This window comes from Pseudomonas sp. LBUM1656, from assembly GCF_059716065.1.
The window spans coordinates 57,021-172,363 of the sequence record NZ_CP166800.1 but is presented as its reverse complement, the minus strand read 5'-3'; the positions used below and the strand labels follow the sequence as shown (position 1 = coordinate 172,363).

93 protein-coding genes, 2 tRNA genes, 4 rRNA genes and 1 pseudogene (2 of these 100 cut by a window edge) are annotated in these 115,343 nt (G+C 59.2%); 52 read left to right on the top strand and 48 right to left on the bottom strand.

Features of this window, described 5'->3' with window-relative positions:
* The 3 genes in view from ACA072_RS00755 to ACA072_RS00745 are tightly spaced (each overlapping or abutting the next) and all read right to left on the bottom strand, a layout consistent with a single transcriptional unit that may run on beyond the window.
* On the bottom strand, nucleotides 1–29 hold the 5' portion of the coding sequence (locus tag ACA072_RS00755; protein ID WP_497622472.1) for a site-2 protease family protein. It extends 2,068 nt beyond the left edge of the window; 29 of the gene's 2,097 nt are visible here — the first part of the coding sequence; the start codon lies at nucleotides 27–29; its stop codon lies off the left edge, out of view.
* Nucleotides 30–1,349 carry an efflux RND transporter periplasmic adaptor subunit gene (locus tag ACA072_RS00750; RefSeq protein ID WP_497622469.1) on the bottom strand — a complete coding sequence of 440 codons (1,320 nt, stop codon included), beginning with the start codon at nucleotides 1,347–1,349 and terminating at the stop codon, nucleotides 30–32. It abuts the gene before it with no gap.
* Nucleotides 1,346–2,128 (bottom strand): efflux RND transporter periplasmic adaptor subunit, encoded by a 783-nt coding sequence (locus ACA072_RS00745; RefSeq protein WP_497622467.1) that lies wholly within the window; start codon nucleotides 2,126–2,128, stop codon nucleotides 1,346–1,348. Before ACA072_RS00745 ends, ACA072_RS00750 begins: the two co-directional genes overlap by 4 nt.
* A 497-nt stretch (nucleotides 2,129–2,625) precedes the next feature.
* Between ACA072_RS00745 and ACA072_RS00740 the strand changes: the two genes are divergently transcribed.
* Nucleotides 2,626–3,315 (top strand): NYN domain-containing protein, encoded by a 690-nt coding sequence (locus ACA072_RS00740; protein WP_497622466.1) that lies wholly within the window; start codon nucleotides 2,626–2,628, stop codon nucleotides 3,313–3,315.
* Here ACA072_RS00740 and ACA072_RS00735 read toward each other — a convergent pair.
* From ACA072_RS00735 to ACA072_RS00685, 11 genes are all read right to left on the bottom strand, one after another.
* The gene (locus ACA072_RS00735) at nucleotides 3,296–4,882 is read right to left on the bottom strand and encodes an efflux transporter outer membrane subunit (protein ID WP_497622464.1); all 1,587 of its coding nucleotides are present in this window, start codon (nucleotides 4,880–4,882) and stop codon (nucleotides 3,296–3,298) included. The two genes, ACA072_RS00740 and ACA072_RS00735, sit on opposite strands and share 20 nt — an antisense overlap.
* Nucleotides 4,879–5,940, bottom strand: a complete 1,062-nt coding sequence (locus ACA072_RS00730) for an HlyD family secretion protein (RefSeq protein WP_497622462.1) — start codon at nucleotides 5,938–5,940, stop codon at nucleotides 4,879–4,881. The genes ACA072_RS00735 and ACA072_RS00730 overlap by 4 nt, the downstream gene beginning before the upstream one ends.
* 26 nt (nucleotides 5,941–5,966) lie before the next feature.
* Nucleotides 5,967–7,502, bottom strand: coding sequence for an MFS transporter (locus ACA072_RS00725; protein ID WP_497622460.1), 1,536 nt, complete (start codon nucleotides 7,500–7,502; stop codon nucleotides 5,967–5,969).
* A gap of 222 nt (nucleotides 7,503–7,724) precedes the next feature.
* Nucleotides 7,725–8,645: a LysR family transcriptional regulator gene (locus ACA072_RS00720; protein ID WP_497622459.1), complete on the bottom strand. Its 921-nt coding sequence runs from the start codon at nucleotides 8,643–8,645 to the stop codon at nucleotides 7,725–7,727.
* A 185-nt stretch (nucleotides 8,646–8,830) separates the two neighbouring features.
* Nucleotides 8,831–9,697 (bottom strand): ABC transporter permease, encoded by an 867-nt coding sequence (locus tag ACA072_RS00715; protein ID WP_497622458.1) that lies wholly within the window; start codon nucleotides 9,695–9,697, stop codon nucleotides 8,831–8,833.
* Nucleotides 9,698–9,717: 20 nt separating this feature from the next.
* The gene (locus ACA072_RS00710; RefSeq protein ID WP_497622457.1) at nucleotides 9,718–10,578 is read right to left on the bottom strand and encodes an ABC transporter ATP-binding protein; all 861 of its coding nucleotides are present in this window, start codon (nucleotides 10,576–10,578) and stop codon (nucleotides 9,718–9,720) included.
* 5 nt (nucleotides 10,579–10,583) lie between these two features.
* A complete protein-coding gene (locus ACA072_RS00705) occupies nucleotides 10,584–11,609 on the bottom strand; it encodes an ABC transporter substrate-binding protein (RefSeq protein WP_497622455.1) in 1,026 nt (341 codons plus the stop codon).
* A 17-nt stretch (nucleotides 11,610–11,626) separates the two neighbouring features.
* Nucleotides 11,627–12,514 (bottom strand): TauD/TfdA dioxygenase family protein, encoded by an 888-nt coding sequence (locus tag ACA072_RS00700; protein ID WP_219097781.1) that lies wholly within the window; start codon nucleotides 12,512–12,514, stop codon nucleotides 11,627–11,629.
* 303 nt (nucleotides 12,515–12,817) lie between these two features.
* A complete protein-coding gene (locus ACA072_RS00695) occupies nucleotides 12,818–14,185 on the bottom strand; it encodes an HlyD family type I secretion periplasmic adaptor subunit (protein WP_461956530.1) in 1,368 nt (455 codons plus the stop codon).
* Nucleotides 14,175–16,331, bottom strand: a complete 2,157-nt coding sequence (locus ACA072_RS00690; protein ID WP_497622452.1) for a type I secretion system permease/ATPase — start codon at nucleotides 16,329–16,331, stop codon at nucleotides 14,175–14,177. The genes ACA072_RS00695 and ACA072_RS00690 overlap by 11 nt, the downstream gene beginning before the upstream one ends.
* A gap of 37 nt (nucleotides 16,332–16,368) precedes the next feature.
* Complete coding sequence (locus tag ACA072_RS00685; protein ID WP_497622450.1) at nucleotides 16,369–17,721, bottom strand: TolC family outer membrane protein; 1,353 nt, start codon at nucleotides 17,719–17,721, stop codon at nucleotides 16,369–16,371.
* Nucleotides 17,722–18,081: 360 nt separating this feature from the next.
* Here ACA072_RS00685 and ACA072_RS00680 point away from each other — a divergent pair, with 360 nt between their 5' ends.
* Nucleotides 18,082–32,223: a retention module-containing protein gene (locus ACA072_RS00680; RefSeq protein ID WP_497622448.1), complete on the top strand. Its 14,142-nt coding sequence runs from the start codon at nucleotides 18,082–18,084 to the stop codon at nucleotides 32,221–32,223.
* A 147-nt stretch (nucleotides 32,224–32,370) separates the two neighbouring features.
* The gene (locus ACA072_RS00675) at nucleotides 32,371–32,709 is read left to right on the top strand and encodes a hypothetical protein (protein WP_054050336.1); all 339 of its coding nucleotides are present in this window, start codon (nucleotides 32,371–32,373) and stop codon (nucleotides 32,707–32,709) included.
* Between the two features lie 152 nt (nucleotides 32,710–32,861).
* On the opposite strand, the gene lapD is transcribed toward ACA072_RS00675, so the two are convergent.
* Nucleotides 32,862–34,808, bottom strand: coding sequence for a cyclic di-GMP receptor LapD (gene lapD / locus ACA072_RS00670; protein WP_497622446.1), 1,947 nt, complete (start codon nucleotides 34,806–34,808; stop codon nucleotides 32,862–32,864).
* A gap of 14 nt (nucleotides 34,809–34,822) precedes the next feature.
* Nucleotides 34,823–35,515 (bottom strand): cysteine protease LapG, encoded by a 693-nt coding sequence (gene lapG, locus ACA072_RS00665; RefSeq protein ID WP_403108201.1) that lies wholly within the window; start codon nucleotides 35,513–35,515, stop codon nucleotides 34,823–34,825.
* Between the two features lie 220 nt (nucleotides 35,516–35,735).
* Here lapG and ACA072_RS00660 point away from each other — a divergent pair, with 220 nt between their 5' ends.
* From ACA072_RS00660 to ACA072_RS00640, 5 genes are all read left to right on the top strand, one after another.
* A complete protein-coding gene (locus ACA072_RS00660) occupies nucleotides 35,736–36,446 on the top strand; it encodes a GntR family transcriptional regulator (RefSeq protein ID WP_497622444.1) in 711 nt (236 codons plus the stop codon).
* A 712-nt stretch (nucleotides 36,447–37,158) separates the two neighbouring features.
* The gene (locus ACA072_RS00655; protein WP_497622442.1) at nucleotides 37,159–37,959 is read left to right on the top strand and encodes a DUF3050 domain-containing protein; all 801 of its coding nucleotides are present in this window, start codon (nucleotides 37,159–37,161) and stop codon (nucleotides 37,957–37,959) included.
* Nucleotides 37,956–38,885 (top strand): diiron oxygenase, encoded by a 930-nt coding sequence (locus ACA072_RS00650; RefSeq protein WP_497622440.1) that lies wholly within the window; start codon nucleotides 37,956–37,958, stop codon nucleotides 38,883–38,885. Before ACA072_RS00655 ends, ACA072_RS00650 begins: the two co-directional genes overlap by 4 nt.
* Nucleotides 38,886–38,898: 13 nt before the next feature.
* Nucleotides 38,899–42,309, top strand: a complete 3,411-nt coding sequence (locus ACA072_RS00645; RefSeq protein WP_497622438.1) for an amino acid adenylation domain-containing protein — start codon at nucleotides 38,899–38,901, stop codon at nucleotides 42,307–42,309.
* A gap of 22 nt (nucleotides 42,310–42,331) precedes the next feature.
* Entirely contained in the window at nucleotides 42,332–42,799 is a 468-nt protein-coding gene (locus tag ACA072_RS00640; RefSeq protein ID WP_497622436.1) for an SRPBCC family protein, read from the top strand.
* 145 nt (nucleotides 42,800–42,944) lie between these two features.
* Here ACA072_RS00640 and ACA072_RS00635 read toward each other — a convergent pair whose 3' ends face one another.
* Complete coding sequence (locus ACA072_RS00635; protein WP_497622434.1) at nucleotides 42,945–44,825, bottom strand: methyl-accepting chemotaxis protein; 1,881 nt, start codon at nucleotides 44,823–44,825, stop codon at nucleotides 42,945–42,947.
* 302 nt (nucleotides 44,826–45,127) lie between these two features.
* Here ACA072_RS00635 and ACA072_RS00630 point away from each other — a divergent pair, with 302 nt between their 5' ends.
* The 4 genes and pseudogenes from ACA072_RS00630 to ACA072_RS00615 form a co-directional block, all read left to right on the top strand.
* Nucleotides 45,128–45,628, top strand: a complete 501-nt coding sequence (locus tag ACA072_RS00630) for a sigma-70 family RNA polymerase sigma factor (protein ID WP_497622432.1) — start codon at nucleotides 45,128–45,130, stop codon at nucleotides 45,626–45,628.
* Nucleotides 45,628–46,641, top strand: a complete 1,014-nt coding sequence (locus ACA072_RS00625; RefSeq protein ID WP_497622430.1) for a FecR domain-containing protein — start codon at nucleotides 45,628–45,630, stop codon at nucleotides 46,639–46,641. The genes ACA072_RS00630 and ACA072_RS00625 overlap by 1 nt, the downstream gene beginning before the upstream one ends.
* Nucleotides 46,642–46,729: 88 nt before the next feature.
* Complete coding sequence (locus ACA072_RS00620; RefSeq protein WP_497622428.1) at nucleotides 46,730–49,231, top strand: TonB-dependent siderophore receptor; 2,502 nt, start codon at nucleotides 46,730–46,732, stop codon at nucleotides 49,229–49,231.
* 87 nt (nucleotides 49,232–49,318) lie between these two features.
* Nucleotides 49,319–49,657 (top strand): annotated as a pseudogene (locus ACA072_RS00615) (PepSY domain-containing protein); the annotation flags it as partial.
* Nucleotides 49,658–49,734: 77 nt separating this feature from the next.
* Here ACA072_RS00615 and rrf (ACA072_RS00610) read toward each other — a convergent pair.
* The 8 genes from rrf (ACA072_RS00610) to ACA072_RS00575 all read right to left on the bottom strand — a co-directional run bounded on the left by rrf (ACA072_RS00610) (nucleotide 49,735) and on the right by ACA072_RS00575 (nucleotide 58,230).
* Nucleotides 49,735–49,850 (bottom strand): 5S ribosomal RNA (rrf, locus tag ACA072_RS00610).
* Between the two features lie 105 nt (nucleotides 49,851–49,955).
* A 5S ribosomal RNA gene (rrf, locus tag ACA072_RS00605) occupies nucleotides 49,956–50,071 on the bottom strand.
* A gap of 158 nt (nucleotides 50,072–50,229) precedes the next feature.
* A 23S ribosomal RNA gene (locus ACA072_RS00600) occupies nucleotides 50,230–53,121 on the bottom strand.
* 250 nt (nucleotides 53,122–53,371) lie between these two features.
* A tRNA-Ala gene (locus ACA072_RS00595) sits at nucleotides 53,372–53,447 on the bottom strand.
* A gap of 27 nt (nucleotides 53,448–53,474) precedes the next feature.
* Nucleotides 53,475–53,551, bottom strand: a tRNA-Ile gene (locus tag ACA072_RS00590).
* Between the two features lie 82 nt (nucleotides 53,552–53,633).
* Nucleotides 53,634–55,172, bottom strand: a 16S ribosomal RNA gene (locus ACA072_RS00585).
* Together the 16S, 23S and 5S rRNA genes with 2 tRNA genes alongside form the textbook arrangement of a ribosomal RNA operon.
* A gap of 642 nt (nucleotides 55,173–55,814) precedes the next feature.
* Nucleotides 55,815–57,035 carry a CaiB/BaiF CoA transferase family protein gene (locus tag ACA072_RS00580; protein ID WP_497622426.1) on the bottom strand — a complete coding sequence of 407 codons (1,221 nt, stop codon included), beginning with the start codon at nucleotides 57,033–57,035 and terminating at the stop codon, nucleotides 55,815–55,817.
* A 13-nt stretch (nucleotides 57,036–57,048) separates the two neighbouring features.
* On the bottom strand, nucleotides 57,049–58,230 hold the full coding sequence (locus ACA072_RS00575; RefSeq protein ID WP_010465741.1) for an acyl-CoA dehydrogenase: 1,182 nt from the start codon (nucleotides 58,228–58,230) through the stop codon (nucleotides 57,049–57,051).
* A 157-nt stretch (nucleotides 58,231–58,387) separates the two neighbouring features.
* Here ACA072_RS00575 and ACA072_RS00570 point away from each other — a divergent pair, with 157 nt between their 5' ends.
* The 11 genes from ACA072_RS00570 (at nucleotide 58,388) to ACA072_RS00520 (ending at nucleotide 68,481) form a co-directional block, all read left to right on the top strand.
* Nucleotides 58,388–59,287, top strand: a complete 900-nt coding sequence (locus ACA072_RS00570; RefSeq protein ID WP_497625058.1) for a LysR family transcriptional regulator — start codon at nucleotides 58,388–58,390, stop codon at nucleotides 59,285–59,287.
* A 435-nt stretch (nucleotides 59,288–59,722) separates the two neighbouring features.
* Nucleotides 59,723–60,844 carry a Re/Si-specific NAD(P)(+) transhydrogenase subunit alpha gene (locus ACA072_RS00565; protein ID WP_497622424.1) on the top strand — a complete coding sequence of 374 codons (1,122 nt, stop codon included), beginning with the start codon at nucleotides 59,723–59,725 and terminating at the stop codon, nucleotides 60,842–60,844.
* Nucleotides 60,845–60,859: 15 nt separating this feature from the next.
* Nucleotides 60,860–61,183 carry an NAD(P) transhydrogenase subunit alpha part 2 gene (locus ACA072_RS00560; RefSeq protein ID WP_007947884.1) on the top strand — a complete coding sequence of 108 codons (324 nt, stop codon included), beginning with the start codon at nucleotides 60,860–60,862 and terminating at the stop codon, nucleotides 61,181–61,183.
* Nucleotides 61,183–62,619 (top strand): NAD(P)(+) transhydrogenase (Re/Si-specific) subunit beta, encoded by a 1,437-nt coding sequence (locus ACA072_RS00555; RefSeq protein WP_497622421.1) that lies wholly within the window; start codon nucleotides 61,183–61,185, stop codon nucleotides 62,617–62,619. The genes ACA072_RS00560 and ACA072_RS00555 overlap by 1 nt, the downstream gene beginning before the upstream one ends.
* Nucleotides 62,620–62,799: 180 nt before the next feature.
* Nucleotides 62,800–64,293, top strand: coding sequence for a succinyl-CoA:acetate CoA-transferase ScpC (scpC, locus tag ACA072_RS00550; RefSeq protein WP_497622419.1), 1,494 nt, complete (start codon nucleotides 62,800–62,802; stop codon nucleotides 64,291–64,293).
* A gap of 319 nt (nucleotides 64,294–64,612) precedes the next feature.
* A complete protein-coding gene (locus ACA072_RS00545) occupies nucleotides 64,613–64,828 on the top strand; it encodes a DUF1127 domain-containing protein (protein WP_497622417.1) in 216 nt (71 codons plus the stop codon).
* Between the two features lie 253 nt (nucleotides 64,829–65,081).
* Nucleotides 65,082–65,291, top strand: coding sequence for a DUF1127 domain-containing protein (locus tag ACA072_RS00540; protein WP_497622415.1), 210 nt, complete (start codon nucleotides 65,082–65,084; stop codon nucleotides 65,289–65,291).
* 144 nt (nucleotides 65,292–65,435) lie between these two features.
* On the top strand, nucleotides 65,436–65,753 hold the full coding sequence (locus ACA072_RS00535) for a DUF2388 domain-containing protein (protein WP_497622413.1): 318 nt from the start codon (nucleotides 65,436–65,438) through the stop codon (nucleotides 65,751–65,753).
* 106 nt (nucleotides 65,754–65,859) lie between these two features.
* The gene (locus ACA072_RS00530; RefSeq protein ID WP_497622411.1) at nucleotides 65,860–66,174 is read left to right on the top strand and encodes a DUF2388 domain-containing protein; all 315 of its coding nucleotides are present in this window, start codon (nucleotides 65,860–65,862) and stop codon (nucleotides 66,172–66,174) included.
* Nucleotides 66,175–66,202: 28 nt separating this feature from the next.
* The gene (locus ACA072_RS00525; RefSeq protein WP_094469762.1) at nucleotides 66,203–66,523 is read left to right on the top strand and encodes a DUF2388 domain-containing protein; all 321 of its coding nucleotides are present in this window, start codon (nucleotides 66,203–66,205) and stop codon (nucleotides 66,521–66,523) included.
* Complete coding sequence (locus tag ACA072_RS00520; protein WP_497622409.1) at nucleotides 66,520–68,481, top strand: DUF7844 domain-containing protein; 1,962 nt, start codon at nucleotides 66,520–66,522, stop codon at nucleotides 68,479–68,481. Before ACA072_RS00525 ends, ACA072_RS00520 begins: the two co-directional genes overlap by 4 nt.
* 53 nt (nucleotides 68,482–68,534) lie before the next feature.
* On the opposite strand, the gene ACA072_RS00515 is transcribed toward ACA072_RS00520, so the two are convergent.
* From ACA072_RS00515 to trpB, 3 genes are all read right to left on the bottom strand, one after another.
* Nucleotides 68,535–68,990, bottom strand: a complete 456-nt coding sequence (locus tag ACA072_RS00515; protein WP_109627146.1) for an anti-virulence regulator CigR family protein — start codon at nucleotides 68,988–68,990, stop codon at nucleotides 68,535–68,537.
* Nucleotides 68,991–69,111: 121 nt separating this feature from the next.
* Entirely contained in the window at nucleotides 69,112–69,924 is an 813-nt protein-coding gene (trpA, locus tag ACA072_RS00510; protein WP_497622407.1) for a tryptophan synthase subunit alpha, read from the bottom strand.
* On the bottom strand, nucleotides 69,924–71,159 hold the full coding sequence (trpB, locus tag ACA072_RS00505; RefSeq protein WP_497622406.1) for a tryptophan synthase subunit beta: 1,236 nt from the start codon (nucleotides 71,157–71,159) through the stop codon (nucleotides 69,924–69,926). The genes trpA and trpB overlap by 1 nt, the downstream gene beginning before the upstream one ends.
* 112 nt (nucleotides 71,160–71,271) lie before the next feature.
* Here trpB and ACA072_RS00500 point away from each other — a divergent pair, with 112 nt between their 5' ends.
* Nucleotides 71,272–72,165: a LysR family transcriptional regulator gene (locus ACA072_RS00500; protein WP_497622404.1), complete on the top strand. Its 894-nt coding sequence runs from the start codon at nucleotides 71,272–71,274 to the stop codon at nucleotides 72,163–72,165.
* Here ACA072_RS00500 and ACA072_RS00495 read toward each other — a convergent pair.
* On the bottom strand, nucleotides 72,162–72,488 hold the full coding sequence (locus ACA072_RS00495; RefSeq protein ID WP_109627139.1) for an ElaB/YgaM/YqjD family protein: 327 nt from the start codon (nucleotides 72,486–72,488) through the stop codon (nucleotides 72,162–72,164). The two genes, ACA072_RS00500 and ACA072_RS00495, sit on opposite strands and share 4 nt — an antisense overlap.
* A 157-nt stretch (nucleotides 72,489–72,645) precedes the next feature.
* Between ACA072_RS00495 and ACA072_RS00490 the strand changes: the two genes are divergently transcribed.
* Together ACA072_RS00490 and ACA072_RS00485 are read left to right on the top strand one after the other, a co-directional pair.
* Nucleotides 72,646–72,861, top strand: a complete 216-nt coding sequence (locus ACA072_RS00490; protein WP_010465710.1) for a dodecin — start codon at nucleotides 72,646–72,648, stop codon at nucleotides 72,859–72,861.
* 123 nt (nucleotides 72,862–72,984) lie between these two features.
* The gene (locus ACA072_RS00485) at nucleotides 72,985–73,206 is read left to right on the top strand and encodes a DUF1161 domain-containing protein (protein ID WP_497622403.1); all 222 of its coding nucleotides are present in this window, start codon (nucleotides 72,985–72,987) and stop codon (nucleotides 73,204–73,206) included.
* Between the two features lie 67 nt (nucleotides 73,207–73,273).
* Here the strand turns inward: ACA072_RS00485 and ACA072_RS00480 are convergent, their stop codons facing one another.
* Complete coding sequence (locus tag ACA072_RS00480) at nucleotides 73,274–74,275, bottom strand: LLM class flavin-dependent oxidoreductase (RefSeq protein WP_497622402.1); 1,002 nt, start codon at nucleotides 74,273–74,275, stop codon at nucleotides 73,274–73,276.
* Nucleotides 74,276–74,517: 242 nt separating this feature from the next.
* On the opposite strand from ACA072_RS00480, the gene ACA072_RS00475 reads away from it, so the two are divergent.
* Nucleotides 74,518–74,949: an OsmC family protein gene (locus ACA072_RS00475; RefSeq protein ID WP_008152515.1), complete on the top strand. Its 432-nt coding sequence runs from the start codon at nucleotides 74,518–74,520 to the stop codon at nucleotides 74,947–74,949.
* Between the two features lie 238 nt (nucleotides 74,950–75,187).
* Nucleotides 75,188–75,421 (top strand): DUF1161 domain-containing protein, encoded by a 234-nt coding sequence (locus ACA072_RS00470; RefSeq protein WP_497622400.1) that lies wholly within the window; start codon nucleotides 75,188–75,190, stop codon nucleotides 75,419–75,421.
* A 6-nt stretch (nucleotides 75,422–75,427) separates the two neighbouring features.
* On the opposite strand, the gene ACA072_RS00465 is transcribed toward ACA072_RS00470, so the two are convergent.
* Entirely contained in the window at nucleotides 75,428–75,850 is a 423-nt protein-coding gene (locus ACA072_RS00465; RefSeq protein ID WP_497622398.1) for a PA0061/PA0062 family lipoprotein, read from the bottom strand.
* Nucleotides 75,851–75,890: 40 nt separating this feature from the next.
* Nucleotides 75,891–76,313, bottom strand: coding sequence for a PA0061/PA0062 family lipoprotein (locus ACA072_RS00460; RefSeq protein WP_497622396.1), 423 nt, complete (start codon nucleotides 76,311–76,313; stop codon nucleotides 75,891–75,893).
* 60 nt (nucleotides 76,314–76,373) lie between these two features.
* On the opposite strand from ACA072_RS00460, the gene ACA072_RS00455 reads away from it, so the two are divergent.
* On the top strand, nucleotides 76,374–77,450 hold the full coding sequence (locus ACA072_RS00455) for an aminopeptidase (RefSeq protein WP_497622395.1): 1,077 nt from the start codon (nucleotides 76,374–76,376) through the stop codon (nucleotides 77,448–77,450).
* 107 nt (nucleotides 77,451–77,557) lie between these two features.
* Here the strand turns inward: ACA072_RS00455 and ACA072_RS00450 are convergent, their stop codons facing one another.
* On the bottom strand, nucleotides 77,558–78,208 hold the full coding sequence (locus tag ACA072_RS00450) for an HAD family hydrolase (protein ID WP_497622393.1): 651 nt from the start codon (nucleotides 78,206–78,208) through the stop codon (nucleotides 77,558–77,560).
* Between the two features lie 26 nt (nucleotides 78,209–78,234).
* Nucleotides 78,235–78,780, bottom strand: coding sequence for a gamma carbonic anhydrase family protein (locus tag ACA072_RS00445; RefSeq protein WP_010465689.1), 546 nt, complete (start codon nucleotides 78,778–78,780; stop codon nucleotides 78,235–78,237).
* Between the two features lie 62 nt (nucleotides 78,781–78,842).
* Here ACA072_RS00445 and prlC point away from each other — a divergent pair, with 62 nt between their 5' ends.
* The 3 genes from prlC (at nucleotide 78,843) to ACA072_RS00430 (ending at nucleotide 83,360) form a co-directional block, all read left to right on the top strand.
* Nucleotides 78,843–80,921 (top strand): oligopeptidase A, encoded by a 2,079-nt coding sequence (gene prlC / locus ACA072_RS00440; protein WP_497622391.1) that lies wholly within the window; start codon nucleotides 78,843–78,845, stop codon nucleotides 80,919–80,921.
* Nucleotides 80,918–81,205: a YheV family putative zinc ribbon protein gene (locus ACA072_RS00435; protein WP_497622389.1), complete on the top strand. Its 288-nt coding sequence runs from the start codon at nucleotides 80,918–80,920 to the stop codon at nucleotides 81,203–81,205. Before prlC ends, ACA072_RS00435 begins: the two co-directional genes overlap by 4 nt.
* 112 nt (nucleotides 81,206–81,317) lie before the next feature.
* A complete protein-coding gene (locus ACA072_RS00430) occupies nucleotides 81,318–83,360 on the top strand; it encodes a M3 family metallopeptidase (RefSeq protein ID WP_497622387.1) in 2,043 nt (680 codons plus the stop codon).
* An 8-nt stretch (nucleotides 83,361–83,368) separates the two neighbouring features.
* Here the strand turns inward: ACA072_RS00430 and ACA072_RS00425 are convergent, their stop codons facing one another.
* Together ACA072_RS00425 and ACA072_RS00420 are read right to left on the bottom strand one after the other, a co-directional pair.
* Nucleotides 83,369–84,016 carry a phosphatase domain-containing protein gene (locus tag ACA072_RS00425; RefSeq protein ID WP_497622385.1) on the bottom strand — a complete coding sequence of 216 codons (648 nt, stop codon included), beginning with the start codon at nucleotides 84,014–84,016 and terminating at the stop codon, nucleotides 83,369–83,371.
* A 235-nt stretch (nucleotides 84,017–84,251) separates the two neighbouring features.
* Nucleotides 84,252–84,554, bottom strand: coding sequence for a hypothetical protein (locus ACA072_RS00420; RefSeq protein ID WP_497622382.1), 303 nt, complete (start codon nucleotides 84,552–84,554; stop codon nucleotides 84,252–84,254).
* 222 nt (nucleotides 84,555–84,776) lie between these two features.
* On the opposite strand from ACA072_RS00420, the gene ACA072_RS00415 reads away from it, so the two are divergent.
* The 3 genes from ACA072_RS00415 to ACA072_RS00405 all read left to right on the top strand — a co-directional run bounded on the left by ACA072_RS00415 (nucleotide 84,777) and on the right by ACA072_RS00405 (nucleotide 88,426).
* Nucleotides 84,777–85,835, top strand: a complete 1,059-nt coding sequence (locus ACA072_RS00415) for a PA0069 family radical SAM protein (RefSeq protein WP_497622381.1) — start codon at nucleotides 84,777–84,779, stop codon at nucleotides 85,833–85,835.
* Between the two features lie 243 nt (nucleotides 85,836–86,078).
* A complete protein-coding gene (locus ACA072_RS00410) occupies nucleotides 86,079–86,810 on the top strand; it encodes a carbonic anhydrase (protein ID WP_497622379.1) in 732 nt (243 codons plus the stop codon).
* Nucleotides 86,811–86,899: 89 nt separating this feature from the next.
* Complete coding sequence (locus tag ACA072_RS00405) at nucleotides 86,900–88,426, top strand: SulP family inorganic anion transporter (RefSeq protein ID WP_497622377.1); 1,527 nt, start codon at nucleotides 86,900–86,902, stop codon at nucleotides 88,424–88,426.
* Nucleotides 88,427–88,546: 120 nt separating this feature from the next.
* Here the strand turns inward: ACA072_RS00405 and ACA072_RS00400 are convergent, their stop codons facing one another.
* Nucleotides 88,547–89,197, bottom strand: coding sequence for a hypothetical protein (locus ACA072_RS00400; RefSeq protein WP_497622375.1), 651 nt, complete (start codon nucleotides 89,195–89,197; stop codon nucleotides 88,547–88,549).
* 371 nt (nucleotides 89,198–89,568) lie between these two features.
* On the opposite strand from ACA072_RS00400, the gene coxB reads away from it, so the two are divergent.
* From coxB to ACA072_RS00380, 4 genes are all read left to right on the top strand, one after another.
* Nucleotides 89,569–90,696: a cytochrome c oxidase subunit II gene (gene coxB / locus ACA072_RS00395; protein WP_497622373.1), complete on the top strand. Its 1,128-nt coding sequence runs from the start codon at nucleotides 89,569–89,571 to the stop codon at nucleotides 90,694–90,696.
* 82 nt (nucleotides 90,697–90,778) lie between these two features.
* Nucleotides 90,779–92,365 (top strand): cytochrome c oxidase subunit I, encoded by a 1,587-nt coding sequence (gene ctaD, locus ACA072_RS00390; RefSeq protein WP_497622371.1) that lies wholly within the window; start codon nucleotides 90,779–90,781, stop codon nucleotides 92,363–92,365.
* Between the two features lie 126 nt (nucleotides 92,366–92,491).
* Entirely contained in the window at nucleotides 92,492–93,043 is a 552-nt protein-coding gene (locus ACA072_RS00385; RefSeq protein WP_497622369.1) for a cytochrome c oxidase assembly protein, read from the top strand.
* Nucleotides 93,044–93,068: 25 nt separating this feature from the next.
* Nucleotides 93,069–93,956 carry a cytochrome c oxidase subunit 3 gene (locus ACA072_RS00380; protein ID WP_109627106.1) on the top strand — a complete coding sequence of 296 codons (888 nt, stop codon included), beginning with the start codon at nucleotides 93,069–93,071 and terminating at the stop codon, nucleotides 93,954–93,956.
* 4 nt (nucleotides 93,957–93,960) lie between these two features.
* Here the strand turns inward: ACA072_RS00380 and ACA072_RS00375 are convergent, their stop codons facing one another.
* Nucleotides 93,961–94,164, bottom strand: coding sequence for a twin transmembrane helix small protein (locus ACA072_RS00375; RefSeq protein ID WP_094469789.1), 204 nt, complete (start codon nucleotides 94,162–94,164; stop codon nucleotides 93,961–93,963).
* 70 nt (nucleotides 94,165–94,234) lie between these two features.
* Here ACA072_RS00375 and ACA072_RS00370 point away from each other — a divergent pair, with 70 nt between their 5' ends.
* Genes ACA072_RS00370 through ACA072_RS00350 form a run of 5 tightly spaced genes read left to right on the top strand, consistent with a single transcriptional unit; the run spans nucleotide 94,235 to nucleotide 98,143 of the window.
* Nucleotides 94,235–94,975, top strand: a complete 741-nt coding sequence (locus ACA072_RS00370; protein ID WP_497622366.1) for an SURF1 family protein — start codon at nucleotides 94,235–94,237, stop codon at nucleotides 94,973–94,975.
* Nucleotides 94,941–95,534: a PA_0111/PP_0108 family redox-active disulfide protein gene (locus ACA072_RS00365; protein ID WP_497622364.1), complete on the top strand. Its 594-nt coding sequence runs from the start codon at nucleotides 94,941–94,943 to the stop codon at nucleotides 95,532–95,534. The genes ACA072_RS00370 and ACA072_RS00365 overlap by 35 nt, the downstream gene beginning before the upstream one ends.
* A gap of 10 nt (nucleotides 95,535–95,544) precedes the next feature.
* Nucleotides 95,545–96,624, top strand: coding sequence for a COX15/CtaA family protein (locus ACA072_RS00360; RefSeq protein WP_497622362.1), 1,080 nt, complete (start codon nucleotides 95,545–95,547; stop codon nucleotides 96,622–96,624).
* A complete protein-coding gene (gene cyoE, locus ACA072_RS00355) occupies nucleotides 96,612–97,511 on the top strand; it encodes a heme o synthase (RefSeq protein WP_461956479.1) in 900 nt (299 codons plus the stop codon). Before ACA072_RS00360 ends, cyoE begins: the two co-directional genes overlap by 13 nt.
* Nucleotides 97,508–98,143, top strand: a complete 636-nt coding sequence (locus tag ACA072_RS00350) for an SCO family protein (protein ID WP_497622359.1) — start codon at nucleotides 97,508–97,510, stop codon at nucleotides 98,141–98,143. Before cyoE ends, ACA072_RS00350 begins: the two co-directional genes overlap by 4 nt.
* Nucleotides 98,144–98,329: 186 nt before the next feature.
* Here ACA072_RS00350 and ACA072_RS00345 read toward each other — a convergent pair whose 3' ends face one another.
* From ACA072_RS00345 to ACA072_RS00335, 3 genes are all read right to left on the bottom strand, one after another.
* Nucleotides 98,330–99,100 (bottom strand): MetQ/NlpA family ABC transporter substrate-binding protein, encoded by a 771-nt coding sequence (locus ACA072_RS00345; protein ID WP_497622357.1) that lies wholly within the window; start codon nucleotides 99,098–99,100, stop codon nucleotides 98,330–98,332.
* Between the two features lie 74 nt (nucleotides 99,101–99,174).
* The gene (locus ACA072_RS00340; protein WP_497622355.1) at nucleotides 99,175–99,849 is read right to left on the bottom strand and encodes a methionine ABC transporter permease; all 675 of its coding nucleotides are present in this window, start codon (nucleotides 99,847–99,849) and stop codon (nucleotides 99,175–99,177) included.
* The gene (locus ACA072_RS00335; protein ID WP_497622354.1) at nucleotides 99,849–100,856 is read right to left on the bottom strand and encodes a methionine ABC transporter ATP-binding protein; all 1,008 of its coding nucleotides are present in this window, start codon (nucleotides 100,854–100,856) and stop codon (nucleotides 99,849–99,851) included. The genes ACA072_RS00340 and ACA072_RS00335 overlap by 1 nt, the downstream gene beginning before the upstream one ends.
* Before the next feature lie 260 nt (nucleotides 100,857–101,116).
* On the opposite strand from ACA072_RS00335, the gene katE reads away from it, so the two are divergent.
* Nucleotides 101,117–103,255 carry a catalase HPII gene (gene katE, locus ACA072_RS00330; RefSeq protein WP_497622353.1) on the top strand — a complete coding sequence of 713 codons (2,139 nt, stop codon included), beginning with the start codon at nucleotides 101,117–101,119 and terminating at the stop codon, nucleotides 103,253–103,255.
* A 135-nt stretch (nucleotides 103,256–103,390) separates the two neighbouring features.
* Here the strand turns inward: katE and ACA072_RS00325 are convergent, their stop codons facing one another.
* The 4 genes from ACA072_RS00325 to zur are packed head-to-tail and all read right to left on the bottom strand — an operon-like array spanning nucleotide 103,391 to nucleotide 106,190.
* Nucleotides 103,391–104,107 carry a PA5502 family lipoprotein gene (locus ACA072_RS00325; RefSeq protein WP_497622352.1) on the bottom strand — a complete coding sequence of 239 codons (717 nt, stop codon included), beginning with the start codon at nucleotides 104,105–104,107 and terminating at the stop codon, nucleotides 103,391–103,393.
* Between the two features lie 37 nt (nucleotides 104,108–104,144).
* On the bottom strand, nucleotides 104,145–104,933 hold the full coding sequence (znuB, locus tag ACA072_RS00320) for a zinc ABC transporter permease subunit ZnuB (protein ID WP_497296825.1): 789 nt from the start codon (nucleotides 104,931–104,933) through the stop codon (nucleotides 104,145–104,147).
* Nucleotides 104,926–105,708 carry a zinc ABC transporter ATP-binding protein ZnuC gene (gene znuC, locus ACA072_RS00315; RefSeq protein WP_497622350.1) on the bottom strand — a complete coding sequence of 261 codons (783 nt, stop codon included), beginning with the start codon at nucleotides 105,706–105,708 and terminating at the stop codon, nucleotides 104,926–104,928. Before znuC ends, znuB begins: the two co-directional genes overlap by 8 nt.
* Complete coding sequence (zur, locus tag ACA072_RS00310; RefSeq protein WP_438659832.1) at nucleotides 105,708–106,190, bottom strand: zinc uptake transcriptional repressor Zur; 483 nt, start codon at nucleotides 106,188–106,190, stop codon at nucleotides 105,708–105,710. Before zur ends, znuC begins: the two co-directional genes overlap by 1 nt.
* A 66-nt stretch (nucleotides 106,191–106,256) precedes the next feature.
* Here zur and ACA072_RS00305 point away from each other — a divergent pair, with 66 nt between their 5' ends.
* Complete coding sequence (locus ACA072_RS00305) at nucleotides 106,257–107,177, top strand: zinc ABC transporter substrate-binding protein (RefSeq protein WP_497622348.1); 921 nt, start codon at nucleotides 106,257–106,259, stop codon at nucleotides 107,175–107,177.
* A gap of 47 nt (nucleotides 107,178–107,224) precedes the next feature.
* Here the strand turns inward: ACA072_RS00305 and ACA072_RS00300 are convergent, their stop codons facing one another.
* A complete protein-coding gene (locus ACA072_RS00300; protein ID WP_497449608.1) occupies nucleotides 107,225–108,175 on the bottom strand; it encodes a homoserine kinase in 951 nt (316 codons plus the stop codon).
* Nucleotides 108,176–108,233: 58 nt separating this feature from the next.
* A complete protein-coding gene (locus tag ACA072_RS00295; protein WP_497622347.1) occupies nucleotides 108,234–108,524 on the bottom strand; it encodes a DUF2782 domain-containing protein in 291 nt (96 codons plus the stop codon).
* 74 nt (nucleotides 108,525–108,598) lie between these two features.
* On the opposite strand from ACA072_RS00295, the gene polA reads away from it, so the two are divergent.
* Nucleotides 108,599–111,370 carry a DNA polymerase I gene (gene polA, locus ACA072_RS00290; RefSeq protein WP_497622345.1) on the top strand — a complete coding sequence of 924 codons (2,772 nt, stop codon included), beginning with the start codon at nucleotides 108,599–108,601 and terminating at the stop codon, nucleotides 111,368–111,370.
* A gap of 284 nt (nucleotides 111,371–111,654) precedes the next feature.
* Here the strand turns inward: polA and yihA are convergent, their stop codons facing one another.
* On the bottom strand, nucleotides 111,655–112,299 hold the full coding sequence (yihA, locus tag ACA072_RS00285) for a ribosome biogenesis GTP-binding protein YihA/YsxC (RefSeq protein ID WP_109627074.1): 645 nt from the start codon (nucleotides 112,297–112,299) through the stop codon (nucleotides 111,655–111,657).
* 191 nt (nucleotides 112,300–112,490) lie between these two features.
* Between yihA and ACA072_RS00280 the strand changes: the two genes are divergently transcribed.
* From ACA072_RS00280 to ACA072_RS00260, 5 genes are all read left to right on the top strand, one after another.
* Nucleotides 112,491–112,781 (top strand): c-type cytochrome, encoded by a 291-nt coding sequence (locus ACA072_RS00280; RefSeq protein ID WP_017341757.1) that lies wholly within the window; start codon nucleotides 112,491–112,493, stop codon nucleotides 112,779–112,781.
* Nucleotides 112,782–112,827: 46 nt separating this feature from the next.
* The gene (locus ACA072_RS00275) at nucleotides 112,828–113,439 is read left to right on the top strand and encodes a c-type cytochrome (RefSeq protein WP_497449606.1); all 612 of its coding nucleotides are present in this window, start codon (nucleotides 112,828–112,830) and stop codon (nucleotides 113,437–113,439) included.
* 200 nt (nucleotides 113,440–113,639) lie between these two features.
* On the top strand, nucleotides 113,640–114,281 hold the full coding sequence (gene dsbA / locus ACA072_RS00270; protein WP_497622343.1) for a thiol:disulfide interchange protein DsbA: 642 nt from the start codon (nucleotides 113,640–113,642) through the stop codon (nucleotides 114,279–114,281).
* A gap of 14 nt (nucleotides 114,282–114,295) precedes the next feature.
* Nucleotides 114,296–115,171: an endonuclease/exonuclease/phosphatase family protein gene (locus ACA072_RS00265; protein WP_497622342.1), complete on the top strand. Its 876-nt coding sequence runs from the start codon at nucleotides 114,296–114,298 to the stop codon at nucleotides 115,169–115,171.
* Nucleotides 115,172–115,343, top strand: partial view of a GGDEF domain-containing protein gene (locus ACA072_RS00260; protein ID WP_497622341.1) — the 5' end (the start) only. 1,841 nt of this gene lie beyond the right edge of the window; the window shows 172 of its 2,013 coding nt (coding positions 1–172); it begins with the start codon at nucleotides 115,172–115,174; its stop codon lies beyond the right edge, outside the window.

Here is a 115,343-nt window from a genome sequence, read left to right as displayed (position 1 = left end):
AAGTCGGCCCGCAGGCTCGGCAGACTCATCTAAAAACCCACACTCTGACGCAAACCGGCCAGCGGTCGACGCAACAGGTACAACGCCAACGGCGCACGGTCGCCGAAAATTTTCGCGGTTCCGCGCAGGCCGATGCGCGGCGGTACGCCCTCGAAATTCGCATCCAGACGATAGGCCAGTTGTCCGGCAGCGGTGGGTTGCGCCTCATAGGCCGAGCGTTCGAGTTTCGCCAGGTGCCGTTGCAACGGATCACTGTCGAGAAACAGCGCGACCTGCGCGCCCGGTTCAAGGGAAATCGCATCGCCCACCGCCAGTTCGATGCGCAATTCGGCCTGGGTCGGGTCAGCGATTTCCATCAGCCGCTCGCCGGTCTGCACCGGTTTGCCGGTCCAGCGCTCCGCGTCGGCGAACACCGCGATACCGCCGCGCTCGGCGCGAACTTCACTGCGCTTGAGCAGTTCGCGGGCGTAGTCCCGTTCGGCGCGTTTTTGCTCGACTCGCGCGGCCAACAGATCGATCTTCGAACTCGATTCGGCGTCGGCGAACGAGCGTTGGGAATTGGCCTTCAACTCAGCTTCGGCCACCCCCAACGCACGCTCGGCCACGTCAGCCTGGGCCTTTAGCGTGGTGCTTTCGAAGCGCAGCAACAGGTCGCCGGCTTTGACCGTCTGATTGGGTTTGACCAGGAACTCGGCGATCACGCCGTCCAGTGGCGCAGCCACCACGCGGCCACCCAATGGAACCACTTCTGCCGGCGCCAGCACCGATTGGCGCACCGGGATCAGCAACGCGAGCAACAGGAGCGCGACCAGGGCCGCCCGACGTTTTCGGGTCCAGCGCAGCCGCCACGGCTTGCGCGGTTGCAGTGCCAGGCAGGCGTGACTGTAGGTGTCGCCCAATTGCGACAGCAGCACTTGCTCGGAAGGATTCCACGGCAGATCCCGCGCCAACCACAGACCACCAAACACCTCACCCTGGTGATCAATCAACGGCAGCCAGAACACCTGAGCCGCAGAAAGACTTTGCCAATCAGCCTGTATCGATTCGCTGAGCCCATTCACCGGGATCACCCGTGCCTGCTTCAGCACACCGGCCTTGAACAGCTGCGCCACGGCCTGCTCGACGAATGCCACGAACGGCGCATTCGGGTCTACGGCGCTGACACCCGTGACTGCCTGCACCTTGCCGGCGATCAACAGCGCCGCATGACGAAACCCAAACAATGCCTGCCCGTCATTGACCAGGCTGTAGGCCAGTTGCGCAGGCGTGCGCGCAGCGCGGGTCAGGCGTTCGAGATCCAGAAACCTGGCGAAGACTTGTTCAGCAGCACCGGCAACGGGCGCGTTCATTTAAGCTCCGCGAAACTCGCCGTGCCGCTCATGCCGGCCAGCAAACCGTTGGCATTGGGCAGTGTCGCGACCAGCAACAAAGTCTGGCTGCCTTCGTCAATTCGAGCGCCAAGGCGCTTGACCGTGGCGTCCAGCGGCTGACCGGTTTCATCGGGGACAAAGCTGAAAGTCTGGCCAGGCTTGAGCCGGGCCATCCAGCGTGACGGCACCAGCAGATGGATTTCCAAAGTGCGGTTGTCGACCACGTCCAGCAACGGCGTACCGGCCGCCACGCTTTCATAGCGCTTGACCTTGCGCTCAACGACCTGGCCATCGAACGGCGCCAGCACGCTGCAGCGTTTGACCTGAACCTGATACACCTGCGACTGCGCCTGCGTCTCGCTGACCTTGGCCTCGGCCCGCGCCACTTCAAAACGCCCGACCGAATTCAACGCCGCCAGCTGTTTGTTGTGCGACAGCTCTTCACCCGCGCCCCGGCTGGCAGCCTGAGCCGCATTGAGCTGGGCCTGATAAGCCGAGCAATCGAAACGCGCCAGCGTATCGCCCTTCTTGAACGACTCGCCCTCACTGAACGGCAACTCGACAATGCGCCCGGACAATTCACTGGCAAGTACCGCCTGATCCCGGGCACGCAACACGCCACGAGCCTCACGGCTGGCCGTCGCTTGGCTTCCAGAGGCGCTGTTTTCCAACAGTGGGTCCTCTGGCGCGGGCGTTTGCGCCTGAACGGCGCATGTCACCAAGGTCAATCCAATAACCCAAAAACGAACACGCCGCATAACCGTATCTCCCTGACGGATGAGCGGAGTCTATGACAGGGTGGGTGGGCGTCAAGTGGATGGATGTCATTGGATGGAAATGTGCTGTTTCAAAATAGCAAGATTTCTCAGCACAGATACTTGGGCTTTCCTTCAGTACCCATCGGTAATAAATCCCACATCAAATTGGGAACATACATTCAGTCGATAAGGAGAGCGGTGGTGGACACTTCTGACTTTTATCGAAATGCGGCCCCTCAACACTTTTTCTGTAGCAATCAATAACAACTCAGGCCAACAACGCCTTGACCATCGCCTGGGCCAGTGATCAAAACTGGCTCGCCGGTGCTGTAAATCTTTCAGTCGAGCAGAGCGTTGATCAGCCAATGGGTTGACGTATATGACACACCCGACTTAGGATTACCCCACTGAACCCCGTACGCAGAGATTAAATTCACTGGCCGTTGGGGTGAAGAAACCGGCTTCGGCCGGTTTTTTCGTTTCTGAGGATTGAGTTTGTGCGAACCGCTTTTTTTGTTGATGGCTATAACGTGTTCTATGGACTGCTCGCTGGCACTCCATACAAATGGCTCAATCTCAAAGGCTTGCTGAACCATGTCGCATACATCGAGAATCCGCAAACCTCAGTCATATCGGTTGAATACTTCACCTCCTCCGTCAAACCAGAGCTTGCCACTCGCGGCATAGCCTCCAAAGAAGCTCAAGACACCTACGTGCGGGCTTTAAAAGCACACAACGTTACCGTTCACTACGGGCGCCATAAGCTAGAGCCCGCTAAAGCTCCTCGCTTCATTAACAGAAAAACCGGTGCCGATCGCCAAGACAAAGTTGATATCTGGAAACTTGAAGAGAAAGAAACTGATGTCCACATCGCAATAAGCATGTATCGCACCGCAGCAAGACAGGCTAATCACCACTGCCTTGAGCAAATCAAACAGCTAGTCTTGGTCTCTAGTGATACAGACATGACCCCAGCACTGAGAGCTATTCGAGAAGATTTCCCTGACATGAAAATCGGAGTCATTCTTCCTCACCGTGCTGAGCTAAATCGTCCATCACCAGGCTCTTTAAAAGAGCACTCGCACTGGATGCGACGTGTCATCACCTCAGAAGAGTTGCAGGCAAATCAATTTCCAGCACGGGTACCGACCCACAAGGCTCCCGCAATCAAACCGGATTACTGGTAACGACGCTAGCCAACGGATACACCGACTCCCATCCCCCACCCAACGCCTTATACAAACCCACCATCGCCAGCGACACCCCGGTCGAGCTCTCCACAAACTGCTCCCGAGTCGCCAGTAACGCGCCCTGCACGGTCAGCACATTGACGAAATCCACCACCCCTTCCACATATTGCTGCTGCGCGGTGCGCAGGGCGATCTGGTTTTGGCGGACGGCTTCGGCGAGGCTGTCGCGACGCAGTTGGCTGGCGTTGTAGGCGCTCAGTTGATCGTCGATTTCATGCCATGCGCGGAGTACGGTTTGCTGGTAAGCGATGGCGGCTTCCTGTTGCTGGGACTCGCGCAGATTCAGGACCCCGCGCAGGCGGCCGCCGTCGAACAGCGGCAGACTGAATTGCGGGCCGATGCCGAACGCACGCGAGCCCCAGGAGCCGAAATCGCTGAGCTGCATGGCCTGCGAACCGATGTTGCCCGACAGGGTAATCCTCGGATAGAAGTCACCCTTGGCCACGCCGATGCTCGCGGTGGCGGCATGCAGGCGGGCTTCGGCCTGACGGATATCCGGGCGGCGTTCGGCCAATTGCGACGGCAGCCCGATGGCGACCTGACGCGGGGTTGGCGGCACGGGCACGTCTGTGGATAACTCGGCGTGCAGCGCTTGCGGCGGTTCGCCCATCAGCAAGCTCAAGGCGTTGATCAGTTGCGACTGACGCTGCTCCAACGCCGGCAGGCGCGATTCGATGGCGGCGACTTGGGCGGCCGCTTCGGCGACGTCCAGGTCAGTGGCAACGCCGTCCGCCAGCCGCAGTTGCGAGAGTTTCAGGCTGTGCCGGGCGACATCGAGGTTTTGCTCGGTGACGACCCGAGTGCTCTGCACGCCGCGCAGTTGAATGTAGTCCTGAGCCGTTTCGGCGAGCACCGACAGCAACACGCCACGGCGATCGTTTTCCGCCACCTCCAGGGTCGCGTCGGCGGCTTCTGTTTCGCGGCGTACACGACCCCAGAAATCCAGTTCCCAGGAGGCGGAGAAACCTGCGTCCCAGAGGTTGAACGCCGAGTCGCCATTGTTGCCCGACGGGTCGTTCAGACCTTCACCGCTGTTGCGTTTGCGCCCGTAGCTGCCAGTGGCGGCGGTGTTGGGGTAGCGGTCAGCGGTGATCACCTGGCGTGCGGCGCGACTTTGCTGCAAGCGACTGCTGGCGAGCTTCAGGTCGAGGTTGTCGGTCAGGGCGCGTTGGGTCAGGGCCGAGAGCTTCGGGTCGTTGAAGACTTCCCACCAGCGTTCGTTCATGTCGGTGGGTACGGCTTCACTGGCGGCGGCTTTGGACGGTTTCGACCACTCGGTGATTTGTTGTGCTTGGGGTTTCTGGAAGTCGGGGCCGACGGTGCAGGCTGTAAGGCTCATGACCAGTAAGGCGCACAGGGTGAGTTGAGGCCACCGGCCTCTTCGCGAGCAAGCCCGCTCCCACATTGAATCGGTGCAATGCACACAATCCCTGTCCAAAAGGAAATCCCCTGTGGGACCGGGCTTGCTCGCGAAGGCGTCAGTGCGGTCAATGAAGCTCTTCATCGCTGAACCACCTCAGTCGCCCCACCAGCCGTATCAATCCTCGCCTCCACCGACATCCCCACCCGCAACCGCTCGGCCAATGCCTGCCCCGGCTCCAGCACAATCTTCACCGGAATCCGCTGCACCACCTTGGTGAAGTTGCCGGTGGCGTTGTCCGGTTTGATCGACGCAAAGGTCACACCGGTGGCCGGCGCGATGCTCTCGACGCGCCCCGTTAAAACCTCACCGCCGAGACTGTCGACATGCACCTGCACGTCCTGCCCCGGCTTCACGTCGGTCAATTGGGTTTCCTGGAAATTGGCGACCACGTAAGCCTGCGCCAGCGGCACCACCGCCAGAATCTTGCTACCCGACGTCACGTAAGCACCGACCCGCACCGCCCGCTCGCCCACCATGCCGTCCTGAGGGGCAACGATGCGCGTGTAAGACAGCTCGTAGCTGGCCATTTCCAGCGCCGCTTGCGCCCGCTTCAATCCGCCTTCAGCCGCGTCGCGCTGAGCCGTGAGGATCTCCACCTGTTTGCGCTCCGCCGCCAGTACCGCCGTGACATTGGCCAACCGCGCGGAGGCCTGATCGATGCGCGTGCGCGCTTGCTGAGCATTCTGCACCGTGCCCGCACCGACTCCGGCCAAGTGGTTGTAGCGGTTCAGTTCATGCTCGGCGAAGGCCATTTCAGCCTTGGCCGACACCACCGTGGCCTGGGCCTGAGCAATCACTGACGTCTGGCGCTCGAGGGTTGCCCGAGCGTTTTGCAGTTGCGCCCTGGCCACCAGCGTTTCGGCGTCGGCAGCCTGGGCGGCGGCACGCAGGTCGCGGTCATCGATCAACGCCAGTAACTGGCCGGCCTTGACCTGCTGGTTGTCTTCCACCAGCACTTCCTTGATGAACCCTGCCACGCGAGGCACCACCAGGGTGAAGTCCGCCGAGACAAAGGCGTCGTTGGTGCTCTGCTGGGTACGCTTGCCGAAAACGCCTGGCGCCAGCAGATAAATCAGCACGCCGACCGCCACCGCTGCGGCGACGCCGACAGCCACTTTTTGCTTTGTTTGAGTCGTCATAAAAACCTTCTGTTTCAGTGAAGCGTTCATGTCGGTGCGCGCGGTGGATAAATCCGCGTCGGCAGCCAGAAAATCAGCAGGATCAGCGCCAGCGCGACGCCGGTCATGCACAGATAAAGATCCGATGAGGTCAGCACCACGGCCTGCTCATGCAGTCGATGGGCAAGGCCAGCGCTGTCGCTGTCGGCCAGAGGGGAGTTGCCGAGGTTGTCCACCAGCATGGTTGAATGGAAATGCAGCCTTGCCGTGGTCAACGCCTCAATCACCCCGGTGGCGACCACCGCTGACAGGCCTTTCACGGTGTTGAACCAGGCCGAAGCGTACGGGCCCTCCATCGGCGTGATGCTGCCGGTGGAGAGCATCAGCAACGGCAGCACCGCCATGGGCTGACCGAAGATTTGCAGCCATTGCAACGCGTAGAAATCGTCGCGAATCCATACCGACGTCAGCTGCGAACCACCGATGCACGACAGCGCCAACATGCTAAGACCGAGCCCCAGCACCCAGCGGCAATCAACCCAGCGCAGGTTGCACAACGCCGCCACCAGCGGCAGCGCGATCAACTGTGGCAGGGCCGCCAACAACATGATCGGCGCGGTCTGAACCGGGCGATAACCCTGGACCTGCGCCAGGTAGCTGGACGGAATAATGATCACCGCCAGCAACACCACCAGCACCCCGGCCAGGGTCATCAAGGCGAACGCCAGGTTGCGGATGCCGAGCATCTGCATCTTGAAAAACGGGATCGGTTGCGACCATTCGTTGATCAGGAACAGCACCAGCATCAACAGCCCACCGCCGAGCAATCCGCAGATCAGGCTCGACTCGAACCAGTCCAGCCGATTGCCCTGCAGAATGCCGATCACCAGCATGCAGATCGCCGGAAACCCCAGCAGCAAACCGCGCCAGTTGAACTGCTTGAAGCGCTCCAGACGCAGCGGATCCTGCGGCAAGCCGTAAGCCACAGCAGCCATGGCAATCAGGCACGGGGCGATGATTTGCCAGAAGGTCCATTGCCAGCCGACGTACTCGGTCCACAAACCGGCCAGAGGAGTGCCGAGGCCTGGGCCGAAGGTGGCCGTCAGCGCATAGCCCGCCAGACCGTAAAGCTTCACGCTGGCCGGTAAAAAGCGCAGCGCGACGGTCATCAGCATCGGCGGAAGCGCACCGCCGGCCAGACCTTGCAGGGTGCGCATGACCAACAGGCTTTCGTAATTCGGGGCGAACGGGCACAACACGCCCAACAGGGTGAAGGCGCTGATGGCGCAGAGGGTGAAGCGCCGCAGCGAGAACGTCACCGAGCACCACGGCGCAAAGGCCATGGCCGCTACCGAGGTCGCCGTGTAGCTGGCGACCAGCCAGGTGCCTTCGTCATAGCCGATGGCCAATGCGCCGCGAATGTCGGCCAGGGCGACTTTGGTCACCATCTCGTTGAGACCCGACACCAGCACCGCCAGCAACACGCCCACCAGACCGATGATGATCCGCGGGCCGAAAGCGGGCGGCGTTACGGCGGCGGGACTGGCCGCGGCGAGAGGTGCCGTGACCGTGAGGGAAGTCATTGACTGCAAGCTCCGGAGTTTGAATACCGGAGCATTTTAAGAAGCGCGGAGCATTACGAAAATTGACTTATTGGCAGGTTATAAGTGCGCCCGACGCAGCAATACAACCCCCTCTGTAGGAGCGAGCCTGCTCGCGATAGCGGTGGATCAGTCAACATCTGTGTTGAAGGTGATGACCCTATCGCGAGCAGGCTCACTCCCACAGGGATTGGGGGGTGAATTTCAAGAGGGTTGTGCAGCCAGCCACGTCTCGTCGCAGCAGGCCTTGAGCGTCTCGCGCAGCCAGCGGTGCGCCGGATCCTTGTCGAAACGCGGGTGCCAGGCCTGAGTCAGCATCAGGGTGGGCAAGGGAATCGGCAGGGTAAACGAGCGCAGCTTCAACCCCAGGCGCCGTACGCTCAACAGCGCTTCTTTGGGCACCGGCAAGATCAGGTTGGAATCCGGCAGCGCAAACATCGCCGCGTGGAAGCTCGGCGCAATGACCGCTACCCGCCGCTCCAGGCCCAAGGCATTCAGTGCCGTGTCGATGGGCCCGCGAGCAATGCCGCGCCGGGACATGCTGATATGGGAGAAACCGGCAAACCGCTCGGCCGTGATCTCTTCGTCGAACAGCGGATGGTCTTCGCGAACCAGGCCAACGAAATGAGTGGAGAACAGATTCTGAACCTTCACTTCCGGGGTCAGCGGCCGAGTGTTGCTGACGCTCAGGTCGATCCGCCCCTCGCGCAGCGCTTCATCATCGCCATCGCCTTCGGGGACGAAGCGCAGCTCGCAATGCGGCGCCTGGCGGTCCAGGGTGTCGAACAGCTTGCCGCCGTAGACGCCGACGAAGAAGTCATTGGCACGGATGCTGAACCGACGGCGCAGTGAACCCAACTCCACCGCATCGGCCGAGCGAAACAGCAGCGCGGCCTGCTCCACGACGTCGCGCACTTGCTCGCGGAGCTCCAGGGCCTTGGGCGTTGGCACCAAACCACGACCGGCGCGCACCAGAAGCGGGTCGCCGATGGCCTCGCGGATACGCGTGAGCGTTCGGCTCATGGCCGCAGGGCTGAGGTTCATCCGCCGCGCGGCACCTACCACGCTGCCTTCATCGAGCAAGGCGTCGAGGGCGACCAACAGGTTCATGTCCGGGAGTTGCATGCTGAGCACTCATGTCTTGGCTGGATTGATCCAGACGCAATGCTAGCAAACATCCTTGAATTGGGGTGGTGGTTGCACTGACGCCTTCGCGAGCAAGCCCGCTCCCACATTGGATTTGTGTCAATCACAAAACCAATGTGGGAGCGGGCTTGCTCGCGAAGGGGCCAGACCAGACACCGTAAATCTTAGCGCTGCATCCCCCAGCGCTTTACGGTCACCCGCTCAAGGGTGTCAAACACCAGGTTCTCCACCAGCAACCCAATCAAAATCACCACCGCCAACCCGGCAAACACTTTGTCGGTGTACAGCTCATTGCGATTTTGAAAGATGTACCAGCCCAGCCCACCCTTGCCACTGGTAGCGCCAAATACCAGCTCAGCGGCAATCAGTGTCCGCCAGGCAAATGCCCAGCCGATTTTCAACCCTGCAAGGATCGATGGCAGCGCCGCTGGAATCAGGATGAACAGCACAAAACGCATGCCCTTGAGGCCGTAGTTGCGACCGGCCATGCGCAGGGTTTCCGAGACACCGAGAAACCCGGCATAGGTATTCAGCGCCAACGCCCAGAGCACCGAATGCACCAGCACGAAAATCAGGCTGTTCTGCCCCAGGCCAAACCACAGCAGCGCCAACGGCAACAACGCGATCGCCGGCAGCGGGTTGAACATCGAGGTCAAGGTGCTCAGCAGATCGCGCCCGAACTGCGTCGACACTGCCAACGTGGTCAGGGCAAACGCCAGGACGATGCCGATCAAGTAGCCCTTGAGCAACACCACCAGCGAAATCCAGACTTTGCCCAGCAACTCGCCGCTGAGCAAACCGTCATACAGCGCGCTGCCGGTTTGCAGAAAACTCGGCAGCAGCAGGTCGTTGTTCTGAATGCGCGCAACCACCTCCCACAGCACTGCGAGCAAAATCAGGATCAGGCTTTTGCGCAGCCAGCCCTGTTGCCACAGGCGTTGGCCGAGCGGTAACTCGCGCTCAACCGGCACGCTGGTCAATGGTTGCAAAACGGTTTCGAATTCTTCACGCGCAGATGATAAATGGCTCATCGGGCACTCCTCTCAATGGCTCAATAAGCGATGCGAATGTCGGAAAAATCCAGCTCACGCTCGGTTTCCGGCGACTGACCTTCATCGAACAACAACCGATGAATCCGTCGCGCCGATTCCTGAAACGCCACGCCGCCGAGGCTGTGCAAATCGTATTGATGGCTGTGGACTTCCGCGCGCACCCGCCCCGGATGCGGCGACAGCAGCAAAATGCGGTTGCCCACCACCAGCGCCTCTTCGATGGAGTGCGTGACAAACAGCAGCGTGAAGCGCACCTCTTCCCAGAGCAGCAGCAATTCTTCCTGCATCTTGCGGCGAGTCAGCGCATCGAGGGCGGCGAAGGGTTCGTCCATCAGGAGGATTTTCGGCTGCATCGCCAACGCCCGGGCAATCGCCACACGCGCCTTCATGCCACCGGACAAGGTGTGCGGATAGGCATCGGCAAACGCCGCCAGACCGACCTTGTCCAGATAGTGCAGCGCCCGTTCTTCGGCCTCTTTGCGCTTCAGCGTTTTCGAAGCCAGCAGCGGAAACATCACATTCTGCTTCACGGTTTTCCACGGTGGCAGTTGATCGAATTCCTGGAACACCACAATCCGGTCCGGTCCCGGCGCATGAACGGTTTGCCCTTGCAGCCGAATCTCGCCCTCGCACGGTTGAATGAACCCGGCAACAGCCTTGAGCAGCGTCGATTTACCGCAACCTGACGGGCCCAGCAGCACAAAGCGGTCCGCCGGATCGACTTCAAAACTGACTTGGCGGGTCGCCCGAACCACACGCTGCGGCGTGCGGTATTCGAGGCTGACATGGTCGACGGACAGCAACGCCTGGGTTACTGCAATCGGGTTGCTGGCCGTGTGGCCTTGCAAAGGGGCGTTCATCTCGATCAGCTCCCTTGCAGCGGTTTGGCGTCCTGGAAGAAGTAATCCTTCCACGAATCCGGCTTGTTTTTGATTGCGCCGACGCGGTACAGAAATTCGGCCAACGGGTAGGTATTTTTCGGCGTGACGCTGAATTCGAACTGCGGGTTATCGATGATTTTCAGCAGCGCAGCGCGATCGATTTTGGCCTTGGTGACGCGGATGTAGGTGTCGGCTGCCGCGCCTTTATCGTTCTGGGCAAATTGCGCGGCTTCGGTCAGCGCTTCAACGAAGGCTTTATAGGTTTTAGGGTTCTCGTTGCGGAATTTCTCGGTGGCGAACAGCACGGTTGGCGAGTTCGGACCCAGCAGGTCATAGGTGTTCAGCACCACATGGACGTTGGGGTTGGCCAGCGCCTGATCCTGGAATGGCGGGTTGGAAAAGTGTCCGCTCAACTCGGTACCGCCGGCGATGAGCGCGGCCGTGGCATCCGGATGCGGTACGGCAATGGTGTACTTGTCGAGGCGATTAAACTCCTTGTCACCCCACTGCTTGGCGGCCGCGTATTGCAGGAAGCGCGACTGCACCGAAACGCCGACCGCCGGTACCGCGATACGGTCCTTCTCGGTGAAATCGGCGATGGTTTTGACCTTCGGATTGTTGCTCACCAGGTAGTACGGGAAGTTGCCGAGAGAGGCCACGGCCTTGACGTTCTGCTTGCCTTGGGTGCGGTCCCAGATGGTCAGCAGCGGACCGACGCCCGCCCCGGCAATATCAATCGAGCCGGAGAGCAGCGCATCGTTGACCGCTGCGCCACCGGACAGCTGGGTCCAGTCGACTTTGATGTCGATGCCTTCCTGCTTGCCATACTTCTCGATCAGGTTCTGATCGCGCACCACGTTGAGCAACAGATAAACGATGCCGAACTGTTCGGCGATGCGGATTTCACCTTCGGCGTGGGCCACGGTCGGCACCACCAGACTGCCGGCGATCAGGCTGAATCCCAAACCGATGGCAGCGGCCAGCGGCGCGAAAGGAAGACGTTTGGACATGGAAATTCTCCGACAAATCAGAAAGGCGCGTCGCCCTGGATGGTGGTGCGATACAGCTTGCGGCGCAGATGGCTTGGGCATCCGGCAGCGAGGTGGATCAGCGAACGGTTGTCCCAGAACACCAGGTCGTGGGCCTGCCATTGATGGCGGTAGATGTTTTGCGGCAGCACGCTGTGGGCATAGAGTTCGTCGAGCAGTTGCTTGCTCTCGTCTTCCGGCAAACCGACGATGCGGGTGGTGAAACCTTCGCTGACGAACAACGCCTTGCGACCGTTTTCCGGGTGCGTGCGCACGATCGGGTGGACCACCTCGGCCACTTGAGCCAGTTGCTCCGGGGTCAGGGTCGGGCGCCAGTTGCCTTCGAATTTGGTCTCGCTGTAGCGCGCCGTGTAGGAATGCGCGGCTGAGCGGCCTTCGACGGCTTTGCGCAGCGCCTCGGGCAGGTTGTCCCAGGCTTTGTGCATGTCGGCGAACAACGTGTCACCGCCTTCGGAGGGCAGTTCCTGGGCGTGCAGCATCGAGCCCAGGCTCGGCAATTCTTTATAGGACAGGTCGGAGTGCCAGAACTTGCCGGCGTCACCGAGGCCGATGGATTGGCCGTTTTCGATGATGTTGGAAACGATGAGAATTTCCGGGTGGCCGGCCAGCAGGAACTGCTTGAGCACATGGATCTGCAACACGCCGAAGCGGCGGCTGAAAGCGATTTGCTGCTCGGGGGTAATGCGCTGGTCGCGGAACACCACGACGTGATGATCAAGGTGCGCGCGGTGGATGCGGGCGAAATCCTGATCATTGATCGGGCGGGACAGGTCCAGACCGATGATTTCGGCACCGACAGCGCCGCTGAACGGGCGAATGTCGAAGGTTTGTGGCGCGATTGCGGGTGACGCAGAGACGGCTGACATAAAAATCACTCCCACGCACGGCACGCTCAAGGGCGCGCGCGTCGATCAAGAAACTCACGGAGGTCCCGTGTTGGTTCGTGTCGTGCGGCGCGCCGATTGGTCGGCAGGTACGCAGGAGGATGACTTTATAGGTATAAGAATCGAAATTTAAATACCGTTAGCGAATAACGATATGGCTTTTGGAGTGCGGCGTCTTGTCGGCCGCCTTCGCGAGCAAGCCCGCTCCCACATCGGTCTTGTGATCGCCACAGAACCTGTGGGAGCGGGCTTGCTCGCGAAGAGGCCATAAGTCGCAAAGAAGATCTACCGCTCGTGCAACGCCTCAGCCCGCGCCCGGATAATCGGCTTGAGCAGATAGCTGAGAACAGTCTTCTTGCCGGTAATGATATCCACCGAAGCCACCATCCCCGGAATAATCAGCAACGGCTTTTCATCCGTCCCCAGGTGGCTGCGATCCGTGCGCAATTTGATGATGTAGTACGTGGTCTTCTTGTCTTCATCGGTAATGGTGTCAGCACCGATCTGCTCAAGCCTGGCCTTCAGCCCACCATAAATGGTGTAGTCATACGCCGTGAACTTCACCGTCGCTTCCTGGCCCGGGTGCAGGAACGCGATGTCTTGCGGGCGGATCTTCGCTTCCACCAGCAAGGTGTCGTCCAGCGGCACAATTTCCACCAGGTCGCTGCCCGGCTGGATCACGCCGCCAATGGTATTCACCAGCAGCTTGTTGACGATGCCGCGCACCGGTGATGTCACCAGCGTCCGGCTGACCCGGTCTTCCAGCGCTTTGCCGGTGGCCTGGGCCTTGTTCAGGTCGGTGCGGGCTTCGTTGAGTTGGGTCAGGGCTTCGCTGCGGAACTTGCCGCGCGTCTCGTCGATCTTGCGCTGCACTTCCTTGATCGCCGATTCGGCGCGAGGGATCGCCAGCGTCGTGGCATCCAGTTGGCCACGGGTTTCGACCTCGGCACGCTTGAGTCGCAACACCTCGACCGGCGACACCGCGCCCTGGGCTACCAGCGGCTCGGACATGTTGATTTCCTGACGCTGCAACGACAGCCCGTTTCGGTACTGCGACTGTTTGGAGGTAAATTCGCGCAGCTCTTGCTGACGCTGGATCAACTGTTCTTGCAAGCCGCCGATCTCATCGTGCAACTGCTGACGACGGCTGATGTACAACGACTCTTCGCTGGCGGCCTGGCCGGGAACAGCCTTCAGCACATCGGCGGGGAAGTTCAGCGGACGGTCATCCACCTCGGCGCTCAAGCGCTCCACGCGCAGCAGCATCGATAGCCGATCGGCTTCGGTCTCGCCGACGTTGGAGGCAAACCGCGTGTCGTCCAGGCGAATCAGCGGCGCGCCGGCATCGACAATCTGCCCTTCGGTGACGTACAGCTCGGAGACGATACCGCCCTCAAGGTTCTGGATTTTCTGGATCTTCGATGACGGAATCGCCTTGCCGTCGCCCTTGGTGACTTCGTCGATCACCGCGTAATTGGCCCAGAGCATCAGGAACACGAAGAAGCCGATGATCGCCCAGATCGTCAGCCGCACCACACGCGGGGCGTCTTCGATAAGGGCTTTATTGACCTCGGGAAGTGGCTGGCCATGCAGCGACTCGGAGCCTTTGAAGTAACGGCGGATCGAATCCTTGAAACCCGACTTAAGCAACACTGATCTGCCCCTTTTTCAACGCTTCCATTACGGCGGCTTTCGGGCCATCGGCGAGAATTTGTCCACGGTCGATGACGATCAGGCGATCCACCAGCGACAGCAGCGATGCCCGGTGCGTCACCAGTACCACGGTCTTGTTTTCAATCACCGCGGCGAGGCGTTGCTTGAGGCGTTCTTCGCCGGTGTTGTCCATGGCGCTGGTCGGTTCGTCGAGCAGCAGGATCGGCGGATTGAGCAGCAACGCACGGGCCAGGGCGACGTTCTGGCGCTGACCGCCGGACAGGTTTTGCCCGCGCTCACCGACTTGCAGTTCATAACCTTGCGGGTGCAGACGGGCGAACTCGTGCACGCCGGCCAGTTCGGCGGCTTGCAGGACCATTTCGTCTTCGACATAGCGCGCGCCCGACACCAGGTTGTCGCGCAGGGTGCCGGCCAGCAGCTGGATGTCCTGCGCGACGTAGCCAATGTTGTGGCGCAATTCGCTGACGTCGATCTGACGGATGTCGACGCCATCCACCAACAGCGCGCCGTCGTCCGGTTGATAGAGACCGACCAGCAATTTGGCCAGGGAGCTTTTGCCCGAGCCGCTGCGGCCGATGATGCCGATCTTCTCGCCAGGCTTGATGCTCAGGTTGATGTTGTTCAGCGCCGCGTTCTGTTGGTTCGGGTAGGTGAAGTTCATCTGCCGGCATTCGATGGCGCCTTGCAGCACCTTGCGGCTCAACGGGCGCTCTTCGAAGTTGCGCTCTTGCGGCAGTTCCATCATCTGGTCCACCGACACCATGGTCACCCGCGCTTGCTGGTAACGGGTCAGCAGGCCGGACAACGACGCCAGCGGGCTGAGCGCACGGCCACTGAGCATGTAGCAGGCGATCAAGCCGCCCATGCTCAAGTTACCGGCGATGATCTGGTACACACCGAAGACGATCATGATCACCCCGGCCAGTTGCTGGATCAGCAAGGTGATGTTCATCGCCAGCCCGGAGAGCATTTTCACCCGCAGTTCGAGGCGGCTGAGGGTGCCGATGGTCTGTTCCCACTGATACTGGCGTTCGCTTTCGGCGTTGTTGACCTTTACCGCATCGAGGCCGGCAAGGGTTTCGATCAGGCTCGACTGACGCTCGGCGCCCAGGGCCATGGTACGTTCCATGGTCGCCACTAACGGCTTCTGCAGCGCATAGCCGATCAGCAGGGCAATCGGGAACGCCAGCACCGGAATCCACACCAGGTGCCCGCCGAGAATCGCGATGACCATGAAGATCAGCAGCGTAAACGGCAGGTCGATCAGGCTGGTCAGGGTCAGCGAGGCGAGGAAGTCCCGCAGGCTCTGAAACTCATGGATATTCTGGGCGAAGCTGCCGACCCGGGCCGGGCGGTACTTCATGGCCATGCCGACGATGCGCTCGAACAACGTCGCCGAGATGATCAGGTCGGTTTTCTTACCGGCCAGGTCCAGGCACAAACTGCGCAAGCTCTTGAGGATCAGGTCGAACAGGTAAGCGCCGGTGATGCCGATGGCCAACACCCACAACGTCGATTCAGCCTGATTCGGCACCACGCGGTCGTAGACGTTCATCACGAACAGCGGCGCGGCCATGGCGATGATGTTGATCAGGAAACTGGCAGCGATGGCGTCGGCGTACAGCCAGCGCGAACGCTTGAGGGTGTCGCGGAACCACGAGCGCGCGCGCGGGATCAGCGTGCCGTGATTGACGTCGAATTTGTGCTGGGGTTGAGCGAAGAACACTTTGCCGATGTAGTCGTCGGCGAGCAGTTCGCGACTGACGAGGCTTTCGCCACCGTCGCTTTCGCTGATCAGCAGACGGGCCTGGTCTTCACCGTGCCAGCCGAGCAGGACGGCACTGCGACCGTCCTTGAGCAGCAACAGCGCCGGCATCGCAATCGCCGGGATCTGCTCCAGCTTGCGCACCAGCACGCGCCCTTGCAGGCCGGCGCGAGCGGCGGCGCGGGGCAGCAGTTCAACGCTCAGGCGCTGCTTGGGCAACGGCAGGCCGGTGGTCAGCATCGCGGCGCTGGCCGGTTTTTGATGCAGGGTGCACAGGGCTAGCAGACCATCCAGTAACGGATCGTCGTGCAGCGCGCGTGGATCATGAATGAGTTGAACTCGACTGACTTCTGATTCCACGCTCGGCACTCTTGGCTAACAGTAAAAAAGGGAAGACTCAATTCATCCCGGGCAACTGGACCCTTGGCTTCACGTCGTTCTGCACAACGGATGCCAACGGTGCGACCACTCCCTGGCTCTTGAGCAACTCGCCCATGGTCGCCTTGATTCGGTACTGAGTAAATAACTGAATGTTTTTGATCTCCGCCAGGCGACGGGAAGCGCTGAACAGCTCATTTTCGCTGTCGAGCAGGTCGAGCAAGGTGCGCTCGCCAAGGCTGAACTGCTTCTGATACGCGGTGCGCACGCTGGTGCTGTGATCGACATATTGCTGGGCGATCGGCACCTGGGCGTTGGCGTTGTTCAAGGCATTCCAGGCCAGGCCCAACTCTTCATTCAATACGCGCAGGGCGTTATTGCGGATATCCAGCGCCTGGTTGGACAGGTAGGACTTGGATTCCAGATCAGCCTTGTTGCTGCCACCGGCATACAGATTGAAGCGCATGCGCAACATGGCCTGCCATTCGTTGCTGTGACCGTTCTGACCGTCGAGGTCGTTGTCGGCGGAGCGGCCGAGTTCGGCATCGAAGCGCGGGTAGAAGGACGATTTGGCGGCGTCGTACTGTTTCTCCGCCGCGGCGATGTCGGACTCGGCAGAACGCAGGATCGGGCTGTTTTCCAGCATCTGCGCGCGGGCTTCATTCAAATTGGCCGGCAACAGCGCGAGGAAATCGGCAGGACGCTCCAGTTGATCGGGCATCTGGCCCACGGCGCTGAGGAAGTTGGTCTCGGCGTCCGCCAGGTTGGTCTGTTCGGTGATCAGGTTGTTGCGGGCCTGGGCCATACGCGCTTCGGCCTGGTCGAGATCGGCACCGCTGCCAACGCCGCGCTGAGTACGTAACTTGATCTGGTCATAGATCCTTTCGTGGCTTTTCAGATTGTCTGTGGCCAGGCGCACGAATTCGCGGCGGGTCAGTACATCCAGATAAACCTGAGCGACGGTCAGCGCGGTGCGTTCGGACGTGCCCAGCAAGGAATAAGCCCGGGAATTAACGGTGGCTTGTTGACGCCCCACTTCGCTGGACGTCGCAAAACCGTCAAAGACCATTTGCGATAGACGCAAACTTGACTCGCTGCGGTTCAGGGTTTCCCAGTGATTGTCGTTGCCGGCAGCACGCGTCGTGACGCTGTCTGTGCCTTCGCGACCATAACCGCCCAGCAGATCGACCCGTGGAAGGTATCCACCTTTTGCTGCCTTTAACTGATAATCCGCGGCCAATCGACTATTAACACCTGCCTGGATTTCCGGATGGACATCCAACGCCTGTTGCATGGCCTCCGGAAGTGACTGCGCCTGAACAAAACTGGCGGCAAGGGCGAAGGGTAAAGCCTTGAACAGGTGCAAACGCATGGTTGGAATTTCCCGGAATTACTTGTCTTGAATCACTGCAGAACGTGCCGCTGCATCGGATGATGACCATCGGAATGACCGTGTGTCGGAAAGTTGGAATTTGGAACTGAGTCACACTCTGTGGGGCGGGGAGTTACCTAAATATCAATGTGACATTACTGGGACGAGTGTTTAGGATGACAACACTAGGGTCAATAGTTTGGCATATAGTTTATAGCGAAAAAATATAGCCAATTTGTTGACGATCAACCGCGTCAAAGTTGTGCCTCTAATATCTTGAAAGTACGTCCAGAGTGAGTTGGCGAAAAACGCCATCAGATTCATGGAAGTCAACTGAACGTGACACCCGGAGAGTCTTCAATGAGCAGTGTTGTTGCCATCGTCAAAAGCATTGTTGGTCAGGTTTTCGCGGTGTCCCCAGAGGGTATTCGACGCGTACTCGTTGAAGGCGACCGATTGTTTGTCGGCGATCAGGTAGACACGGGTGCCGCCGGCGCCGTTACGCTTGAACTGGCTGACGGCCGGACCCTGGACCTGGGCCGCGAAACGCAATGGAGTGCCGAAGACCCAGACTCCAGCGCAGCCCTGTCAGAAGCCACTGCACAAGCCGCGCCATCGGTTGAAGAACTGCAGCAAGCCATCGCTGCGGGTGCCGACCCGACCACTGAACTCGAAGCCACCGCCGCTGGCCCGACGGCTGCGGGCACGGGCGGTGCGGCAGGTGGCGGTCACAGCTTCGTGATGCTGGATGCCACCGCTGGCCGGGTCGACCCGACCATTGGTTTTCCGACTGCGGGCCTCAACACTGCGGCTCAGGCGGCACAGCTCACCACCGGTGGCCTGACGGCCGACACCAGCGCCAATGTGCAGCGCGATTCGACCCTGAGCCTCAGCGCCACGCCGACCATTACCGAAGCAGGCGGCGTACTGGTTTACACCGCGACTTTGAGCCAGGCACCGCTGACCGACCTGACCATCACCCTGTCCAATGGCTCGGTGATCGTGATCCAGGCTGGCCAGTTGACCGGCACCGTCAACGTCCCGCTCGCGCCAAACGACACTGTTTATAACGACTCGACCCAGATCAACGTGACCGTCACCGGCACCACGGGTGGCAACGGCATCACCGTCACCCCGCCGACGACCCCGGCCGTGACCCAGGTCACCGACACCGTCGACACGACCACGGTCACCTTGACCGCCGGCGCCAGCGTCACCGAAGGCGGCCAGATTACCTACACCGCCAACCTGAACAACCCGGCGCAGACACCGGTCACCATCACCCTGTCCAACGGTTCGACCATCACCATCGAGGCTGGCAAAACCACCGGCACGGTTGACGTGTCGACACCCGCCAACGACGTCTACAACAACGGCAGCACGGTCACCACCACCATTACCGGCGCCACCGGCGGCAATTTCGAGAACCTGGTGCCAAACCCGGCTCCGGCCGTGACCACCATTACCGACTCGCCGGACACCACCACCCTCACACTGACGGCGGGTTCGACGGTTACCGAAGGCGGCCAGATCACGTACACCGCCACCCTGAACAACCCGGCTCAGACGCCGGTCACGGTCACCCTGTCCAACGGCTCGACCATCACCATCGAAGCCGGCAAAACCACCGGTTCCGTGAACGTCGACACCGCTGCCAATGACGTTTATCAGAACGGCAGCACTGTCAGCACCACGATCACTGGCGCCACCGGCGGCAACTTCGAGAACCTGGTGCCGAGCACCACGCCCGCGGTCACCACCGTTACCGACTCGGTCGACAACACCGGCCTGAGCCTCAGCGCCACCGGCACTGTCGTCGAAGGCGGCCAAATCACTTACACCGCGACACTGACCAACCCGGCCGGCACACCGATGACCGTGACCTTGAGCAATGGCTCGGTCATTACCATCGAAGCGGGCAAGACCACTGGCAGCGTGATCGTCGATACCGCGGCGAATGACGTCTACAACAACGGCAGCACCGTCAGCACCACCATCACCGGGACCATTGGCGGCAATTTCGAGCAGCTGACCCCGAGCACCACGCCCGCGGTCACCACCATTACCGACTCGGTCGACAACACCGGCCTGAGCCTCACCGCCACCGGCACCGTCGTCGAAGGCGGCCAGATCACCTACACCGCCACGTTGACCAACCCGGCCGGCACGCCGATGACCGTGACCTTGAGCAATGGCTCGGTCATTACCATCGAAACGGGCAAGACCACTGGCAGCGTGATCGTCGATACCGCGGCGAATGACGTCTACAACAACGGCAGCACCGTCAGCACCACCATCACCGGGACCACCGGCGGCAATTTTGAGCAACTGACCCCGAGCACCGAGCCGGCGCTGACCACCATTACCGACTCGAAAGATGACACCGGCCTGAGCCTGTCGGCGTCCACCGAAGTGGCCGAGGGCGGTCAGATTCTGTACACCGCGACCCTGACCAATCCGGCTGGCACACCTGTCACCGTCACCCTTTCGAACGGCGAAGTGATCACCATCGCGGCTGGCGCGACTAGCGGTTCCGTCAGCGTTGCGGCGCCTGCCGATGACGTCTACAAAGATGCCGGCAAGGTCGAAGCAACCATCAAGGACGCCACTGGCGGCAACTTCGAGAACCTGGTGCCGAGCACTGTTCCGGCAGTGACTGACATTACCGACACCCTCGATACCTCGACCGTCAGCCTCACCGCGACTTCTTCCGTGGCTGAAGGCGGCACCGTGGTTTACACCGCGTCCGTCACTGCTCCGGTGACCGGTTCGCCGGTGGTTGTGAGCTTGTCCAACGGCCAGACCATCACCATTCCGGTCGGTTCGAGCTCCGGCAGCGTGAATTTCGTTGCGCCGAACGATGCCTTGGCTGGCGGCGCTTCGCTGAGCGTCAAAATCGACGACGCCAAGGGCGGCAACTACGAGAAGCTGGATGTTGACGGCAAGTCGGCGGATACCTCGGTTACCGATACGGCTGACATTACGACTCTTAGCCTGACAGCAACCGATTCGGTCGCTGAAGGCGGTTCCATCGTCTACACCGCCAACCTGACCAACGCTGCCGGCACGCCAGTAACCGTCACGTTGAGCAACGGTGCAGTGATCACCATCGCCGCCGGCGCCACCAGTGGTTCCGTGACCGTCAAGGCGCCAGCCGATGACGTGTACAAAGACGCCGGTAAAGTCGAAGTCACTGTCAAAGATGCAGCCGGCGGTAACTTTGAAAATCTGATCACCAGTCCGGCTGCTGCCGTGACTGACGTGACCGATACCGTGGACACATCGACCGTCAGTCTTACCGCGTCTTCGTCCGTGGTTGAAGGCGGCACCGTGGTTTACACCGCATCCGTGACCGCACCAGTGACGGGCTCGCCAGTTGTCGTGAACCTGTCCAATGGCCAGACCATCACCATCCCGGTCGGTTCGAGCAGTGCCAGCGTGAACTACGTCGCACCGAACGATGCCCTGGCTGGCGGCGGTTCCCTGAGCGTCAAGATCGACGACGCCCAGGGTGGCAATTACGAGAAGCTGGATGTCGATGGCAAGTCGGCCGACACCTCGGTCACTGATTCTGCTGACGCTACGACTTTGAGCCTGACAGCAACCGATTCGGTGGCTGAAGGCGGCTCCATTGTCTACACCGCCAACCTGACCAACGCCGCCGGCACGCCGGTCACCGTTACCCTGAGCAACGGCGCCGTAATCACCATCGCCGCCGGCGCCACCAGCGGTTCCGTCACCGTCAAGGCACCGGCCGATGACGTCTACAAAGACGCCGGTAAAGTCGAAGCGACCATCAAGGACGCGACTGGCGGCAACTTCGAAAACCTTGTGAAAGACCCGGCAGCTGCCGTGACTGACGTGACCGACACCGTCGACACCTCGACCGTCAGCCTGACCGCAACGTCTTCTGTCGCCGAAGGCGGGGCCGTGGTGTATACCGCATCCGTCACGGCTCCAGTGACCAGCTCGCCGGTCGTCGTGAGTTTGTCCAACGGCCAAACCATCACCATTCCGGTCGGTTCGAGCAGCGCCAGCGTGAACTTCGTCGCGCCGAACGATGCCCTCGCTGGCGGTGGCTCGCTGAGCGTCAAAATCGACGACGCCAAGGGCGGCAATTACGAGAAGCTGGACGTCGACGGCAAGTCGGCTGACACCTCGGTGACTGATTCCGCAGACACCACCACTCTGAGCCTGACAGCAACTGATTCGGTTGCTGAAGGCGGTTCGATCGTCTACACCGCCAACCTGACCAACGCCGCCGGCACACCGGTCACCGTCACCCTGAGCAACGGCGCCGTAATTACCATCGCCGCCGGCGCCACCAGCGGCTCCGTCACCGTCAAAGCCCCAGCCGATGACGTCTACAAAGACGCCGGTAAAGTCGAAGCGACCATCAAGGACACCACTGGCGGCAACTTCGAAAACCTTGTGAAAGACCCGGCAGCCGCCGTGACCAGCGTCACCGACACCCTCGACACCTCGACCGTCACGCTAACGGCCACAAGCACTGTGGCTGAAGGCGGCACTGTGGTTTACACCGCCTCGGTCGGCGCACCGGTCACCGGTTCGCCTGTGATCGTGACGCTGGCTAACGGTCAGTCCATCACCATCGCGGTCGGCGCTAGCAGCGGCACCGTCAACGCCGTGGTCTCCAACGATGTACTGAGCGGCCACGCGCCGGTGACCAATTCGATCACCAACGTCAGTGGCGGCAACTATGAAAACCTGGTTGCCAATAAAACCCCGGTCAGCACCAGCGTGACCGACACCGTCGACACCACCACTCTGTCGCTGACCGCCACTGGCAACGTCAACGAGGGTGGCTCGATCGTTTACACCGCGACCCTGACCAACCCGGCCGGCACGCCGGTCACTGTGACCCTGAGCAACGGTGCCGTGATCACCATTGCGGCCGGCAAAACCACCGGCACCGTGACCGTCGACGCACCGAAAGACGACGTCTACAAAGACGCCGGCAAAGTCGAAGTCACCATCAAAGACACCGCCGGCGGCAACTTTGAAAACCTGGTCACCAGCCCGAATCCGGCCGTGACCAACGTTGCCGACACCACAAACACCACACAGCTGACCCTCAGCGCCGACAAGTCCGTGCTCGAAGGTTCGCACATCACCTACACCGCGACCCTGAGCAACGCCGCGCAAACTCCGGTGACCGTCAAGCTGAGCAACGGTGAGACCATCACCATCGCGGCCGGCAAGACCAGCGGTTCGGTAACCATCGCGGCGCCGAGCGACGACGTCTATAAGGATGCCGGCAAGCTCACCGTCAAGATGACTGACGCCAGCGGCGGCAACTTCGAAAAACTCGACATCAGCAAGGCGTCCGTGAGCACCACCGTCAAAGACACGGTGGACACGACGTCCCTGTCTCTGTCGGCCAGCCACACCGTGAGCGAAGGTGGCCAGATCACCTACACCGCCACCTTGAGCAATCCGACGGACACAGCGATGACCGTGAAGTTGAGCAACGGCGCAGTGATCAACATCGCCGCCGGCGCCAGCAGCGGTTCGGTCAATTTCGCCGCACCGGCCAACACGCCGTACATCGACGGCGGCAAAGTTCAGGCGACGATCGCCAGCCAGAGCGGCGGCAACTTCGAAAAAGTCGTCACCGACCATTCTCCGGCGGTCACCACCGTTACCGATTCCGCCGACACCACCGGCCTGAGCCTGAGCGCCACCGGTTCGGTCGCCGAGGGCGGTTCGATCGTCTACACCGCGACGCTGACCAATGCTGCCGGCACCGCGATGACCGTGACGTTGAGCAACGGTGCGGTGATCAACATTGCCAAGGGCGCCACCACCGGTTCGGTGAACTTCGCCGCTCCGAAGGATGACGTCTACAAAGACGCGGGCAAAGTCGACGCCAGCATCACCAAGACGACCGGCGGCAACTTCGAAAACCTGGTCGCCGACAAGACGCCAGCAGTCACCGACGTGACTGACACCATCAACAACAGCACCGTATCCCTGACTGCCACGGCCAGCACGGTCGAAGGCGGCACGGTGGTTTACACCGCGTCGGTCAATGCACCAGTGACCGGTTCTCCGGTGGTGGTGGCGTTGTCCAACGGCCAGTTCATCACCATCCCGGTTGGCGCGAGTTCGAGTAGCGTGAACTTCGTTGCACCGAACGATGCCCTGGCCGGCGGCAGTTCGCTGAGCGTGAAAATCGACGGCACCACCGGCGGCAACTACGAAAACCTGGTGGCGAATCAAACCCCGGCGGTCACTTCGGTCACCGACGTCAAAGACACCACCACCCTGAGCCTGAGCGCTTCGGATTCGGTGGCTGAAGGCGGTTCGATTGTCTACACCGCGACCCTGACTAACGCTGCCGGCACGCCGGTCACCGTGAACCTGTCGAACGGCGCCGTGATTACCATCGCGGCCGGCGCGACTGTTGGCTCTGTGACGGTCAAGGCGCCTGCCGATGACGTCTACAAAGATGCCGGCAAGGTCGAAGCGACCATCAAAGACGCAAGTGGCGGCAACTTCGAAAACCTGGTGCCGAGCACTGTTCCGGCAGTGACTGACGTGACCGACACCGTCGATACCTCGACGGTCAGCCTGACCGCGACTTCCTCTGTCGCTGAAGGCGGCACCGTGGTTTACACCGCATCCGTCACCGCGCCAGTGACCGGCTCGCCGGTGGTCGTGAGCTTGTCCAACGGCCAGACCATCACCATTCCGGTCGGTTCGAGCAGCGCCAGCGTGAACTACGTTGCGCCGAACGATGCACTCGCTGGCGGTGGTTCTCTGAGCGTCAAGATCGACGACGCCCAGGGCGGCAACTACGAGAAGCTGGATGTCGATGGCAAGTCGGCGGACACCTCAGTGACCGACTCGGCGGACACCACCACTCTTAGCCTGACAGCAACCGATTCGGTCGCTGAAGGCGGTTCCATCGTCTACACCGCGACGCTGACCAACGCTGCCGGTACGCCGGTCACCGTGAACCTGTCGAACGGCGCCGTGATTACCATCGCCGCTGGCGCGACTGTCGGCTCCGTAACCGTCAAGGCTCCGGCCGATGACGTGTACAAAGACGCCGGCAAAGTTGAAGCGACCATCAAGGACGCCACTGGCGGCAACTTCGAAAACCTGGTGACCAGCCCGACGCCAGCCATCACTGAAGTGACTGACACGATCAATACATCGACGGTCAGTCTGACGGCAACGTCTGCCACCGCCGAAGGCGGCAACGTGGTGTACACCGCTTCCGTCACCGCGCCGGTCACTGGCAAGGATGTGGTTGTCACGTTGGTGAATGGTGAAAAAATCACCATTGCGGTCGGTGAAAGCAATGCTTCGATCACCGTTAAAGCGCCGAACGATGCGGTGGTCGGCCACGAACCGCTGACCAACGCCATTAAGGAAGTCACGGGCGGCAACTACGAGAACCTGGTCGCCGACCAGACCCCGACCTCGACCGCCATCAGCGACACAACGGACACCACCAAAGTGACCATGACCGCCAGCGACTACGTGGTCGAGGGCGGCACCATCACTTACACCGTCAACCTCAGCAATGCCGCCGGCACTGACATGACGGTCAAACTGAGCAACGGCGAGAACGTCGTGATCAAGGCCGGCGACAAGTCGGGCTTCATCACCATTCCGGCGCCAGCCGATGACGTCTACAAGGACGGCAGCAAGATCACCGTCGGCATCACCAGCACCGACGGCGGCAATTTCGAAAAACTCGATGTCAGCAAGACCACGCACACCACGACCGTCAACGACACCATCGACACCACCACGCTGAAACTCAGTGCCGATGTGAGCACCGTTGGCGAAGGTGGCCAGATCACCTACACCGCCACGCTGAGCCATCCGGCCGGCACGGCCATGACCGTGACCCTGAACAACGGTCTGGTGATTAACATCAAGGCCGGCGAGTCCAGCGGTTCGGCGCCGTATACCGTGCCGAATGACGTCTACACCGGCGCCTCGCCCGTCAGGGCAGCGATCGCAGACAGCGCTGGCGGCAATTTCGAAAAACTCGACACCGACCGCTCGGCCGTCGTGACCAAAGTGACCGACAGCGCGGACACCACTACGCTGAGCTTGAGCGCGACTGACTCGGTGGCTGAAGGTGGGTCGATCGTCTACACCGCGACCCTGACCAACGCAGCCGGCACGCCGGTCACCGTGAACCTGTCGAACGGCGCGGTGATCACCATCGCGGCCGGCGCGACTGCCGGCTCCGTGACCGTCAAGGCGCCTGCCGATGACGTCTACAAAGACGCCGGCAAAGTTGAAGCGACCATCAAGGATGCTACTGGCGGCAACTTCGAAAACCTGGTCAAAGACCCGGCGGCAGCGGTAACTGATGTCACCGATACCGTCGACACCTCGACGGTAAGCCTGACTGCCACGTCCGCTGTCGCAGAAGGCGGCACTGTGGTTTACACCGCGTCCGTCACCGCGCCAGTGACCGGTTCGCCAGTCGTCGTGAACTTGTCCAACGGCCAGACCATCACCATTCCGGTCGGTTCGAGCAGCGCCAGTGTGAACTACGTTGCGCCGAACGATGCCCTCGCTGGCGGTGGTTCCCTGAGCGTCAAGATCGACGACGCCCAGGGCGGCAACTACGAGAAGCTGGATGTCGATGGCAAGTCGGCGGACACCTCAGTGACCGACTCGGCGGACACCACCACTCTTAGCCTGACAGCAACCGATTCAGTCGCTGAAGGCGGCTCGATTGTCTACACCGCAAACCTGACCCACGCGGCTGGCACACCAGTCACCGTAAACCTGTCGAACGGCGCGGTGATCACCATCGCGGCTGGCGCCACCAGCGGCTCCGTGACCGTCAAGGCGCCTGCCGATGACGTCTACAAAGACGCCGGCAAAGTTGAAGCGACCATCAAGGATGCTACTGGCGGCAACTTCGAAAACCTGGTCAAAGACCCGTCGGCAGCGGTAACTGATGTCACCGATACCGTCGACACCTCGACGGTAAGCCTGACTGCCACGTCCGCTGTCGCAGAAGGCGGCACTGTGGTTTACACCGCGTCCGTCACCGCGCCAGTGACCGGTTCGCCAGTCGTCGTGAGCTTGTCCAACGGACAGACCATCACCATTCCGGTCGGTTCGAGCAGCGCCAGTGTGAACTACGTTGCGCCGAACGATGCCCTCGCTGGCGGTGGTTCGCTGAGCGTCAAGATCGACGACGCCCAGGGCGGCAACTACGAGAAGCTGGATGTCGATGGCAAGTCGGCGGACACCTCAGTGACCGACTCGGCGGACACCACCACTCTTAGCCTGACAGCAACCGATTCAGTCGCTGAAGGCGGCTCGATTGTCTACACCGCAAACCTGACCCACGCGGCTGGCACACCAGTCACCGTAAACCTGTCGAACGGCGCGGTGATCACCATCGCGGCTGGCGCCACCAGCGGTTCCGTGACGGTCAAGTCGCCTGCCGATGACGTGTACAAAGACGCCGGCAAAGTCGAAGCGACCATCAAGGACGCGACTGGCGGCAACTTTGAAAACCTGGTCAAAGACCCGGCGGCTGCGGTTACCGATGTGACCGACACCGTCGACACCTCGACCGTCAGCTTGACGGCCAATAGCAGCGTGGTCGAAGGCGGCACCGTGGTGTACACCGCGTCCGTCACGGCTCCAGTGACCGGTTCGCCGGTCGTCGTGAGCTTGTCCAACGGCCAGACCATCACCATCCCGGTCGGCGCCAGCTCTGCCAGCGTGAACTTTGTCGCACCGAACGATGCCTTGGCGGGCGGCAGTTCCCTGAGCGTCAAGATCGACGACGCCCAGGGCGGCAATTACGAGAAGCTGGACGTCGATGGCAAGTCGGCAAACACCTCGGTTACGGATACCGCAGACACCACCACCGTCAGCCTGAGCGCTACCAACTCGGTCGCTGAAGGCGGCTCGATCGTCTACACCGCCAACCTGACCCATGCGGCCGGCACTCCTGTGACCGTGACCCTGAGCAACGGCGCGACCATCACCATCGAAGCAGGCAAAACCACCGGCACCGTGACCGTTGATGCGCCAAAAGACGACGTCTACATCGACGCCGGCAAGGTCAGCACCACGATCACCAACGCGACCGGTGGCAACTTCGAAAACCTGGTGCCGAGCACGGTTCCAGCCGTGACCAACGTAACCGACACTATCGACACCTCGACGGTCAAACTCAGCGCTACCGGCACGGCGGCTGAAGGTGGCACCGTCACCTACACCGCCACTGTCGGTGCGCCGGTCACCGGCTCGCCCGTCACCGTATCGTTGGCCAACGGCCAGACGATCACCATCGATATCGGCAAAACCACTGGCTTCGTGACCACCCTCGCGCCAAACGACGCACTGAGCGGCCACACCCCTCTGACCAACTCGATCACCGACGTCAACGGCGGCAACTACGAAAATCTGGTGGCCGATAAGACCCCGGTCAGCACCACCGTGACCGACACCACCGACACGACCACTCTGTCGCTGAGTGCGAGCAACTCGGTGGCCGAAGGTGGCCAGATCATCTACACCGCCACCCTGACCAACGCTGCCGGCAGTCCGGTGACCGTGAACCTGAGCAATGGCGCGACCATCACCATCGACGCCGGAAAAACCACCGGCACCGTGAGCTTTGACGCGCCGAAAGACGACGTTTACAAAGACGCGGGCACGGTCCAGGCGACCATCAGCAACGCCACCGGTGGCAATTTCGAGAACCTGGTGAAAAGCCCGGCGGCTGCCGTCACCAACGTCACCGACACTCAAGACAGGACCGAAGTCAGCATCACCGGCAGCACCTCGGTGACCGAAGGCCAGACCGCCAGCTACACCGTCAGCCTGACGAGCCCGGCGCAGACCGAAGTCACCCTGAAGATCTCCTACAGCGGCACCGCCGCCGATGGTTCGGACTTCACCGGTGTGTACACCGTGAAAATCCCGGCGGGCGCCAGCACGGCGAATTTCAACGTCGCTACCCTGGACAACAGGATCACCGAAGGCACCGAAAACTTCGTGGTCAAGATCGACTCGGCCACCGGCGGCAACTTCGAGAACCTGGCGATCAGCGCGACCAACGGCAGCATCAGCACCTCGATCGTCGACAACGATGCACCGCCCGTGCTCGACCTGGATGCCAATAACTCCAGCGGCGCCACGGGTGCCAACTACAACGTGACCTTCACCGAAGGCACCACGGGCCAAGGCGTATCGATCGGCGACACCGACCTGAAAATCACCGACCCGGACAGCACCATGCTGACCGGCGCGACCATCGTGCTGACCAACCGTCAGGACGGCGATGCGCTGAACCTGGGCACCAGCGTCAACGGCATCACCATTAATGCCAACAGCACGAATGGCACGGTCACGCTGACCCTGTCGGGCAACGCGACGCTCGCCGACTACATGCAGCAGATCAAGAACATCAGCTTCACCAGCAGCAGTGAAAATCCGAGCAGCGTGCCGCGGATCATCACCGTGACCGTGACCGATGGCAGCAACTACTCCAACACCGCGACCACCACCGTCAACGTTGTGGCGGTGAACGATGCACCGACCGCCGCGCCGGTTAACGTCACCGGCACCGAAGACACCCCGCTGATCCTCGGCTGGTCGACCTTCGGCGTCAGCGATGTCGATAGCCCGGCCGCCAGCCTCGGGGTGAAAATCACCGGCCTGCCGGGCGAAGGCAAATTGCAGTACCTGAACGGCTCGACCTGGACTGACGTGACCACCAACCAGACCCTGTCCAAGGCCGACATCGACGCGGGTAAAGTGCGCTTCCTGCCGGATGCCAACGAATCCGGCGCCAATGGCTACGGCGGCAGCGGTGTGGGCAACAATCTGGCGGACTACGCGCAGATCAAGTTCCAGCCAACCGACGGTTCGCTGCTGGGCAACACCGGCACGATCAAAATTGACATCACACCGGTTGCCGACGCGCCATCCCTGAGCGTTGCGGACAACGGCGTCAAATCCACCGGGCTGATCAAGGAAGTCTGGACCGGCCTGTCGGGCCTCGGCACCGACGGCAGCGGCGCGGCGTCGAACACGCTGAAGTCAGTGATCGACGCAGCCGGTAAACCGAACAGCAGCACCACCGTGACCAACGTGCAGTCCGACGGCAGCGTGACCGCCGGCACCGCGTCGAAAACGTCCGGCCTGATCTACCTCGAAGCCGGCAAGACTTACAGCTTCAGCGGCACCGGCGATGACAGCCTGCTCGTGACCATCGGCGGCAAAACCGTGGCCAGCGCGCTCTGGGGCGCGGGCGGCAGTCTGAGCGGTTCGTTCACCCCGACCGCCAGCGGCTACTACACCCTGGATATCTACCACCACAACCAAAGCGGCCCGGGCAGCTATGACGTCAACCTGTCGGTCAACGGCGCTGCAGCGGTCGACCTGAGCAGCGCTGGCGTGCCGCTGTACACCGGCATTGCAGACCTGGCTGCCTCCGGCGTGACCGTCTCCGATTTGCACGGCACCAACGGCGAAGGCTACTACGACGGCTACAAGCTCAACGAAGCGGCCGAAGGCACCAGCGTTCACCTGTCTGCGATCAAGACTGCGCTCACGGACACCGACGGTTCCGAAAGCCTGGTCGTGAAGATCAGCGGCATCCCGGCGGGCTCCGTGCTCACCGACGGCGCCGGCCACACCTTCACCGCCAGCACCTCGTCGGGCGAAGCCAACGTCACCGGCTGGAGCCTCGGCACCCTGACCGTCACCCCGCCGCCGTACTACAACGGCCAGTTCAACCTGACCGTGACCTCGACCTCCACCGAGGTCCTGGGCGGCTCGGCGGCGAGCACCGCGACGATTCCGGTCACCGTTTACCCGGCGGTCTACAACGCCGTTACCGCCACGGCGGCCGATGACACCATCACAGGCACCGACGGCAACGACATCATGGTCGCCGACATTGGCGGGCTGACCGTGGTGCCAGGCACCAACTACAACATTGCGTTCATGGTCGACAGTTCGGGCAGCATGAGCGCGTCGTCGATCAACGCCGCCAAGGACTCGCTGACCGCGGTGTTCAACACCCTCAAGCAGAGCATGGGTGGCAACTCCGGCACCGTGAACATCTTCCTTGCGGACTTCGATAACCAGGTCAACAAGTCTGTCTCGGTGAACCTGAACGATCCGAATGCGCTGATCCTGCTCAAAGCCGTGCTTGATTCCATGGCATCCGGCGGCGGCACCAACTACGAGGACGTGTTCAAAACCACGGCGAACTGGTTCCAGAGTGCCGACGCCATCGCCAACACCGGGGCGAAGAACCTCACGTATTTCATCACCGACGGCAAGCCGACCTACTACCAGAGCGGTGAGCAGACCAACCCGACCCTGTTCGGCAACGTGAAGCTCGATGACGTCATCACCACCACCAATTACAAGTTGGGGCAGACCTACTCCGGTTACCTGGACAGCACTCACTACCTGACCATCGATAACTCCGGCACCGTCACGTTGCAGACGTACAAGAACTCGTGGGGCGGTTACTGGAGCAGTTCCGAACTGGGCACTATTCGCGCCGAGGGTAACGGCACGTACGAGCTGTCCTATCGCGACGGCAACGGCAGCAGCACCGGCTCCAGCGCCATCGACAACTCCACCGACAGCTTCGCGCTGCTGGGCAAGGTGTCGACGGTCGAAGCCATCGGCCTGAACAAAGACGTCACTCTCAGCGACCTCAAGCCGTACGACTCGGACAAGACGCCACAAACCAACATCGATCCGAAAGACCTGGCCAACTCGATCATCGGCCATACCGAAGCGACAATGCCGGGTGCCGACACGGTCAGCGGCGGCAATGGTAACGACCTCCTGTTCGGCGACCTGGTGAGCTTCAACGGCATCGCCGGCGAGGGTTACCAGGCGATGCAGGCGTTCGTCGCCAAAGAAACCGGCGTGGATGTCAGCAAAGTCACCACCAGCAACGTGCACCAGTTCATCACCGAGCACTACAGCGCATTCGACGTGTCCGGCGCCCATGACGGTAACGACACGCTGTTGGGCGGTGCGGGCAATGACATTCTCTTCGGCCAGGGCGGCAATGACCTGCTCGATGGCGGCAAGGGCAATGACATCCTGCTCGGTGGCTCGGGTAACGACTCGCTGATGGGCGGTCAGGGCAACGACATCCTGATTGGCGGCTCGGGTGCGGATACGTTTGTCTGGAAATCTGGCGACACCGGCACCGACGTGATCAAGGACTTCAAGGCCAGCGAAGGTGACCGCATTGACCTGCGCGATCTGCTGCAAGGCGAAACCGGCAGCACCATCGACAACTTCCTGAAGATCAGCACTGTGGACGGCGTGTCGTCGTTGCAAGTCAGTTCCGGCGGCAAGTTCAACTCGGGCGATGCGGCCGCCGCAACGCCGGACGTGACGATCAAACTGGAAGGCAACAACTGGTCCAGCGCCAACATTCACACGTTGATCGCCGGCAGTGACCCGACCATCAAAGTCGACCACAACAACAGCTGATCCAACAAAAAACGGCCGCCCTTATGGGGCGGCCGTTGTGTTTGTGCCCATCCCCCGGTGACGATTTCGTCGCCGCACCGCATACTCGTGCCCAGTTGGCCTATGCTGCTGACAGCATGACGCTGGTTCATTTCTGAGGGATGCTCAATGTTCTACGTGCAACGCGATGCGCAAGGTCAGTTAGTGCGCGTGGAAGCCGCGGCATACGCCGAGGCCACGGAAACGCTGCCGGCTGACAATCACGAGATTCAGGCCTGGTATGCCAACGAAGTGATGGAAACCAGCCTCAAACAACTCAAGCAGAGCGACCTGGAAATGATCCGGGTACTCGACGACTTGATTCAGGTGCTGACCAGCAAAGGCGTGATCCGCGTCACCGACCTGCCGGCCGCAGCCCAGGCCAAACTGATGGACCGGACCCAGGCCCGTGAGGCGTTGGGTGGGTTGAGTCATTTGATTGATGATGATGAGACGGGGTTGATTTAACTCCACACGCCGATCGTTCCCACGCTCTGCGTGGGAATGCCTCTAGGGACGCTCCGCGTTCCGGCCTCGCCGCCTGCATTGCGCCTGGCAACGATGTGACGCAGAGCGTCACGGGCTGTATTCCCACGCAGAGCGTGGGAACGATCAGTGGGTTAGCGCCAAGGCTTCGGCTCACCAAACAACTGCCCCTGAACCCCATACAACCCCATCTCCCGAATCACCACCAACTCCCCTTCAGTCTCCACCCGCTCGGCAATCAACGGCAGATCGATGCTGTGCGCCGCCCGCTGGATCGCCTCGATAAACAGGCGCTTGTCGCTTTCCTGGTCAATCGCGCGGATGTAACTGCCGTCGATCTTCAGATACGCCAGCCCCAGCCGCGCCAGGTTGCCGATCATGCTGAAGCGCCCGCCAAACCGTTGCAGGCTCAGCGAGAACCCAAGCTCACGCAAACGCCGCGTCAGTTCTTCCAGCATCGCTTGCTCGGGCAGTTGCTCCTCGCCGATTTCCAGGGTCAGCCGCGGTCCCAGATCGGAGTGAACACGCAAAATCTCGAAGACTTTATTCAGCGCCTGCGGATCGGCCAATGTCGCCGAAGACAGGTTCAGCGCCAGCGACTCTTCATGCTCGGCCATTTGCTCCAGCACCAGCTCCAACATCAGCCGATCCAGGCGTGCGGTCCAGCCAAAGCGCTCGAGCCACGGCAGGAAGCGCCCGGCGGGAATGGTCTGGCCCTCGTCGTCGATCAACCGTGACAGCACCTTGTAATGAAGCACCAGTTGCGTGTCCTGGCTGGCCACCACGGGTTGGAAATACAACTGAAAACGTTGCTGACTCAGCGCCTGGTCCAGCAAGTTGTTCCAGGCGTGATGGTCATCCCCGACGCTCGCCGAGGCGCTGTGATCGAGGCACGCCCAGCTCTGTTCACCCTGCCCTTCGGCCTGAGCCAGTGCCTGATCGCCCAGTCCGAGCACCGCTTGCGGTGAGTCGCCATGGACAAACGGTGCCAGCCCGATCGACGCCACCGAGGCCACGTCAGTGGCGCCGGTCGCATGCAGGCTCGCCAAGGCACTGTCGAGGTTCTGCGCCAGTTGCAGCGCTTCTTCGCGCACCAGCCCCGGCGCCAACACGGCGAACTCACCGCCACGGATGCGCGTGACGAGGTTCTGGGTCTCCGGGTACTTGGCGCATTCGCGGGAAAGCTGCTCGCCCACCGCTTGCAACAACTGATCGGTGCGCTGACCGCCCAGCCGCTGGTTCAAACCGGCCAAATCCTTGACCCGCAACAAAAGCAGATAACCAGAGCTCGCCTGTTCCGGATTGCTCACCCGGGCATTCAATTGCATCTCGAAATAGCGACGGTTGGCTAGGCCCGTGAGGTTGTCCTGATAGGACTCGACCCGCAGTTTTTCACTGCGCTCGGCCTGCTCCTGAAACAACGCCTTGAGCTTCTCGACCATCTGATTCATGGCCTGCACCACACGGCGCAATTCGGGCGTGCGCGGCAGTTCCGGCAGGCTGAGGAATTCGCGGCGAGCGATGGCGTGGGATTGCTTGACCATGTAGTCCAGCGGCTTCAGTTGTCGACGCAGCAACAGCGCGCCCAACACCGCGCTCACCGCGCCGCAGATCAGTAACCAGCCGAGGCTGCCCAGCGCGCTCTGCCACAGTTTGGCCAAGGCGAACATCGGATGGCTGACCACTTCGACCCGCGCCGCCTGTTCCCAGCCACGGCTGACCAGCGCATCACCGCCGGCCGGCTCCAGGCCAATCATTTTGACGAACCAGTCCGGCACGTTGTTCACCGCCGGAATGCCGCTGCGCTCGACAATGGTCTGGTCAGTCTTGAGGTCGACCACGCGGATGCTCGCGTAATAACCGCTGTCGAAGATCGAACTGACCAACAACTCGACCATCGCCGGGTCGTCGATGTTCGGCGTCAGGGACAGCGCCAAAGCTGTCGCAGCGTCCTGGGCGTGGGAGCGCAACTGGTTGACGTACTGGGTGCGCGAGCTTTCCAGGCTGACCATGAAGCTGCCAGTGAAGGCGACCACCAGGAACAGACAGATAGCGATCAACAGCTGTTTGAACAAAGACATCTGAGCGCGTGCTCCTAGTTAGTCGTCTCGACCGGGAAACCTTCGGCCTGCATTTTCTTCAATACGTCCTGCCAGCGAGACAGGCGCTTGGTATCACCGACCTTCTTGTTGCCCTTGGCGCCCGGCAACCACAACCCTTCGGCATTGAAAGAGTAGACCGGCAGCAGATCGGTTCGTTGGCTGGCCGGTTTTATTGCATCGATCAGGCTGTCGAGCACCAGCGGCATGGCTTCGGGGCTCGAGTAGTACGTCAGCACCATGTGCGCCCGGTTCAGCCGCAGAGCCTTGACGTAAGTGATGCGCAGCTTGTCACTGGAAACGCCGAGATGGCGCAGGCTGAAGTACTTGGCGATCGCGTAATCTTCGCAATCGCCGGCACCCTTCCACAGGGCTTCGATGGGTGTTTCCCAATAATCGACCTCATGCCACAGGTCGATGTCCTCAACGTAACGCACCTGTTTGTTGAAGAACTGATTGACCACATTGAGCTGCTCCAGCTCGCTGACCTGTTTTTGCGTGGCCAGCAACTGCTGCCAGGCATCGATCCGCGGCTTCCCGTCGCCCAATGGCCCGTACAAGGCCTGCGCCTTGCGGCTGATCAGCGAAAAATCCCAATCGGCATGCAGCCCGCCCAGCATGACGCCGGCCAGCAGCAACGCGCAGCACAGCCAGCGCAAAGTCCGAGGGATCGCGAAACGTACCGCCAATGCGAGGCATCCAGATCAGGCAGGTGGAATTCGGTTGATGGTGCAGGTTAGCCCGTTAAAAGACAATGGCACGGTGCAATCACCGGCGACGCGCTAGACTTTGAATGGTGGATGACATGGAAAGTCGCGGGCTGCGGTCTTTTGTCCGTTTGACAAGCTGCATGGCAGTCACTAGTGTCCATTTGGATCCAAATATTTCAGCCAAACAGGGTGCGTAGTCGTGACACAGAAGCCCAACCCTCTCAGCAGTATCAAGGTCAGCGGGCCGATTCCCGCTCACTTGGCACGCTCGGTGATCGAAGAAACCCTGCGATCGGCCATTCTCGATGGACGCATTCCCTGCGGCACCGCGTTGCGCCAGCAGGATCTGGCCGACCTGTTCGGTGTCAGTCGCATGCCGGTGCGCGAAGCGTTGCGCCAACTTGAAGCCCAGTCATTGCTCAACGTCATTGCCCATAAAGGCGCGGTGGTTGCACCGCTGGTTCAAGGCGATGCCGTCGAAACCTATGCGTTGCGGATTCTGTTGGAATCCGAAGCACTGCGCCTGTCGATTCCCTTGCTTGATGCAAAGGATTTGGAAGATGCAGCCCGCTATATCGATAGCCTGGAGACAGAACAGGACTACGCCGAGATCGGACGGCTCAATCGCCTGTTCCACATGTCGCTTTACATCAAGGCGCCTAACCGTCGGCTCTTGCGGCTGATTGAGGACGGTTTGAACGAAGAGGAGCGCTTCCTGCGCTTCAACCTGGAAGCCATGGGCCTGGGCAAGCTGTCCCAGGACGATCACCGGGCGCTGTTGCTGGCCGTCGAAGACCGCGACATCGAAAGCGCGGTAAAAATGCTCGAACACCACCTCAATCGCGGCGTCGAGGTCATCACGCGCTACCTCAACAGCCCTGAAGCGCAAAGCAGGAAAACCTCCCGGTAAACCCGGCGCCAAGCCTGGGCGCGCAGTTCGAACTGCGCGCCGGGTTTGCCGTGAATAATCTCCTTACACATCCCCTCGGTTCTCACCGAAGCATTCAGCGACCTCACCGGCCTTCCCCAAAGCCTCGCCATCGATTGACCTCCTCAAACTCCATCAATACGCCAGTAAAGATGACGTCCGGGCGATAGCGGCGGCCGTGATTTACGCTCACTCTTGGGCTGCCAACGAATAATGAACGGGTGACGCGCCGCAATGGCGGCGCAGTCCTCGCACCAAGAACCTACGGAAGGAGTCTTGTCACGGGAAAGGAAGCACCGGCGTCAATCCCAGCCAACTTCCACCCCTTGAAGCATTCAACGGAACAACTTTGAAAGTTGCTTTGAGTGAGGCATTCACTCTTTATTTGAATTTTGACGAAACTTCGTCGAAAGGAGCAACTACGCCCAAATAAAGCTGACACTTATAGTTTTATTGGAACTTGTCGCGCGCAAGAAAGTTAAACTTGTAAATAATATAAAAATAACTTGCCCGACACTTTATTCGTGTATTAGTTTTTCTCCGCCGCCAGTAGACACGGCAACAAAACGACTTAATTGCACTTGACGACATCAATTTAATTGAGGCATCCGCTCGCCAATAAAAAACGTTAAACGACCGTAACTTATTGATCACAACACTCTTAACGCATTTCAGATCACTTATAGGCTCGCTCATGAAAACGAATAAAGACCGCCTCATCCAGAAGAAAGCAGAACTTAGTGCGCACCCGATCTTCTCTGAAATACATTCACTCTCGGTACTTCAACGGTTCATGGAAACCCATGTCTTTGCGGTGTGGGACTTCATGTCGCTGACCAAGCGTCTGCAACAGGAACTGACCTGCGTTCAACTGCCCTGGCTACCACCGCGAGATCCGCAGGCTGCGCGTCTTATCAATGAAATCGTGCTGGGTGAAGAGTCCGATGATCGTCCGGCCCAGGGTCATTACAGTCATTTTGAGTTGTACCTGGATGCAATGCGCGAAGTCGGGGCCAGCACGGTCGCCGTGGAACGTTTCGTGGCGTTGCAGCAAGAGGGGGTGAGTTACGACGTGGCGTTGCAAAGCGTTGATGTCGATCCGGCGGCTGCGCAGTTCGTGCGGCACACCTTGCACACCGCACTGCATGCGCCGGGACACAGCGTAGCCGCTGCGTTTCTGCATGGTCGTGAGAGCGTTATCCCGCAGATGTTCCAGCGGATTCTCGACGACTGGGGCATCGGCATCGAGCAAGCGCCGACCTTTCGCTACTACCTGGAGCGCCACATCGAGGTCGACTCCGAGGACCACGGCCCGGCGGCCGAAAAACTCCTCGCACGTCTGGTCAATGGCGATCCGCAACGCGAAGAAGACGTCTACGCCAGCGCCATTGCCGCCGTGGAAAGCCGCATCGCCCTGTGGGACGGCCTGCGCCTGAGCATGAGCATGAGCATGAGCATGAGCATGAGCGAACCGGTTGCAGAGGTGAACGCATGAACGCCGCCGACTATCAATCCTTCGCCGACGCCTGGGAGAGCCGCGCCACCATCCGCACGCGGCCCCGGCGGGTGCTGGAGAACGATGACAAGCTGATCTACCCGTTGAGCCGCCAGCCACTGGTGCTGAGTGAAACCTTCCTGCGTGAATGCCCGGAACAACGGGACTTCGCGCTGGTGCAGACGCTCTATAAATTCATCAACGACGTGGTGATTTTCGAAACCGAGATCGTCGACAAGACCGCCCGCAGCATCGCCAAGAATCGCTTCGCCGTGGCGTTTCCGTTTGCCTGTCGCTATGACGCCATGACCGTGGTGGTCGACGAGGATTACCACGCGCTGGTGGCGATGGACTTCATGCAGCAGACCGTCGCCATGACCGGCATCACGCCAATCCAGTTGCCGGATGAAATCGAGCTGAGCCGGGCGATTCCGGCAGCCGTCGCCCTCGCACCGGAACATCTGCGCAGCGCCGTGGAACTGATCTGCGTGGCCATCGCCGAGAACACCGTGACCGGCGATGTGGCGGCGTTCGCCAAGGACGACACGGTCAAGCAGTCGATCAAGGGCCTGATGGCCGACCACTTGCTCGACGAAGGCCGCCACTCCGGGTTCTGGTCGCGGATGGTGCGCATCTACTGGCACACCGCGAGCGAAGACGACCGCCAGCAGATTGCGCAGATTTTGCCGGTGTTCATCGGCCATTACCTGACCAACGACATCCAGAAGTCCTTCGACTTCCGCTTGATCGAGTCCCTGCAAATCGGCGACGCGGCACGCCAGGCACTCAAGAACGAAATATCGGGCATGGCCTTCCCGATCAATCGTCATCACCCGCTGGTCGCCAACATCGTGCGGTTTTTCCGCAGCAGTTCTTTGCTCGATTCGCCGTGCGTGCAAGACGCCCTCAGCGACTACCTGGTTTAACGAGGAGAACATCATGAGACGTCTCGACATTCTGCTCATTGGGCACAGCCAGGCCTTGACCGACCTGGCGCTGGAACTTGAACAACAGGGTCATTCGCTGGTGCGGCTCGAGGCGTTCGAGGAGGCGCCGTCGTTCGATCTGCTGATTGACGACGCCAGCCAGGCGTTTTCAGTCCCGGATGATGCGCCGCATCTGACGCTGCAACTGGGTGTCGGCGCGCCAGGCGCTACGGGGCTGCCGTCGATGGACCTGCTGTGCATGCAGGGATCGAAGCTGTTTACGCGCGTGCCGATTGCCGATGAACCTTCTGGAAACGGGCAGGCATTGCGCCTGCGAGTGGTGGCGGAACTGGTGGACCATGTCTCGCTGCTGGTCAGCCGATTTTCTCGCGACGCCGAGTATTTTTTGCACGCTGAGCCGGCTGCTCACGCTCACTTTGAGCGTGTGGATAACCTGCTGCTTTTAGAGCGCCTGGCCTTCACTCATCAACTCAACAACACGGCTCAACCATGGCTGCAAGAACTCGCCCGGATCCCGATGATCGAGCGCCTCGAACAGCGCTTCATCGAGTCCGCCGAGCGGCCCGCGCTTAACATCGACGGCACATCGCTGAGCTATCGGCAATTGCACGCCCACAGCCGAGCGATCCAGCAGCGCTTGCTGCCAATGCTCGCTGAGCATGAAGGGCCTTTGGTGGTCGGGATTTGCCTGCCGAAATGCAGTGCTCTGTATGCGGGGATCCTGGCGATTCTGGGCAGCGGAGCGGTGTATTTGCCGCTGGAGCCGAGCCACCCGCTGCAACGTCAGCAGTACATCCTTTCGAATGCCGGGGTGGTGTTGTTGCTGCATGACGGCCAGCATCCACTCGCCGATGAAATGCCGACGCTGGACATCAGCTGCATCGACTTTGATGACGTGGACCTCAGCCAACCCTTGATGCGCCATCGCCCTGACCTCGATGCGCCGTGCATGGCGCTCTACACCTCGGGCACCACCGGACATCCCAAAGGGGTGTTGCTCAGCCAGGCCAACCTCGCGCACTTCACCGCGTGGTACGCCAACTATGTGCAGCTGACCGAACAGAGTCGGGCCTTGCAGTTTTCGTCGTTGAGTTTCGATTCGTCACTGATCGATATTTTCCCGACCCTGCTTCAGGGTGCCGAGCTGATCGTGCCCAGCGACGACCAGCGCCGCGATCCATTGCAACTGGTCGAACTGATCCGTCATCAACGCCTCAGTCATGCGTTTTTACCCCCAGCGCTGTTGAGCATTCTGCCTCTGGATCAGCTGCAGATCCTGGACCATGTGATGACCGGCGGCGATGTCTGCGAGCCCTACGTCATCGAGCAGCTCACCCGTCAAGGCAACCTCTACAACCTCTATGGCCCGACCGAAGCCACGGTACTGATCACCGCGCGCCAGCTGCGCACGGGCGACAGCAACCGTACCCTCGGAGCGCCGATTGCCAACAGCCAGGTGCTGATTCTCGACGAGGGGTTTCAACCGGTGGCCGAGCAGACCGTCGGTGAGTTGTACATTGTCGGGCCGGGGGTGTGCCTGGGTTATCTGAACAACCCGCAGCAGACCGCCGAGCGCTACCTGGACTTGAGTTTGCCGGACGGCCAGAGCCTGCGCGCCTACCGTACCGGTGACATGGCGAAGTGGACCCGCGACGGTATCGAGCTGTGCGGACGGCGGGACAATCAGGTGAAGATCCGCGGCTTTCGTGTCGAGCCGGAAGAGATCGAACGCTGCCTGCGCGACAGCCAGTTGTACCGTCAGGTGGCGGTGGTCATCGACAGTCAGCGACGGATTCTGGCCTTTCTCGCACAACCTCAGGAGGAACAACCGGGCGTCGCTCGCGAAGCCTTGAAGGCCCATGCGATGCAGTTTTTGCCGGACTACATGCAACCTATCGCCTGGACCGAACTGCCGAGCATGCCGTTCGCCAGCAACGGCAAGGTCGACCGCAAAGCCCTGCTGGCGTTGCCTGTGAATGTTGCCGAAAACACGCTGCGGCGTTTACCCACCAGCGCCGATGAAGCGCTGTTGCTGGAGATCTGGGCCGAGCTGCTGGAGCTGCCGGCCAGTGATATTTCGACCGACGAAAGTTTCTTCAATCTGGGCGGCCATTCGATTCTGTTGTCACGGATGCTGCTGCGATTGCGTGAGGAATTCGGCCGCAGCATCTCGATCAACCGCTTCATTGAATTGCCGACCATTGCGAAGCTGGCGACGCTGGTGCGTGGCTCCGGCACCGAGGAAGTCCTGAGCGCTCAAGCGCTGGCAGATGCCTTCCGCGAGCTGGATATTCAGCCGCTGCCCATCAGCCGCATGGGCGATGTGCACAAGGTGATCATCACCGGCGCCAACAGTTTTGTCGGTGTGCACATCGTCGAGGCGTTGCTGGCGTGGGGCGTCAGTGAAGTCGCCTGCCTGGTGCGCGATGGCGGCGGGCAATCGGCGGCCGAGCGCTTCGCTCACGCGTTGCGGGAAAACCGTCTGGAGCATCTGGACCTGAGCCGGGTGCAGGTTTACGCGGCAGACATTACGCGCCCGGCATTGGGGCTCGATGCGCACGTTTACGAGCGCCTCGACCGGGAGTTCGGCGCGTTGGTGCACAACGCCGCCAACGTCAACCACGTGCTCGATTACGAGTCGCTGGCGCGGGATAACGTTGAGCCGATTTTCGAATGCCTTCGGCTGTGCGAGGGGCGCAGCAAGAAGATCTTCAATTTCGTCTCCACGCTGTCGGCGTCCAGCACGATTGCCGACGATGGCCGAGTGCTGGAATTGCCCGCCGCACAGACCCCGCCGATCTACATCAAGAACGGCTACAACCTGTCGAAATGGGTCGGCGAACGGATCCTCGAGCGGGCGCGCGAGCTAGGGGTGAGGATCAATCTTTATCGCCCCGGCAACATCAGTTTCAACAGCCTGACCGGTGTCTGTCAGCCGCATAAAAATCGCTTGATGCTGATGCTCAAGGGTTCGATCCAGCTCGGCCAGGTGCCGGAGTTCGCACTGAATTTCGACCTGATGCCGGTGGACTTTCTCGCCCGCTTTATCGCCTTCCATGCCAGCCGTTATTCGCCTGACAAATCGGTGTTCAACCTGCACAACCCTGAACCTTTGAGCTGGGACGATTACGTCGCGTCATTCCGTGAGGCGGGCCGGGAGTTTTCCATGGTCAGCGTCGCCGACTGGCAGCAGCAACTGGGCCGGGTCGACAGCGACAACGCGCTGTTCGGCGTGCTTGGTTTCTACCTCAACGGTTTCGAAGAAGACATCGGCGACATCTCGATGATCGGCCACGACAACGCCCAAGCCGGTGTGCGGCAGATGGGCGCCCACTACCCGGAAAAATCCCCGGCGCTGCTGCGTCGCGGTTGCGACTACCTCAAAGAAATCAATTTCATCTGATTCACTCAACCGGAGCAAAACCATGAAAACCCTACAACCCGATACCCTGATCAAAAACCCTCAAGGCTGCCACGTCGTGTCTTCGGTAGAGGTGCCGGCGGATGCCGCACAGGTCTGGGCGGTGGTCGGCAACTTTGCCGGCTTCGATCAATTCATTCCGGCGCTGTCGCACATTGAGATGACGGGCGAAGGTGTGTCGTCGCTACGCAAGAAATTCTTCAAGGATGGCAACCAGGTGGTCGAGCAACTCAACTCGCGGGATGATCAGGCGCTGAACATGACGTGGACCACGATTTACAACACCCTGGGCGTGGCCAATCTGTGGGCGGCGATGAGTGTCGAACCGCTGGGCGCGGGCAAGTCGCGGGCGACCTGGACCATCATTGCCGAACCGGCGCAGGGGGGTGATGAGGCGTTGCCGGGGTTCAAGGATTTTGTGCAGGGGTTTGCAGATGATGCGATGAATAATGTGCTGAAGCTGTTTGCTTAAGGCTTTGGTACAGCGGTGCGTGTTGCACCGCTTTCGCGAGCAAGCCCGCTCCCACAGGTTGACCGTGTTCCTTCTGAAGGAACACGGTCAAATGTGGGAGCGGGCTTGCTCGCGAAGAACGATGACGCGGTAGACCTGACTTGAATTAGATCTTGAAGCTATCCACCAACTGCTTCAACCGGTTCGCCTGCAACGACAACGCATCACAATCCTTCAACGTTTCATTGAGGTTCGCCACGCTCTGCTGGTTCAGCAAGTTGATCTGGTTAACGTCGACGTTGAGGGTTTCCACCACTGCTGTCTGCTCTTCGGTCGCTGCGGCCACCGACTGGTTCATGCCGTCGATTTCGCCGATGCGCTGGGTCACGCTGACCAGCCGCAGGCCCGCCTGATTCGCTACTTCGACGGTTTCTTCGCTGGAGACCTGACTGGCATTCATGGTCGTCACCGCTTCGCGAGAACCGATCTGCAGCGAGGTGATCATCTTGTGGATCTCTTCCGCCGACTCCTGCGTGCGATGCGCCAGGTTGCGCACTTCGTCCGCCACCACCGCAAAACCGCGGCCGGCTTCACCGGCACGCGCCGCTTCGATGGCGGCGTTGAGCGCGAGCAAGTTGGTCTGCTGGGAGATGCCTTTGATCACATCGAGAATGTGCCCGATGTTGTCAGTGCTGGCGTTCAGGGTTTCGATCTGGGTGCAGGACAGGCTGATTTTCTGCGACAGCTCGGTCATCGCCAGGATGGTTTTCTCCACCACCTGACGACCGTCGTCCGCCTGCTCGCTAGCGCCGCTGGCATGCTGCGAAGCATCGGCGGCATTGCGGGCGATTTCCTGAGTGGCGGCGCCCAGTTGGTTGATCGCCGCTGCCACGCTGTTGGTGCGCGCGCTTTGTTCGTCGGAACCGACGATCGAGGCGTTGGACGATGCCATCACCCGTTGCGACAGATCGTGGACCTGACGGGTCGCCGAGGACACTTCGGAAATCGAGGCGTGAATCCGCTCCACGAACTGGTTGAAGGAACCACCCAACTCGCCGAATTCGTCTTTGCTTTCCACGGCCAGACGACGGGTCAGGTCGCCTTCACCCTGGGCGATGTCCTGCATCGCGCGGCCCATGGTGGTCAGCGGACGCATCAGCACATTGATCAGCAGGCTCAGCAGCACTGCAATAACGCTCACGGCGATAAACATTGCGATCAGCGCCGAGGTACGGAAGTGGCTCAGTGGCGCGTAGGCCTTGTCCTTGTCGATCGACAGACCGATGTACCACTCGGCATTCGGCAAACCGCTCACCGGAGTGAACGAGAGGATACGGTCCTGTTTGTTCAGGGTGACGTCCTGATTGCCCTTCTCGATGCGCACGCCGGAGTTGGGATAAATGTCCTTCAGGTTCTTCATCACCTGGTCTTTGTCCGGGCTGACGATCACCTGACCGTCGGCGCTGACCAGAAACGCGTGGCCGATGCCACCGAAGTCCACCGAGTTGATGATCTTCACCAGGGTTTCCAGGCTCAGGTCACCGCCGACCACGCCGAGCAATTCGCCGTTCTTTTTCACCGGCATGGCGATGGTCACCACCAAGCCACCGACCGCCGCCATATACGGCGGCGTCAGCATGGTTTTGTCAGCAGCGACGGCTTGTTTGTACCAGGGACGCTGACGCGGATCGTAACCGTCCGGCATCTTCGCGTCGGGGCGTTGGGTGAACACGCCATTGGCCTGGCCAACATAGGTGAACTGGAAGTTCGAGGTGAAGGCCGGTTGATCAACCAGGCCTGGAAGGTCCGCGCTGGCGCCTTGGTGAGCGACGTTCTGCGCGAGATTTTCCAGGACCAGCACACGGCCGCTCATCCAGTTCTGCACGCTACTGGCCGTCAGATCGCCGGCTTGCTGGACGGAGGACTCGAGGTTTTGCCGGATGGTGTTTCGCTGCAGATAGTCGTTGTACAAAGTGAACAACGCAAAAGCCAGCACCACGACGCCAGAGGCGGCCAGAAGGATTTTATGGCTGAATTTGAGATTCATTTCATGGGACTTCTTATGCAAAAAGTGGGGATGCGTTCCAGGTGCAACATTCCATGTAACAGCGCAGGCGGCATTCTTCGGCCGCTCTACTTTGGTGCACGCATGTCTCCCCAGTCTGTCGGCACGAGTCAGAGAAATCTTAGGGGTTTGTAAGAAATGCCCGGCATTCCCGCCGAACGGTGTGCCAGAGCGGTTGAATAGTGTTTTGGTGATGACAGTTGTTCGACCGGCAGTTGCAAATTCCGCGACCCTTGATGACAATGCGACTAATTATCATTTGTGACGTCCAGGCTGTCGCGTTCATGTCCTCTCCTGAGTTTGCTGTTCAGACGCTTTACAGTAGCCATCACGGTTGGCTCAACGCGTGGCTGCGCGCTCGACTGTGCAATGCAGCCGATGCGGCCGACTTGGCGCAGGACACCTTCGTACGCCTGCTGCAAAGAACCGAACGCCTCGAACTCAAGGCGCCCCGTGCCTTTTTGCGAACTATCGCCCGTGGCCTGGTCATCGACCATTGGCGCCGCGAGGAAATCGAACGCGCCTATCTGGAAACCATCGCTCACTTGCCCGAAGCACAAACCCCGAGTGCCGAAGCGCGGGCGCTGGTGCTTGAATTGCTGGAAAGCATCGCCCGCCTGCTTGAAGGCTTGAGGCCGAAAGTGCGTCAGGCCTTTCTGCTGGCTCAGTGCGAAGGACTTACCCACAAGCAGATTGCCGAGCAGATGGGTTTGTCCCTGCGTTCGGTGGAGCGTTACGTCGCTGATGCGCTGTATCACTGCTATGTCTTGCGATATGAAGCGTAATGACTGTGGATAACTCGTCACTTCACCGGCGCGGCGAACCTCAGCAGAAGGTGGTCAAACAGGCTATCAATTGGCTGCTGCGGCTGCGCAATAACGCGGCCAACCCGAGGTTGCGCCAGCAATGCGATGTCTGGCGCGCTGAACATTTTGAACACGAATTGGCCTGGCAGCGGGTGCAGTCCCTGCAAGCCGAGTTGAGCAGCAATCTGCGTGCAGTGACCGGTGCTCAAGTCGCACTCAATACGCTGGAAAACAGCGCTCAGGGTTTGGGACGACGCCAGGCGCTCAAGTTGCTGTCGGGCGCATTGCTGATGGGTTCAGCGGTATGGCTGAGCAAGGATGCGATGGGTTGGCAACAATGGACTGCCGACTTCGCCACAGCCATGGGCGAGCGGCGTGGTTTCCAGTTGCCCGACGGCACCCGCCTGGAGCTCAACACCGCCAGCGCGGTGGATCTCGATTACACCGCGCAGCAACGGCTGATCAAACTGACGCGTGGCGAAATCATCGTGACCTGCGGCGGCATCGACGAAGCGTCTCCATTTGATCGACCGTTGCGGGTGCAAAGCCGTCACGGCGTGTATGAAGGTGTGGGCGCGCGGTTCATCCTGCGTCAGGACGATGACTGCACACGGCTCAGTGTCACCAGCGGCATGGTCGCAATTCATTCGCCACGGGCCGCCGACGGTGAGCCGATTCGGGTGCAGGCCGGGCAGAGTTATTTGATCGATCACCACCAGGCGAAGTTGGCGGCGCCACTGGATATGGATGCCGGCGCGTGGGTCGATGGCTTGATCGTCACTCGCAACATGCGCCTGGGAGATTTCCTCAATGAGGTCGCACGCTACCGGCACGGTTATCTGACGTGTTCATCGGACATCGCCGACTTGCGCCTGTCCGGAGTCTTCCGCCTGGAGAACACCGATAAGCTGCTGGCGATCCTGCCGCAAACCCTGCCGGTGCAGTTGCGCTACCGCACTCGCTGGTGGGTGACGCTGGAGCGGCAAGTCTGAATTATTTTTGGCGGGTTTTCCGTACAAGCCCGGCTTAGTCAGTAAGCACTTCAACTCTGACTTCAGCGACTTCCTACGGAAACCTACAATGACTGTGCGCGCCATCGGTAAGAATCTTCCTTGTTTCACTGCGGATACCTGCATTTTGCGCCACGCCGTTCGCGCCGCGCTGTTCTCTACCGCACTGGGTGTCGGCGTATTGCCAGCACTTGCTGTTGCGGCGCAGGGCAGCGAAGTCAGCAGCCATCGGTACACCATCGGCGCCGGTCCATTGAGCGATGTGCTCAACCAGTTTGCGCGGCAGGCCGGCATCACGCTGTCGACCACGCCGGCGCAAACCAGCGGGCGTCAGTCACCGGGTGTGCAGGGCGATTATTCGGTCGATCAGGCGCTGAATCATTTGCTCAGCGGTTCTGGCCTGGAGGCCGTGAGCCAGGATGGCAGCAGTTATGTGCTGCGGCCCGCCGCCGAATCTGGAGTGCTGGCGCTGCCCACCACCGACATCAAAGGCTTTGCCCTCGGTAACGCACTGGGCAGCATGGACGGCTACAACGCCACGCACAGCCAGATCGCCACCAAGACCAGTACTGCGCTGCTTGAAACATCACAAAGCGTATCGGTGGTCACCCGCGAGCAAATGGACGATCAAGGCTCGCAAACCGTCTCCCAGGCGATGCGCTACACCCCGGGCGTGCTGACCAATCCTTATGGCGCGACCCACCGTTATGACTACGTGGCGATGCGCGGCTTCAACGACGGCTCGGTGGATAACATCTACCTCGACGGCCTCAAATCCATGGGCGACAGCGGCACCTACAGCACCATGCAGGTGGACCCGTACTTCCTGGAGCGCGTGGATATTCTGAAGGGGCCTTCATCGGTGCTCTACGGGCGCAGTTCACCGGGTGGCCTGGTGGCGTTGACCAGCAAGAAACCGCTGTATGAGCCCTATCATCAGATCCAGGCCACCGCGGGCAGCCAAGGCCAGCGCGGCATGGGTTTTGACTTCAGCGGCCCGGTGGATGACGACAAGCGCATTGCCTATCGCCTGACAGGGTTGGCGGACCAGTCCGACACACAGTTCGATCACAACAAGGAAAAGCGTTTCGCCCTGGCGCCGACGGTGAGCATCGATTTCACCGAAGACACCTCTCTGACCCTGCAGGCCTATCTGCAACACGATCCCGATGGCGGCTATCACGGCGGTGTGCCGGCCGACGGCACACTCCATCAGCGCAACGGCAATCGCATCTCACCGCACTTCTTCGAGGGCGAGCCTGGCATCGATGGTTTTGAGCGTGATCAGCAATCCTTCGGTTATCAGTTCGAGCATCGTTTTAACGACGTATTCACGGCACGGCAGAACTTCCGCTATCTCGATTCCAAAGTGAAGATCGATCAGGTCTACGCCTATGGCTGGACCATGCCGAGCAGTAATGAGTTGAATCGTTATTACACCGGTGGCGACGAGAAACTTCATGCCTTCATTGTCGATAACATGCTGCAAGCGGAGTTCTTCACCGGCGCGACCAAACACACGGTACTGATGGGCGCGGACTATCAGCGGCGCAAAACTGTCGTCGACTGGACCAGCGGTGCGCTTGCACCGATTGATGCGTTCAACCCGGTGTACGGCAACTCGGACATCGAGTTCTATGGAACAACCAGCTACCTGCGTCGCCTGGAACAAACCGGCGTCTACCTGCAAGACTTGATCGAGATGGACAAGTGGCGCTTCTCTCTTGGCCTGCGCCAGGATTGGGTCGAGACCTCCGATGAAAACCGACTGGCTGAAGCGGAGCGATCCGTGGGCACCGAAATCAGCGACAAACGCACCAAGCTGACCGGGCGTGCAGGCGCGCTGTACCTGTTCGATAACGGCATTGCGCCTTACATCAGCTACTCCGAGTCCTTCAACCCGAACTCCTATTCGGACAGTGCCGGCAATCCTTTGGCACCGACCGATGGGAAGCAGTGGGAAGTGGGCGTGAAGTATCAGGCGCCGGGTACCGACAACTTGTTCACCGCGTCGCTATTTCGCATCGATCAGGAAAACCTCGCGACCAAACTGCCGCAGGAAAACTTCTACCGCGCTGTAGGTGCCGTCCGCTCCCAGGGCCTGGAACTGGAAGCTCATATTCAACTGACCGACCAGTTGAAGCTGCTCGGCAGCTACACCTTCACCGACATCGAATACTCGAAGTCCATGGTCAGCACCCTGAGTACTGCCACGGACATCATCGAGAACAAGGGCAACTCGCCGACCCAGGCGCCGCGGCATATGGCGTCGGTCTGGGCAGATTACAAATTCGACAGCGCGGCACTCGATGGCCTGCGTCTGGGGGGTGGTGTGCGGTATGTCGGTTACAGCTGGGCCGATGCGGAGAACACCATGAAGGTACCGTCCTACACGCTGTTTGACGCCTCTGTCGGCTATGACTTGGGCAAGGTTGGTTTGAAGGGCGTGGACGTACGCCTTAATGCGAATAACCTGACAAACGAGTCCTACGTGGCTTCCTGTGCCAGCCTGAACTTCTGCTACTTGGGCGAAGAACGCAACGTCGCCGCCACGGTGAGTTACCCGTTCTAATCACTCGACATTCCTACAAAGCCAGCACCTGATTCCAGGGGCTGGCTTTGTCGTTTCTGCAGGAACATTTCATGCGCGCACGGTTGACTGACGGCTGCGATCGGAAAGTTGTATTACAGTTTTGAGTACAACTTTTATGGAGCTGGGTTTGGGCAACATGATACTGAGGCCCTTGGTAAATCCTGGTTGTTCTTCCATGGCACAGGCGGGCGATTACCGGGGCAGGAGATCGGGGGGCAGGGCACCTTGGGAGAACGTTTTTACAGGCTGCAATTACCGATACACGGAGGCCGAATCATCGGGCTCACCAGGCAAGTCATGATTGCCGTGTTGGGTGTTTTGATTGCGGTGTTGTCGGTGACCGGGATCTATCTCTGGTGGCGCAAGTTGCTGGCTCGAAGGAGCAGTAAGGCACGCAAAGGATAGTCTGGAGTAAAGCTTTTAGGGTTCCTAGAAAGACAAAACCCCTGCCTGCGTTAGCAGACAGGGGTTTCGGAATTCAATCTTGACGATGACCTACTCTCACATGGGGAAACCCCACACTACCATCGGCGATGCATCGTTTCACTGCTGAGTTCGGGATGGGATCAGGTGGTTCCAATGCTCTATGGTCGTCAAGAAATTCTGTGACTAGCCCGTTACAACCGTAACGTGCCAGCAAAATTGGTGACTTCTACTAAAACAAAACCCCAACTGCTTTCGCAATTGGGGTTTCGGAATTTAATCTTGACGATGACCTACTCTCACATGGGGAAACCCCACACTACCATCGGCGATGCATCGTTTCACTGCTGAGTTCGGGATGGGATCAGGTGGTTCCAATGCTCTATGGTCGTCAAGAAATTCGGTAGCCAGGTCGTTCTCTCTTGCGAGATCACGCTCCAGCGAATGGGTATGTGATAGTCAGGTGTTTTGTGAGTGTCTCGAACTTTCGGTTCGTTTCGTCTTCACACACCGCAATCTGGCCTCTTTCGAGTCACAAATTGCTTGGGTGTTATATGGTCAAGCCTCACGGGCAATTAGTATTGGTTAGCTCAACGCCTCACAGCGCTTACACACCCAACCTATCAACGTCGTAGTCTTCGACGGCCCTTCAGGGGACTCAAGGTCCCAGTGAGATCTCATCTTGAGGCTAGTTTCCCGCTTAGATGCTTTCAGCGGTTATCTATTCCGAACATAGCTACCCGGCAATGCCACTGGCGTGACAACCGGAACACCAGAGGTTCGTCCACTCCGGTCCTCTCGTACTAGGAGCAGCCCCTCTCAAATCTCAAACGTCCACGGCAGATAGGGACCGAACTGTCTCACGACGTTCTAAACCCAGCTCGCGTACCACTTTAAATGGCGAACAGCCATACCCTTGGGACCGGCTTCAGCCCCAGGATGTGATGAGCCGACATCGAGGTGCCAAACACCGCCGTCGATATGAACTCTTGGGCGGTATCAGCCTGTTATCCCCGGAGTACCTTTTATCCGTTGAGCGATGGCCCTTCCATACAGAACCACCGGATCACTAAGACCTACTTTCGTACCTGCTCGACGTGTCTGTCTCGCAGTCAAGCGCGCTTTTGCCTTTATACTCTACGACCGATTTCCGACCGGTCTGAGCGCACCTTCGTACTCCTCCGTTACTCTTTAGGAGGAGACCGCCCCAGTCAAACTACCCACCATACACTGTCCTCGATCCGGATAACGGACCTGAGTTAGAACCTCAAAGTTGCCAGGGTGGTATTTCAAGGTTGGCTCCACGCGAACTGGCGTCCACGCTTCAAAGCCTCCCACCTATCCTACACAAGCAAATTCAAAGTCCAGTGCAAAGCTATAGTAAAGGTTCACGGGGTCTTTCCGTCTAGCCGCGGATACACTGCATCTTCACAGCGATTTCAATTTCACTGAGTCTCGGGTGGAGACAGCGCCGCCATCGTTACGCCATTCGTGCAGGTCGGAACTTACCCGACAAGGAATTTCGCTACCTTAGGACCGTTATAGTTACGGCCGCCGTTTACCGGGGCTTCGATCAAGAGCTTCGCGTTAGCTAACCCCATCAATTAACCTTCCGGCACCGGGCAGGCGTCACACCCTATACGTCCACTTTCGTGTTTGCAGAGTGCTGTGTTTTTAATAAACAGTCGCAGCGGCCTGGTATCTTCGACCGGCATGGGCTTACGCAGTAAATGCTTCACCCTCACCGGCGCACCTTCTCCCGAAGTTACGGTGCCATTTTGCCTAGTTCCTTCACCCGAGTTCTCTCAAGCGCCTTGGTATTCTCTACCCAACCACCTGTGTCGGTTTGGGGTACGGTTCCTGGTTACCTGAAGCTTAGAAGCTTTTCTTGGAAGCATGGCATCAACCACTTCGTGTTCTAAAAGAACACTCGTCATCAGCTCTCGGCCTTAGAATCCCGGATTTACCTAAGATTCCAGCCTACCACCTTAAACTTGGACAACCAACGCCAAGCTGGCCTAGCCTTCTCCGTCCCTCCATCGCAATAACCAGAAGTACAGGAATATTAACCTGTTTTCCATCGACTACGCTTTTCAGCCTCGCCTTAGGGACCGACTAACCCTGCGTCGATTAACGTTGCGCAGGAAACCTTGGTCTTTCGGCGTGGGTGTTTTTCACACCCATTGTCGTTACTCATGTCAGCATTCGCACTTCTGATACCTCCAGCAAGCTTCTCAACTCACCTTCACAGGCTTACAGAACGCTCCTCTACCGCATCACCTAAGTGATACCCGTAGCTTCGGTGTATGGTTTGAGCCCCGTTACATCTTCCGCGCAGGCCGACTCGACTAGTGAGCTATTACGCTTTCTTTAAAGGGTGGCTGCTTCTAAGCCAACCTCCTAGCTGTCTAAGCCTTCCCACATCGTTTCCCACTTAACCATAACTTTGGGACCTTAGCTGACGGTCTGGGTTGTTTCCCTTTTCACGACGGACGTTAGCACCCGCCGTGTGTCTCCCATGCTCGGCACTTGTAGGTATTCGGAGTTTGCATCGGTTTGGTAAGTCGGGATGACCCCCTAGCCGAAACAGTGCTCTACCCCCTACAGTGATACATGAGGCGCTACCTAAATAGCTTTCGAGGAGAACCAGCTATCTCCGAGCTTGATTAGCCTTTCACTCCGATCCACAGGTCATCCGCTAACTTTTCAACGGTAGTCGGTTCGGTCCTCCAGTTAGTGTTACCCAACCTTCAACCTGCCCATGGATAGATCGCCCGGTTTCGGGTCTATTCCCAGCGACTAGACGCCCTATTAAGACTCGCTTTCGCTACGCCTCCCCTATTCGGTTAAGCTCGCCACTGAAAATAAGTCGCTGACCCATTATACAAAAGGTACGCAGTCACCCAACAAAGTGGGCTCCCACTGCTTGTACGCATACGGTTTCAGGATCTATTTCACTCCCCTCTCCGGGGTTCTTTTCGCCTTTCCCTCACGGTACTAGTTCACTATCGGTCAGTCAGTAGTATTTAGCCTTGGAGGATGGTCCCCCCATATTCAGACAAAGTTTCTCGTGCTCCGTCCTACTCGATTTCATGACTAAGAGATTTTCGCGTACAGGGCTATCACCCACTATGGCCGCACTTTCCAGAGCGTTCCGCTAATCTCAAAGCCACTTAAGGGCTAGTCCCCGTTCGCTCGCCACTACTAAGGGAATCTCGGTTGATTTCTTTTCCTCAGGGTACTTAGATGTTTCAATTCCCCTGGTTCGCCTCTTAAGCCTATGTATTCAGCTTAAGATAACCATCTTATGATGGCTGGGTTCCCCCATTCAGACATCTCCGGATCAAAGTCTGTTTGCCGACTCCCCGAAGCTTTTCGCAGGCTACCACGTCTTTCATCGCCTCTGACTGCCAAGGCATCCACCGTATGCGCTTCTTCACTTGACCATATAACCCCAAGCAATCTGGTTATACTGTGAAGACGACATTCGCCGAAAATTCGATGCTGCTCAATTAAGAGCAACTCACAAATTTTACCTTAGCCTGATCCGTTACCAGTGAAAGTAACGTTCAGTCTATCTTTCTATCACATACCCAAATTTTTAAAGAACGATCTAATCCAAAGACTAGAAATCAACATTCACCATCATCACAATGGAATGCTCATTTCTAAGCTTTCAACAAACAGAAGCAGTAGTGGTGGAGCCAAACGGGATCGAACCGTTGACCTCCTGCGTGCAAGGCAGGCGCTCTCCCAGCTGAGCTATGGCCCCGTATTTCTACAGGTTCCCACACAAAATTGGTGGGTCTGGGCAGATTCGAACTGCCGACCTCACCCTTATCAGGGGTGCGCTCTAACCAACTGAGCTACAGACCCAATTTCGGGCTGCTTCTTATCGTCTTCTTCAATGAATCAAGCAATTCGTGTGGGAACTTATGGAGCAGCTGATGTCGTCGATTAAGGAGGTGATCCAGCCGCAGGTTCCCCTACGGCTACCTTGTTACGACTTCACCCCAGTCATGAATCACACCGTGGTAACCGTCCTCCCGAAGGTTAGACTAGCTACTTCTGGTGCAACCCACTCCCATGGTGTGACGGGCGGTGTGTACAAGGCCCGGGAACGTATTCACCGCGACATTCTGATTCGCGATTACTAGCGATTCCGACTTCACGCAGTCGAGTTGCAGACTGCGATCCGGACTACGATCGGTTTTCTGGGATTAGCTCCACCTCGCGGCTTGGCAACCCTCTGTACCGACCATTGTAGCACGTGTGTAGCCCAGGCCGTAAGGGCCATGATGACTTGACGTCATCCCCACCTTCCTCCGGTTTGTCACCGGCAGTCTCCTTAGAGTGCCCACCATTACGTGCTGGTAACTAAGGACAAGGGTTGCGCTCGTTACGGGACTTAACCCAACATCTCACGACACGAGCTGACGACAGCCATGCAGCACCTGTCTCAATGTTCCCGAAGGCACCAATCCATCTCTGGAAAGTTCATTGGATGTCAAGGCCTGGTAAGGTTCTTCGCGTTGCTTCGAATTAAACCACATGCTCCACCGCTTGTGCGGGCCCCCGTCAATTCATTTGAGTTTTAACCTTGCGGCCGTACTCCCCAGGCGGTCAACTTAATGCGTTAGCTGCGCCACTAAGAGCTCAAGGCTCCCAACGGCTAGTTGACATCGTTTACGGCGTGGACTACCAGGGTATCTAATCCTGTTTGCTCCCCACGCTTTCGCACCTCAGTGTCAGTATCAGTCCAGGTGGTCGCCTTCGCCACTGGTGTTCCTTCCTATATCTACGCATTTCACCGCTACACAGGAAATTCCACCACCCTCTACCATACTCTAGCTTGTCAGTTTTGAATGCAGTTCCCAGGTTGAGCCCGGGGATTTCACATCCAACTTAACAAACCACCTACGCGCGCTTTACGCCCAGTAATTCCGATTAACGCTTGCACCCTCTGTATTACCGCGGCTGCTGGCACAGAGTTAGCCGGTGCTTATTCTGTCGGTAACGTCAAAACACTTACGTATTAGGTAAATGCCCTTCCTCCCAACTTAAAGTGCTTTACAATCCGAAGACCTTCTTCACACACGCGGCATGGCTGGATCAGGCTTTCGCCCATTGTCCAATATTCCCCACTGCTGCCTCCCGTAGGAGTCTGGACCGTGTCTCAGTTCCAGTGTGACTGATCATCCTCTCAGACCAGTTACGGATCGTCGCCTTGGTGAGCCATTACCTCACCAACTAGCTAATCCGACCTAGGCTCATCTGATAGCGCAAGGCCCGAAGGTCCCCTGCTTTCTCCCGTAGGACGTATGCGGTATTAGCGTCCGTTTCCGAGCGTTATCCCCCACTACCAGGCAGATTCCTAGGCATTACTCACCCGTCCGCCGCTCGCCACCAGGTACAAGTACCCGTGCTGCCGCTCGACTTGCATGTGTTAGGCCTGCCGCCAGCGTTCAATCTGAGCCATGATCAAACTCTTCAGTTCAAACATCTTTGGGTTTTTAAGAAACCCTAAACTTGGCTCAGCAATCGTTGGTTACATCTTTGATTTCTCGCGGAGTAACTTGTGATGCTGATAATCTTGTTGACTATCAGTCTGACTCCACAAGCACCCACACGAATTGCTTGATTCAGTTGTTAAAGAGCGGTTGGTTAAGATCTTTCGTCTCAACCGAGGCGCGCATTCTACAGCAGCCTCTGTTGCTGTCAAGCGGTTATTTTCAGAAGTTTTCAAAGTTTCCTTTGCAACTTCAACCACTTGCGCTTTCGATCTCTCGTTAGCGGGAGGCGAATTCTACAGCGTTACTCGCTGCTGTCAACACCTCTTTTTCTCCGCTTTCGACCGAGAAGATCGAACCGTCAATCAAGCCAAACAACCTCGCTTGATCAACTCCTTCTGGGCTTCGATGACCTGAAGCAACTCGCTGTCGAAAACTGCGTAACTCTTTGTTTATCAAGGAGTTTTCCGTTTCGACTGCGCCGGAAGTGGGGCGAATTATAGACTTCCAGAATCTGCCGTCAACCCCTAATTTCGCTTTTCTATCAATAACTTGGAGAAACCCGGAAAACAGGCCAATTCCCACCTATATAGGAGAGCAAAACCACCCCTTCTATATAGAAGGGGTCTTCACAGCACCCCCGCCACCTTAAAAGCGGCGACCGCATCAGCGTCCAGGCCCAACACCCTCTGCAGAACTTCCAGCGTGTGCTCACCTAACAATGGTGGTGCATTCCGATATTCCACCGGCGTCTCCGACAGACGAATAGGGCTCGCTACTTGGGGCACCATCCCTGCCAGCACATGGGGCAGCTCAATCGCCAACCCACGCGCCTTGACCTGAGGATCGGCAAACATCTGCGCCAAGTCGTTGATAGGACCGCACGGTACACCCGCCTGCTCCAGCTGCAACACCCATTCAGCCGTGGTCTTGAAAACAGTCGCCTGACGGATCAGCGGAATCAACACTGCACGATTCGCCACCCGCAGTTTGTTGGTCGCAAAGCGCGGATCAGCCGCCCACTGAGGCTGCCCAGCCACCTCCGCGAACTTGCGGAACTGTCCGTCATTACCCACGGTGAGGATGAAGTCACCGTCCGCCGTAGGGAAATCCTGATAAGGAACGATGTTCGGATGAGCATTACCCAGGCGCTTGGGCGCATTGCCTGTGGTCAGATAGTTCATTGCCTGGTTGGCGAGGCATGCCACCTGAACATCCAGCAACGCCATGTCGATATGCTGACCACCACCGTCATGATCCCGATGAGCCAACGCAGCAAGGATCGCCACCGTCGAGTAGAGCCCGGTAAGAATGTCGGTCAGCGCCACACCGACTTTCACGGGACCCGCCCCCTCATCCCCCTCAGGTCGACCTGTCAGGCTCATCAACCCACCCAGGCCCTGGATCATGAAGTCATAACCAGCACGCTTGGCGTAAGGCCCGGTCTGACCAAACCCCGTGATCGAGCAATAGATCAAATTCGGATTGATAGCCTTAAGCGAGTCATAGTCCAACCCATAAGCCGCCAGGCCACCAACCTTGAAGTTCTCGATCAGGATGTCCGACTTGGCCGCCAGGTCACGTACCAGCTTTTGCCCCTCTGGACGCGTGAAGTCGATGGTCACCGATTGCTTGTTGCGATTGGCCGACAAGTAATAGGCGGCCTCGCTGGTGTTCTCGCCATAGGCGTCTTTCAGGAAGGGTGGCCCCCAGGCGCGCGTATCGTCGCCATTGCCCGGGCGCTCGACCTTGATCACTTCGGCGCCAAGGTCCGCCAGGATCTGCCCGGCCCAAGGCCCGGCCAGCACCCGCGATAAATCCAGTACCCGTAGATGTGAAAGCGCGCCCATGGACGTTCTCCTATTAATAGAACGCCTGGATGCCGGTCTGCGCGCGACCGAGGATCAGTGCATGGACGTCATGCGTACCTTCATAGGTATTCACCACTTCCAGGTTGACCAGGTGGCGAGCGACCCCGAACTCATCGGATATGCCGTTGCCGCCCAACATGTCACGCGCCATGCGCGCGATGTCCAGGGACTTGCCGCAGGAGTTGCGCTTCATCATCGAAGTAATCTCGACGGCCGCAGTGCCTTCATCCTTCATGCGACCCAGACGCAGGCAGCCTTGCAGTGCCAGCGTAATTTCCGTCTGCATGTCGGCCAGTTTCTTCTGGATCAACTGAGTAGCAGCCAGCGGGCGACCGAACTGCTGACGATCCAGGGTGTACTGGCGAGCGGTGTGCCAGCAGAACTCGGCAGCGCCCAGTGCGCCCCAGGAAATGCCGTAGCGTGCCGAGTTAAGGCAAGTGAAAGGGCCTTTCAAACCACGGACATCCGGGAAGATGTTTTCTTCAGGAACAAACACGTTGTCCATGACGATCTCGCCGGTAATAGATGCACGCAAGCCCACCTTGCCGTGAATCGCCGGAGCGCTCAGGCCTTTCCAGCCTTTCTCCAGAACGAAACCACGGATGTCGCCCGCATCATCCTTGCCCCAGACCACGAACACATCGGCAATCGGGCTGTTGGTGATCCACATCTTGCTGCCGGTCAGGCTGTAGCCGCCTTCCACTTTGCGTGCACGAGTAATCATCGCGCCCGGGTCAGAACCGTGGTTAGGCTCGGTCAGACCGAAGCAGCCAATCCACTCGCCCGAGGCCAGTTTCGGCAGATACTTCTGCTTCTGGGCTTCAGTACCGAATTCATTGATCGGCACCATGACCAGCGAGGACTGCACACTCATCATCGAGCGATAGCCGGAGTCGACACGCTCGACTTCACGAGCGATCAGCCCGTAGCTGACGTAGTTCAGACCGCTGCCACCGTACTGCTCAGGAATGGTCGCGCCCAACAGGCCCACTTCGCCCATCTCGCGGAAGATCGCCGGATCAGTCTTCTCGTGGCGGAAAGCTTCAAGAACACGTGGTGCAAGCTTCTGCTGTGCGAACTGCTCGGCAGTGTCGCGGATCATGCGTTCTTCTTCGGTGAGCTGTTGATCCAGCAGCAGGGGATCGATCCAGTTGAAGCTAGCTTTACCGCCCATGAGTGTGTCCTCTCGAATCGGGTCAAATAACGTGGACTGATCCTAGGCCCGGTTCGGCGTTACGGCAAACGAGGATTTTGCATACTGTTGTGCTAATTTCTCACTCCGTAACGTCGCAAAACAGCCTTTATGCGATGTATTAGTGAGATTGGAGTACATGCGCCGGAAAATCCCTAGCACCACCGCCCTGATCAGCTTTGAAGCGGCAGCGCGCCACGAGAGCTTTACCAAAGCGGCGCAGGAGCTTTCGCTCACCCAAGGCGCCATTTGCCGACAGATCGCCAGCCTGGAGGAGTTCCTCAGCGTTGAACTCTTCCGACGCTCGCGGCGCGGAGTGAAGCTGACGGAAGCCGGACTTTCCTACAGCCGCCGTGTCGCCACCCAACTCGATGCAGTTGAGCGGGACACCTTGTCAGTGATGGGACAACAAGGCGCCAACGTGATCGAACTTGCCGTGGTCCCGACCTTTGGCACTCAGTGGCTGCTACCACGACTAAAGGACTTTCAGCACAAACACCCGGAAGTGACGGTCAACCTCACCAACCGCACGCGCCCCTTCCTGTTTGCCGACACCGACTTCGATGCCGCGATCTATTTCGGCGATGCGGATTGGTCGGGTACCGAATCCCACAGGCTGATGGGTGAAAATCCGATGCCGGTGTGCAGCCCCACGCTACTGGGCAAAAAAACCAGTCTGACGCCCGATGAAATCGCTGAATTGCCCTTGCTGCAACAGACCACGCGCCCTTACGCCTGGCGCCAGTGGTTCAACTCTCAGAGCCTAAATGTCCCGCGAGACATGACAGGACCGCGCTACGAGCTATTCTCCATGCTTGCCCAAGCGGCGATGCACGACATGGGGATCGCTCTGATTCCGCCATTTCTGATTCAGCGCGAACTGGCGGAGAAACGCTTGGTGATAGCCAACACCCAAGCGCTGTCGAGCATCAAGGCTTATTACCTGATGATTCCGGAGCGAAAGGTAGAATCGGCTTCATTACGGGCATTTCGTGATTGGCTGGTCACCCAGGCACAAGGCTACAGCCTAGAAGGATAAAGGCTTCAACCCATTATCTGACCCCGTAGTCAGTAAAATCAAAGCCCTACAGATATACGTATTTGTCGCATATTTGCAGACTGTACCGACAAGCAGTACAAACGTCCCACAAGTGCCGGTCTACATGGCTTTGAGCCTCTATTCATCAGCAATGACACCTCATTCACCGTGCCGATGTGTAAATTCTTGAATTTCGGCCAGAATCCTTACAAGGCACGGCCTACAAGGGATTGAGCCGGTCGGTTGCGACATTCGGTCACGGGGTGACTTGTAGTTAATTTTCCGTCACCCGTCATAATCCCTTGAAGGGCACAAAGTTCGCCTGCAAAATGCCGCGCCCCGCCCAGATTTGGCGGGATCGTGCTGATCGGCCGCCCCAGACGCACCATCCGAAGTGCCTGGGTTTACTCAATAAGATCACGCAGGAGATTTGACGTGCACATTGGTGTTCCTCTCGAAACCCAAACGGGTGAAACACGGGTTGCTGCAACCCCGGAAACCATCAAGAAGCTGATCGGCCAAGGTCATAAGGTCACTGTGCAAAGCGGCGCCGGCATTAACGCCAGCGTCGTCGACAGTGCCTATGAAGCGGCAGGCGCAATGATTGGCACTGCCAACGATGCGTTTGGTGCCGAGCTGATTCTCAAGGTGGTCGCCCCCAGCGACAGCGAGCTGACGCTGATTAAAAGCGGCACCGTTGTGGTCGGCATGCTCAACCCGTTCAGCAATGAAACCATTGCCAGGCTGGCTGAGTGCGGCATTACCGCGTTCGCGCTGGAAGCGGCTCCGCGCACCTCCCGCGCTCAAAGCCTGGATGTGCTGTCCTCCCAAGCCAACATCGCCGGCTATAAAGCCGTGTTGCTGGCCGCTCACCACTACCCACGCTTCATGCCAATGCTGATGACGGCTGCGGGCACCGTGAAAGCGGCGCGCGTACTGATTCTGGGTGCCGGCGTTGCGGGTTTGCAGGCGATCGCCACGGCAAAACGCCTGGGTGCAGTGATCGAAGCATCCGATGTGCGTCCTGCGGTGAAGGAGCAAATCGAATCCCTGGGCGCCAAGTTCGTCGACGTGCCTTACGAAACCGATGAAGAGCGTGAATGCGCTGTCGGTGTCGGCGGTTACGCCCGGCCAATGCCCGCCAGCTGGATGCAACGCCAGGCCCTGGCCGTGCACGAACGCGCCAAGCAGGCTGACATCGTCATCACTACCGCACTCATCCCGGGCCGCAAGGCGCCGACGCTGTTGAGCGCGGAAACCGTGGCACAGATGAAGCCAGGCTCGGTGGTCATCGACCTCGCGGCAGCCCAGGGCGGCAACTGCCCACTGACCATGGCCGATCAGGTCGTGATCGAGAATGGCGTGACCATTTGCGGCCCGACCAACCTGGCCGGCGCAGTCGCGGCAGATGCTTCGGCCTTGTACGCACGCAACCTGCTGGACTTCCTGAAGCTGGTCTTCAACAAAGAAGGCCAGTTCGAGATCAACCTCGAAGACGACATCGTCGCCGCGTGCCTGATGTGCCGCGACGGCCAAGTCATCCGCAAAAACGCCTAAGCAGGGATTCAGACGATGGAAGAGCTTATCTCCCCCGGTATCTACAACCTGATCATCTTCGTGCTGGCGATTTATGTCGGTTATCACGTGGTCTGGAACGTTACGCCTGCACTGCACACGCCATTGATGGCAGTCACCAACGCGATCTCGGCGATCGTGATCGTCGGTGCCATGCTCGCCGCGGCGTTGACCGTGACGCCATTGGGCAAGACCATGGGCACTCTCGCGGTGGCCCTGGCGGCCGTAAACGTGTTTGGTGGCTTCCTGGTGACCCGCAGGATGCTTGAGATGTTCAAGAAAAAAGCCCCGAAAGTCGTAAAAGAAGAGGCGCCGAAGTAATGAGCATGAATCTTGTCACGACGCTCTACCTGATCGCGTCGATCTGCTTTATCCAGGCCCTTAAAGGCCTGTCCCACCCGACAACCTCCCGGCGCGGGAACGTGTACGGCATGCTCGGCATGGCGCTGGCGATCCTCACCACCGTGGGCCTCATCTATAAGCTGGGCGCTGAGCTGGCAACCGCCGGCATCGGTTACGTCATCGTTGGTTTGCTGGTCGGCGGCACTGCCGGTTCGATCATGGCCAAGCGCGTTGAAATGACCAAGATGCCGGAACTGGTCGCCTTCATGCACAGCATGATCGGTATGGCCGCGGTGTTCATCGCCATTGCTGCCGTTGTTGAGCCGCAATCCCTGGGCATCGTCAAGCAACTGGGCGATGCAATTCCTGCCGGTAACCGGCTGGAGCTGTTCCTCGGCGCCGCCATCGGTGCAATCACCTTCTCCGGTTCGGTGATCGCGTTCGGCAAGCTGTCGGGCAAGTACAAGTTCCGCCTTTTCCAGGGCGCACCGGTACAGTTCAGTGGCCAGCACAAGCTGAACCTGGTGCTGGGCCTGGCAACACTGGCGCTGGGCATCACCTTCATGCTGACCGGCAACCTCAGCGCGTTCGCGTTGATGCTGGCCCTGGCTTTCGTGCTGGGCGTGCTGATCATCATCCCGATCGGCGGCGCCGACATGCCGGTGGTGGTGTCGATGCTCAACAGCTACTCCGGCTGGGCAGCGGCGGGTATCGGCTTCTCGCTGAACAACTCGATGCTGATCATTGCCGGTTCGCTGGTGGGTTCGTCCGGTGCGATCCTTTCGTACATCATGTGCAAGGCGATGAACCGCTCCTTCTTTAATGTGCTGCTCGGCGGTTTCGGCAACACGGCGGAAGCGGCGGGCCCTGCAGGTTCGAAAGAAGCCCGCCCGGTAAAGTCCGGTTCGGCTGACGATGCGACCTTCCTGCTGACCAACGCCGACACCGTGATCATCGTTCCGGGTTATGGCCTGGCGGTGGCACGTGCCCAACACTCACTGATGGAACTAGCGGAGAAGCTGACTCACCGGGGAGTCAACGTGAAGTTTGCGATCCACCCGGTCGCCGGCCGGATGCCAGGGCACATGAACGTCCTGCTGGCCGAAGCCGAAGTACCTTACGAACAAGTGTTCGAGATGGATGACATCAACTCCGAGTTCGGCCAGGCCGACGTGGTGCTGGTGCTCGGCGCCAACGACGTGGTCAACCCGGCGGCGAAGAACGATCCGAAATCGCCGATTGCCGGCATGCCGATCCTGGAGGCTTATAAAGCCAAGACCGTGATCGTCAACAAGCGCTCGATGGCCAGCGGCTATGCCGGTCTGGACAACGAACTGTTCTACCTGGACAAAACCATGATGGTCTTCGGCGACGCCAAGAAGGTTATTGAAGACATGGTCAAAGCCATCGAGTAAAACCTGCTCCAACGCAATACCCAAAACCTCAGCCTTTAGTAGGCTGGGGTTTTTTATTACCTGCAGAAACCCGACCAAAGGCTCTAAATCAAGGGTCTGCATTCGACCATGGTAGCGGGACGGATTTTTTTCAAATCACTAGACTGCACACCTTGCTTTCGTTGCCCGAGATAACAATCCATGTACCGTGATCGTATTCGCTTGCCTTCGTTGTTGGATAAGGTGATGAGCGCCGCTGACGCTGCCGCTCTGATTCAGGACGGCATGACCGTCGGCATGAGTGGCTTCACTCGCGCCGGCGAAGCCAAAGCCGTGCCCCACGCACTGGCCGAACGAGCCAAAATCACCCCGCTGAAAATCACATTGATGACCGGCGCCAGCCTGGGCAACGACCTCGATAAGCAGCTCACCGAAGCCGGCGTACTGTCACGACGCATGCCATTCCAGGTCGACAGCACGCTGCGCAAGGCGATTAACGCCGGCGAAGTCATGTTCATTGACCAGCACCTCTCGGAAACCGTGGAGCAATTGCGCAACCAGCAGCTCAAGCTGCCGGACATCGCCGTGATTGAGGCCGTGGCGATCACCGAGCAGGGCCATATCGTGCCGACCACCTCGGTGGGCAACTCGGCCAGCTTCGCGATTTTCGCCAAACAGGTGATCGTCGAGATCAACCTGGCGCATAACCCGAATCTCGAGGGTTTGCACGACATCTATATCCCGACTTACCGCCCAACCCGCACGCCGATTCCGCTGGTCAAAGTCGACGATCGCATTGGCAGCACCGCCATCCCGATCCCGCCGGAAAAGATCGTCGCGATTGTGATCACCAATCAGTCTGACTCGCCGTCCACCGTGCTGCCGCCGGACGTTGACACCCAAGCCATTGCCGACCACCTGATTGACTTCTTCAAGCAGGAAGTGGCTGCCGGGCGCATGACCAACAAGCTCGGCCCGCTGCAAGCCGGGATTGGCAACATCGCCAACTCGGTGATGTGCGGGCTGATCGACTCGCCGTTCGAAGACCTGACGATGTACTCCGAAGTGCTTCAGGACTCGACCTTCGACCTGATCGACGCCGGTAAGCTGAGCTTTGCTTCGGGCAGTTCAATCACCTTGTCGAGTCGTCGCAATACCGATGTTTTCGGCAACCTTGAGCGCTACAAGGACAAACTGGTTCTGCGCCCGCAAGAAATTTCCAACCACCCGGAAGTCGTGCGTCGGCTCGGCATCATCGGCATCAACACGGCGCTTGAGTTCGACTTGTACGGCAACGTCAACTCCACCCACATCTGCGGCACGCGGATGATGAACGGCATCGGCGGCTCGGGCGACTTTGCGCGCAATGCGCATTTGGCGATCTTCGTCACCAAATCGATCGCCAAGGGCGGCGCGATTTCCAGTGTGGTGCCGATGGTCAGCCACGTTGACCATACCGAGCATGACGTCGACATCCTTGTGACGGAGATCGGTCTGGCCGACCTGCGCGGTCTGGCGCCACGGGAACGGGCCCGGGTGATCATCGACAACTGTGTGCACCCGGATTATCGCCAGGCGCTGGATGATTACTTTACGGCGGCTTGCACTTTAGGCGGGCACACCCCGCATATCCTGCGCGACGCCCTGAGCTGGCACATCAACCTGGAAGAAACCGGGCGAATGCTGGCGGTCTGATTCAAAGCAAAAACAGCTGACGCAAACACAGTGGCGTCAGCTGGCGTTTACCACTTTAGATTCTGTTTAAAACTGTACTGCTGTACTGGTCATTTCCTACCGTAATTGCCCACACATTCACGCAAAAACCTTTAAATTGCACCAACATAGTGCCAACAGGTACAGTTGCCTCAATTTCGACCAGTACACCCCCTATTAACAGTTAACTGGTCCCTCACAATACAGGTGAACTGTATCTACAGCGACTAGCCAAACGAGAGGATCATTGGCATCAGTTAAACCACTACCTAATCCCGCCACAAGCGGAAGGATGTCAACCATGGAACGTACACTCAGTTCCGAACTGTTCTTCGAAGATACCTCTGCAAAAACCCAGGCTTCCATGCCTCTTCGCGTTATTGCCAACCTGATGCTGTGGCAGCGCCGCATCTCCAGCCGCCATCAACTGGCTCGTCTGGATTCGCGTCTGCTGGCTGATGCCGGGATTAGCGAAGCACAACGCTACGAAGAGCTGAGCAAGCCGTTCTGGCGCTAAGTTAGCGTCGCTGGCTCTGACCCACCGGGTCCACCGCCAGCACTCCAAATTGAAAAAACAAAGCCCGTCGTGGGAAACCACGACGGGCTTTGTCGTTCTCGGCCCCCGGTTGGTGGCCGTACAAAAGGTATTGCCGACAACAAGTACAGTTAGAATATTTACCTAATTGCACCAGTACAATTTCACCGCGGTGTATCTGTAGGTCCAGACTCACAGCGCTCAACATGAAGTCCCGACAAAAGGACTGTGCGCGATGGATAACTTACTGGATATTTCTGCCCCTGCCCTGCTAAAGAAGCCTCGACTCCACAGGCTTAAACGATTGCTGAAGTCGCTTGCCGCCGCCCTTGAGAGAGCTCGTACCCGGCGTTTGCTGGGCCAGCTCAATGATCGACAACTCTCTGACCTGAGCATCAGCCACGCAGATCGACTCAATGAATTGGATAAACCGTTCTGGCGCTAGGGTCCTGCTTTAACACAAGGGACTATTCGAACCGATAAAAGCAGGCCTAATATCAGCTCAGAACGTGGCGAGTGCTGTACGACAGGCGTCTGACTCAACAGCGATCTCATCACCTCTCAATCGGTTATCCAAAGGAGTTACACCATGTCCCGTCTTCGTCTGCTCAGCGCTGCAGCCCTGCTTGCCGTGGCTGCCAATTCCCACGCGACCAGCTTTATCGTGACCACGGATGCCGTCGTCGGTGCGCTGAAGTCCAGTTCCGATGCAACCTCCGACGTCACTTCTTCCTTTCGCGATGACAAGATCGTGCGCGCAGCCCGTGACGACGCTGCCAGCTTCGTCGCCAGCGAAGGAGCCATTCGTGGCGTGAAACTGGAAAGCGCACTCGACCACATTCGCAACCAGGCGCCTCAGCTGAACGCTACCGATGCTCAGCTGGCACAGGCCATCCTGACGATCTAAGCAATGCCGTCACGTGGGACACGCTTGTCGTGTCCCAATGTTTCGGCGCTGGCTCTAGCCCGGGCATTGCGCTAGCCTCTGGACTCGCTTTCAGCAGTCGAGTCTCATGCGTTTTCTTTCAAAGCGGTTTTTCACTTCAGTATTTCTCGCGGCCTTTTGGTCGGGCCCGACCTATGCCTACGACGCGTTCAATCTGTCGACCCAAGGCATTGTGGTCACCGATTATGCCACCAGCATGGTGACCGCCCCCTTCGACCGTAAGCTGCTGATCGCGGCACACGATGACGCTGCGGTGTTCATTGCCAGCGACGGCCAACTACGAGGAGCGCAACTGGAATCCGCGCTGGATTACCTGCGTCGGAGCCAGCCAAAACTTCATGCAAGCGACCTTGAACTGGCGCAGGCAATTCTCGTCCAATAGTTATCCTTTGTCCTTGCGGAGTCGTTCCATGCGTAGCCCTCTGATTGCTGTTGCCCTTGGCCTGCTTTTATTGGCCGATGTGACTCAGGCGCACACCCTGGTCGCCACCAGTAACATCATCATCAATGCCACCCAGCGCACTCTGGATTTCACGTCCGATACCACCACGTCGATCCGCGATTCGAAGATCATCCGTGAAGCACACGACGATGCGGCCAGTTTCGTTGCCAGCGATGGCGACATACGCGGCGCGCACCTTGAAGCGGCCATCAACACGTTGCGCACCCGCGTGCCGGAAGCCCGGGATGCCAGTGATCAGGTACTCGCCGAAGCCATCCTCGCACTGTGAGGTCGCCCAGCGCCTGGCTGCTGGCCGGGCTGATGTTGCTGCTCTGCAACACGGCCCAGGCGAGCCTGCAATTACGGCTCAAGACCGAGGGTCTGAGCCCCGAACAAAAGCAAGCCAGTCAGGCGTTGCTCGATGAAGCCATGCAGGCCTTGCCGCCGCGCTTCATCGAACAACTGGACCGGCGCATTGACGTTGGCTGGACCGACGACATGCCGAGCAATGCCTATGGCCAGGCATCGCTGGTGTCCGAACTCGATCTGAATCGCAACCTGCTCATCAATCTCACGAATGGCAGCGCCGCCACCAAGAAAACCTACCGTCCCCATGGCACCGTCCGCCGCGAGATGCTCGCCACGGTGCTGCATGAACTCACCCACATTTACGACCGTTCGCGCCTGTGGCCGGACGCGGAGCGCACGCTGATCCAGCGCTGTACCCGGCGCAACAGCAGTTCAGGCCTGATCGGCATTCCGGATGAATGCCGCGGTCAATCCAACCGCCGCTTTACCCTGAGCGATGACCCGCGCCTGCTCGATCTGGCCGGCTGGCCGCAATACGTCGGTCGCCGTGGCGAGCGTGAACAGCACAACCGGCAAATCGCCCGCAGCCCGGACATCTACGAAACGAGCAGTCCCAAAGAGTTCGTCGCGGTCAACATGGAGTATTTCCTCCTCGACCCGAGCTATGCCTGCCGGCGCCCCGCGCTGTATCGCTACTACAAAGAACATTTCGGCTGGGCTCCCGCCGCAAAAGACGCTTGCGGCAAATCCTTCGCGTTCCTCAATGCCGGCAACGACTTCGCCAAACAACCGCTGGGCCAGGTCGATCCGGAGCGGGTATACGCCGTCGACTATCTGCTGGCCGAAGCCAACCAGAACTGGGTCAGCCGCTGGGGTCACAGCATGTTGCGCCTGGTGATCTGTGCGCCGGGCCGGCCACGGGGGCCGGACTGCCGCCTCGATCTCGACCAGCACCTGGTCTTGTCCTACCGCGCCTTCGTCGGCGACGTACAGCTATCTAGCTGGGATGGACTGGTGGGTAAATATCCGTCACGTCTGTTTGTCTTGCCGCTGGCCCAGGTGATCGACGAATACACCAAGACCGAACTGCGCAGCCTGGCCTCGGTACCGCTGAACCTGTCTCGTAACGAAATTGAAGACGTGGTGGAACACGCCGCCGAGATGCATTGGAGTTACGACGGCAACTATTATTTCCTCTCCAACAACTGCGCGGTGGAAGGCTTGAAATTGCTGCGCAGCGGCAGCAACAACGCGAAACTGGTCGGGCTCGACAGCATCATGCCCAACGGCTTGCTGGAAGTGATGAAGGGCCGCGGGCTGGCGGATACCAGCGTGCTGGATGACCCACGCGAAGCACTGCGCCTGGGTTATCGCTTCGACTCCTTCCGTGACCGTTATCAAGCGATGTTCGAAGTGCTGAAAAAGCACTTGCCGATCAAGCAGGAAAAGGTCGAAGACTGGCTGGCACTGAAAGCTGAAGAGCGCCGGCAATGGTTTGAGCAGGCTGACCTGCGCACCAGTGCAGCATTGCTGTTGCTGGAGCAGGCAAGCTTTCGTCAACAGTTGGTGTTGGCCCAGGATGAAGTGAAACAGCGTTATCTGGGTGCTCGGGAGTTGAAGAACGGCGGCATGGAAAAGGCGAACGCGACCTTGCAACAAATTCTCGCCAATAGCGGCTTCCTCAGCCGTCCGGCGGAGTTGCTCGGCACCGGCGGGTATGGATTGCCCCAACCGAATGAGTGGCAACGCCTGGAATCGGAAAGCAACCTGCGGCAGAAGCAGCTTCAAGTGCTGACCGGCGATCTGGACAAGGAAGTCAGGGCGCTGCTCGAACCGAGCCGGGCGGCCGAGATGGCGGCCAATGAAGCCAACCTGAAGCAGGTTGGCGAACATTTGCGCAAATTACATAAAGCAGCGGGCGGCTTGGAATTGCCCTAAACAAGAAGGCTTCGTGGATCATCCACGAGGCCTTCTTTTTGCCTCGCGTTAAATCAAAGCACGCCTTCCAGAATTTCATAGACGATCCCGGTGCCCACAGCGATCAGCACGATGTCGCCCCCAGCGCGGCGCCATTCGTAGCCCGGATAATACGGCAGCCGCCCCAGGGCACGATTGTCCAGACGCTCACCGTAATAGCCGTGAGGCAACGGACGGCCACGGACCAGATGAATGCCTGGAGGAGGTGGCGCACCGCGTACGAAATAGCCGTGGTTGTCGTGGATAGTCTGGCGCACCGGTCCGAAGTCCCGTGGCGGAGGGCCGCCGCGACGATTGTCCTGTGGGCCACGGTGGTCGTCGCCATGATTGTCGCCACGGTTATCGTAATGACCCTGCTGCGGGCCACCGCGGTCGTGATCGTCACGCTGATCGGCGCTCGCGTGCAGCAGCGGGGTGGCACTGAGCATCAGCACACCCAGGCTGGCAATCAGACGTTTCGGCATTTTCATCAGGTATTTCCTCACTGCACATACAGCAAAAAGGGCCTCAGAACGTAGTCCTGAAGCCCTCGGTCTTGCTGTTTAGTCTGTGCCGCGAGGCTCTAATTCCTCTGTATCAGGAACTTTACCTTCAGCTGACGCGGGCCTTACGCACGCCGTCAGCCAGCGCCGAGCAAAGGCTCAGCACGTCATCAACCGCCTGCTCAGCCGTGGTGGCATTGGCGATGTGATCGATCAATGCCGAACCCACCACCACACCATCGGCAAGACGCGCAATGGACGCCGCTTGCTCCGGTGTACGAATGCCGAAACCGATGCTGATCGGCAGGTCCGTGTGGCGACGAAGGCGCGCAACCGCTTCTTCAACATGCTCCAGGGTCGCCGCGCCAGCGCCGGTCACACCGGCAACCGACACGTAGTAGACGAAGCCGGAGCTGCCATTCAGAACGGTCGGCAGGCGCACATCATCGGTGGTCGGCGTGGTCAGACGGATGAAGTCCAGGCCCGCGGCCTGGGCCGGGTCGCACAGCTCACCGTTATGCTCCGGCGGCAGGTCGACCACGATCAGACCATCAACCCCGGCCTCTTTGGCATCGGCAATGAAACGCGGCACGCCGTACATGTGAATCGGGTTGAAATAACCCATCAGCACCAGCGGCGTCTCGGTGTTGCCTTCACGGAACTCGCGAACCATTTGCAGGGTTTTCGCCAGGTTCTGCTTGGCGCCCAAGGCGCGGATGTTCGCCAGCTGGATGGCCGGGCCGTCCGCCATTGGATCGGTGAAGGGCATGCCCAACTCGATCACGTCGGCGCCAGCACCGGGCAAGCCTTTGAGGATCGCCAGGGAAGTGTCATAGCTCGGGTCGCCAGCGGTGACAAAGGTCACCAGGGCGGCGCGATTCTGTTCCTTGAGTTCGGCAAAACGGGTTTGCAGGCGGCTCATCAGTGTTTCTCCTGCTGGGACTGCTCTTGTTGAGAGTTTTCCATGTGGTGCATCACGGTCTGCATGTCTTTGTCGCCACGGCCAGACAGGTTGACCACCATCAGGTGATCCTTCGGCAGGTTCGGGGCGCGCTTGAACACTTCGGCCAAGGCGTGGGCGCTTTCCAGTGCCGGAATAATCCCTTCAAGACGGCAGCATTTGTGGAACGCATCGAGGGCTTCGTCGTCGGTCACCGAGGTGTACTGAACGCGGCCGATGTCATGCAACCAGGCGTGTTCCGGGCCGATGCCCGGATAGTCGAGGCCGGCGGAAATCGAGTGAGCGTCGATGATCTGGCCATCGTCGTCCTGCAACAGGAAGGTACGGTTGCCGTGCAGCACGCCCGGAACACCGCCGTTCAGGCTGGCGGCATGCTTGCCGGTTTCGATGCCGTAACCGGCGGCTTCCACACCAATGATCTCGACGCTTTTGTCATCGAGGAACGGGTGGAACAGGCCCATGGCGTTGGAGCCGCCACCGATGCACGCCACGAGGCTGTCCGGCAGGCGACCTTCCTGAGCTTGCAGTTGATCGCGGGTTTCCTTGCCGATCACGGACTGGAAGTCGCGAACCATGGCGGGATAAGGATGCGGACCGGCCACAGTGCCGATCAGGTAAAAGGTGCTGTCAACGTTGGTCACCCAGTCGCGCAGCGCTTCGTTCATCGCGTCTTTCAGGGTGCCGGTGCCGGCGACAACCGGGATCACTTCGGCGCCCAGCAATTTCATGCGGAATACGTTGGCCTGCTGACGCTCGATGTCAGTGGTGCCCATGTAGATCACGCAATCCAGGCCGAAACGTGCAGCCACGGTCGCCGTCGCCACGCCGTGCATGCCGGCGCCAGTCTCGGCGATGATGCGTTTCTTGCCCATGCGCCGCGCCAGCAGAATCTGGCCGATGCAGTTGTTGATCTTGTGCGCGCCGGTGTGGTTCAGCTCTTCGCGCTTGAGGTAAATCTTCGCGCCGCCGCAGAATTCGGTCAGGCGTTCGGCGTAATACAGCGGGCTAGGACGTCCGACATAGTCGCGCTGGAAGTAGGCCAATTCTTCTTTGAACGCCGGATCTTCCTTGGCCAATTCGTATTCACGGGCCAGGTCGAGGATCAGCGGCATCAGGGTTTCGGCGACGTAACGGCCGCCGAACGAGCCAAACAGGCCGTTGGCGTCGGGGCCGTTGCGCAGATTAGTCTGGGTCATGGGTCGCTCCATCAGGATTCGTGAGATGACAATGACGGTCACTCTACCCCTGACGCCCCAGCCTGAAAACCGATAAGATCGCCACAACCTGTCAGGAAAACTCACAGATCAGATGAGCCACGACCTTCCCCCGCTGAACGCTCTTCGCGCCTTCGAAGCCACGGCACGGCTGAACAGCGTCAGTCAGGCTGCCGAGCAGCTGCACGTCACTCACGGCGCGGTCAGCCGGCAACTCAAAGTGCTCGAAGAACACCTGGGCGTGAGCCTGTTCGTCAAGGACGGACGCGGCTTGAAACTCACAGATGCCGGCGTCCGGCTGCGCGATGCCAGTGGAGAAGCCTTTGAGCGTCTGCGCACTGTCTGCGCAGAGCTGACCCAAAGCACGGCTGACGCGCCATTCGTACTCGGTTGCTCAGGCAGTTTGTTGGCGCGCTGGTTTATTCCACGCCTGGGAAGACTGAATGCCGATCTACCAGACCTGCGCCTGCACCTGTCGGCTGGCGAAGGCGATCTCGACCCGCGTCGGCCGGGGCTGGATGCCTTGCTGGTGTTTGCCGAGCCGCCATGGCCGGCGGACATGCAAGTCTATGAGCTGGCCAGCGAACGAATCGGCCCAGTGCTGAGCCCACGCTTCACCGGTTATGAAAGGCTGCAAGGCGCGCCGGCCACCGCGTTATTGAACGAACCCTTGCTGCACACCACTTCACGCCCGCAGGCTTGGCCGAGTTGGGCACAGCAAAGCGGCCTCGACGACAAGGCGTTGAAGTACGGTCAAGGTTTCGAGCATTTGTATTATTTGCTGGAAGCTGCAGTGGCGGGGCTGGGGGTGGCGATTGCACCGGAGCCGCTGGTGGCCGAGGATTTGAAGGCCGGTCGCCTGGTTGCACCTTGGGGATTCAGTGAAACTTCGGCGCAACTGGCCTTGTGGCTACCCAAGCGCGCCGCGGACGGGCGCGCTCGGCAGTTGGCGCAGTGGCTCAAAGCTGAACTGCGCCAGACCGATTAGTCGCCGCGCTTGAACAGCAGGTACGCCGCGAGCAGACCCAATGCACCCACAGCGACGCCCGCTGTAGTCCAAGGGTGTTCCTGAGCGTAGTCCCGAGTCGCGATCCCGGTTTCGCGGGTTTTGACTTTAACTTCTTCATAGGCATCGCTGAGCAGATGGCGCGAATGCTTCAGCGCGTTCTCGGCGTTGCCTTTCAACACTTTGAGTGTTTTACGCGACTCGTCCGAGGCGTCGTCTTTCAGATTTTCCAAAGATTTCAGCAGACTCTCGATCTCGGCTTCCATGCTTTGCAATGAGGCTTTACGTAAAGAGGTGTTGGCCATGGTGGCTCTCCTTCATTGATGATGAGTAGCGTGTGTTGGTTGGGACTTCAGGGGTTCGAGAAAGTGCAGTAAATCTGAACTTCTGCGTTGCATTAGCCGACAGAAGTAATACGAAAAATCACTGCTAGGCTGTATTTCACACCCTGAGGAGAACGCCATGACTGATCACCACACCTACAAGAAAGTCGAGCTGGTCGGCTCGTCCACCAGCAGCATTGAAGACGCGATCAACAACGCGCTGGCCGAAGCCAATAAAAGCATCAAGCACCTGGAATGGTTTGAAGTGACCGAAACCCGCGGGCACATCAAGGACGGCAAGGCCGCCCACTTTCAGGTGACGCTCAAAGTCGGGTTCCGGATTGCCAGCAGCTGAGCTTGAGCTAGTCTCCTGAACTTGCGCACTAGCCGAGTGCCATAGGGAAATGGCAAAGCGCAACATGAGTGCCTCCGGCTGATGGCTGGATGCTCCCTTTGATCCGACGAGGGAATGCAACAGATGAAGCATTTTATTTTAGCGATAGGTTTATTAAGCCTTGCCGGAACAGCCTTTGCTGAGGGCAAATCGTGCGAAGAGCTGAAAGCCGAAATCGCAGCGAAACTTGATGCCAAGGGCGTTGCCGGCTATTCACTGGAAATCGTCGATAAAGACGCTGCTGCCGGCGGGAAAGTCGTCGGTACCTGTGAAAAGGGCACCAAAGTCATCGTCTACACGAAGTAGGCCGAATCCTGCGCAAATCAAAAAGCCGACGCAATGCGTCGGCTTTTTTGTGGGTGGTGTCTGAGCCTCAGCCCTTCATGACCTGCGCCAGCAGCTCATAGGAGTGCACGCGATCGGCATGTTCGTACAGGTCGCAGGTGAAAATCAGCTCGTCTGCCTGGGTCTGTTCGATCAGCACCTCAAGCTTCGCACGGATTTTCTGCGGGCTGCCCACCATCGCCAGACCGAGGAAATCGCCCACGGCTTCTTTCTCATGGGGCAGCCACAGTCCATCCATGGTTTTCACCGGTGGACGCTGCACCAGGCTTTGACCACGCATCAACGCCAGGATGCGCTGATAGACCGATGTCGCCAGGTAATCCGCCTGTTCGTCAGTGTCAGCGGCGACCAGCGGCACGCCGAGCATCACATACGGTTTATCCAGTACCGCTGAAGGCTTGAAGTGATTGCGGTAGACGCGAATCGCCTCGTGCATGAAGCGCGGTGCGAAATGCGAGGCGAAGGCGTAGGGCAAACCGCGCTCACCGGCCAGTTGTGCGCTGAACAGGCTGGAACCCAGCAACCAGACAGGGACGTTAGTGCCGGTGCCCGGCATGGCGATGATCCGCTGGTCCGGGGTGCGTGGACCGAGGTAGCGCACCAGTTCGGCGACATCCTCCGGAAACTCGTCGGCGCTACCGGAACGTTCGCGGCGCAAGGCACGAGCGGTCATTTGATCGGAACCGGGCGCGCGGCCCAGGCCCAGATCAATTCGGCCTGGGTACAGGCTTTCGAGGGTGCCGAATTGCTCCGCGATCACCAGCGGCGCGTGGTTGGGCAGCATCACACCGCCGGAGCCGACACGAATGGTCGACGTTCCACCGGCCAGATAGCCGAGCAGTACCGAGGTGGCCGAACTGGCGATGCCGTCCATGTTGTGGTGTTCGGCGACCCAGAAGCGGTTATAGCCGAATTTCTCGACATGCTGCGCCAGGTCCAGGGAATTACGCAGCGACTGGGCCGCGCTGCCGTTCTCGCGCACGGGCACCAGATCAAGGGTCGAGAACTTGATATCGGACAGTCGTTTCATAAGCCTGCTTCTCCAATGGTGAGCGCAGGTTTTTCTTGCGAACGAAAACCTGCCGAATCTATAAGCGTGCTTCATGCAATGAGGGCATATACCCGAGTTTCAATAGCCAAGGCGAAAAAACCTACGAAAACGGTAGGACTAATCAGATCAGGTGAACTTTGCACCACCGTCTATCCTCAGAACCCTAGCAACCGAAAACCACGAAGGTGCGACGTTTCGCGCCGGATCTTGAGGAGGCAGACATGGCTATTACGAAGAAAGCATCGGCTCATTGGGAAGGTGATCTGAAAACCGGTATCGGCTCGATCTCCACTGAAACCGGTGTGCTCAGAGAAGCGCCCTACGGTTTCAAGGCGCGTTTCGAAGGCGGCAAAGGCACCAATCCGGAAGAGCTGATCGGCGCGGCCCACGCGGGCTGTTTCTCCATGGCGTTCTCGATGATTCTGGGCGATGCCGGGCTCAAGGCTGACAGCATCGATACCAACGCTGAAGTCACTCTTGATCAGGTCGACGGTGGTTTTGCGATCACGGCAGTGAAATTGATCCTGAAGGCGAAAATCCCCGGGGCCACTCAGGCGCAGTTCGAAGAGCTGAGTAACAAGGCCAAAGAAGGCTGCCCGGTATCAAAAGTGCTGAATGCGAAAATCAGCCTGGATGCGACGCTGGTCAGCTGATGATCAGGCGCTGAATGTACTGACGCCTTCGCGAGCAAGCCCGCTCCCACCTATGGAATGCGTTTCAAAGTGTGGGAGCGGGCTTGCTCGCGAAGGCGATTTTGTAAGCCACACCATCCCAACAGCTAAACACGCACTTTGTGAGCGAAGTCAGAACTCGCCTCGCAAAACTGTGGTCGAATAAATGACAGCAGCTGAAACGCAGCCTCCTGCGCGCTGCCTCAATGGAGCTTCAACCATGAAACGTTTTGCCTTGGCGATTATCTGTTGTGCGCTGGCCACCTCGGCCCTGGCGGCACCGAAATCCTGTGAAGAACTCAAGGCCGAGATCGAGGCCAAGATCCAGGCCAATAACGTCTCGTCCTACACCCTGGAAATCGTCACCAATGACGAAGTACATGATCAGAACATGGTCGTCGGCAGCTGCGAGAACAGCACCAAAAAAATCATCTACCAGAAAAACGACCGCTGATTCGCCTCACGGGACGCAATTGGCCTCCCGATCTTCAGCGACAATTTCCCGCTTGGCGTTGAACAACCGGGCGCCAGGGGTGAACGCTATCGAACGGCCCTCGAGCACATAGCGCTGGCCGGCTTCGAAATGATCGTAGTTGATGGTCAGGTAGCACAACCGTTCCACGGGGGAGCTCGTCATCCCTATGCCTCCACCACCGGGCACCTCAAAGTCAAACCTGACGACCAGCTCATGGCTACCGGGTGTGACCTGAAAAAAACGCCCGTCACGCATTCGCTGCTTGTCCAGTCGCTCGGCCATCAGCAACTTATCGTTGGGGAATGGCGTCGAGAAGTCGATCCAGGCCATCTGCGGATTTACCGCCGGTAACGGACTCTGGCAGCCAGCGACCACACTTGCAGCGAGCAACAGCATCAACCTGCGCATGATGAATGTCCCAAAGAAGGTTCATCCAGCATAACGCCGATCAGCTGCTTTGACAGCCTGCCGGGGTACCTTGGCCGATTACTTTTCGTTGCTGGTCATAAAGCTTTGCCCACGGCCGAAAGCCGATATTTCCCGCTTGCAGCTGATACCGCTGACCGGCGTTGAAGTCGTTGAATTTCACATTCAATTGGCAGTCACGCCATAGCGGCTCGGCGTCGGGCCCGATGTTGGTGGGTGCAACCGGGAATTGGTAGCGAACCGTCAACTCATGACTGCCCGGATGCACCTCGAAATAGCGCTTGTCGGTTGACGCCTTGTCATCGACTTCCAGCGCTTGCAGGGCGGTGTCCTCTTGCTGTGAATCCAGCTCGATCCACGCTTGGGATGGATCATGGTGAGGTAATCCGAATCCGGCACAGCCGGTCAGCATCAACAAGCCTCCCGTCAGCATCAATTTGCGCATAGCGGAGCTCCAGTCGGGCGGGATAGTCTTGCGGGCAGACTTTCCAGGGATGATTTTATTTTGATCAGGCCGCTTCCAAGCCTTGGGTTACTTGATCGCGTTTTGCGGATTTTGTTTCCGGGTGTGTTGCTTTTATTACTCAGCGGCTGCGCTGGCGTCAGCTATTACAGTCAATTGGCCAGTGGTCAGCTGCAATTGCTGCGAGCCAGGGAGCCGGTGGCCGACGTGCTTGCCGATCCGTCTCGCGACCCGATGCTGCGTGCGCACCTGACCCAATCGCAAAAGGCCCGGACATTCGCCAGCCAGCAACTGCATCTGCCGGATAACCAGAGCTACCGTCTATACGCCGACATTGGCCGACCGTTCGTGGTCTGGAACGTCTTTGCCACGCCGGAATTTTCCCTGACACCGCAAAACCATTGTTTCCCCATCGCTGGTTGCGTCGCCTACCGCGGTTATTACAGCCAGAGCGCTGCCCGCGGCGAGGCTGCCGTGCAGCGTTTGCAAGGTATGGACGTGTCCATTGGCGGCGTCGAGGCCTATTCGACGCTCGGCTGGTTCAACGATCCGATTATCAGTTCCATGATGGGTTGGGGCGACGAGCGGCTGGCGACGCTGATCTTCCACGAGCTCGCCCATCAGCGCTTTTATGTGAAGGACGACACCGAGTTCAACGAGTCTTTCGCCACCTTCGTCGAGCAGGAAGGCACCCGGCAATGGCGCGCATCGCGCGGTCTGGCACCCGACAACGGTGCACAGGCGCAGCGACGGGACCAGTTCATTCAGTTGGTTCTGGACACTCGCACGCGGCTTGAAAAACTTTACGCCCTGTCGCTGCCCACCGAGCAGATGCGCCAGCGCAAAGTGGATGAGTTCGAACGACTGCGCCATGAGTATCGACAATTGCGCGATAACCGATGGGCCGGGGACAAACGCTACGACGCGTGGATCAATGCACCGATGAACAATGCCCGGTTGCTACCGTTTGGTTTGTACGACCAATGGGTGCCGGCGTTTGCGGCGTTGTTCAAGCAGGTGAGTGGAGATTGGGTGAAGTTTTATACGGCCGTCCAGCGGCTTGGTGCGTTGCCGGTTGCTGAACGTAAGGTGGCTTTGAAGGTATTGGCGGGCTCATAAAATTTCGGCGGTTGCGCCGGCCTCTTCGCGGGCAAGCCCGCTCCCACAGGGATCTATGGGTGTATCGAGATCCTGTGGGAGCGGGCTTGCCCGCGAAGGCGATGGAACTAACGCTGCAAAAACGCCTGATGCATCTCATCCAGCGTTTCAAAGTGATACGCCGGCGCTTCTGCGCTCAACTCTTCCCGGCTACCAAAACCATAACCCACCGCCGCTGCATCCAGACCGTTGCTGCGCGCGCCGATCAGGTCGTGCTTGCGGTCGCCGATCATCAGGGTGTCGGCCGGGTCCAGGCCTTCTTCTGCGATCAAGTGGGCAATCAACTCGACTTTATTGGTGCGTGTCCCGTCCAGCTCGCTGCCGTAGATCACCTTGAAGTGCCTGGCGAAGTCGAAGTGCCGGGCAATTTCCCGGGCGAACACCCACGGCTTGGAGGTTGCGATGTACAACTGTCGCCCTTGCCCGCCGAGGGTTTCCAGCAGCGGTGTGACGCCGTCGAACACACGGTTCTCGTACAGGCCGGTGACCTTGAAGCGTTCGCGGTAGAAGTTCACCGCGTCCCAGGCCTTGGGCTCGTCGAAGTCGTAGAACTGCATGAATGCTTGCAACAACGGTGGGCCGATAAAGTGTTCGAGTTTGGTCAGGTCGGGTTCATCGATCCCCAGTTTGCTCAGGGCGAACTGGATCGAACGGGTGATGCCCTCGCGCGGGTCGGTCAGAGTGCCATCGAGGTCGAACAGTACGGTTTGGTAATGCATGTTGAATCCTGAATAAAGGCGAAGGCTCAGAGCTGGTCGTAGCCTTCAGCCAGGTGCAAATTCTTGAGCTTCACGTAATTCGCCGCGCTGTAGGTGAAAAAGGCATTTTCCTTGTCCGTCAGCGGGCGGATTTGTTTCACCGGGCTACCCACATAAAGGAAGCCACTCTCCAGGCGCTTGCCCGGCGGCACCAGGCTGCCGGCGCCGACAATCACATCGTCCTCAATCACAGCGCCGTCCATGACGATGCTGCCCATGCCGATCAGAATCCGGTTGCCGACACTGCAGCCATGCAACATGACCTTATGCGCAATGGTCACGTCGTCCCCGATCAAGCACGGAAAGCCATCGGGATTGAACGGCCCGGCGTGGGTGATGTGCAGCACACAGCCATCCTGGACACTGGTGCGCGCACCGATACGGATGCGGTGCATGTCGCCACGAATCACCGTCAGCGGCCATACGGAGCTGTCTTCACCGATTTCGACGTCGCCGATCACCACCGCCGAGCCGTCGACAAAAGCGCCTTTGCCCAGCAGTGGCGTGTGGTTCTGATACTTGCGAAGGGTCACGATAGGGTTTCTCTCTGTTGCCGATAGCTGCGGTGAGCGTCGATTGTAATTAAGATGGCCGCATGTTTCTTCCAGCCAAGGTGCCAACCGTGAGCGTGAACAACCCTCTTTTGCAGTCCTACGACCTGCCGCCGTTCTCGGCGATCCGTGCCGAACACGTGCAACCGGCCATTGAACAGATCCTGGCTGACAACCGTGCCGCCATTATCGAGATCCTCAACATTCAGGGCAAACAACCGACCTGGGCCGGCCTCGTGTTGGCGATGGACGAACTGAACGATCGTCTGGGCGCGGCCTGGAGCCCGGTCAGCCACCTGAATGCCGTGTGCAACAGCGCTGAATTGCGCGAAGCCTACGAGTCCTGCCTGCCGGCCTTGAGCGCCTACTCCACCGAGCTGGGCCAGAACCGCGCGTTGTTCGAGGCTTTCGAAGCCTTGGCGAACTGCCCGGAAGCCGCCGGTTTCGACGTCGCGCAAAAAACTATCCTGGAACACGCCCTGCGAGACTTCCGTCTGTCGGGTATTGACCTGCCGGAAGCCGAACAGAAACGCTACGCCGAAGTGCAGAGCAAATTGTCGGAACTGGGCAGCCGTTTCTCCAACCAGCTGCTCGACGCGACGCAAGCCTGGACCAAGCACGTGACCGATGAAGCCACCCTCGCCGGCCTGACCGATTCAGCCAAGGCGCAAATGGCCGCCGCAGCCCAGGCCAAAGGCCTCGACGGCTTCCTGATCACCCTGGAATTCCCGAGCTATTACGCGGTGATGACCTACGCCCAGGACCGCGCCCTGCGCGAAGAAGTCTACGCCGCCTATTGCACCCGTGCGTCGGACCAAGGCCCGAACGCCGGTCAGAACGATAACGGCCCGGTCATGGAAGAAATCCTCGACCTGCGTCAGGAGCTTGCAAAACTGTTGGGCTTCGCCAGTTTCTCGGAATTGAGCCTGGCCACCAAAATGGCCGAATCCAGCGATCAGGTACTGGGTTTCCTGCGCGATCTCGCCAAACGCAGCAAGCCCTTCGCCGCTCAGGACCTGGAACAGCTCAAGGCCTACGCCGCCGAACAGGGCTGTCCGGACCTGCAAAGCTGGGACAGCGGTTTCTACGGTGAAAAACTTCGCGAACAACGTTACAGCGTTGCCCAGGAAGCACTGCGCGCTTACTTCCCGATCGACAAAGTGCTGGGCGGCCTGTTCGCTATCGTTCAGCGCCTGTACGGCATCGAGATCGCCGAGCTGAAGGGCTTCGACGCCTGGCACCCGGATGTTCGCCTGTTCGAAATCAAGGAAAACGGCCAACACGTCGGCCGCTTCTTCTTCGACCTCTATGCTCGCGCCAACAAGCGTGGCGGTGCCTGGATGGACGGCGCCCGTGACCGTCGCCGCACCATCAGCGGTGTGTTGCAGAGCCCGGTGGCCAATCTGGTGTGCAATTTCACCCCGGCCGACAGCGGCAAACCGGCCCTGCTGACCCACGATGAAGTCACCACCCTGTTCCACGAATTCGGTCACGGCCTGCATCACCTGCTGACCCGCGTCGAGCATGCCGGCGTGTCCGGCATCAACGGCGTGGCCTGGGACGCAGTCGAACTGCCAAGTCAGTTCATGGAAAACTGGTGCTGGGAGCCGGAAGGCCTGGCGCTGATCTCCGGTCACTACGAAACCGGCGAGCCGCTGCCTCAGGACCTGCTGGAAAAAATGCTCGCGGCGAAGAACTTCCAGTCCGGCCTGATGATGGTGCGTCAGCTGGAGTTCTCGTTGTTCGACTTCGAACTGCACGCCACCCACGGCGACGGCCGCAGCGTGGCGCAAGTGCTCGAAGGCGTGCGTGACGAAGTGTCGGTCATGCGTCCACCGGCCTACAACCGCTTCCCGAACAGCTTCGCCCACATCTTCGCCGGCGGTTACGCGGCGGGTTACTACAGCTACAAGTGGGCTGAAGTACTGTCGGCCGACGCCTTCTCGAAGTTCGAAGAAGACGGCGTGCTCAATGCCGAAACCGGTCGTGCGTTCCGCGAAGCGATCCTGGCGCGCGGTGGTTCGCAGGAGCCCATGGTGCTGTTCGTCGACTTCCGTGGCCGTGCGCCATCGATTGACGCACTCTTGCGTCATAGCGGCCTGAGTGAGGACGCGGCAGCATGAGTGAGGGACCTGTGATCACGAAAAAGCGCTTTATCGCCGGGGCGGTCTGTCCGGCATGCAGCGAGCCGGACAAATTGATGATGTGGAACGAAGACGAGGTCCCGCATCGCGAATGCGTGGCCTGCGGTTATTCGGACACGCTCAATGAACAAGGCCTGTCGGTGCCCAAGGAATTGGGCACGCGGGTCAACACTTCGGCGCTGAAAGTCCCGGACACCAAGGTTCAGGCCGTGCAGTTTTTCCCGAACCCGAAGCTGAAGAAAAAGCCTGACGAACAACACTGAGTCAACGCCACCTTCCACCCTTTGACGGTGTGGAAGGTGGTATCTATTTACCACCCTTCCCCCGCGCTTCCTCCTTAGGCTGATTCCTTCAGACCTATTCAAGGAAGACGCCATGCCTGATACCAATCCGCTGCTGCAACACTGGGACCTGCCGCCCTGGACGGACATCTGTGCCGAGCACCTGGTGCCTGCCATCGACACCGTCATTGCTGACAACCACCAGGCTATTGCCGGAATTATCGCGAGCCAATCCTCGATCCCGAACTGGGACGATCTGGTACTGGCCGTTGATGAAACCGATGTGCGTCTGGATGAGATCATGGGCGTCATCGAAACCCTTTCAATGGTGAAACGCGAGGGCAAGGCTTGGGACTTGGCCAGCGCAACTTGCAGCGATGCCGCCGCGCAGTACACATCTGAAAAGATGAGCAATCAGGCACTGTTCCGGGCTTATCAGCGGCTGACGCAAAGTCCGGCCGCGGTGAATTACGATGAACCGCGCAAAGCAGTCTTGAACAAGATTCTGCGCAGGTTTCGCTTGTCCGGCATCGACTTGCCTATCGAACAACAGCAGACGCTGGCCCGGCTGAATCGCGACATCGGTGTGCTGCGAAGCTTGTTCCTGACCAACCTGGAACGAGCCAGCGCAGCCTGGAGCAAGCGCATCGACGATGTCACGCAGTTGAACGGTTTGTCCGCGGCGACCCTGGAGCGTCTGGCGCTCAACGCACAACAGGCGGGGCATGAAGGCTGGCTGATGCGTCTGGACCAGGACACCTACACTCGAGTCATGGCGTATGCCGAAGACCAATCTTTGCGCGAAGAATACTTTGTTGCCTATTCCACCCGGGCTTCCGATCAGGGGCCCCGCGCCGGGCAATTCGATAATGGTCCAGTGCTGGAAGCACTGTTGTCGCTGCGTCACCAGAAAGCCAGGTTGCTTGGGTACGAGAACTTCGCGCAACTCAGCCTCGTAACGGAAATGGCCGAATCCACCGAGCAAGTCACCGGTTTCCTGCGGCGGCAGATCATCCAGGCAACGCCGGGCTTCGAGAAGGATGCGCAGGAACTGAAGGCGTTTGCGCTTGAGCGCGGCATGACAGAGGTCCAGCCTTGGGATCACGAGTTTCTCGCCGAACAATTACGCCAGCAGCGTCTCGGCGGGGCGCTGAAAAACCTGCGAGCGTACTTTCCGCTGGACGGGACATTGCAGCGGCTCTGCCTGTTCAGCGAACGCATGTTCGGCATCCAGATCGTCGAACAGACGATCTTCAGCCGCTGGCATGACAGCATCCGCTTGTTTGAAATCAGCGAGCATGGCTCGGTGATCGGGCACATTTACCTCGACCCTTTTCATCGGGAAGAAGCGCCGGACTATGCCTGGACCGCCACACCACGCAATCGGCGGCTGGACGCCGAAGGTCGATTGACGCTGCCCATCGCTGTGCTTCATGGCAACTTCACGCCCGGGAACGCCGAGCATCCCTGCCTTCTCGCCCATAAGGACCTGCGTGTGCTGTTCCATGAGTTCGGCCATTGCCTGCAGCACGTTCTGACCCGTTCGCCTCACCATCGCCTGTCCGGTATTACCCAGCTGGGACGCGATACGGCGGAGTTCACCGGGCAATTGTTCGAGCTTTGGTGCCTGTCAGGGGAGTTTCTGCTGTGGCTGGCTGCTCACCACCAGACCGGTGATCGCCTGACCGAAGAACGCGTCGACGCAGTGCTGGCAGCCATTCACGCCCAGACCGGTCGGCAAACTGCTGAGCTGTTAATGGCGGCATTGTTCGACTTTGAATTGCACCGCAGCCAAGGTGATGGCCGCAGCGTCGAGCAAATCTTCGACGACGTGCAGCGCGAGATTCCCCACCTGAAACTGCCGTCCTACTGTCGGCTCGCCAACAGCTTCGACTACATCGTGACGGGCTACGCGGCTTCGGTTTACGCCTATAAATGGTCGGGCGTACTGGCGAGCGAAGCGTTCAAACGGTTTCAGCAGGACTGGGTGTTCAACCCGCAAACCGGCAGGGCCTTTCGCGAAGCCTTTTTTTCACCGGGTGATTCGCGCTCACTGCTGGTCGCCCTGGAAGAATTTCTCGAACGGCCGATCGCCGAGAATTTCTTCGCGCCTGCGCCAGTCTCCGCTGCCCGTTGAACCGAGGCTTATTCGACGTGGGCCGATTGGAACCAGTTTTTCATCGAGCAGGCAGCAAACGGGCTGGTGCTGCAATCGCCGTTGGCCAGCGCGGTCCGAAGCTTGTCGGCATCGGCCTGCATCATGTAACGCACGCCATCCTTGAAATGGATGCTGTCACCGAAGCCGCCCTGGGTCATTTCGTTCAGGGCGTCTTCCTTGCTCCAACCTTGCACCACCACCCGATACATCGCCGCCATCAGGCCGGTGCGGTCCGAACCGTGTTTGCAGTGAATGAGCACCGGGCCATGGGATTCGGCGGTCTGTATGGCACGAAGAGCTTTGAGCACCTCTGCGTCATCCACATGATTGGTGCGATAAGGCAATTGCACCTGAGCAATGCCCGCCGTGGACAACCAGCTGGAATCCGACTCGGGCAGAAAAGTGATCACGGTGGCGACGTTGAGTTTCTTCAGCAACGGTACGGCACCGCTGTCGGGCAACGCACTGCGGTACAGCGTCGGGGACATTTGATAGAGGTTGTATTGCACCTCGACCGATTGAGCCCATTCCGCCGGGCGGGGTGGGCCGGTTTCATCTGCACAGGCCAGTGTCAGATTGAAAAGGGCGGCCAGCGACAACAGGAATGTCGCAGGTAAAAGGCGCAATCGGGACATGCTCGGACGACCGTATGAGGAGAAGGTGGTTAGATGCCACTTAGTTTCGACACTGAACAGTCAAAGTCCTGTGAGTCAGCTGTCAAAGAATCGTGAACTGGACCGTTTACACCTTGTTTTTTCAGGGGCAAGTAACGAGCAACAAAAAAGCGATACGGATTTCCGTACCGCTTAATTCAACCCAAGTCAGGCACCCTCATACCCATACTTCAAAGTTGCATGTACTCGATAGTAATCAAGGATTGATCATTTTCGAATACGCTTTCGCCAGCGCAATCAGAACAGTCTTGTCCTGCGCGTCGATATCACCATCACCGTCCACATCAGGGGTGTTTCCCATTGTGAAGGTCACGCCGCGGTCATTCGACACAGCCTCGCGGGAGGTCGAATCCAGCAGGGAGTAAGTGGCGCTGCGGTTTTCCGGGTCGTAACCCTCTTCCTTCAAAGCAAACTGCATGGAAACCCGAACTTCCTTCGGACTAACGATAGACGGGGGCGACAGTTGAAGAAAGATACCGCGTTGATTGTAATTCGACATTTATTAAATCCTTCTAACAGTTAGAACACGACAACTTCGTGTGCAGCGCATACTACCGACTGATAACAACTAAGCTACTGTCTATCTGTTTCTCATAATTACAAGGAGCTCACTAGTAACGAACAACTAGACAATCATTAACAATTGTCAGGCGCCGAACGGCACTGGCCAATCCGGCTGCGCCCCTATACTGTATTAACATACAGCTAAAGGATCCTGTCGATGGCTATCCCTCTGCCCCCTCGCGGCCGCGGCACCGCAACCAACCCGCACAACCGCTTCGCACCGAATCGCTCGGTGGCGGAGGATGACGGCTGGTATCAGGAAGCGCCGATCACGCAGGGCACGGAAGTGCGCATCGAAACGGCGAAAACCATCATCACCCGAAACAATTCACCGGACTTGCCTTTTGATCGCTCGATCAATCCCTATCGCGGCTGCGAGCATGGCTGCATCTACTGCTATGCGCGCCCCAGCCATGCTTATTGGGACCTGTCACCGGGGCTCGACTTCGAAACCAAACTGATCGCCAAGACCAACGCCGCCGATGTGCTGGAAGAACAGCTGTCCAAGCGCGGCTATCAATGCGCGCCGATTAACCTGGGTTCCAACACCGATCCTTATCAGCCGATCGAGCGTGAACACAAAATCACCCGCAAGACGCTTGAAGTGCTGCTGCGTTATCGACATCCGGTAACGATCATCACCAAGGGATCACTGATTCTTCGGGATCTGGACCTGCTGGCCGAACTTGCCGAGCAACGGCTGGTGGCGGTGATGATCAGCCTCACTACTTTGGACGATGAACTCAAACGCATTCTCGAACCGCGTGCGGCGGCGCCGAAAGCCCGGTTGCGAGCGATCCGCGTGATGCGTGAAGCCGGAATTCCGGTGGGTGTACTGTGTTCGCCGATGATTCCGATGATCAACGACTGCGAACTGGAGAGCCTGCTCACCGAAGCGCATGCCGCCGGTGCCCAGAGTGCGGCCTATATGATGTTGCGTCTGCCGCTGGAGGTGGCGCCGCTGTTCGAAGAATGGCTGGCCGCTCACTATCCGCAGCGTGCCGCGCATGTGTTGAGCCTGATCCGTCAGAGCCGTGGCGGAGAACTCTACGACAGTCGATTCGGCGCCCGGATGCGCGGTGAAGGGCCGTTTGCCGATCTGTTGGCGCAACGCTTTGCCAAAACCATCAAACGTTTGGGGCTCAATCGTCGCGAAGGCTTTAATCTGGACTGCGACGCCTTCTGTCCGCCAGGTCGCCAGATGTCATTGATTTGAGGACAATTGGCCTATGGTTGAGTAGTGGGAAAAGCACTTGGCCATTAGGCTGGTCACGTTTTCTGTGACCTGGAACACACGTCCTAGAGCGCTTGATTCAGTTTGAGTTAAGTTTCGGCAGATACCTTGTTCATCGAGTGACTGACGGGTCGAGATGTTCGGCCTGGATGTTTTTTAAACAGCCACTGGCTTCACACCGGACAAAACGGGAAAATTCCCTGACTCCGCCAAAGAGGATGAATCATGAGTGACAAGGATAAACAGCCGTTGGCTGCGTCGGCTTCAGCCCAACCCGAGGCGGAAACCGCCGATGCAGCGCTGAAGCACATCGTTGACGGCTTTTTGCATTTTCATCACGAAGTTTTTCCCCAACAGGAAGAGCTCTTCAAAAAACTCGCCACGGCCCAGAGCCCTCGAGCGATGTTCATCGCCTGCGCCGATTCGCGCATCGTTCCTGAGCTGATTACCCAAAGCGCCCCCGGCGACCTGTTCGTGACCCGTAACGTCGGCAACGTGGTCCCGCCTTACGGGCAGATGAACGGTGGTGTTTCCACGGCCATCGAATACGCAGTACTGGCCCTCGGCGTACAGCACATCATCATTTGCGGGCACTCCGACTGTGGCGCGATGCGCGCCGTGCTCAACCCGCAAAGCCTGGAAAAAATGCCCACGGTCAAAGCCTGGCTGCGTCATGCCGAAGTGGCAAAAACCATGGTCCAGGAAAACTGCCATTGCGCTGATGAAGGCGAAAGCATGCACGTCCTCACCGAAGAGAATGTGATCGCTCAGCTGCAGCATCTGCGTACGCACCCTTCCGTGGCCTCGCGCATGGCCAACGGTCAGTTGTTTATCCATGGTTGGATCTACAACATCGAAACCAGCGAAATCAGAGCTTACGACGCCGATAAAGGGTGTTTCCTGCCGCTCGATGGCAGTCATCCAATTCCGGTGGCGACGCCCAAAGCGCGCTTCTAATCCTCCTAAATCCTTGTGTGGTTTAGCCGGGGCTGCTGATCAAGCAGTCTGGCTTTGCCACGCCTGAAGAAAACGTCGGGAGAGTCACCATGCGTGCTGCTCAACTTAAAGCTGTTTTGCCACGGGAGCTGCTGGCCTCCGTGGTTGTGTTTCTGGTCGCCCTGCCCTTGTGCATGGGTATCGCCATCGCCTCGGGCCTGCCGCCGGCCAAAGGCTTGATCACCGGGATCATCGGTGGCCTGGTGGTGGGCTGGATTGCCGGCTCACCACTGCAAGTCAGTGGCCCGGCGGCGGGCCTGGCGGTTCTCGTGTTCGAACTGGTGCGCCAGCATGGCATTGCCATGCTCGGGCCCATCCTGCTGCTGGCGGGTTTTCTGCAACTGATGGCCGGGCGCTTCAAGCTGGGCTGCTGGTTTCGGGTTACCGCACCTGCGGTGGTGTACGGCATGCTCGCCGGGATTGGCGTGTTGATCGTGCTCTCACAGGTGCATGTGATGCTCGATGCCGTGCCCAAGCCCTCGGGGCTGGATAACCTCGCTGCCTTCCCGGCGGCCGTGATCCAGGCCTTGCCTTCCCTTGGTTGGCAGGCTGGGTTGCTTGGTCTGTCGACGATTGCAGTGATGTGGCTGTGGGAGAAATTCCGCCCCCACTCCCTGCGTTTCATTCCCGGCGCACTGCTTGGCGTAGGTCTGGCTACGGTCGCCAGCCTGATGCTCGCCTTGCAGGTCAAACGTGTGGAAGTCCCGGCCAACCTGGCGGAGGCCATCGACTGGCTGAAGCCTGCCGACTTGCTCAATCTGGCTGACCCGACGCTGCTGATCGCCGCTTTCGCCGTGGCTTTCATTGCCAGCGCTGAAACCTTGCTTTCGGCAGCAGCGGTGGACCGAATGCACAGTGGCCAGCGTTCCGACTTTGATCGGGAATTGTCGGCGCAGGGTGTCGGCAACATGCTCTGCGGTCTGCTGGGGGCACTGCCCATGACCGGCGTGATCGTGCGCAGTTCGGCCAACGTCCAGGCCGGCGCCACCACGCGAATGTCGGCGATCTTCCACGGTCTGTGGCTGCTGGCTTTCGTGTTGCTGCTGTCCAGCGTGCTGCAAAGCATTCCGGTGGCGAGCCTGGCGGGCGTGCTGGTGTACACCGGTTTCAAACTGGTCGACCTCAAGGCTTTCCGCGGTCTGGGCCGATATGGGCGGATGCCGATGTTTACTTACGCGGCGACGGCCCTGGCAATCATCTTCACCGACCTGCTGACCGGCGTGCTGATCGGCTTCGGTTTGACGTTGGCGAAACTGGCCTGGAAAGCTTCACGGCTGAAAATCAGCCTGATCGACCTCCCGGCGGAAGGTGAGATGGAGTTGCGACTGACGGGGGCAGCGACCTTTCTCAAGGTGCCGGCGTTGACCCAGGTGCTGGGGACCATTCCAGCAGGCGCGACGGTGCACGTGCCGCTCAATAACCTGAGCTACATCGATCACTCGTGTCTGGAATTGCTCGAGGAATGGGGCAGGGCCAATGCGGCCAAGGGGTCGAAGTTGTTGATTGAAGCGCGGGGGTTGAAGCGCAGGCTGGAAGGCCGGTTGCGTACGACTACCGGCGTCGGTTCGGCCGCGTAGGTAACAATGTAGGAGCGGGCTTGCTCGCGAAGGCGTTGTATCAGTCGACATTAATATTGAATGATTGACCGCATTCGCGAGCAAGCCCGCTCCCACAGGGATGGTGTTGTTTCTAAAAAATCAGGCGGCGGGCTGATCCAGCTCCAGACCCACGCCTAACCGGCGGGACATGCAAGGCCAGCGTTTCCACGCGGCCCCCGTGTCCGGGCTGCTGAGCTTTTCACGGTAGGCCTCGACCGACTCCAGGGCGAAGCTTTCGTCGTTGAGCATCTCGTCCACGGCGTGATGCACCGCCTCATCCAGTTGATTGGCGAATTCCTCGCCGATCAGTTGGTGGGCAATCAGGTTGGCGACAGTCATGTCCAAGGGGATCAGTGGCTGGCCAAAATGCTTGATGTACAGGTCATTGACCTCTTCAACCAACCGATGCGCCAGATACGCTTCGTCCAGCAGGCCGTCCAGGCCGACATGACCGGCCATTATCGCCGGGGGTTGAAGGAAGTACTGTTCGGCGATTTTCAACACCGGTTTGATCTGCGACTCGATACCCGCTTCCCTGGCAACTTCATTGGCTGCATCCAGCAGATCAGGCACTTCATTAATGTAGGCGGCGACAAAACGCGTCAGCACGCCGTTGGCATCCGCCTCCGGCAATTGGATCGACGGATGCAGATGAGGCAGTTTGCTTTCAAGCTGACGAGTCAACAGGCCGGTCTCGGCCTCGTGTTGTTGGGCTTTTTGGATCTGCTCGCGCAATGCGGCGGTGTTCATGAAAACTCCAGGAAACAAAGGCAATGAAATAGGGAAGACATAACTTAGCTTGCTTATGAAAAATGCTAAGACGCATTTGTCATAATTGTTTCATCCTTGAGACGCCTCCGTTATATCGATTTGCCACCACTCGTCTGCATCCTTCCCCATTCGTGACCTTGAACGCAAGTCCCAGCTGTTTCAGATCATTTACGCCATCACGTTGCGAGGTAGCAGTCGCTGTCTATACTCGGGTGGGAATGGAGTTAGCTGATGACGCCCGACTGCACACGCAGCAAGGCTCGGCGATTCAAGTTCGTAGTCTGAAAAAGCCGCTCCCTTGCCGCAGGTGAACGCCGGCGGGATAACAAGAACGATAAGGGGAACCCGCAATGATGCGACATCCACACGTCTGGATGGGCCTCCTGTTGTGGTCGATTTTCAGCCAGGCGCAAGCCGCCTGGACTGTGAATATGGCGCCGGGAGCGACTGAAATCAGTCACGCAGTATTTGACCTGCACATGACCATTTTCTGGATCTGTGTAGTGATCGGCATCATCGTCTTCGGCGCCATGTTCTGGTCGATGATGGTCCACCGCCGCTCCACCGGGCAGGTGGCCGCAAAATTTCATGAAAGCACCACCGTCGAAATCCTCTGGACCATCGTGCCCTTCCTGATCCTGGTGGCCATGGCGGTTCCTGCGACGGCAACCCTGATCAAGATGTACGACGCCAGTGAGCCGGATATCGATATCCAGGTCACCGGCTATCAGTGGAAGTGGCACTACAAATACCTGGGCCAGGACGTCGAGTTCTTCAGCAACCTGACGACCCCCGCTGACCAGATCCACAACAAGGAAACGAAGGGCGAGCATTACTTGCTCGAGGTCGACAAGCCTTTAGTGCTGCCGATTGGCGCCAAGGTGCGCTTCCTCGTGACGTCCGCCGACGTTATCCACTCCTGGTGGGTGCCGGCCTTTGCGGTCAAGCGCGACGCGATTCCGGGGTTCGTCAACGAAGCCTGGACCCGCGTCGACAAGCCCGGCATTTACCGTGGCCAGTGTGCCGAGTTGTGCGGCAAGGACCACGGTTTCATGCCGATCGTGGTCGAGGTCAAGGAAAAGGCCGATTACGAAAAATGGCTGGCCGAGCGCAAGGCTGAAGCCCTGCAACTTAAAGAGCTGACCAGCAAGGAATGGACCCTCGACGAGCTCAAGGAGCGCGGTGACAAGGTCTACCACACCACCTGCGTTGCCTGTCACCAGGCCGAAGGTCAGGGCTTGCCGCCGATGTTCCCGGCGCTCAAAGGCTCGAAAATCGCCACCGGACCGATCAAGGATCACTTGAACATTGTCTTCCACGGCAAGCCAGGCACCTCTATGGCGGCGTTCGGCAAGCAGCTCTCGGAAGTCGATATCGCGGCGGTCGTGACCTACGAACGTAACGCCTGGGGCAACAACAAAGGCGACATGGTCACTCCTAAAGAAGTGCTGGAGCTGAAACAGGCGGAAAGCAAATGACCCGGTCTATTGCGCACGTAAGGAACCGGTCGGGGCTGCGCGCCCCGGCCTGCCCAGCCCATCTGTTTGCAGGAGACACGCCATGAGCGCCGTCATCGATGACCATGGTCATGCCGACCACGCCCACGGTCCCGCCAAAGGTCTGATGCGCTGGGTGCTGACCACCAACCACAAGGACATCGGCACGCTGTACCTGTGGTTTGCGTTTTCCATGTTCCTGTTGGGCGGCTCGTTCGCGATGGTGATTCGCGCCGAACTATTCCAGCCGGGACTGCAAATCGTCCAGCCGGAATTCTTCAACCAGATGACCACCATGCACGGTCTGGTCATGGTGTTCGGTGCGGTGATGCCGGCGTTCGTCGGCCTCGCCAACTGGATGATCCCGTTGATGATCGGCGCGCCGGACATGGCCCTGCCACGGATGAACAACTTCAGCTTCTGGCTGTTACCGGCGGCGTTCATTTTGCTGGTTTCGACCCTGTTCACTCCCGGTGGCGGACCGAACTTCGGCTGGACGTTCTACGCCCCGCTATCGACGACCTACGCACCGGAGAGCGTGACGTTCTTCATCTTCGCCATCCACTTGATGGGGATCAGTTCGATCATGGGTGCGATCAACGTGATCGCCACCATCCTCAACCTGCGCGCCCCCGGCATGACGTTGATGAAAATGCCGCTGTTCGTCTGGACCTGGTTGATCACCGCGTTCCTGCTGATCGCGGTGATGCCAGTGCTGGCCGGTTGCGTGACGATGATGCTGATGGACATCCACTTCGGCACCAGTTTCTTCAGTGCTGCCGGTGGCGGTGATCCGGTGCTGTTCCAGCACGTGTTCTGGTTCTTCGGTCACCCCGAGGTGTACATCATGATCCTGCCGGCCTTCGGTGCCGTGAGCTCGATCATTCCGGCCTTTTCGCGCAAGCCGCTGTTTGGCTACACCTCGATGGTCTATGCCACGGCCAGTATCGCCTTCCTGTCATTCATCGTCTGGGCGCACCACATGTTCGTGGTCGGCATTCCGCTGGTGGGCGAGCTGTTCTTCATGTACGCCACGCTGCTGATCGCGGTGCCGACGGGCGTGAAGGTGTTCAACTGGGCCAGCACCATGTGGCAAGGCTCGCTGACCTTCGAGACGCCGATGCTGTTCGCGGTGGCGTTCGTGATCCTGTTCTCCATTGGCGGGTTCTCCGGGTTGATGCTGGCCATCGCCCCAGCGGACTTCCAGTACCAGGACACGTATTTTGTGGTCGCGCACTTCCACTACGTACTGGTGCCGGGGGCGATCTTCGGAATCTTCGCCTCGGCTTACTACTGGCTGCCGAAATGGACCGGCCACATGTACGACGAAACGCTCGGCAAGCTGCACTTCTGGCTCTCGTTCATCGGCATGAACATGGCGTTCTTCCCGATGCACTTCGTGGGCCTGGCCGGCATGCCACGCCGAATTCCGGACTACAACCTGCAATTCGCCGACTTCAACATGGTGTCGTCGATAGGCGCATTCATGTTCGGTGCCACGCAGATCTTCTTCCTGTTCATCGTGATCAAGACCATTCGCGGCGGCGAGCCGGCACCGGCCAAACCATGGGATGGCGCGGAAGGCCTGGAATGGAGCGTCCCTTCACCGGCGCCGTATCACACCTTCACCAAACCGCCGGAAGTGAAGTGAACACCTTACCCAATGTGGGAGCGGGCTTGCTCGCGAAGAACGATGACGCGGTGTTCCTGCTAAACCGCAGCGCCTGCTTCGCGAGCAAGCCCGCTCCCACAAGGGTCTGCGTCGAGGGTAGAGACCATGGCTGACTCGATTTCGATGAAAAAGCTGGTCACGCGCCTGTTGTTGGTGGTGGTGGCGATGTTTGTCTTCGGGTTTGCCTTGGTGCCGATCTACGACGTGATGTGCAAGGCGTTCGGCATCAATGGCAAGACCTCCGGGCAGTACCAAGGCGAGCAGACGGTCGACACGTCGCGGCAGGTGCGTGTGCAGTTCCTGTCGACCAATGCCGCCGACATGTCCTGGGATTTCTATCCCAAGAGTGACGAGCTGACGGCCAACCCGGGGGCGGTGAACGAGATGATTTTCATCGCGCACAACCCGACTGATAAGCCGATGAGCGCGCAAGCGGTACCGAGCATCGCACCGAGCAATGCCGCGGCGTACTTCCACAAGACCGAATGTTTCTGCTTTACCCAGCAAGTGCTGCAGCCCGGTCAACGGATCGAGATGCCGGTACGTTTCATCGTTGACCGCGACATGCCCAAGGAAGTGAAGCACCTGACGCTGTCCTACACGCTGTTCGATATCACCGCCCGACATCCCCCGGTGGCTGTAAACACTGGCGGCTGAGCGTGCCCGATAAGGAGAACAATAAATGGCAACTCATGAGCACTATTACGTACCGGCCCAGAGCAAATGGCCGATCATCGCCACCGTCGGTATGTTCGTCACCGTGTTCGGCCTGGCTACCTGGTTCAACGACCTGAAAGCTGCGCGGCCCGAATCACACGGCCCGTTGATCTTTTTCGTCGGCGGCCTGTTGCTGGCCTACATGCTGTTCGGCTGGTTCGGGACGGTGATCAAGGAAAGTCGTCAGGGGTTGTACAGCGCGCAGATGGATCGCTCGTTCCGCTGGGGCATGAGCTGGTTCATCTTCTCGGAGGTGATGTTCTTCATCGCATTCTTCGGCGCATTGTTTTATGTGCGCAACATCACTGGCCCATCGCTGGGCGGTGACGGCGCCAAAGGCCTCGCCCACATGTTGTGGCCGAACTTCGAGTTCGTCTGGCCGCTGCTGAACAACCCGGACCCGAAACTCTTCCCGGCACCCAAGGACGTCATCAGCCCCTGGGGCCTGCCGCTGCTCAACACCGTGTTGCTGGTGAGTTCCAGCGTCACCATCACCATCGCCCACCACGCCTTGAAAAAGGGTCATCGCGGTGCACTGAAAATCTGGCTGGCCATCACTGTCTTGCTCGGTTGTGCATTCCTCGGTTTTCAGGCCGAAGAATACATCCACGCCTATCAGGAACTGGGCCTGACCCTGGGTTCCGGCATCTACGGCGCAACATTCTTCATGCTCACCGGGTTCCACGGCGCCCACGTGACCATGGGCACCATCATTCTGTTTGTGATGCTGATGCGGGTCCTGCGCGGGCACTTCGATAACGAGCACCAGTTCGGATTTGAAGCGGCGAGTTGGTACTGGCACTTCGTGGACGTGGTGTGGATCGGTCTTTTCGTTTTCGTCTACGTGCTCTGAGGCTTTACCAAGGCGCAGTGGAAACCAGCTGGCCGCTGAAAAAACCCCAGGCGATCAAGCCGACGGTGATAGCGGCCAAGGCAACACGCACACTCAAGGCAATGACGAGGCGGTTCGAGCTGCTGTCGTCCTTGACCAGAAAAAACAGGCCGCTGAACAGGCTGACAACCGTGGCAATCAGCATCAGGACGATGGCTGCTTTGAGCATGGTGAGACTCCGGGGGAAAGGCGATGCACTTGAGTATAGCTATCGCGACTACCGACTTTCTGGCGACGCCATGAAGCGCTTTCGGCCGGGCATCGTGCCGACCCTGGTGGTCGCGCTATTGCTGCCCATGCTGGTGTCACTCGGGTTCTGGCAACTGAGCCGGGGCGCGGAGAAAAGCGCGCTGCTGCAAAGCTACACCGAGCGCCGGGCGGCTGAGCCGATGGCCAGCACCGAGCTGCTGCACACCGAGGATCTGGCCTTTCGCCGGGTCCGACTGCACGGCCAATTTGATGCCACACACAGCCTGCTGCTGGATAACCGCCAGCGCGACGGCAAGGTCGGTGTCGAACTGCTGCAACCGTTTCAGGACCAGGCGACCGGGCTCTGGCTGCTGGTCAATCGCGGCTGGCTGCCGTGGCCGGATCGGCGCACCCCGCCGCAGTTCACTACCCCGACTCAGGCCTTGAGTCTCGATGCCTGGGTCTACGTCTCCCCCGGCGCCACCTTCCAATTGCACGCCGACCCCAGCACCACCACCTGGCCACAACTGATCACTGCCGTCGAACCCGCCAAGCTGTGGACGGCGCTCGATCGTGACGGTTTTGCCTACGAATTACGCGCAGAAACCGGTTCCGCGTCCTACCAGGCCGATTGGCCGGTGGTGGCCATGGGGCCGGAAAAACATATCGCTTATGCCGTGCAGTGGTTCGCCATGTCGATCGCCCTGTTCGGTTTTTATCTCTATCTCGGCTGGCACAACGCAAAGGAGAAACACCATGGGAGCGGCCATGAATCCACCCAGCATGTCTGAGGCGAAAACGCCGGCGAGTCGGCGCAAGGGCCGGTTGCAGTTATTGCTGATTGTGCTTGGGGTGATCGGTCCGATGATCCTCGCCACAGGCATGTACAAATTGCAGTTCTGGGTGCCGGAAGGCCGCAGTTATCACGGCGAGTTGATCGGCAACGGCCAGACCCGCGCCGACCTTGGCGTGCAGGCGCAGGAGGAGCGTTGGCAATTGCTGGTCACGGCGCCCAGGGAGTGTTCGGTGGACTGCCAGCAGCTGGTTTACCTGGCGCGGCAGATCCAGATCGGCCTCGGCCGCGATGCGGGGCGCGCCAGTCACGCGTTGGCCGCAGCGCAACCGCTAAGCAGTGATTACGACGCCAAGCTGACCCGCGAATACCCGCAACTGCAACGTTACCCCATGGACCTGACCACCTTCAGCAAGACCACCGGCGACAAAGCCGTGCCCCAGCTGTGGATCATCGACCCCCACGGCAATCTGGTGTTGCGCTACGACCCGACGGTGAAGGGTAAAGACCTGCTCAACGACCTGCGTCATTTGCTGAAACTGTCGAACATCGGATAAGGGCATCGTCATGGCCAAACCTGGATTTCGCCTCGCGCTGTTTGCCACCTTGCTGGCACTGATTGTGGTGTTGCTGGGCGCCTACACCCGCCTGACCCACGCCGGCCTCGGTTGCCCGGACTGGCCCGGCTGCTACGGCTTTATCAGCGTGCCGAAAAGCGAAGCCCAACTGGCCCATGCCGAATTGCATTTTCCCGATGCGCCCGTCGAAGCCCACAAAGGCTGGAACGAGATGGTTCACCGCTATTTCGCCGGCACGCTGGGGTTGCTGATTTCGGTGCTGGCCGGTCGTGCCTGGGTGCATCGCCGTCATCCGGGGCAACCGGTGAAGTTGCCCTTGTTTCTGCTGGCGGTGGTGATCACCCAAGCGGCGTTTGGTATGTGGACGGTGACGCTCAAGCTCTGGCCGCAAGTGGTGACCGGGCATTTGCTCGGCGGTTTTGCGACCTTGAGCCTGCTGTTTTTGCTGACCTTGCGCCTGTCCGGCGTACTGCCGGCGCTGACCGTGCCCCGACGTTTGCAGCACTGGGCGACGGCCGGGTTGCTGCTGGTGATCCTGCAAATCGCCCTCGGTGGCTGGGTCAGTTCCAACTACGCGGCGGTGGCCTGCATCGACTTCCCGACCTGCCACGGGCAATGGCTGCCACCGGCTGATTTCGCCAACGGTTTTCACCTGACGCAACACATCGGCCCCAATTACCTCGGCGGGCAACTGGACAGCGATGCCCGCACGGCCATTCACGTGACTCATCGTATCGGCGCATTGCTGGTAACGCTTGTCCTGCTGGGTCTGGCCTGGCAACTGAAGGTGGTCGGCATGACGCGTCTGGCGGGGCTGGTGCTGATCGCCCTCGCAGCACAGATCACGCTGGGCATCAGCAACGTTGTCTTTCACCTTCCGCTGCCCGTCGCCGTCGCTCACAACGCCGGCGGCGCAGCGCTGTTGCTGACGATGGTGCTGGTCAATTATCACGCGCGGACCAGCCTGGTTCGGGCCAAACAGCAATCCCCTGCGCGCTGGCGGTTCAGCCCGCGCAAACACTCAGCCGGGCCCATAACAATAAAAGGAGAGATGCCATGGCGACTCTGATCGGCGAACGTCACAGCCAGGCGATCTGGCGTGACTACCTGGAGCTGACCAAACCGAAAGTGGTGGTGCTGATGCTCATCACCTCGCTGGTCGGCATGTTCCTTGCGACCCGCGCGGGGGTGCCGTGGACGGTGCTGGTGTTCGGCAATCTGGGGATCGCCTTGTGTGCCGGCGGTGCGGCGGCGGTGAACCATGTGGTGGACCGGCGTATCGATGCGGTGATGGCTCGCACCCACAAACGTCCCCTGGCCGAAGGTCGGGTGTCACCGGCGGCGGCGCTTACTTTTGCCTTGGTATTGGCAGTGCTTGGGCAAGCCGTGCTGCTGGCCTTCACCAACGCGCTGACGGCCTGGCTGACCCTCGCGTCCTTGCTCGGTTATGCGGTGGTCTATACCGGTTTCCTGAAGCGTGCGACGCCACAGAACATTGTCATCGGTGGCCTCGCCGGTGCTGCCCCACCGCTGCTCGGCTGGACCGCTGCAACCGGTCATATCAGCGCCGAACCCTTGTTGCTGGTGCTGATCATCTTCGCCTGGACCCCGCCGCACTTCTGGGCCCTGGCCATTCACCGCAAAGAGGAATACGCCAAGGCCGACATCCCGATGTTGCCGGTGACCCATGGCGAGCATTACACCAAGGTCCACATCCTGCTTTATACCTTTGCGCTGCTGGCGGTCAGCCTGATGCCGTACGTGATCCACATGAGTGGCATGCTCTACCTGATTTGCGCCCTGGGACTGGGCGCGAGGTTTCTGCAATGGGCCGTGGTGCTGTACCGTGGCACTCGGCCGCACGCGGCGATCAACACCTTCAAGTACTCTATCTATTACTTGTTTCTGCTGTTTATCGCGCTGCTCGTAGACCACTACTTATTGTTGAACCTATGACTCGAACTCAGAAAACCGTCTTCATCCTCGTCGCCCTGATCGCGCTGGTTATGGGCCTGACCATCAACAAAGTGCTGTCCGGCAAAGGCGAGGGCGATCCGACGGCGTTGATCGACGCCGGGATCATTTTGCTGCCGCAAAGCCGCAACCTGCCAAATGTGACGATGACCGATCAGGACGGCAAACCCGTGGCGGTCAACGAGCTGAAAGACAAGTGGTCGCTGCTGTTCTTCGGCTACACCTTTTGCCCGGACATTTGCCCGACCACCCTCGCCCAACTGCGGCAGATCAAAAGCGAACTGCCGCCAGAGGCTGTGGCCAAGTTGCAGATCATCCTGGTCAGCGTCGACCCGAACCGCGACACGCCCAAACAGCTCAAGCAATACCTGGGCTACTTCGATCCGCAGTTCCAGGGCCTCACGGCGACGTCGGTTGAAGACATTCAGAAACTGGCCAATGCGGTGAGCATCCCGTTCATTCCGGCGGACACCAGCAAGCCGAATTACACGGTTGATCACAGCGGCAACCTGGCGGTGATCGGGCCGGACGGGACACAGCGCGGGTTCATTCGCGCACCGCTGAACAACGTGAAATTGGTGGCGCAGTTGCCGGTGATGCTTAACCGTAAGTGACACTGCAAAAACCTGTGGGAGCGGCGGTGCGACGATTCGACTGGCCCGCGATGAGGCCTTCTCATTTAACATCAATGTCGGCTGATGCACCGCCATCGCGGGCAAGCCCGCTCCCACAGGGTCGTATTCCAGGCACAAAAAAGGGGCGCATTTGAATGCGCCCCTTTTTTGCTTGCCGTCAGTCAATCAAAACGCCGGCAATACCGCGCCTTTGTACTTCTCGAGAATGAAGGCTTTCACTTCCGGGCTGTGCAGGGCAGCCACCAGTTTCTTCATGGCTTCGCTGTCCTTGTCGTCCGGACGGGCAACGAGGATGTTCACGTAAGGCGAGTCGTTGCCTTCGATGACCAGCGCGTCCTTGGACGGATCAAGCTTGGCTTCCAGCGCGTAGTTGGTGTTGATCAGCGCCAGGTCGACCTGGGTCAGCACGCGCGGGATGGTCGCGGCTTCCAGTTCACGGAATTTCAGGTCCTTGGTGTTCTCGGTGATGTCCTTGACCGTCGAAAGGATGTTGTTCGAATCCTTCAACTTGATCAAACCAGCCTTGGCCAGCAGCAACAGCGCACGACCGCCGTTGGTGGCGTCGTTCGGGATCACCACGTTGGCGCCGCCTGGCAGCTCGGTCAGTGCTTTGTACTTGCTGGAGTAAGCGCCCAGCGGTTCCAGGTGTACGCCGGCAACGGCGACCAGGTTAGTGCTCTTGGCCTTGTTGAACTCATCAAGGTACGGCTGGTGCTGGAAGAAGTTGGCGTCCAGACGCTTCTCGGCAACCTGCACGTTCGGCTGGATGTAGTCGGTGAAGACCTTGACCTTCAGGTCCACGCCTTCTTTGGCCAGGGCCGGTTTGACGAATTCGAGGATTTCCGCGTGCGGAACCGGAGTGGCGGCGACGGTCAGGGTGTCCGCGTGAGCGGAAAACGCTGCAACGGCTGCGAACGCGACGAGTAGTTTTTTCATTCAGCTAACTCCATGTGGGCACCCGTTTGGCGCCTGCCAGCGAATGGCCGGCTCATGCATTTAATGACAAAAGCTTATTTACGTGAGAAGTGTACGACCAGCTTGTCGCCGACGGTTTGCAGTACTTGCACCAGCACCAGCAACAACAGCACGGTCACGACCATCACATCAGGCTGGAAACGCTGGTAACCGAAACGGATCGCCAGGTCGCCCAGGCCACCCGCGCCGACCACACCTGCCATCGCCGTGTAGGACACCAGTGTAATGGCTGTCACCGTAATCGCCGCGAAGATGCCCGGACGGGCTTCCGGCAGCAAGGCATTGGTGATGATCTGCCGGGTCGTGGCGCCCATGGCCTGGGTCGCCTCGATGATGCCGCGATCCACTTCACGCAAGGCGGTTTCCACCAGTCGCGCGAAGAAAGGCGTAGCGCCAATCACCAGCGGCGGAATCGCACCGGCAACCCCAAGCGACGTGCCAGTGATCAACACGGTGAACGGGATCATCACGATCAGCAAAATGATGAACGGCAGCGAACGCAGGATGTTCACCATCAGCGACAGCATCGCGTAGACGCCTTTGGCTTCCAGCAACTGACGCGGGCTGCAGAGGAACAACAGCACGCCCAACGGCAGGCCGAGCAAAACGGTGAACAACAACGAACCGAAGAGCATCAGCAGGGTGTCGCCGGTCGCCAGCCAGATTTCGTACCAGTCGATATTGACGAAGAAACTTGTCAGGACTTCCATCAGCGCAGGACCTCCATGTGGACGTCAGCCGCGGTGAAGTGGGCAAACGCCGCCTCCATGTCGCCACCGGTGACGGCCAGGGTCAGTTGCCCGTAAGGGATGTCTTTGATGCGGTCGATACGACCGGCCAGGATGCTGTAGTCCACACCCGTTTCCCGAGCGACGGTACCCAGCAACGGCGCGTAGGTCGCTTCGCCCTGGAACGTCAGACGCACGATGCGTCCCGGCACGTGAGAGAAGTCGTCACGCTGTTCGCTTTCGTCGATCTGTTCGTCTTCTTGCACGAAACGCTTGGTGGTCGGGTGCTTGGGATGCAGGAACACCTCGGCCACCGAACCTTGCTCGACGATCACACCCGCGTCCATGACGGCGACCTGGTCGCAGACCCGACGGATCACGTCCATCTCGTGGGTAATCAGCACGATGGTCAGTTTCAGCTCGCGGTTGATCTCGGCCAGCAATTGCAGGACCGACGCAGTGGTTTGCGGGTCCAGGGCACTGGTCGCTTCATCGCACAGCAGGATTTTTGGCTTGGTCGCCAGGGCGCGGGCAATGCCGACACGCTGCTTCTGGCCACCGGACAGCTGCGCCGGGTACTTTTTGGCGTGGTCGGACAAACCGACCCGCGCCAGCAACTCGGCGACACGCTGGTCGATCTCACTGCGCGACAGCTCACCGGCCAGAGTCAACGGCAGCGCGACGTTGTCGGCCACGGTTTTGGACGCCAGCAGGTTGAAGTGCTGGAAAATCATCCCGACCTGTTGGCGGAAGCGGCGCAGGCTGTTGGCGTCGAGCGCCGTGACTTCTTCGCCGTCGACGATGATCGTGCCGCCACTGGACTCTTCCAGGCGATTGATCAGACGCAGCAGGGTACTTTTTCCCGCACCGGAATGACCGATCAGGCCGAAGACCTGACCGTTCTCAATCGTCAGACTGGTCGGGTGCAGGGCGGGGATATCCTTACCGGCGACGCGGTAGGTTTTGTGGACGTTTTGAAACTCGATCACGTAGCGAACCTTGTGGGGCGCGTTGGAATAGGGTCAGCGGTTAGCCGGGCGCGCATTTTAGCCTGTCCGTATAGAGGTTATTAGCATTTATTCCGCATTCAACCTTCCATTTGGCAATAACGCGATCAAAGGTTAGAAAAAAGGAACGGCTAAAACCCTCATCAGTCACTAATAAGGCAACTCGAAAACGCCCCCGGTGCCGTGCCTGGGGAATGCATATGAGTCCTGGCTACGGGATCGCAACGAGGAGTTTACGACTGATGAGTACTAAAAAGCCTGCCGCCCCCAAAAGCGCACTGGCCGGGACCGATACCCTGGACCGCGGCAACACCAACGCCAAGCTCGACAGCCTGGAAAAATTCCGCTCCGATGCCACCGAACAGGCTCTGCGCACCAATCAGGGTGTGAAGGTGTCGGACAACCAGAACACCCTGAAGGTCGGCGCCCGCGGGCCGTCGTTACTGGAAGACTTCATCATGCGTGAAAAAATCACGCACTTTGACCATGAGCGTATTCCAGAGCGCATCGTTCACGCCCGCGGCACCGGCGCCCATGGCTTCTTCCAGACCTATGAGAATCATTCGGTACTGACAAAGGCTGGTTTCCTACAAGATCCGGGCAAGAAAACCCCAGTCTTCGTGCGATTTTCCACCGTGCAGGGCCCACGTGGATCAGGCGATACCGTGCGAGACGTGCGAGGTTTCGCCGTGAAGTTCTTCACCGATGAAGGCAACTTCGACCTGGTGGGCAACAACATGCCGGTGTTTTTCATCCAGGATGCGATCAAGTTTCCTGACTTCGTGCATGCGGTGAAACCAGAGCCGCACAACGAGATTCCTACCGGCGGCTCGGCTCACGATACCTTCTGGGATTTTGTCTCGCTGGTGCCGGAATCCGCGCACATGGTGATCTGGGCCATGTCCGACAGGGCGATCCCGAAAAGCCTGCGCAGCATGCAAGGCTTCGGCGTGCATACGTTCCGGTTGATCAATGCCGAAGGCAAGTCGCGCTTCGTCAAATTCCATTGGCGCCCTACCGCCGGCACTTGTTCGCTGGTGTGGGATGAAGCGCAGAAGCTCGCCGGCAAAGACACCGATTACCACCGTCGTGATCTGTGGGAATCGATCGAGATGGGCGACTACCCGGAATGGGAATTGGGCGTGCAGGTCATTGAGGAAGAAAACGAACATAACTTCGACTTCGATATCCTCGACCCGACCAAACTGATCCCGGAAGAGCTGGTACCGATCACCCCGTTGGGCAAAATGACCCTCAACCGCAACCCGGACAACTTCTTTGCGGAAACCGAGCAGGTTGCGTTCTGTCCGGGCCATATCGTGCCGGGCATCGACTTCTCCAACGATCCTTTGCTGCAGGGCCGACTGTTTTCCTACACCGATACGCAAATCAGCCGACTCGGCGGGCCGAACTTTCACGAGATCCCTATCAACCGCCCGGTGGCGCCGTTCCATAACGGCCAGCGGGATGCAATGCATCGCACCACCATCGACAAGGGCCGCGCGGCCTACGAGCCGAACTCCATCGATGGCGGTTGGCCGAAAGAAACGCCACCCGCCGCGCAGGACGGTGGATTCGAGAGTTACCCTGAGCGCATCGACGCCAACAAGATTCGCCAGCGCAGCGAGTCGTTCAGCGACCATTTCTCCCAGGCGCGGCTGTTTTTTCACAGCATGAGCAAGCACGAGCAGGAACACATCATCTCGGCGTACAGCTTTGAGCTGGGCAAGGTCGAGCGTGAGTTTATCCGTGCACGCCAGGTGAATGAGATCCTGGCCAATATCGACCTGGAACTGGCCAAGCGCGTGGCGCAGAACCTCGGCTTGCCGGCGCCGAAAGCAGGCACCGTCGACGTGCGTAAAACGTCTCTGGACCGCTCGCCGGCGTTGAGCCAGGCCAACCTGCTGCCTGGGGATATCAAAACCCGGAAAGTGGCGATTCTGGCGGCCAACGGTGTCGATGGTGCTGCGATTGATGCAATGAAGAAGGCGCTGAAGGCTGAAGGCGCGCACGCCAAGTTGCTCGGCCCGACCTCCGCGCCGGTGACCACTGCCGATGGCAAAACATTGCCGGTGGACGCTTCGATGGAAGGTTTGCCTTCGGTGGCGTTCGATGCGGTATTCGTGCCCGGTGGCGCGGCGTCGATCAAGGCGTTGAGCGGCGATGGCGTGGCGTTGCATTACCTGTTGGAGGCGTACAAGCACTTGAAGGCGATTGCGCTGCATGGCGAAGCGAAGCAATTGCTGGATGTGTTGAAGCTTGAGGTGGATGCCGGGCTGATCGTGGGCGCGGATGCCAAGTTGATCAAACCGTTTTTTGCCGCGATCGGGCAGCATCGGGTTTGGGATCGGGAGCCGAAAGCCAAGGCGATTCCGGCTTAAGCTTTGTATCGACAGGGAAGACGCTATCGCGAGCAAGCTCGCTCCCACCGTGGGTTGGAAGTGATCACAAATCTGTGGTCAACCACAAACCCTGTGGGAGCGGCGGTGCGACGATTCGACTTGCCCGCGAAGCTTTTAGGGCTTGCGAGGACTCAAGACGATCTGCGCCGGAACGTTGCGCAGGATCTGCTTCTGCAGATTCAGATCAAACCCCGAATCCAGCTTCTTCACCCGCTTGGTCAGCAGTGTGGCTAGCCAAGGGTAATCCTGGGTGCGCGGCGCCTGAATGCTCACGTCGCACTGGTAATTCACCACATCAGCGGCGATCGCATCCAGTTGGCGGCGAAGCTTGGTCATATCGGTGAGGTTCAACGCAACCGTGGTGCTTTCGGCGGTCGGATCAATCACCTTCGCCTGCGGTTTGGCCTCGGCAGCCAATAGCGCCGCTTCAGCCCTGTCCAGCTCGGCTTTACGGGCATCGACGATGGCGTTGTTGAGCCCACCCGTCAGCGCCGGAGCCTTTGGCATTAACGCCCGAGCACGAGCCAGCGCCGTGGCGGCCGCATTCACGTCGCCCTTTTGCAGCACGATCTGGCTGCGACGCAGATAGGCTTCAGCCAATTGCCGCTGATATTGCACCAAGGATGGATCGTCAGGCGATTGGGCCTGCAAGGTCGCCAGTTGATCTTCGGCGGTGGCCAGTTCGCTGCTGGCCAGGTTTTGTTCCAGCTGCGCGATGGCCGTGGCCCGTGCATCGGTTGCCTCAGTGGTGGCCGATGGCGTGCTTTGGCAAGCGCCCAGTAGCAGCGAAAATGCGACAAGGAGCAGATAACGGGAGGCTAACAGCTTCATTCCTGCGACTCTCTATTTGCGCAAAAAACGAGCAAGTCTACACCCCTCGACGGGGCAGGACAAAACTCAGCAGAAACAGTGCGGCGGCCGTCACAACAATCGAGGGTCCCGCCGGGGTGTCCTTGAACCACGACAACGCCAACCCGCCACAGACCGCGAGCATGCCCAGCAGGCTCGCGCCCAGTGCCATCTGCTCCGGCGAGCGGGCGTGACGTTGTGCCGCCGCCGCCGGAATGATCAACAGCGAAGTAATCAGCAACACACCGACGATTTTCATCGCCACAGCGATCACCACAGCGATCAGCAACATCAGGGTCAGGCGCAGCGCCGGCACGGGCAAACCTTCCACCCTGGCCAGTTCTTCGTGCACCGTGATCGCCAGCAACGGCCGCCACAACGTCACCAGCAAAGCCAGAACGACAGCACTGCCGCCGAGGATCCAGGCCAGGTCGGTCGGGCTGATCGCCAGCAAGTCACCGAACAGATACGCCATCAGGTCTATCCGCACTTCGTGCATGAAGCTTAGTACGACCAGGCCCAGAGAGAGCGTGCTTGGTGCGAGAATTCCCAAAAGCGTGTCGGACGCCAGCGGCTGACGCTGTTGCAACGTCACCAGCAGCACCGCCAACAGCAAACAGCCGACGGTGACGGCCACGGTCGGGCTGACATCCAGCAGAAAGCCCAACGCCACGCCGAGCAAGGCTGCGTGGGACAAGGTGTCGCCGAAATAGGCCATGCGCCGCCAGACCACAAACGAGCCCAGCGGTCCTGCGACCAGTGCCAAAGCCAGACCTGCAAGCAGGGCGTAAAGCAGAAAATCAGCCATGCTTGCAGCTATCTCCATGGACATGGGGGGCCGTCGGGGCCGCGCTGACCACCGACCCATGCAGGTCATGGGCGTGGTCATGGTGGTGGTGATAAATCGCCAGGCTTTGTGCGTTCTTTCCGAACAGCTCGACGAAAGCCGGATCGCCGCTGACCTGTTCCGGGTGCCCGGAGCAGCAGACATGACGATTCAGGCAAACCACCTGATCGGTGGTGCTCATGACCAGGTGCAAATCATGGGAGACCATCAACACGCCGCAGCCGTGACGATCCCTGAGGCGCGTTATCAAACTGTAGAGCTCGGCCTGACCGGCCACATCGACACCTTGCACCGGTTCGTCGAGTACCAGCAGTTCCGGCTCGCGCAACAAGGCCCGAGCCAGCAGCACGCGCTGCATTTCGCCACCGGAAACACTTTGCACCGGGCTGTCGATCACTTGTTCGGCGCCGACTTCCTTGAGTGCCGCCAAAGCTCTGGCGCGGTCCACACCCGGCACCAGCCGCAAGAAGCGCAATACCGACAGCGGCAACGTCGGATCGACGTGAAGTTTTTGCGGCATGTAACCGACCCGCAGTTTCGGCTTGCGCCAGACGCTACCGCTGTCCGGCTTCAACAGACCGAGTACAGCGCGCACCAGCGTGGTTTTACCCGCGCCATTCGGGCCGATCAGGGTGACGATCTGCCCAGGCTCGACGCTCAGCTCGATGTTATCCAGCACGTTTTGCCCGGCAAAGGTGACGGCAACCTGCTCCAGGCGGATCAGCGCATTGCTCATCAAGCCCCCTGGCAACCCGAACAAACGCCGACCACTTCAACCGTCTGGCTTTCGACGACGAAACCGACGTCCTTGGCGCTGCTGATGATGGCGTCGCTGATGGATTTCTGTTCAAGCTCGATGGCCGCGTGGCATTCGCGGCAGATCAGGAACTGACCCTGGTGGGCATGCTCCGGGTGATTGCAGCCGACGAAGGCGTTGAGCGAGGAGATACGGTGGACGAGGCCGTTTTCCAGCAGGAAATCCAGCGCGCGGTACACGGTGGGCGGCGCGGCGCGGCGGCCGTCCTGCTCGCTGAGTACCGCGAGAATGTCGTAGGCGCCCAGCGGTTTGTGGCTTTGCCACACCAGTTCCAGTACCCGCCGACGCAAGGCGGTCAGGCGCAAGCCTTGACGTGCGCACAAGGCATCGGCCTCTGACAGTGCGCTATGCACGCAATGAGAGTGGTCGTGGGGACGGCTGGCAATCGGTGTTTTAGGCATGAGCGGCGACGAGTTTTGTGAGAGACGTTATTATGTTACCCGTTCTCGCCTCTTCGAGTGGTCATCGTGTCCCGACTTTTTTCTATCTTTGTCGCATTTGTCGCCAGTTTTCTGTTGATTGGCTCGGCCCAGGCCGACGTCAAAGTGCTTACCAGCATCAAGCCGCTACAGCTGATTGCCGCTGCGGTACAGGACCGTGTGGCGATCCCGGAGGTGCTGCTGCCACCGGGTGCTTCGCCGCATAACTATGCCTTGCGCCCGTCCGACGTACGGAAGGTGCAATCGGTGGATCTGGTTTACTGGATCGGTCCGGACATGGAAGGTTTCCTGCCTCGTGTGCTGAACGGTCGTACGCTGCCGAGCGTCGCGATTCAGGACCTGCCGGGTCTGAAACTGCGCCGGTTTGCCGAAGACAGTCATTCCCACGCGGAAGAAGCCGACGAGCATGATCACGATCATCGCCCGGGCAGTCTTGACGCGCATTTGTGGTTGTCCCCGGTAAACGCTCGAGTGATCGCCAGCAAAATGGCCGCTGATCTGAGTACGGCCGATCCAGCCAATGCGGCGCGTTATCAGAGCAATCTCAAGGCGTTCAATGAACGTCTGGATGCGCTGGACCTGCGCTTGAAAGCCCGTCTGGCGGGTATCGCGGGAAAACCTTACTTCGTGTTCCACGAAGCTTTCGACTACTTCGAAGATGCTTACGGCCTGAAACACGCCGGCGTATTCAGCGTTGCCGCCGAAGTGCAGCCCGGCGCTCAGCATGTCGCGGCGATGCGCACGCGCTTGCAGGAAGTCGGCAAGACGTGTGTGTTCAGTGAGCCACCGTTGCGTCCGCGCCTGGCGGAAACGCTGGTGGCGGGTTTGCCGGTGAAACTGGCGGAACTGGATGCGCTGGGCGGGTACACACCGGCGACTGCTCAGGGGTATGAGCAAGTGCTGGAGAAATTGGGGAATGATTTGGCGGGGTGTCTGGAGTCGTTGTAAATACAGCGATAACCCTGTGGCGAGGGAGCAAGCCCCCTCGCCACAATTCAGAGGGCGAAAGGCAAAGGCGTATTCACTTTTTGCCGCTGCGCCAACCGTTGCTGAAACTCCATCGGATCGTGAATCAACACGTCCTGCCCGGCGAACGACTCCGCAGCTATCAAGCGCGATAACCAGAATCGCACACACGCCACGCGCAGCATGGTCGGCCACAACTCGGCTTCAGCCGCCGTGAACGGTCGCAACGCGGCATAAGCCCCGAGCAATGCGCGTGCTCGTGGTCCGTCGATCAGCCCGTCGTCATCTGAACACCAGTCATTCAAGGCAATCGCCACGTCGTAGAGCATCGGTCCCGAACACGCGTTATAGAAGTCGATCAACCCGGTCAGGTGCGTGCCTTCGAACATCGCGTTGTCGCGGAACAGATCCGCGTGGATGTTGGCCCGTGGCAGCGCGAGAATTTTCGTCTTCTGCTGAGTGATCTCGTCCAGCGCCCGTTGCAGCAGATCACTTTGCTCGGCATTCAGGTGCGACAGCAATTGCGTGCCCTCTTCCAGCATCCAGTCCAGGCCGCGATCGGTTTTGCGCTTGATCATGTTGGCCTGGGTCGCCAGGTGCAGATGGCCCAGCAATTCGCCGACTTGAGCGCAATGCTGCGCGTTGGCGACCTTGATGTGCTTGCCGGCCAGACGCGGTTGCAGCAGCGCAGGCTTGCCGGCCAGCTCGCGCAAGGCAACGCCGTCGGTGGTTCGCAGTGCGTACGGCACCGGCAGGTCAGCCTCGTGCAGCACGTCGAGCAGTTCAATGAAGAACGGCATCTCCTGAACCGGACCGCGCTCAACCAGGGTCAGGACAAATTCGCCCTGCTCCAGGCTGATGAAGAAATTGGTGTTTTCACTACCGGCGGCAATCCCCTGGAAATCAAGCAGGCGGCCGAGCCCGTATGGGGCGAGAAAGGTTTCCAGCTCGGGCCGAGCCAGCGGGGTGAACACAGACATGTTTAAACTGCCAGTACGGGCGCCGCTGCTTGAGCCAGCGCCGATTGAAATTAAGAAACTACTTCCACTCAAAAATTTTCCACGACGGAATCAGCATATCCGGCTGATCCGAGCGGATGAAGTTTGCATCGGTACCGTCCGCACGCACCAGGAAATACGGTGGTGCTCCCTTCGGTGTGATCTTGATCGCGTACAGGAAACCGTTTTGACGGTATTCCTCGATCTTTTTATCGCCTTCCGTGCGAATGGTGACGTCCGGGTCCGACGACGGTGCATCGTCCGCCGCCATGACGGCTATTGGAGCGATTGCAAACAGGCCAGCCAGCAGCAAGCGATTTAGTGTGCGCATGATAACCTTGTCCCTTTGTCGTCAACGGTCCCGCTATTCTAGCGCCGGACCCGCCGAAAAGGTTGATCCTGCTCATGAGCCAAGCCCCCCTCGTCCTGGTGGACGGTTCTTCTTACCTGTACCGCGCCTTTCACGCGCTGCCGCCACTGACCACTTCCAAGGGTCTGCCGACCGGAGCGGTCAAAGGCGTGTTGAACATGCTCAAGAGTCTGCGCAAGCAGTACCCGGACAGTCCGTTCGCCGTGGTGTTCGACGCCAAGGGTGGGACTTTTCGCGATGACATGTACGCCGAATACAAGGCCAACCGCCCGAGCATGCCGGATGACATGCGCGTGCAGATCGAACCCCTGCACCAGAGCGTGATCGCCCTCGGTTTCCCGCTGCTGTGCGTTGAAGGCGTCGAGGCCGATGACGTGATCGGCACGCTGGCCCGCAGCAGCGCGGCGGCTGACCGCCCGGTGGTGATCTCCACCGGCGACAAGGACATGGCGCAACTGGTCGACGGCCACATTACCTTGGTCAATACCATGACCGGTAGCGCGCTGGACGTGGACGGCGTGAAGGAGAAATTCGGCGTCGCTCCCGAGCAGATCATCGATTACCTGGCACTGATGGGCGATTCTTCCGACAACATTCCGGGCGTTCCGGGCATTGGTCCGAAGACTGCTTCCGGCCTGCTGGTCGGCGTTAACGGCGGCCTGACCGAGCTGTATGCACAGCTCGACATCGTCCCGACCTTGCCGATTCGCGGCGCCAAGACCCTGCCGGCCAAGCTCGAAGAGCACAAGGAGATGGCGTTCCTCTCCTATCAATTGGCAACCATCAAGATCGACGTGCCGCTGGATATCGGCCTCGACGACCTGCAAATGGGCCAGCCGGATCACGACAAACTCGCCGAGCTCTACACCCTGCTGGAGTTCAAGAGCTGGTTCGAGGACAACCAGCGCGACGCCAAGCGTTCCGGTCAGGAAGTCGCCGCTCCGGTGGTTGAAGAAGCCGCTGTCGAGACTGAACTCAAGTACACCACGATCCTCACCCAAGCCGATTTCGACCTGTGGCTGAAGAAACTCAACGACGCCAAGCTGATCGCCTTCGATACTGAAACCACCGGCATCGATGCGCAACAGGCGCAACTGGTCGGCCTGTCGTTTGCTGTACAGGCCAACGAAGCGGCCTACATCCCGCTGACCCATTCCTACATGGGCGTGCCGGATCAGCTCGATCGCGACACCGTGCTGCGCGCGCTGAAGCCGATTCTGGAAGACCCGAACAAACTCAAGGTCGGCCAGCACGCCAAGTTCGACATGAACATCCTGGCCAACTGCGCCATCGGTGGCGACCAGAACTGCGGCATCACCGTGCAAGGCATCGCGTTCGACACCATGCTCGAATCCTACGTGCTGGATTCCACCGCGACCCGACACGACATGGACAGCCTGGCGCTCAAGTACCTGAACCACACCACCACCAGCTTCCAGGACATCGCCGGCAAGGGTGCCAAGCAGCTGACGTTTGACCAGATCTCGCTGGAACTGGCCGGGCCTTATGCCGCCGAGGACGCCGATGTCACGCTGCGCCTGCATCAAACCTTGCAGGAAAAGCTCAATGCCATCCCGAGCCTGAGCAAAGTCCTGAGCGAAATCGAAATGCCGCTGGTGCCGGTCCTCGCGCGAATCGAACGCCAGGGCGCATTGGTCGATGCCAACCTGCTGGGCATTCAAAGCGTTGAGCTGGGCGACAAAATGGTCGCACTGGAGCGTGAGGCATTCGCCATCGCCGGTGAGGAATTCAACCTTGGCTCGCCGAAGCAATTGGGCGTGATCCTGTACGAAAAACTCGGCCTGCCGATCCTCAGCAAAACCGCCAAGGGCCAGGCGTCCACCGCCGAAGCCGTGCTGGCGGAACTGGCCGAGCAGGATTACCCGCTGCCCAAGGTGCTGATGCAGTACCGCTCGATGAGCAAGCTGAAAAGCACTTACACCGATCGTCTGCCGGAGCAGATCAACCCGCGCACCGGCCGGATTCACACGTCTTATCATCAGGCGGTCGCGGCGACCGGGCGTTTGTCTTCCAGCGATCCGAACTTGCAGAACATTCCGATCCGCACTGCCGAAGGGCGTCGGATTCGTCAGGCGTTCGTCGCGCCTAAAGGCTACAAGCTGCTGGCGGCGGACTACTCGCAGATCGAACTGCGGATCATGGCGCACCTGGCCAAGGACGAAGGGTTGCTTCACGCGTTCCGCAATGACCTGGACGTGCACAAGGCCACCGCCGCCGAAGTATTCGGCGTGGAACTGGCCGACGTCACCACCGACCAGCGTCGCAGCGCCAAGGCGATCAACTTCGGCTTGATCTACGGCATGAGCGCGTTTGGCCTGGCCAAGCAGATCGGCGTTGATCGCAAGCAATCCCAGGCGTATATCGACCGTTATTTCGCCCGCTACCCGGGTGTTCTGGAATACATGGAACGCACCCGCGCCCAGGCGGCCGAGCAAGGCTTTGTCGAGACGATCTTCGGCCGTCGCCTGTACCTGCCGGAGATCAACGCGAAAAACCCGGCCCTGCGCAAAGGTGCCGAACGCACGGCGATCAACGCGCCAATGCAAGGCACGGCGGCGGACATCATCAAGAAAGCCATGGTGGCGGTGGATAACTGGCTGACCTCATCGGGTCTCGACGCCAAAGTCATCCTGCAGGTGCACGATGAATTGGTGCTTGAGGTGCGTGAAGATCTGGTCGATCAGGTCCGCGATGAAATTCGTGCACACATGAGCGACGCTGTGAAACTGGATGTTCCGCTACTGGTCGAAGTTGGCGTAGGAAACAATTGGGATGAGGCTCACTGAGCCGTCTGAAAAGGCGATTTCTGCTGCGGCATAGCGCCGCAGCAGAAGGCTGAAGGGCCCTTATTTCGGAAAGAAATCAAACTTATTTCGAATGGTTTCTGAAACGCCGGAACTAAACCTGTGAACTGCCACTCAGAGTTACTGAATGGCTGGTGAAGCCCTTCGATGCTCCTATGTTGTGTTAAGTGTTGGCAGATATCTGGACCCCGCCCTAGCGGTCCGGAACTTGAACCCCGGAACTTCCCCCTCCCCATAAGAAGTCCGGGGTTTTTTTTGCCTGCGATTTATTGCTGGGCAACCTCGGAGCCCTTGTCCGCCAGTTCCATCCAGCCTGCCAGTACAGTGTAGGCGTCTTCCAGGCCCATGCGTTTTGGCGCCGAGAACAGCTGGATGCTGATCGCATCGCCCCACCCTTTGCGGATGTCTGTCTGGACCTTGAGCAGGACGTTTTTCGCCGCGCCGTAGGTCAGCTTGTCGGCTTTGGTCAGCAAAATGTGCATCGGCATGCCGCTGGCGACAGCCCAATCGAGCATCAACAGGTCGAAGTCAGTCATTGGATGACGGATGTCCATCATCAGAATCAGACCTTTCAAGCTCTCGCGACCACCCAGATAAGCTTCCAGGTGACGCTGCCAGTGAAGTTTCAACGGGATAGGTACTTTCGCGTAACCGTAACCCGGGAGGTCGACCAGACGACGATCATCGTCTAGCTTGAAGAAGTTCAAGAGCTGCGTGCGACCCGGGGTTTTCGAGGTCCGCGCCAGGCTGGCGTGCGTCAAAGTGTTCAACGCACTGGATTTGCCGGCGTTGGAACGACCGGCAAAGGCCACTTCAAAGCCTTCGTCGTCGGGACATTGGTCGACTTTGGCAGCGCTGAGCATGAAGGTGGACTGTTGGCACAGGCCGAGGATGGGGTTCTTGAGTTGCATGGGATTTCCGATGTGGGCGGCGCCGGGAATGGACGCGGCAAGCGGTGTCGTTTCCGTTTCAGTGACGCCAGTATATAATGCCGCAGATTTTGTGTGCGCTTTGTCCCAGCGTAGGATGAAGTTCACGAGAGCGATTGACCTTAATTGCGCATTAGAACGCAGAACGCTCTCAACCCTGAAAAGGTCGTTTTATGACGAAATGGCTGCTAGCTGCCGGTGTCTTGATGCCGCTTTACAGCGCTCAGGCTACACAGGATCCGGAAGCTGTGTACAACCGTGTTTGTGGTGCCTGTCATTCCGGCCAACTACCCATGGCGCCCAGAAAGGGCGATCAGGAAGCTTGGACGCCGAGGTTGGCGAAAGGTATGGAGACGCTGGTGCAACACGTGACCCAGGGTTTCAAGGCGATGCCGCCGCGTGGTTTGTGCATGGACTGCAGTGCCGAGGATTACCAAGCCATCATCCAGTGGATGAGCGAGTGATCCCGGTCCATAACTCTTTAACCCTTAGCCGTAGTTGGATTAGCTGATGAACAAATTGATCGTGAGTCTGCTGTTGACCGTGGGGATCTCCGGCATTGCCCATGCTGCAGGTGATGCAACAGCTGGCCAGGCGAAAGCCGCAGTCTGTGGCGCCTGTCATGGCCCGGATGGCAACAGCATGGCGCCTAACTTTCCGAAACTGGCAGGCCAGGGCGAGCGTTATCTGAACAAGCAGCTGCACGACATCAAGTCCGGCAAACGCACCGTTCTGGAAATGACCGGCCTGTTGACCAACCTGAGCGATCAGGACCTGGCTGATATCTCCGCCTACTTCGCCAGCCAGAAAGGCAGCGTTGGCGCCGCCGACCCGAAAGTCGTGTCTCGCGGTGAAGCATTGTTCCGTGGTGGCGACCTGGCCAAGGGCCTGCCAGCCTGCACCGGCTGCCACTCGCCGGACGGCAAGGGCAACGCAGCTGCGGGCTTCCCGCACCTGGGTGGCCAGCATGCTCAGTATGTAGCCAAGCAACTGACCGACTTCCGCAAAGAAGAAGGCGGCCGCGCCAACGATGGCGATACCAAACCGATGCAAAGCATTGCCAAAAAGCTGAGCGACGAAGATATCGCCGCGGTGTCCAGCTACATTCAGGGCCTGCACTAAGACCGGCGAATGGGGCGTCGCGCGGGACGTACATCTCCTGCAACGTTAACGCTCTATTAATCCGTCGCAGCAAGTATAAAAAGGGTGGCTCAGGCCGCCCTTTTTTGTGGCCGCTGCCGTTACACTACAGAACTCAAGCCCGCCAGGACCTGTCTGAAAACAGGTCGCGCGAGGCGACCAAAATTGTCCAGGAGTAAAGCATGCGTAATTTGATCATCAGCGCCGCACTCGTCGCTGCCAGCCTGTTCGGCATGACTGCCCAAGCCGCCGAAGCACCCGCCGCCCCTTATGTCGAACTGAGCAATCCGGTTCCGGTCGCCGTGCCTGGCAAGATCGAAGTCGTGGAGCTGTTCTGGTACGGCTGCCCGCATTGCTACGCGTTTGAGCCGGTGATCAATCCTTGGGTCGAGAAACTGCCTTCCGATGTGAACTTCGTCCGCATCCCTGCCATGTTCGGCGGCCCATGGGATGCACACGGCCAAATGTTCCTGACCCTTGAAGCCATGGGCGTCGAGAACAAGGTTCACGCTGCGGTATTCAATGCAATCCAGAAAGAACACAAGAAGCTGGTCGACAAGAATGAAATGGCCGACTTCCTGGCCACTCAAGGCGTAGACAAGGACAAGTTCCTGGCGACCTTTGACTCCTTTGCCATCAAAGGCCAGATCAACAAAGCCAAAGAACTTGCAAAGAAATATGAAATTTCCGGCGTTCCAACCATGGTCGTCAACGGCAAGTATCGCTTTGATGTAGGTTCTGCCGGCGGCGCCGAACAAGCTCTGCAACTGGCCGACAAACTGGTCGACAAAGAGCGAGCGGCTAACAAGGCTGCTGCCAACTAAGCGCGGCGACTGCCATGCGCCGCTGGGGTACTGAACGCGTCGTTGGCCTGCATGATCCGCGGGTCAACGAGCATCATCTGGAATCGACGGGCTTGCCCGCAGACAGCCGTCTGCGTCTGCTCAGCTTCAACATCCAGGTCGGCATCAGTACCGAGCGCTATCGGCACTACCTGACCCGAGGCTGGCAGCATGTGCTGCCGCACACCGGGCGTGCCGACAATCTGCAAAAGATCGGCAATCTGCTGGGCGACTTCGATCTGGTCGCCTTGCAGGAAGCCGATGGCGGCAGCCTGCGATCAGGCTACGTCAATCAGGTTGAACACTTGGCGCAACTCGGCGCTTTCCCGTACTGGTATCAACAACTCAATCGCAATCTCGGTCGCCTCGGCCAGCACAGCAATGGCGTGCTCAGCCGCCTGCGCCCGTGGGCGATTGAAGATCATCCGCTGCCAGGGCCCAAGGGTCGTGGGGCCATCCTCGTGCGTTTCGGCGAAGGTCCGGAAGCGTTGGTGGTGGTGATGATGCACCTGGCGCTGGGCGCTCGGGCCCGCAGCATGCAACTGGCTTACATCCGTGAGTTGATCGGTGGTTACAAGCACCAGGTGCTGATGGGCGACATGAACACCCATGCCAGTGATTTGCTGCAGAACTCTCCGTTGCGTGACCTCGGCCTGCTCGCGCCGCAACTGGAAGCGACCTTTCCCAGCTGGCGCCCGCAGCGCTGCCTGGACCATATTTTGCTCAGCCCCACGCTGACCCTTGAAAAGTTCGAAGTGCTGGCACAACCGATTTCAGATCACCTGCCCGTCGCGGTAGAGATTCGTCTGCCGGGTTCGCTCACGGCCGATGCGTTCCCCGCGTTGAGTCCTGCCCCTTCGCGGATCCCTTGAATGAGCGACGAAACACAGCGCTGGAAAGAGAAATACCTCAAAAGCATCGAACAACAGGAAAAGCTCGAACGCCGATGGGATGCCCGGCTCGACTTGCTGCGCCGCGGACTGGTGCGTAGCACCCTGGCCGCAGAAGGCACCGATCGCGCCGTTGACCTGTGCATGAAAGAAA

Bases quoted from the DNA above. Each gene is read 5' to 3' on its own strand.
- ACA072_RS00750 (WP_497622469.1), bottom strand. From the start codon at position 1,349: ATGAACGCGCCCGTTGCCGGTGCTGCTGAACAAGTCTTCGCCAGGTTT.
- ACA072_RS00745 (WP_497622467.1), bottom strand. From the start codon at position 2,128: ATGCGGCGTGTTCGTTTTTGGGTTATTGGATTGACCTTGGTGACATGC.
- ACA072_RS00735 (WP_497622464.1), bottom strand. From the start codon at position 4,882: ATGAAGAGCTTCATTGACCGCACTGACGCCTTCGCGAGCAAGCCCGGT.
- ACA072_RS00730 (WP_497622462.1), bottom strand. From the start codon at position 5,940: ATGACGACTCAAACAAAGCAAAAAGTGGCTGTCGGCGTCGCCGCAGCG.
- ACA072_RS00725 (WP_497622460.1), bottom strand. From the start codon at position 7,502: ATGACTTCCCTCACGGTCACGGCACCTCTCGCCGCGGCCAGTCCCGCC.
- ACA072_RS00720 (WP_497622459.1), bottom strand. From the start codon at position 8,645: ATGCAACTCCCGGACATGAACCTGTTGGTCGCCCTCGACGCCTTGCTC.
- ACA072_RS00715 (WP_497622458.1), bottom strand. From the start codon at position 9,697: ATGAGCCATTTATCATCTGCGCGTGAAGAATTCGAAACCGTTTTGCAA.
- ACA072_RS00710 (WP_497622457.1), bottom strand. From the start codon at position 10,578: ATGAACGCCCCTTTGCAAGGCCACACGGCCAGCAACCCGATTGCAGTA.
- ACA072_RS00705 (WP_497622455.1), bottom strand. From the start codon at position 11,609: ATGTCCAAACGTCTTCCTTTCGCGCCGCTGGCCGCTGCCATCGGTTTG.
- ACA072_RS00700 (WP_219097781.1), bottom strand. From the start codon at position 12,514: ATGTCAGCCGTCTCTGCGTCACCCGCAATCGCGCCACAAACCTTCGAC.
- ACA072_RS00685 (WP_497622450.1), bottom strand. From the start codon at position 17,721: ATGCGTTTGCACCTGTTCAAGGCTTTACCCTTCGCCCTTGCCGCCAGT.
- ACA072_RS00680 (WP_497622448.1), top strand. From the start codon at position 18,082: ATGAGCAGTGTTGTTGCCATCGTCAAAAGCATTGTTGGTCAGGTTTTC.
- ACA072_RS00675 (WP_054050336.1), top strand. From the start codon at position 32,371: ATGTTCTACGTGCAACGCGATGCGCAAGGTCAGTTAGTGCGCGTGGAA.
- lapD (WP_497622446.1), bottom strand. From the start codon at position 34,808: ATGTCTTTGTTCAAACAGCTGTTGATCGCTATCTGTCTGTTCCTGGTG.
- ACA072_RS00655 (WP_497622442.1), top strand. From the start codon at position 37,159: ATGAAAACGAATAAAGACCGCCTCATCCAGAAGAAAGCAGAACTTAGT.
- ACA072_RS00650 (WP_497622440.1), top strand. From the start codon at position 37,956: ATGAACGCCGCCGACTATCAATCCTTCGCCGACGCCTGGGAGAGCCGC.
- ACA072_RS00645 (WP_497622438.1), top strand. From the start codon at position 38,899: ATGAGACGTCTCGACATTCTGCTCATTGGGCACAGCCAGGCCTTGACC.
- ACA072_RS00640 (WP_497622436.1), top strand. From the start codon at position 42,332: ATGAAAACCCTACAACCCGATACCCTGATCAAAAACCCTCAAGGCTGC.
- ACA072_RS00635 (WP_497622434.1), bottom strand. From the start codon at position 44,825: ATGAATCTCAAATTCAGCCATAAAATCCTTCTGGCCGCCTCTGGCGTC.
- ACA072_RS00630 (WP_497622432.1), top strand. From the start codon at position 45,128: ATGTCCTCTCCTGAGTTTGCTGTTCAGACGCTTTACAGTAGCCATCAC.
- ACA072_RS00625 (WP_497622430.1), top strand. From the start codon at position 45,628: ATGACTGTGGATAACTCGTCACTTCACCGGCGCGGCGAACCTCAGCAG.
- ACA072_RS00620 (WP_497622428.1), top strand. From the start codon at position 46,730: ATGACTGTGCGCGCCATCGGTAAGAATCTTCCTTGTTTCACTGCGGAT.
- ACA072_RS00580 (WP_497622426.1), bottom strand. From the start codon at position 57,035: ATGGGCGCGCTTTCACATCTACGGGTACTGGATTTATCGCGGGTGCTG.
- ACA072_RS00575 (WP_010465741.1), bottom strand. From the start codon at position 58,230: ATGGGCGGTAAAGCTAGCTTCAACTGGATCGATCCCCTGCTGCTGGAT.
- ACA072_RS00570 (WP_497625058.1), top strand. From the start codon at position 58,388: ATGCGCCGGAAAATCCCTAGCACCACCGCCCTGATCAGCTTTGAAGCG.
- ACA072_RS00560 (WP_007947884.1), top strand. From the start codon at position 60,860: ATGGAAGAGCTTATCTCCCCCGGTATCTACAACCTGATCATCTTCGTG.
- ACA072_RS00555 (WP_497622421.1), top strand. From the start codon at position 61,183: ATGAGCATGAATCTTGTCACGACGCTCTACCTGATCGCGTCGATCTGC.
- scpC (WP_497622419.1), top strand. From the start codon at position 62,800: ATGTACCGTGATCGTATTCGCTTGCCTTCGTTGTTGGATAAGGTGATG.
- ACA072_RS00545 (WP_497622417.1), top strand. From the start codon at position 64,613: ATGGAACGTACACTCAGTTCCGAACTGTTCTTCGAAGATACCTCTGCA.
- ACA072_RS00540 (WP_497622415.1), top strand. From the start codon at position 65,082: ATGGATAACTTACTGGATATTTCTGCCCCTGCCCTGCTAAAGAAGCCT.
- ACA072_RS00535 (WP_497622413.1), top strand. From the start codon at position 65,436: ATGTCCCGTCTTCGTCTGCTCAGCGCTGCAGCCCTGCTTGCCGTGGCT.
- ACA072_RS00530 (WP_497622411.1), top strand. From the start codon at position 65,860: ATGCGTTTTCTTTCAAAGCGGTTTTTCACTTCAGTATTTCTCGCGGCC.
- ACA072_RS00525 (WP_094469762.1), top strand. From the start codon at position 66,203: ATGCGTAGCCCTCTGATTGCTGTTGCCCTTGGCCTGCTTTTATTGGCC.
- ACA072_RS00515 (WP_109627146.1), bottom strand. From the start codon at position 68,990: ATGAAAATGCCGAAACGTCTGATTGCCAGCCTGGGTGTGCTGATGCTC.
- trpA (WP_497622407.1), bottom strand. From the start codon at position 69,924: ATGAGCCGCCTGCAAACCCGTTTTGCCGAACTCAAGGAACAGAATCGC.
- trpB (WP_497622406.1), bottom strand. From the start codon at position 71,159: ATGACCCAGACTAATCTGCGCAACGGCCCCGACGCCAACGGCCTGTTT.
- ACA072_RS00500 (WP_497622404.1), top strand. From the start codon at position 71,272: ATGAGCCACGACCTTCCCCCGCTGAACGCTCTTCGCGCCTTCGAAGCC.
- ACA072_RS00495 (WP_109627139.1), bottom strand. From the start codon at position 72,488: ATGGCCAACACCTCTTTACGTAAAGCCTCATTGCAAAGCATGGAAGCC.
- ACA072_RS00490 (WP_010465710.1), top strand. From the start codon at position 72,646: ATGACTGATCACCACACCTACAAGAAAGTCGAGCTGGTCGGCTCGTCC.
- ACA072_RS00485 (WP_497622403.1), top strand. From the start codon at position 72,985: ATGAAGCATTTTATTTTAGCGATAGGTTTATTAAGCCTTGCCGGAACA.
- ACA072_RS00480 (WP_497622402.1), bottom strand. From the start codon at position 74,275: ATGAAACGACTGTCCGATATCAAGTTCTCGACCCTTGATCTGGTGCCC.
- ACA072_RS00475 (WP_008152515.1), top strand. From the start codon at position 74,518: ATGGCTATTACGAAGAAAGCATCGGCTCATTGGGAAGGTGATCTGAAA.
- ACA072_RS00470 (WP_497622400.1), top strand. From the start codon at position 75,188: ATGAAACGTTTTGCCTTGGCGATTATCTGTTGTGCGCTGGCCACCTCG.
- ACA072_RS00465 (WP_497622398.1), bottom strand. From the start codon at position 75,850: ATGCGCAGGTTGATGCTGTTGCTCGCTGCAAGTGTGGTCGCTGGCTGC.
- ACA072_RS00460 (WP_497622396.1), bottom strand. From the start codon at position 76,313: ATGCGCAAATTGATGCTGACGGGAGGCTTGTTGATGCTGACCGGCTGT.
- ACA072_RS00450 (WP_497622393.1), bottom strand. From the start codon at position 78,208: ATGCATTACCAAACCGTACTGTTCGACCTCGATGGCACTCTGACCGAC.
- prlC (WP_497622391.1), top strand. From the start codon at position 78,843: ATGTTTCTTCCAGCCAAGGTGCCAACCGTGAGCGTGAACAACCCTCTT.
- ACA072_RS00435 (WP_497622389.1), top strand. From the start codon at position 80,918: ATGAGTGAGGGACCTGTGATCACGAAAAAGCGCTTTATCGCCGGGGCG.
- ACA072_RS00430 (WP_497622387.1), top strand. From the start codon at position 81,318: ATGCCTGATACCAATCCGCTGCTGCAACACTGGGACCTGCCGCCCTGG.
- ACA072_RS00425 (WP_497622385.1), bottom strand. From the start codon at position 84,016: ATGTCCCGATTGCGCCTTTTACCTGCGACATTCCTGTTGTCGCTGGCC.
- ACA072_RS00420 (WP_497622382.1), bottom strand. From the start codon at position 84,554: ATGTCGAATTACAATCAACGCGGTATCTTTCTTCAACTGTCGCCCCCG.
- ACA072_RS00415 (WP_497622381.1), top strand. From the start codon at position 84,777: ATGGCTATCCCTCTGCCCCCTCGCGGCCGCGGCACCGCAACCAACCCG.
- ACA072_RS00410 (WP_497622379.1), top strand. From the start codon at position 86,079: ATGAGTGACAAGGATAAACAGCCGTTGGCTGCGTCGGCTTCAGCCCAA.
- ACA072_RS00405 (WP_497622377.1), top strand. From the start codon at position 86,900: ATGCGTGCTGCTCAACTTAAAGCTGTTTTGCCACGGGAGCTGCTGGCC.
- ACA072_RS00400 (WP_497622375.1), bottom strand. From the start codon at position 89,197: ATGAACACCGCCGCATTGCGCGAGCAGATCCAAAAAGCCCAACAACAC.
- coxB (WP_497622373.1), top strand. From the start codon at position 89,569: ATGATGCGACATCCACACGTCTGGATGGGCCTCCTGTTGTGGTCGATT.
- ctaD (WP_497622371.1), top strand. From the start codon at position 90,779: ATGAGCGCCGTCATCGATGACCATGGTCATGCCGACCACGCCCACGGT.
- ACA072_RS00385 (WP_497622369.1), top strand. From the start codon at position 92,492: ATGGCTGACTCGATTTCGATGAAAAAGCTGGTCACGCGCCTGTTGTTG.
- ACA072_RS00380 (WP_109627106.1), top strand. From the start codon at position 93,069: ATGGCAACTCATGAGCACTATTACGTACCGGCCCAGAGCAAATGGCCG.
- ACA072_RS00375 (WP_094469789.1), bottom strand. From the start codon at position 94,164: ATGCTCAAAGCAGCCATCGTCCTGATGCTGATTGCCACGGTTGTCAGC.
- ACA072_RS00370 (WP_497622366.1), top strand. From the start codon at position 94,235: ATGAAGCGCTTTCGGCCGGGCATCGTGCCGACCCTGGTGGTCGCGCTA.
- ACA072_RS00365 (WP_497622364.1), top strand. From the start codon at position 94,941: ATGGGAGCGGCCATGAATCCACCCAGCATGTCTGAGGCGAAAACGCCG.
- ACA072_RS00360 (WP_497622362.1), top strand. From the start codon at position 95,545: ATGGCCAAACCTGGATTTCGCCTCGCGCTGTTTGCCACCTTGCTGGCA.
- cyoE (WP_461956479.1), top strand. From the start codon at position 96,612: ATGGCGACTCTGATCGGCGAACGTCACAGCCAGGCGATCTGGCGTGAC.
- ACA072_RS00350 (WP_497622359.1), top strand. From the start codon at position 97,508: ATGACTCGAACTCAGAAAACCGTCTTCATCCTCGTCGCCCTGATCGCG.
- ACA072_RS00345 (WP_497622357.1), bottom strand. From the start codon at position 99,100: ATGAAAAAACTACTCGTCGCGTTCGCAGCCGTTGCAGCGTTTTCCGCT.
- ACA072_RS00340 (WP_497622355.1), bottom strand. From the start codon at position 99,849: ATGGAAGTCCTGACAAGTTTCTTCGTCAATATCGACTGGTACGAAATC.
- katE (WP_497622353.1), top strand. From the start codon at position 101,117: ATGAGTACTAAAAAGCCTGCCGCCCCCAAAAGCGCACTGGCCGGGACC.
- ACA072_RS00325 (WP_497622352.1), bottom strand. From the start codon at position 104,107: ATGAAGCTGTTAGCCTCCCGTTATCTGCTCCTTGTCGCATTTTCGCTG.
- znuB (WP_497296825.1), bottom strand. From the start codon at position 104,933: ATGGCTGATTTTCTGCTTTACGCCCTGCTTGCAGGTCTGGCTTTGGCA.
- znuC (WP_497622350.1), bottom strand. From the start codon at position 105,708: ATGAGCAATGCGCTGATCCGCCTGGAGCAGGTTGCCGTCACCTTTGCC.
- zur (WP_438659832.1), bottom strand. From the start codon at position 106,190: ATGCCTAAAACACCGATTGCCAGCCGTCCCCACGACCACTCTCATTGC.
- ACA072_RS00300 (WP_497449608.1), bottom strand. From the start codon at position 108,175: ATGTCTGTGTTCACCCCGCTGGCTCGGCCCGAGCTGGAAACCTTTCTC.
- ACA072_RS00295 (WP_497622347.1), bottom strand. From the start codon at position 108,524: ATGCGCACACTAAATCGCTTGCTGCTGGCTGGCCTGTTTGCAATCGCT.
- polA (WP_497622345.1), top strand. From the start codon at position 108,599: ATGAGCCAAGCCCCCCTCGTCCTGGTGGACGGTTCTTCTTACCTGTAC.
- yihA (WP_109627074.1), bottom strand. From the start codon at position 112,299: ATGCAACTCAAGAACCCCATCCTCGGCCTGTGCCAACAGTCCACCTTC.
- ACA072_RS00280 (WP_017341757.1), top strand. From the start codon at position 112,491: ATGACGAAATGGCTGCTAGCTGCCGGTGTCTTGATGCCGCTTTACAGC.
- ACA072_RS00275 (WP_497449606.1), top strand. From the start codon at position 112,828: ATGAACAAATTGATCGTGAGTCTGCTGTTGACCGTGGGGATCTCCGGC.
- dsbA (WP_497622343.1), top strand. From the start codon at position 113,640: ATGCGTAATTTGATCATCAGCGCCGCACTCGTCGCTGCCAGCCTGTTC.
- ACA072_RS00265 (WP_497622342.1), top strand. From the start codon at position 114,296: ATGCGCCGCTGGGGTACTGAACGCGTCGTTGGCCTGCATGATCCGCGG.